Source organism: Sorangium sp. So ce693 (assembly GCF_051521375.1).
Taxonomy (GTDB): domain Bacteria; phylum Myxococcota_A; class Polyangia; order Polyangiales; family Polyangiaceae; genus Sorangium; species Sorangium atrum.
In genome coordinates this window covers 10,513,897-10,627,548 of sequence record NZ_CP150347.1, presented here as the reverse complement: position 1 = coordinate 10,627,548, position 113,652 = coordinate 10,513,897, and the positions used below count along the sequence as shown (strand labels likewise).

General features: G+C 71.6%; 96 protein-coding genes and 1 pseudogene (2 of these 97 cut by a window edge). 45 read left to right on the top strand and 52 right to left on the bottom strand.

The features are described from left to right. Both WMF14_RS39625 and WMF14_RS39620 read left to right on the top strand, forming a co-directional pair. Positions 1-354: the 3' portion of a hypothetical protein gene (locus WMF14_RS39625; protein WP_437794996.1), read on the top strand. 264 nt of this gene lie to the left of the window's left edge; only the last 354 of its 618 coding nucleotides appear in the window; its start codon lies beyond the left edge, outside the window; its stop codon occupies positions 352-354. 274 nt (positions 355-628) lie between these two features. Beyond that, complete coding sequence (locus tag WMF14_RS39620; protein ID WP_437794993.1) at positions 629-1,843, top strand: STAS domain-containing protein; 1,215 nt, start codon at positions 629-631, stop codon at positions 1,841-1,843. A gap of 10 nt (positions 1,844-1,853) precedes the next feature. Here WMF14_RS39620 and WMF14_RS39615 read toward each other — a convergent pair whose 3' ends face one another. Together WMF14_RS39615 and WMF14_RS39610 are read right to left on the bottom strand one after the other, a co-directional pair. Next, the gene (locus WMF14_RS39615; RefSeq protein ID WP_437794990.1) at positions 1,854-2,798 is read right to left on the bottom strand and encodes a hypothetical protein; all 945 of its coding nucleotides are present in this window, start codon (positions 2,796-2,798) and stop codon (positions 1,854-1,856) included. Further along, on the bottom strand, positions 2,795-3,697 hold the full coding sequence (locus tag WMF14_RS39610; RefSeq protein WP_437794988.1) for a slipin family protein: 903 nt from the start codon (positions 3,695-3,697) through the stop codon (positions 2,795-2,797). The genes WMF14_RS39615 and WMF14_RS39610 overlap by 4 nt, the downstream gene beginning before the upstream one ends. 156 nt (positions 3,698-3,853) lie before the next feature. Between WMF14_RS39610 and WMF14_RS39605 the strand changes: the two genes are divergently transcribed. After that, on the top strand, positions 3,854-5,251 hold the full coding sequence (locus WMF14_RS39605; RefSeq protein WP_437794985.1) for a serine/threonine protein kinase: 1,398 nt from the start codon (positions 3,854-3,856) through the stop codon (positions 5,249-5,251). Positions 5,252-5,288: 37 nt separating this feature from the next. Here the strand turns inward: WMF14_RS39605 and WMF14_RS39600 are convergent, their stop codons facing one another. Further along, positions 5,289-6,011 (bottom strand): polyprenol monophosphomannose synthase, encoded by a 723-nt coding sequence (locus WMF14_RS39600; protein ID WP_272102747.1) that lies wholly within the window; start codon positions 6,009-6,011, stop codon positions 5,289-5,291. A gap of 362 nt (positions 6,012-6,373) precedes the next feature. On the opposite strand from WMF14_RS39600, the gene trxA reads away from it, so the two are divergent. The 12 genes from trxA to WMF14_RS39540 all read left to right on the top strand — a co-directional run bounded on the left by trxA (position 6,374) and on the right by WMF14_RS39540 (position 17,386). After that, complete coding sequence (gene trxA / locus WMF14_RS39595) at positions 6,374-6,697, top strand: thioredoxin (protein WP_437277059.1); 324 nt, start codon at positions 6,374-6,376, stop codon at positions 6,695-6,697. A gap of 245 nt (positions 6,698-6,942) precedes the next feature. Further along, a complete protein-coding gene (gene gap / locus WMF14_RS39590; RefSeq protein ID WP_272102749.1) occupies positions 6,943-7,968 on the top strand; it encodes a type I glyceraldehyde-3-phosphate dehydrogenase in 1,026 nt (341 codons plus the stop codon). A 4-nt stretch (positions 7,969-7,972) separates the two neighbouring features. After that, on the top strand, positions 7,973-9,208 hold the full coding sequence (locus tag WMF14_RS39585; protein WP_272102750.1) for a phosphoglycerate kinase: 1,236 nt from the start codon (positions 7,973-7,975) through the stop codon (positions 9,206-9,208). A 5-nt stretch (positions 9,209-9,213) separates the two neighbouring features. Continuing rightward, the gene (gene tpiA / locus WMF14_RS39580; protein WP_437804385.1) at positions 9,214-10,047 is read left to right on the top strand and encodes a triose-phosphate isomerase; all 834 of its coding nucleotides are present in this window, start codon (positions 9,214-9,216) and stop codon (positions 10,045-10,047) included. Between the two features lie 107 nt (positions 10,048-10,154). After that, positions 10,155-10,427, top strand: coding sequence for a preprotein translocase subunit SecG (gene secG, locus WMF14_RS39575; RefSeq protein ID WP_272102752.1), 273 nt, complete (start codon positions 10,155-10,157; stop codon positions 10,425-10,427). A 6-nt stretch (positions 10,428-10,433) separates the two neighbouring features. Then, a complete protein-coding gene (locus WMF14_RS39570) occupies positions 10,434-12,077 on the top strand; it encodes a hypothetical protein (RefSeq protein WP_437794980.1) in 1,644 nt (547 codons plus the stop codon). Beyond that, positions 12,074-12,748, top strand: coding sequence for an acyltransferase (locus tag WMF14_RS39565; protein ID WP_272102754.1), 675 nt, complete (start codon positions 12,074-12,076; stop codon positions 12,746-12,748). Before WMF14_RS39570 ends, WMF14_RS39565 begins: the two co-directional genes overlap by 4 nt. Then, a complete protein-coding gene (locus WMF14_RS39560) occupies positions 12,745-13,863 on the top strand; it encodes a DegT/DnrJ/EryC1/StrS family aminotransferase (protein WP_437794978.1) in 1,119 nt (372 codons plus the stop codon). The genes WMF14_RS39565 and WMF14_RS39560 overlap by 4 nt, the downstream gene beginning before the upstream one ends. A gap of 441 nt (positions 13,864-14,304) precedes the next feature. Next, positions 14,305-15,396, top strand: coding sequence for a redox-regulated ATPase YchF (gene ychF / locus WMF14_RS39555; protein ID WP_437325159.1), 1,092 nt, complete (start codon positions 14,305-14,307; stop codon positions 15,394-15,396). A 176-nt stretch (positions 15,397-15,572) separates the two neighbouring features. Further along, positions 15,573-15,977, top strand: coding sequence for a hypothetical protein (locus tag WMF14_RS39550; RefSeq protein ID WP_437794976.1), 405 nt, complete (start codon positions 15,573-15,575; stop codon positions 15,975-15,977). A gap of 147 nt (positions 15,978-16,124) precedes the next feature. Continuing rightward, positions 16,125-16,763 (top strand): hypothetical protein, encoded by a 639-nt coding sequence (locus WMF14_RS39545; protein WP_272102758.1) that lies wholly within the window; start codon positions 16,125-16,127, stop codon positions 16,761-16,763. Beyond that, positions 16,760-17,386 (top strand): hypothetical protein, encoded by a 627-nt coding sequence (locus WMF14_RS39540; protein ID WP_437794974.1) that lies wholly within the window; start codon positions 16,760-16,762, stop codon positions 17,384-17,386. Before WMF14_RS39545 ends, WMF14_RS39540 begins: the two co-directional genes overlap by 4 nt. Before the next feature lie 58 nt (positions 17,387-17,444). On the opposite strand, the gene WMF14_RS39535 is transcribed toward WMF14_RS39540, so the two are convergent. Then, entirely contained in the window at positions 17,445-17,999 is a 555-nt protein-coding gene (locus WMF14_RS39535; protein ID WP_272102759.1) for a DUF4142 domain-containing protein, read from the bottom strand. A gap of 263 nt (positions 18,000-18,262) precedes the next feature. Here WMF14_RS39535 and WMF14_RS39530 point away from each other — a divergent pair, with 263 nt between their 5' ends. Next, positions 18,263-18,538, top strand: a complete 276-nt coding sequence (locus WMF14_RS39530) for a hypothetical protein (RefSeq protein ID WP_437794973.1) — start codon at positions 18,263-18,265, stop codon at positions 18,536-18,538. 53 nt (positions 18,539-18,591) lie between these two features. On the opposite strand, the gene WMF14_RS39525 is transcribed toward WMF14_RS39530, so the two are convergent. The 7 genes from WMF14_RS39525 to WMF14_RS39495 all read right to left on the bottom strand — a co-directional run bounded on the left by WMF14_RS39525 (position 18,592) and on the right by WMF14_RS39495 (position 24,452). After that, positions 18,592-18,948, bottom strand: coding sequence for a 2Fe-2S iron-sulfur cluster-binding protein (locus WMF14_RS39525; RefSeq protein ID WP_437295123.1), 357 nt, complete (start codon positions 18,946-18,948; stop codon positions 18,592-18,594). Then, positions 18,948-20,954, bottom strand: a complete 2,007-nt coding sequence (gene hscA, locus WMF14_RS39520; protein WP_437794970.1) for a Fe-S protein assembly chaperone HscA — start codon at positions 20,952-20,954, stop codon at positions 18,948-18,950. Before hscA ends, WMF14_RS39525 begins: the two co-directional genes overlap by 1 nt. Further along, complete coding sequence (gene hscB / locus WMF14_RS39515) at positions 20,951-21,487, bottom strand: Fe-S protein assembly co-chaperone HscB (protein WP_272102763.1); 537 nt, start codon at positions 21,485-21,487, stop codon at positions 20,951-20,953. Before hscB ends, hscA begins: the two co-directional genes overlap by 4 nt. A 57-nt stretch (positions 21,488-21,544) precedes the next feature. Continuing rightward, complete coding sequence (locus tag WMF14_RS39510; RefSeq protein WP_437325153.1) at positions 21,545-22,021, bottom strand: HesB/IscA family protein; 477 nt, start codon at positions 22,019-22,021, stop codon at positions 21,545-21,547. Between the two features lie 67 nt (positions 22,022-22,088). Continuing rightward, positions 22,089-22,526, bottom strand: a complete 438-nt coding sequence (gene iscU / locus WMF14_RS39505; protein WP_272102765.1) for a Fe-S cluster assembly scaffold IscU — start codon at positions 22,524-22,526, stop codon at positions 22,089-22,091. A gap of 72 nt (positions 22,527-22,598) precedes the next feature. After that, the gene (locus tag WMF14_RS39500; protein WP_437804383.1) at positions 22,599-23,816 is read right to left on the bottom strand and encodes an IscS subfamily cysteine desulfurase; all 1,218 of its coding nucleotides are present in this window, start codon (positions 23,814-23,816) and stop codon (positions 22,599-22,601) included. A gap of 18 nt (positions 23,817-23,834) precedes the next feature. Further along, positions 23,835-24,452, bottom strand: a complete 618-nt coding sequence (locus WMF14_RS39495) for a MerR family transcriptional regulator (RefSeq protein WP_437794966.1) — start codon at positions 24,450-24,452, stop codon at positions 23,835-23,837. A 479-nt stretch (positions 24,453-24,931) separates the two neighbouring features. Here WMF14_RS39495 and WMF14_RS39490 point away from each other — a divergent pair, with 479 nt between their 5' ends. The 4 genes from WMF14_RS39490 to WMF14_RS39475 all read left to right on the top strand — a co-directional run bounded on the left by WMF14_RS39490 (position 24,932) and on the right by WMF14_RS39475 (position 29,779). Then, entirely contained in the window at positions 24,932-26,038 is a 1,107-nt protein-coding gene (locus tag WMF14_RS39490; protein WP_437794964.1) for a glycosyltransferase family 4 protein, read from the top strand. After that, positions 26,035-26,499 (top strand): serine O-acetyltransferase, encoded by a 465-nt coding sequence (locus WMF14_RS39485; RefSeq protein ID WP_437325150.1) that lies wholly within the window; start codon positions 26,035-26,037, stop codon positions 26,497-26,499. The genes WMF14_RS39490 and WMF14_RS39485 overlap by 4 nt, the downstream gene beginning before the upstream one ends. A 1,121-nt stretch (positions 26,500-27,620) precedes the next feature. Next, the gene (locus tag WMF14_RS39480; RefSeq protein ID WP_437794961.1) at positions 27,621-28,976 is read left to right on the top strand and encodes an MraY family glycosyltransferase; all 1,356 of its coding nucleotides are present in this window, start codon (positions 27,621-27,623) and stop codon (positions 28,974-28,976) included. A 56-nt stretch (positions 28,977-29,032) separates the two neighbouring features. Beyond that, positions 29,033-29,779, top strand: a complete 747-nt coding sequence (locus WMF14_RS39475; RefSeq protein ID WP_437794958.1) for a class I SAM-dependent methyltransferase — start codon at positions 29,033-29,035, stop codon at positions 29,777-29,779. 21 nt (positions 29,780-29,800) lie between these two features. On the opposite strand, the gene WMF14_RS39470 is transcribed toward WMF14_RS39475, so the two are convergent. The 5 genes from WMF14_RS39470 to WMF14_RS39450 form a co-directional block, all read right to left on the bottom strand. Further along, a complete protein-coding gene (locus WMF14_RS39470) occupies positions 29,801-31,357 on the bottom strand; it encodes a heparinase II/III domain-containing protein (protein WP_437325147.1) in 1,557 nt (518 codons plus the stop codon). Then, positions 31,354-32,619 (bottom strand): glycosyltransferase family 4 protein, encoded by a 1,266-nt coding sequence (locus WMF14_RS39465; protein ID WP_437794954.1) that lies wholly within the window; start codon positions 32,617-32,619, stop codon positions 31,354-31,356. The genes WMF14_RS39470 and WMF14_RS39465 overlap by 4 nt, the downstream gene beginning before the upstream one ends. Positions 32,620-32,679: 60 nt before the next feature. Further along, complete coding sequence (locus WMF14_RS39460; RefSeq protein ID WP_437794952.1) at positions 32,680-33,489, bottom strand: hypothetical protein; 810 nt, start codon at positions 33,487-33,489, stop codon at positions 32,680-32,682. Positions 33,490-33,653: 164 nt separating this feature from the next. Then, on the bottom strand, positions 33,654-35,207 hold the full coding sequence (locus WMF14_RS39455; protein ID WP_437794950.1) for a hypothetical protein: 1,554 nt from the start codon (positions 35,205-35,207) through the stop codon (positions 33,654-33,656). A 12-nt stretch (positions 35,208-35,219) separates the two neighbouring features. Beyond that, positions 35,220-37,520 (bottom strand): GumC family protein, encoded by a 2,301-nt coding sequence (locus WMF14_RS39450; RefSeq protein ID WP_437794947.1) that lies wholly within the window; start codon positions 37,518-37,520, stop codon positions 35,220-35,222. A 266-nt stretch (positions 37,521-37,786) separates the two neighbouring features. On the opposite strand from WMF14_RS39450, the gene WMF14_RS39445 reads away from it, so the two are divergent. Continuing rightward, positions 37,787-41,248 (top strand): FG-GAP repeat domain-containing protein, encoded by a 3,462-nt coding sequence (locus WMF14_RS39445; RefSeq protein WP_437794946.1) that lies wholly within the window; start codon positions 37,787-37,789, stop codon positions 41,246-41,248. Here the strand turns inward: WMF14_RS39445 and WMF14_RS39440 are convergent. Together WMF14_RS39440 and WMF14_RS39435 are read right to left on the bottom strand one after the other, a co-directional pair. After that, positions 41,245-42,507, bottom strand: coding sequence for a hypothetical protein (locus tag WMF14_RS39440; protein ID WP_437794944.1), 1,263 nt, complete (start codon positions 42,505-42,507; stop codon positions 41,245-41,247). The genes WMF14_RS39445 and WMF14_RS39440 overlap by 4 nt on opposite strands. 58 nt (positions 42,508-42,565) lie before the next feature. Continuing rightward, positions 42,566-45,244: an O-antigen ligase family protein gene (locus WMF14_RS39435; protein ID WP_437794941.1), complete on the bottom strand. Its 2,679-nt coding sequence runs from the start codon at positions 45,242-45,244 to the stop codon at positions 42,566-42,568. A gap of 331 nt (positions 45,245-45,575) precedes the next feature. Between WMF14_RS39435 and WMF14_RS39430 the strand changes: the two genes are divergently transcribed. Continuing rightward, positions 45,576-46,211, top strand: a complete 636-nt coding sequence (locus tag WMF14_RS39430; RefSeq protein ID WP_437794938.1) for a phenylalanine--tRNA ligase beta subunit-related protein — start codon at positions 45,576-45,578, stop codon at positions 46,209-46,211. 76 nt (positions 46,212-46,287) lie between these two features. Here the strand turns inward: WMF14_RS39430 and WMF14_RS39425 are convergent, their stop codons facing one another. Then, positions 46,288-47,589: a hypothetical protein gene (locus WMF14_RS39425; protein ID WP_437794935.1), complete on the bottom strand. Its 1,302-nt coding sequence runs from the start codon at positions 47,587-47,589 to the stop codon at positions 46,288-46,290. A 321-nt stretch (positions 47,590-47,910) separates the two neighbouring features. Further along, complete coding sequence (metK, locus tag WMF14_RS39420; RefSeq protein ID WP_272102781.1) at positions 47,911-49,161, bottom strand: methionine adenosyltransferase; 1,251 nt, start codon at positions 49,159-49,161, stop codon at positions 47,911-47,913. Between the two features lie 386 nt (positions 49,162-49,547). On the opposite strand from metK, the gene WMF14_RS39415 reads away from it, so the two are divergent. Continuing rightward, entirely contained in the window at positions 49,548-49,943 is a 396-nt protein-coding gene (locus WMF14_RS39415) for a YbjN domain-containing protein (RefSeq protein ID WP_437325136.1), read from the top strand. A gap of 18 nt (positions 49,944-49,961) precedes the next feature. Here the strand turns inward: WMF14_RS39415 and WMF14_RS39410 are convergent, their stop codons facing one another. Beyond that, positions 49,962-50,330, bottom strand: coding sequence for a PDZ domain-containing protein (locus WMF14_RS39410; protein ID WP_437794931.1), 369 nt, complete (start codon positions 50,328-50,330; stop codon positions 49,962-49,964). 487 nt (positions 50,331-50,817) lie between these two features. On the opposite strand from WMF14_RS39410, the gene WMF14_RS39405 reads away from it, so the two are divergent. Continuing rightward, positions 50,818-51,690 carry a CDP-alcohol phosphatidyltransferase family protein gene (locus tag WMF14_RS39405; protein WP_437794928.1) on the top strand — a complete coding sequence of 291 codons (873 nt, stop codon included), beginning with the start codon at positions 50,818-50,820 and terminating at the stop codon, positions 51,688-51,690. Positions 51,691-51,731: 41 nt separating this feature from the next. Here WMF14_RS39405 and WMF14_RS39400 read toward each other — a convergent pair whose 3' ends face one another. From WMF14_RS39400 to WMF14_RS39380, 5 genes are all read right to left on the bottom strand, one after another. Then, the gene (locus WMF14_RS39400) at positions 51,732-52,439 is read right to left on the bottom strand and encodes a phosphocholine cytidylyltransferase family protein (RefSeq protein ID WP_272102785.1); all 708 of its coding nucleotides are present in this window, start codon (positions 52,437-52,439) and stop codon (positions 51,732-51,734) included. Next, on the bottom strand, positions 52,436-52,999 hold the full coding sequence (locus tag WMF14_RS39395; protein WP_437794925.1) for a thiamine pyrophosphate-dependent enzyme: 564 nt from the start codon (positions 52,997-52,999) through the stop codon (positions 52,436-52,438). Before WMF14_RS39395 ends, WMF14_RS39400 begins: the two co-directional genes overlap by 4 nt. After that, the gene (locus WMF14_RS39390; protein ID WP_272102787.1) at positions 52,996-53,517 is read right to left on the bottom strand and encodes a thiamine pyrophosphate-binding protein; all 522 of its coding nucleotides are present in this window, start codon (positions 53,515-53,517) and stop codon (positions 52,996-52,998) included. The genes WMF14_RS39395 and WMF14_RS39390 overlap by 4 nt, the downstream gene beginning before the upstream one ends. A gap of 4 nt (positions 53,518-53,521) precedes the next feature. Then, positions 53,522-55,186, bottom strand: a complete 1,665-nt coding sequence (locus tag WMF14_RS39385) for an isocitrate lyase/phosphoenolpyruvate mutase family protein (RefSeq protein ID WP_437794922.1) — start codon at positions 55,184-55,186, stop codon at positions 53,522-53,524. A 342-nt stretch (positions 55,187-55,528) separates the two neighbouring features. Continuing rightward, entirely contained in the window at positions 55,529-55,840 is a 312-nt protein-coding gene (locus WMF14_RS39380; RefSeq protein WP_272102789.1) for a 2Fe-2S iron-sulfur cluster-binding protein, read from the bottom strand. 173 nt (positions 55,841-56,013) lie between these two features. Between WMF14_RS39380 and WMF14_RS39375 the strand changes: the two genes are divergently transcribed. Beyond that, positions 56,014-57,303 carry an NAD(P)/FAD-dependent oxidoreductase gene (locus tag WMF14_RS39375; protein WP_437794920.1) on the top strand — a complete coding sequence of 430 codons (1,290 nt, stop codon included), beginning with the start codon at positions 56,014-56,016 and terminating at the stop codon, positions 57,301-57,303. A gap of 67 nt (positions 57,304-57,370) precedes the next feature. On the opposite strand, the gene WMF14_RS39370 is transcribed toward WMF14_RS39375, so the two are convergent. The 4 genes from WMF14_RS39370 to WMF14_RS39355 all read right to left on the bottom strand — a co-directional run bounded on the left by WMF14_RS39370 (position 57,371) and on the right by WMF14_RS39355 (position 60,263). Then, the gene (locus WMF14_RS39370; RefSeq protein WP_272102791.1) at positions 57,371-57,712 is read right to left on the bottom strand and encodes a hypothetical protein; all 342 of its coding nucleotides are present in this window, start codon (positions 57,710-57,712) and stop codon (positions 57,371-57,373) included. Positions 57,713-57,884: 172 nt separating this feature from the next. After that, positions 57,885-59,186: a DNA methyltransferase gene (locus tag WMF14_RS39365; RefSeq protein WP_272102792.1), complete on the bottom strand. Its 1,302-nt coding sequence runs from the start codon at positions 59,184-59,186 to the stop codon at positions 57,885-57,887. Next, positions 59,164-59,970: a zinc ribbon domain-containing protein gene (locus WMF14_RS39360; RefSeq protein WP_437794917.1), complete on the bottom strand. Its 807-nt coding sequence runs from the start codon at positions 59,968-59,970 to the stop codon at positions 59,164-59,166. Before WMF14_RS39360 ends, WMF14_RS39365 begins: the two co-directional genes overlap by 23 nt. After that, positions 59,967-60,263: a hypothetical protein gene (locus WMF14_RS39355; protein ID WP_437794915.1), complete on the bottom strand. Its 297-nt coding sequence runs from the start codon at positions 60,261-60,263 to the stop codon at positions 59,967-59,969. Before WMF14_RS39355 ends, WMF14_RS39360 begins: the two co-directional genes overlap by 4 nt. A 93-nt stretch (positions 60,264-60,356) precedes the next feature. On the opposite strand from WMF14_RS39355, the gene WMF14_RS39350 reads away from it, so the two are divergent. Next, on the top strand, positions 60,357-60,965 hold the full coding sequence (locus WMF14_RS39350; RefSeq protein ID WP_437794913.1) for a CPBP family intramembrane glutamic endopeptidase: 609 nt from the start codon (positions 60,357-60,359) through the stop codon (positions 60,963-60,965). Between the two features lie 39 nt (positions 60,966-61,004). On the opposite strand, the gene WMF14_RS39345 is transcribed toward WMF14_RS39350, so the two are convergent. Further along, a complete protein-coding gene (locus WMF14_RS39345; RefSeq protein WP_437794911.1) occupies positions 61,005-62,297 on the bottom strand; it encodes a response regulator in 1,293 nt (430 codons plus the stop codon). Between the two features lie 205 nt (positions 62,298-62,502). Here WMF14_RS39345 and mnmA point away from each other — a divergent pair, with 205 nt between their 5' ends. The 7 genes from mnmA (at position 62,503) to ftsH (ending at position 71,635) form a co-directional block, all read left to right on the top strand. Further along, the gene (gene mnmA, locus WMF14_RS39340; protein WP_437794909.1) at positions 62,503-63,660 is read left to right on the top strand and encodes a tRNA 2-thiouridine(34) synthase MnmA; all 1,158 of its coding nucleotides are present in this window, start codon (positions 62,503-62,505) and stop codon (positions 63,658-63,660) included. Continuing rightward, on the top strand, positions 63,657-64,310 hold the full coding sequence (locus tag WMF14_RS39335) for a hypothetical protein (RefSeq protein WP_437794907.1): 654 nt from the start codon (positions 63,657-63,659) through the stop codon (positions 64,308-64,310). The genes mnmA and WMF14_RS39335 overlap by 4 nt, the downstream gene beginning before the upstream one ends. A gap of 190 nt (positions 64,311-64,500) precedes the next feature. Next, positions 64,501-66,777: a protein kinase domain-containing protein gene (locus WMF14_RS39330; RefSeq protein ID WP_437794904.1), complete on the top strand. Its 2,277-nt coding sequence runs from the start codon at positions 64,501-64,503 to the stop codon at positions 66,775-66,777. Beyond that, on the top strand, positions 66,774-68,171 hold the full coding sequence (locus WMF14_RS39325) for a class I SAM-dependent RNA methyltransferase (RefSeq protein WP_437794902.1): 1,398 nt from the start codon (positions 66,774-66,776) through the stop codon (positions 68,169-68,171). Before WMF14_RS39330 ends, WMF14_RS39325 begins: the two co-directional genes overlap by 4 nt. A 118-nt stretch (positions 68,172-68,289) precedes the next feature. Beyond that, a complete protein-coding gene (locus WMF14_RS39320) occupies positions 68,290-68,526 on the top strand; it encodes a hypothetical protein (RefSeq protein WP_437794899.1) in 237 nt (78 codons plus the stop codon). Further along, a complete protein-coding gene (gene tilS, locus WMF14_RS39315) occupies positions 68,523-69,524 on the top strand; it encodes a tRNA lysidine(34) synthetase TilS (RefSeq protein WP_437794897.1) in 1,002 nt (333 codons plus the stop codon). The genes WMF14_RS39320 and tilS overlap by 4 nt, the downstream gene beginning before the upstream one ends. A 164-nt stretch (positions 69,525-69,688) precedes the next feature. Continuing rightward, positions 69,689-71,635, top strand: coding sequence for an ATP-dependent zinc metalloprotease FtsH (ftsH, locus tag WMF14_RS39310; RefSeq protein ID WP_437525817.1), 1,947 nt, complete (start codon positions 69,689-69,691; stop codon positions 71,633-71,635). 151 nt (positions 71,636-71,786) lie between these two features. Here ftsH and WMF14_RS39305 read toward each other — a convergent pair whose 3' ends face one another. The 3 genes from WMF14_RS39305 to WMF14_RS39295 form a co-directional block, all read right to left on the bottom strand. Then, positions 71,787-73,256 carry an alginate export family protein gene (locus tag WMF14_RS39305; RefSeq protein ID WP_437794895.1) on the bottom strand — a complete coding sequence of 490 codons (1,470 nt, stop codon included), beginning with the start codon at positions 73,254-73,256 and terminating at the stop codon, positions 71,787-71,789. 241 nt (positions 73,257-73,497) lie between these two features. Then, positions 73,498-74,346, bottom strand: coding sequence for a hypothetical protein (locus tag WMF14_RS39300; RefSeq protein WP_437794893.1), 849 nt, complete (start codon positions 74,344-74,346; stop codon positions 73,498-73,500). Further along, a complete protein-coding gene (locus WMF14_RS39295) occupies positions 74,337-77,309 on the bottom strand; it encodes a GYF domain-containing protein (protein WP_437794891.1) in 2,973 nt (990 codons plus the stop codon). The genes WMF14_RS39300 and WMF14_RS39295 overlap by 10 nt, the downstream gene beginning before the upstream one ends. Positions 77,310-77,462: 153 nt before the next feature. Between WMF14_RS39295 and WMF14_RS39290 the strand changes: the two genes are divergently transcribed. The 3 genes from WMF14_RS39290 to WMF14_RS39280 all read left to right on the top strand — a co-directional run bounded on the left by WMF14_RS39290 (position 77,463) and on the right by WMF14_RS39280 (position 81,236). Further along, a complete protein-coding gene (locus WMF14_RS39290; protein ID WP_272102807.1) occupies positions 77,463-78,203 on the top strand; it encodes a ComF family protein in 741 nt (246 codons plus the stop codon). Between the two features lie 1,092 nt (positions 78,204-79,295). Further along, positions 79,296-80,333, top strand: a complete 1,038-nt coding sequence (locus WMF14_RS39285; protein WP_437794888.1) for a polysaccharide deacetylase family protein — start codon at positions 79,296-79,298, stop codon at positions 80,331-80,333. A gap of 189 nt (positions 80,334-80,522) precedes the next feature. Continuing rightward, positions 80,523-81,236, top strand: a complete 714-nt coding sequence (locus WMF14_RS39280) for a hypothetical protein (protein ID WP_437794885.1) — start codon at positions 80,523-80,525, stop codon at positions 81,234-81,236. A 43-nt stretch (positions 81,237-81,279) separates the two neighbouring features. Here WMF14_RS39280 and WMF14_RS39275 read toward each other — a convergent pair whose 3' ends face one another. After that, complete coding sequence (locus WMF14_RS39275) at positions 81,280-82,344, bottom strand: endonuclease/exonuclease/phosphatase family protein (RefSeq protein ID WP_437794882.1); 1,065 nt, start codon at positions 82,342-82,344, stop codon at positions 81,280-81,282. A gap of 14 nt (positions 82,345-82,358) precedes the next feature. On the opposite strand from WMF14_RS39275, the gene WMF14_RS39270 reads away from it, so the two are divergent. Together WMF14_RS39270 and WMF14_RS39265 are read left to right on the top strand one after the other, a co-directional pair. Then, on the top strand, positions 82,359-82,817 hold the full coding sequence (locus WMF14_RS39270; protein ID WP_437325108.1) for a hypothetical protein: 459 nt from the start codon (positions 82,359-82,361) through the stop codon (positions 82,815-82,817). Positions 82,818-83,243: 426 nt separating this feature from the next. Next, a complete protein-coding gene (locus tag WMF14_RS39265; RefSeq protein ID WP_437794880.1) occupies positions 83,244-84,269 on the top strand; it encodes a hypothetical protein in 1,026 nt (341 codons plus the stop codon). Between the two features lie 64 nt (positions 84,270-84,333). Here the strand turns inward: WMF14_RS39265 and WMF14_RS39260 are convergent, their stop codons facing one another. Together WMF14_RS39260 and WMF14_RS39255 are read right to left on the bottom strand one after the other, a co-directional pair. Next, a complete protein-coding gene (locus WMF14_RS39260; RefSeq protein WP_437794878.1) occupies positions 84,334-85,746 on the bottom strand; it encodes a DUF4331 domain-containing protein in 1,413 nt (470 codons plus the stop codon). A 32-nt stretch (positions 85,747-85,778) separates the two neighbouring features. Then, complete coding sequence (locus tag WMF14_RS39255; RefSeq protein ID WP_437794875.1) at positions 85,779-86,843, bottom strand: hypothetical protein; 1,065 nt, start codon at positions 86,841-86,843, stop codon at positions 85,779-85,781. 283 nt (positions 86,844-87,126) lie between these two features. Between WMF14_RS39255 and kbl the strand changes: the two genes are divergently transcribed. Beyond that, complete coding sequence (gene kbl / locus WMF14_RS39250; protein WP_437794873.1) at positions 87,127-88,317, top strand: glycine C-acetyltransferase; 1,191 nt, start codon at positions 87,127-87,129, stop codon at positions 88,315-88,317. Positions 88,318-88,322: 5 nt separating this feature from the next. On the opposite strand, the gene WMF14_RS39245 is transcribed toward kbl, so the two are convergent. The 3 genes from WMF14_RS39245 to WMF14_RS39235 form a co-directional block, all read right to left on the bottom strand. Then, positions 88,323-89,492: a zinc-binding dehydrogenase gene (locus WMF14_RS39245; RefSeq protein ID WP_437794870.1), complete on the bottom strand. Its 1,170-nt coding sequence runs from the start codon at positions 89,490-89,492 to the stop codon at positions 88,323-88,325. A gap of 287 nt (positions 89,493-89,779) precedes the next feature. Further along, complete coding sequence (lepB, locus tag WMF14_RS39240; protein WP_437794868.1) at positions 89,780-91,207, bottom strand: signal peptidase I; 1,428 nt, start codon at positions 91,205-91,207, stop codon at positions 89,780-89,782. A 259-nt stretch (positions 91,208-91,466) separates the two neighbouring features. Further along, positions 91,467-92,540 carry a hypothetical protein gene (locus WMF14_RS39235; protein WP_437794865.1) on the bottom strand — a complete coding sequence of 358 codons (1,074 nt, stop codon included), beginning with the start codon at positions 92,538-92,540 and terminating at the stop codon, positions 91,467-91,469. A 116-nt stretch (positions 92,541-92,656) separates the two neighbouring features. Here WMF14_RS39235 and WMF14_RS39230 point away from each other — a divergent pair, with 116 nt between their 5' ends. The 4 genes from WMF14_RS39230 to WMF14_RS39215 all read left to right on the top strand — a co-directional run bounded on the left by WMF14_RS39230 (position 92,657) and on the right by WMF14_RS39215 (position 99,243). Continuing rightward, positions 92,657-93,655, top strand: a complete 999-nt coding sequence (locus tag WMF14_RS39230) for an NAD(P)H-dependent glycerol-3-phosphate dehydrogenase (protein WP_272102820.1) — start codon at positions 92,657-92,659, stop codon at positions 93,653-93,655. Positions 93,656-93,755: 100 nt separating this feature from the next. Further along, positions 93,756-94,796, top strand: coding sequence for a hypothetical protein (locus WMF14_RS39225; RefSeq protein WP_437794862.1), 1,041 nt, complete (start codon positions 93,756-93,758; stop codon positions 94,794-94,796). A 50-nt stretch (positions 94,797-94,846) separates the two neighbouring features. Next, positions 94,847-96,784: a sigma 54-interacting transcriptional regulator gene (locus WMF14_RS39220; RefSeq protein ID WP_437794859.1), complete on the top strand. Its 1,938-nt coding sequence runs from the start codon at positions 94,847-94,849 to the stop codon at positions 96,782-96,784. Next, positions 96,784-99,243 (top strand): endonuclease MutS2, encoded by a 2,460-nt coding sequence (locus tag WMF14_RS39215; protein ID WP_437794857.1) that lies wholly within the window; start codon positions 96,784-96,786, stop codon positions 99,241-99,243. Before WMF14_RS39220 ends, WMF14_RS39215 begins: the two co-directional genes overlap by 1 nt. Positions 99,244-99,279: 36 nt before the next feature. On the opposite strand, the gene nusB is transcribed toward WMF14_RS39215, so the two are convergent. The 9 genes and pseudogenes from nusB to WMF14_RS39170 form a co-directional block, all read right to left on the bottom strand. Next, complete coding sequence (gene nusB, locus WMF14_RS39210) at positions 99,280-99,702, bottom strand: transcription antitermination factor NusB (protein WP_012239877.1); 423 nt, start codon at positions 99,700-99,702, stop codon at positions 99,280-99,282. Between the two features lie 16 nt (positions 99,703-99,718). Beyond that, positions 99,719-100,228, bottom strand: a complete 510-nt coding sequence (gene ribH / locus WMF14_RS39205; protein ID WP_437794854.1) for a 6,7-dimethyl-8-ribityllumazine synthase — start codon at positions 100,226-100,228, stop codon at positions 99,719-99,721. A gap of 135 nt (positions 100,229-100,363) precedes the next feature. Then, complete coding sequence (gene ribB / locus WMF14_RS39200) at positions 100,364-101,533, bottom strand: 3,4-dihydroxy-2-butanone-4-phosphate synthase (protein ID WP_437325097.1); 1,170 nt, start codon at positions 101,531-101,533, stop codon at positions 100,364-100,366. A 58-nt stretch (positions 101,534-101,591) separates the two neighbouring features. Then, entirely contained in the window at positions 101,592-102,335 is a 744-nt protein-coding gene (locus WMF14_RS39195) for a riboflavin synthase (RefSeq protein ID WP_437325096.1), read from the bottom strand. A gap of 17 nt (positions 102,336-102,352) precedes the next feature. Then, positions 102,353-102,715: a PilZ domain-containing protein gene (locus WMF14_RS39190; RefSeq protein ID WP_272102827.1), complete on the bottom strand. Its 363-nt coding sequence runs from the start codon at positions 102,713-102,715 to the stop codon at positions 102,353-102,355. A gap of 6 nt (positions 102,716-102,721) precedes the next feature. Beyond that, on the bottom strand, positions 102,722-105,454 hold the full coding sequence (locus WMF14_RS39185; protein WP_437794850.1) for an Rne/Rng family ribonuclease: 2,733 nt from the start codon (positions 105,452-105,454) through the stop codon (positions 102,722-102,724). A 344-nt stretch (positions 105,455-105,798) separates the two neighbouring features. Next, a complete protein-coding gene (locus WMF14_RS39180; RefSeq protein WP_437794848.1) occupies positions 105,799-105,948 on the bottom strand; it encodes a hypothetical protein in 150 nt (49 codons plus the stop codon). 40 nt (positions 105,949-105,988) lie between these two features. Then, positions 105,989-106,531 (bottom strand): hypothetical protein, encoded by a 543-nt coding sequence (locus WMF14_RS39175; protein WP_437794845.1) that lies wholly within the window; start codon positions 106,529-106,531, stop codon positions 105,989-105,991. Between the two features lie 330 nt (positions 106,532-106,861). After that, positions 106,862-107,235 (bottom strand): annotated as a pseudogene (locus tag WMF14_RS39170) (carboxyl transferase domain-containing protein). 36 nt (positions 107,236-107,271) lie between these two features. On the opposite strand from WMF14_RS39170, the gene WMF14_RS39165 reads away from it, so the two are divergent. Then, positions 107,272-107,466, top strand: a complete 195-nt coding sequence (locus WMF14_RS39165; RefSeq protein ID WP_272102830.1) for a hypothetical protein — start codon at positions 107,272-107,274, stop codon at positions 107,464-107,466. Between the two features lie 689 nt (positions 107,467-108,155). Next, on the top strand, positions 108,156-110,816 hold the full coding sequence (locus WMF14_RS39160; RefSeq protein ID WP_272102831.1) for a bifunctional serine/threonine-protein kinase/formylglycine-generating enzyme family protein: 2,661 nt from the start codon (positions 108,156-108,158) through the stop codon (positions 110,814-110,816). Positions 110,817-110,825: 9 nt separating this feature from the next. On the opposite strand, the gene WMF14_RS39155 is transcribed toward WMF14_RS39160, so the two are convergent. From WMF14_RS39155 to pyrH, 3 genes are all read right to left on the bottom strand, one after another. Beyond that, entirely contained in the window at positions 110,826-112,058 is a 1,233-nt protein-coding gene (locus WMF14_RS39155; protein WP_437794842.1) for a KamA family radical SAM protein, read from the bottom strand. Further along, positions 112,045-113,106 (bottom strand): peptidylprolyl isomerase, encoded by a 1,062-nt coding sequence (locus tag WMF14_RS39150; protein ID WP_437794840.1) that lies wholly within the window; start codon positions 113,104-113,106, stop codon positions 112,045-112,047. The genes WMF14_RS39155 and WMF14_RS39150 overlap by 14 nt, the downstream gene beginning before the upstream one ends. A gap of 132 nt (positions 113,107-113,238) precedes the next feature. Further along, positions 113,239-113,652: the 3' portion of a UMP kinase gene (gene pyrH / locus WMF14_RS39145; RefSeq protein WP_437794837.1), read on the bottom strand. Its footprint extends 348 nt past the window's final position; 414 of the gene's 762 nt are visible here — the last part of the coding sequence; its start codon lies off the right edge, out of view; it ends in the stop codon at positions 113,239-113,241.

The window sequence follows — 113,652 nt, the reverse complement described above, 5'->3', positions numbered from 1 at the left end:
ACCCTCTCGTCGACGGACGCCGATGACAGCGCGTGGACGACCCTCACGAAGGAGCGCCGCGTGAGGGTGTTCGGGCTGGCGGGCGGACGCGCCGTCGAGGTGATGGACGGCGGGCGCCCCGGAGCCGGATGTGCTGTCGAGCTGACGCGCGTCGCTGTGGCGGAAGGCGAGGGCGCGGCTGCTCCGGCCGCGTGGTCGCTGGGCCTCGAAGCGTTCGGTCCACCAGCGATCCTGCTCGAATCGCTCTACGCCGTTGGCCGCGCGGTGTTCGTGGAGGTGCCCGATCTCGGCCTTACGTCCGTTGAATCGAAGGGGTATCCGGCGTGGCTCGCCGAGCTGTCGGCGGATCGGTGAGCGCAGGGGCTCGCCGTCGCAGCAGCCTGCCAATCCCTGAGCTCGACCTGGCAATCTGCGACGAACCAGCGACCGTAATCCAGCAAAGAGTGGGTGCTCTCATGCCCCGAATCGCTCGCGCTGCGCGTGTCGTCGTCCTCTTTCATACGTCGTTGTAGATGTCGTCGTACGTGCCCTCGTCGCCACGAGCCGCTGCGGCCGAGTCTCTTCCCCCGAGAGCGTCGCGTGCGATACCCTGCTGCCTTTCTGAGCTCCAGGGGAGAGTGCTCGTGTGATGAATGTTACTTCGGACACCCTGTTTGCGGAATTCTTCGCCCGCTGTCCTGAGCTGCTCTTCGTCGCCTCGGTGGCGGGCGGACTGCTCCACGAGAACGATGCTTTGCGGGAGGTCATCGGCCCTGCGAGCGAGCGAGGCATCACGTTCGCAGAGCTCGCTCACCCGGAGGATGGCGCAGCGCTGCTCGCGGCGTGGGCGACGCTCGAGCAGACCGGTGAACCCGTCTCATTTCGCGTCCGCCTTCGCGATGCGCGCGGGGCATACCGCCCGCTGGTGTGCAACGCGAAGCGTTCGCCTGATCGCAGCGCGGTCTTCGGATCGCTCCGGGCGGCACCCGAGCTCGCCGAGGAGGAGCTGACGATCGCGCGCAACAAGGCGCGCATCCTGGATAGCCTCGTCAACCACGTGGACAAACTGGCGTTCTGGGCCCTAGATCGCGATGGAATCTGTTTCTATCACGACGGCAAAGCGCTCTCGAACGCCGGGTTCAAACCCGGGCAGCTCCTGGGGGTCAACTGGATCGAGCTTTATGGGAAGCAGCCACGAGCGTCCGCCATCGATGTGCCCGACGTCGACTCCGACATGAACAGCTGGTTCGACGGGACGGTGCGCCGCTTTCGCACCGACACGAACGATGTCTACTGGGACAACTGGATCACCCCGCTCCGGGACGGAGACGGCGGGCCCGTGTGCGGCTTGCTCGGGTTGTCGTTCGACATCTCGGAGTCCAGGCGCACGGAGGAGGAGCTGCGCGCCCAGCTGCAGCAGATCGAGGCGCAACAGAAGGTCATTCGTGATCTCTCGACGCCGATCATCGAGGTCTGGGACGGCGTGCTCACGCTGCCGATGGTGGGGACGGTCGACAGCATGCGCACCGCCGACGTGATGGATAGCCTGCTCTCGAAGATCGTGGAGAAGCAGGCGCGCTTCGCCATCCTCGACCTGACCGGCGTCGAGGTGGTCGACACGAAGGTCGCGAGCCACCTGATCGAGCTCGTCACGGCGATCCGGCTGCTCGGGGCCGACGGGATCGTGGCAGGCATCAAGCCGAACGTCGCGCAGACGATGGTCGCGCTCGGGCTCGACCTCTCGCAGCTCAACACGCAACGTAATCTGCGCGCTGCGCTCCAGCATGCGATCCGGAGCATGACCCGCCCGGAGAGCTCCCCGCGCAACGGCGCCGCGACGCCCGGCCTGCCGGCGCGGGGCTGACCGGGGCGCGTCACGGGAGCTCGCCGCCGCCGCAGAGCAGCGCGGCGAGCTCCTCCGTCCGCTCCGGCGTCGCGAGATCTCCGGCTGCGACCGTGATCGCGCGGATCGCCTCGGCTCTCCAGCCGCCGTGATCGCGCTCCGGGGCCGCCGTGATCCGGATGCGCATGAGCTCGCCGGACGCCACGATCGCGAGCTCCACGCCTTCGCCCTCCGGCCCGTCATCGCGGCGGATGGTCACCGCCACCGCGCCGCGCGCCGCGAGCGCCCGCGCGAGCCGGGCCTCCGGCGCCGCCGCTCCGCCGAGCGGGTAGAGCGCCGTGGCGAGCTCCACGGACGCGATCGCCTCGGAGGCGCGCGTCCCCGCGTCGCGCACCGCTCGCCGCAGCCGCTCCGCGCGCTCGCCGTCGCGGTCGAGCGCGGCGCGATCCGCCGGCTCGAGCCGGACCACGCAGCGCACCAGCGCGGCGCCCCCGCCGCCCGCGACCTGCGCTGCCTCGAGCCGCGCGCGGCGGAGCATCGCCGCGCCCCGCGCGTCGCCCGACGCCTCGAGCAGGGCCGCCGCGCCGCCGAGCACCGCGTCCGGAGCCGGCCGCTCCGGCGCCGCCGGGAGGGCGGCCTCCCGGTAGATATGGCTCCACCCGCGACCGACGCCGGGCAGGCGCAGCACCAGCGACAGATCGGCGAGCTCCGTCTCCGGCGTGCGGACCGCGCTCGCGAACGCCTCCTTCACCGCCGCGAGGCGGCTCGGATCCGCGGTGAGTGCCGCGAACTCGGGCGCGTCGACGGCCAGCGCGAGGCGCGACGCGCTCACCTCGCGCGATCCCAGCGTCCACCGCTGGGGCGGGGCGGCGAGCGCGAGCTCCCCGCCGACGACGAGGGCGGAGAGCCCGCGCTCGCCGCGCGCCTCGAGCAGCGCCGCGACCGCAGCCTTGAGCGCGGTCAGCGCCGGGATCACGCCCCGCCCATGCGCCCGCGCCGCGCCGTCCGCTGCTCCTCGAGCGCCGCCTCCTCTTCGAGGGCCGCCTCGGCCTCGCGCTGCGCCTCGGCGTCGACCGCGCGTTGCCCCTGCTGCACGCGCACGGGCTTCACCTCGGTGACCGCCGCCTCGGCCATCGCGACCGCCGCGTGCCGCACGTCGTCGTACGGCTTCGCGAGGTCGAAGATCACCTTGGTGTTGCCCTGGCTCAGGTTCGCCAGCGCCTCGAAGCGGCGCAGCTCCATCGCCCCGGGCGAGCGCGCGAGGATGCCCGCCGCCTCCGCGAAGTTCTTCGCGCTCTCCACGTCGGCCTCGCTCTTGATGACCACGTAGCGCCGATCGCGCTCGGCGATCGCGCCCTTCGCGAGCACCTCCTGCATCTGGGGCGGCAGCGCGATGTCCTGGAGGCCGATCATCTCCACGTGCAGGCCCCACGCGGCCGCCACCGCCTCGACCTGCGAGCGCACCTTGGCGGCGACCTCCTCGCGGTGCGCGAGCAGCTCGTCGAGCCGCGTCTCGCCCACCACGTCGCGCAGCACGACCTTGGCGCGGTCCTTCATCGCCGTCTCGTAGTTCTCGACGGCCAGCGTGGCCTTCTCCGGATCGACGACGCGGTAATAGACGACCGCATCGACCATCGTGGTCACGTTGTCGCGGGTGATCACCATCTGCTGGAGGAGATCGCGGTTCTTCATCCGCGTGTCGATGCGCCGCAGCTCCTGGAGCCCCGGGAGGAACAGCGTCACCCCGGGAGATAGGCGGCCGGTCAGCTTGCCGAGCGTGAAGCGCAGCGCGACTTCCCACTGGTTGATCTGCCGCAGCCCCGACAGCAGGTAGAGCGCGGCAAACAGCCCGAGCACGGTGAGGATCAGGGACATCGCCCGCGACTCTAGCAGAGCGCATGGCGCGGGCCGCGCGAGCGGCGCGCGCGTCGGCGGGCGTCCGGACGTCCGGACGTTCGCGCGCGCTCGCGGGCGCCCAGGCGCGGCTTCGACCTGGTGTCGTTGCCCGGGCGGTGTACTCTCGCTCCCTCGATGGGTGCCGAGCCGAGCCAGGCGTTGCGCGACGGGCGCTACGTGATCACGCGCGCCCTCGGCGAAGGGGCTCAGGGGCACACGCTCGAGGCGGTCGACAAGCGGCTCGGCAAGCTCGTCGCGATCAAGCGGTTCCAGATCCGCGGCGCCTCGAGCTGGAAGAGCGTGGAGCTCGCCGAGCGCGAGGCCCGGGTGCTCGCGTCGCTCTCGCACCCGAGCCTGCCGGCCTACCTCGATCATTTCGAGGAGGACGGAGCGCTCTTCCTGGTGATGGAGAAGATCGAGGGCGAGAGCCTGGGCGCGATGCGCCGTCGCAGCGCGGTGCTCGGGCGGGACGACATCCTCCGCTTCCTGAGGGACGCCTCGGGCGTGCTCGACTACCTGCACGGCCGCGCGCCGCCGGTCATCCACCGCGACATCAAGCCGAGCAACGTGATCCGCCGGCCCGACGGCTCGTTCGCGATCGTCGACTTCGGCGCGGTCCGCGATCGCATGCGTCCCGAGGGCGGGAGCACCGTGGTCGGCACGTTCGGGTACATGGCGCCGGAGCAGTTCCAGGGCCGCGCGCTGCCCGCGTCGGATGTCTATGCCGTCGGCGCGACCGCGCTCTGCCTGCTCACCGGCGAGGAGCCGGAGAACCTGCCGCACCGGGGGCTCGCGATCGACGTGCCCGCTGCCCTCGGCGATCGCGCGGACCCGCGCCTCGTCCGGGCGCTCTCCGCGATGCTGGAGCCCGACCCGGATCGCCGCGCCGCGCGTATCGCGCCGCTCCTTTCGGGGCTCGAAGCGGGCGGCGCGCTTCCCGAGGCGTCGCGCGCTGGCGAGCCCGAGGAGCGCGGCGCGCGCAAGGAGGAGCGTCGCGCGCGCAAGGACGAGCGCAAGGAAGAGAAGCGCGCGCGCAAGGACGAGCGCAGGGAGGTGAGGCGCGCACGCAAGGACGAGCGGCGCGCGCGCCGGCACGAGGGGCGCCCGTCGCTCGATCGCGGCCTGGTGGGCCTGCCGCTCGTGGCCGCGCTGTTCGGCCTCACCGTCGCGCGCATCGCCGTCGGCCTCGCGCTCGGGGTGATCGTCCCGACGGTGCTGACGCTGCTGTCCCTGGTGTTCGGCCGCGTGCTGCGCGAGAAGGCCGCGCCGAACGTGCGCAGGGCCGGGCGGGTCGCCGACCTCGCGCTGCGCCGCGCCACCCGCGCCGTCCGCGGGCGCCCGGAGCCCGACGCCGCTGCCGAGCGCGGCCAGGCCGAGGCGGCGCGCGTGCGCTTCGAGGAGCAGGAGGCCCCCGGTCGCTCGCGCATCCACGACGGCGACGTCGCGCTGGATGAGGAGCTCGACGAGCTGGAGGCCGACGAGCAGGGCCGCGCGCACGCCGGGTCGCGGCCGCCTCGCGCGGGGGAACGCTGAGCCCAGCGCGCGCTCGCGCTCCGGCGGGGCCGCGCGCTCAGATGCGGCCGCGCGCGGCGTCGAGCTTCAGGCGGAAGACCTCGACGATCGCCTCGGCGAAGATCCGGCGGCTCATCTTCGAGCGGCCTGCGCGGCGGTCGACGAACACGATCGGCACCTCGACCACGCGGAGCCCTTTGCGCAGCGCGCGGTAGGTCGTCTCGATCTGGAAGGCGTAGCCGTTCGAGCGCACGCTACCGAGATCGAGCGAGAGGAGCGCGCGCCGCGTGAACGCCTTGTAGCCGGTCGTGAGGTCGCGGATGCCGACGCCCAGGATGGTCCGCGCGTAGAGGGAGCCGCCCTTCGAGAGCACGTGCCGCCCGAGGCCCCAGCCCTCCACGCCGCCGCCCGGCATGTTGCGCGAGCCGAGGACGACGTCGGCGCCCCGGGCGATCGCGTCGAGGAACGCCGGCAGGTGGCGCGGGTCGTGCGAGAGGTCGGCGTCCATCTCGAGCGCGACGTCGTAGCCGCCGTCCAGCGCGCGCTGGAAGCCCTCCAGGTAGGCCGTGCCGAGCCCGCGCTTCGCCGCGCGGTGGAGCACCCGGACGCGCCCGTCGCGCGCGGCGAGCTCGTCGCCGAGGGCGCCGGTCCCGTCGGGCGACGCGTCGTCCACGACGAGCACGTGCGCGTCCGGGGCCGCCGCGAGGACGGAGCTCACGAACTCGGCGAGGTTGTCTCGCTCGTTGTACGTCGGCGTGATGATGAGGGTTCGGGGGGCCATCCTGGCTCGGCGCCGCGCGAGCGGGCGCTCGCACGCGTGGTCGTGCGCACCGTGCAGCGCCGCGCGCCGGGTTCGCGGGCGTCCGCTCGCGCTCAGGCCTCCGCCGCGTCGGCCAGCAGGGGCGCTCCGGCGCCGGGCGATCTACCAAAACGATGGCGCAGGCGGAAGGTTCCGCGGGGTGCGCCGCGAGCGCCTTGTGGGTTGCCGGAGGCGTGCGCGCCGGGTACTTTCCTTTCCCGACAGGGCGTCCGCTCTGCATCGGGCCGATAGGCTGGCGCGGCCTCGGTCAACTCACGGGGCGCGCCCCGCGCACCACCCGCGCGGCCCCGAACATGAACAGCGCGGCACCGACGGAGACAATCATGGCAGGCGAGCACGTCCTCACCCTCACCAACGAGAATTTCGAGTCCGAGGTCCTCAACTCCCCCATCCCCGTGCTCGTGGACTTCACGGCTACCTGGTGCGGACCCTGCAAGCAGCTCGCGCCGATCGTCGCAAAGATCGCCGCCGAGTCCCAGGGCACGCTGAAGGTCGGGTCGCTCGACATCGACGCGGCGCCCAAGCTCGCCCAGAAATACAACGTCCGCGCCGTTCCGACCTGCATCCTGTTCCGGGGCGGCGAGAAGGCGGGCTCGTACACCGGCGTCGCGAGCAAGGAGAAGCTCCTCAAGGAGCTCGGCGTCTGATCCGCGGCCACGCGTGACGCCGGCGCGACAGAGCCCGAGCGCGCCGGCGCTCCCCTTCCCACAGACCGAAACCACCCCAAATACCGACCGAAAGCCCTCCCGGCGAGGCGCCGCTCCGGCCAGCCGGCCGCGGCCCCGCCGCCGCCGGCGCTCCACGTCGCCGGCGCCCCGCGGCTGAGGCTTTGCTTGACCGTCGCGCGCGAGGTGACTACGACTCGCGCCGGCCACTTTCCCAGGAGTTCGTGATGGCGACGAAGATCGCAATTAACGGTTTTGGGCGCATCGGACGCTGCATTGTCCGCGCGCTTTACGAGCGCGGCGTGAAGGATATCGAGCTGGTCGCCATCAACGACCTGACGGATCCGGCGACGCTCGCCCACCTCTTCCAGTACGACTCGATCCACCGCGAGTTCAAGGCGGCGAAGGTCGGTCACGGCGACAAGCACATCAGCATCGGCGATCGGAAGATCGAGGTCCTCGCGCTGAAGGATCCGGCCGAGCTGCCGTGGAAGAGCCTCGGCGTCGACATCGTCCTCGAGTGCACCGGCCTCTTCACGGACAAGGCGAAGGCCGCCGGCCACATCAACGCGGGCGCCAAGCGCGTCATCATCAGCGCGCCGGCCAAGGGCCACGACCTCACGGTCGTGATGGGCGTGAACGACGAGCTCTACGACGCGCAGAAGCACACGGTCATCTCGTGCGGCTCCTGCACGACGAACTGCCTCGCCCCCATCGCCAAGGTGATGCTCGACAACTTCGGCATCGTCCGCGGCCTGATGACGACGGTCCACTCGTACACGAACGACCAGCACCTGCTCGACATCCCGCACCGCAAGGGCGACCTGCGCCGCGCGCGCGCCGCCGCCGTCAACATGATCCCCTCGAGCACCGGCGCCGCGAAGGCGCTGTCCGAGGTCATCCCGGCGCTCAAGGGCAAGTTCGACGGGCTCGCGATCCGCGTCCCCACGGTCGACGTCTCGCTCGTGGACCTCACCCTCGAGACCGAGAAGCCGATCACGAAGGAGAGCATCCACGCCGCGATGAAGCAGGCCGCCGAGCAGGGGCCGATGAAGGACGTCCTCAACTACACCGATCGGGAGCTCGTCTCGGGCGACTTCATCGGCTCGCCCGCGTCCAGCACCTTCGACTCGACCATGACGTCGGTCCTCGGCGATCGCTTCGCGAAGATCTTCTCGTGGTACGACAACGAGTGGGGCTTCTCGAACCGCATGATCGACCTCGCGCAGCTCGTGGCGAGGAAGGGCGTCTAGCGCCGTGAAGCTCACCGGAATCCGCTCCGTCGAAGACCTCGCCGCCGCCGGGGGCGCTGCTGGCCTCAGCGGCAAGCGCGTCTTCATCCGCGTCGACTTCAACGTCCCGCTCGACAAGAAGACGGGCAAGATCACGGACGACTCGCGCATCCGCGAGGCGATCCCGACGATCAAGCTCGTCATGGAGGCGGGCGCGAAGGTGATCCTCGCGTCGCACCTCGGCCGCCCGAAGCCGGGCAAGACCGAGGGGCTCTCGCTGGAGCCGTGCGGGGGGCGGCTCAGTGAGCTCACGGGCTACGAGGTCCACCTGCCGGACGACTGTGTCGGCGACTCGCCCAAGAAGGTCATCTACGACCTCCGGGCGGGCCAGATCTGCCTCCTCGAGAACCTCCGCTTCCACGAGGAGGAGGAGAAGGACGACGAGGGCTTCGCGCGCCAGCTCGCCGAGCTCTGCGACGTCTACGTCGACGACGCCTTCGGCGCCGTGCACCGCGCTCACGCGTCGGTGCACGCGCTGCCGCGCCTCATGCGCGAGCGCGCCGCCGGCCTCCTCCTCCAGAAGGAGCTCAAGGCGCTGACCCGGCTCGTCGATCGCCCGGAGAAGCCTTACGTCGCCGTCCTCGGCGGCGCCAAGGTCTCCGACAAGATCGACGTCGTCGAGGCGCTCCTCAACGTGGTCGACACCCTGTGCATCGGCGGCGCGATGGCGAACACCTTCCTCGCCGCGCAGGGCAAGAACCTGCAGAAGAGCCGGATCGAGGAGGACAAGCTCCCGCTGGCGCGCACGATCATGAGCAAGGCGCGCGATCGGGGCATCCAGCTCCTCCTGCCCGTCGATGCCGTCGTCGCCTCGAGCATCGACGCGACGCAGGGCGAGCCCGCGTCCGTCGACGCGATCCCCGAGGGCACGATGGCGCTCGACATCGGCCCCCGGTCGATCGAGCAGTTCGGCCAGGCGATCGAGAGGGCGAAGACGGTGTTCTGGAACGGCCCGATGGGCCTCTTCGAGACGCCCGCCTTCTCCAAGGGCACGTTCGACGTCGCGCGCATCATGAGCGGCGCCTCCGGCTTCACAGTGGTCGGCGGCGGCGACAGCGCGGCGGCGGTCAAGCAGGCCGGCGAGCACATCGCCAAGGGCTTCGATCACATCTCGACCGGCGGCGGCGCTTCGCTCGAGCTCATCGAGGGCAAGCGTCTCCCGGGCGTCGAGGCGCTCCGGTCGGCCGAGGTGAGCGAGTGAAGCCCGTGAACGATGGGGGCACGCCCGGAGAGGCGGGCGCCGCCTCGCGGGCGGCCTCGCGTCGTCCGCTCATCGCCGGCAACTGGAAGATGAACGCCGGGGGCCAGGACGCATGTCCTCTCTCGGCGGCCGTCGCCAAGGCGACGCGTGAGCTCACCCGGGCCGAGGTGGTGGTCGCTCCGCCGTTCACGGCGATCGCCGCCGTGGCTCATGAGCTCGCGGAGGCGAAGAGCGAGGTCGGCATCGCCGCGCAGAACATGAGCGCGGAGGTCTCCGGGGCGTTCACCGGCGAGGTCTCCTCGGGCATGCTCAAGGACGCGGGCGCGACCTGGGTGATCCTCGGGCACAGCGAGCGGCGGCAGCTGTTCGCCGAGACCGACGAGTCGGTCGCCCGGAAGGTCGCCTCGGCGATGGCCGCCGAGCTGCGCCCCATCGTCTGCGTCGGCGAGACGCTCGAGCAGCGCGAGGCGGGTGACACGCTCGCCGTGGTCGAGCGGCAAGTCCGCGCCGTCCTCGACGAGCTCGCGAAGCAGCCCGGCTTCGGCGTCATCGCCTACGAGCCGGTCTGGGCGATCGGGACGGGCAAGGTCGCGCGCGCCGAGGACGCTCAGGAGGTGCACGCGTTCATCCGCGGCCTGCTCGCGAAGGCCTCGGAGGACCTCGCGGGCGTCACGCGCATCCTCTACGGCGGCAGCGTCAAGGCCGACAACGCCGAGGCGCTGCTCGCCCAGGACGACATCGACGGCGCGCTGGTCGGAGGGGCTTCGCTCGACGCCGCTGGCTTCGCCAAGATCGTCGAGGCCGCTCACCGACTGGCGGAGCGCGCGGAACAGGGGTAGATCGCAGGCCGCTCCCGTCTCGCCGCGGGAGCGCCGGCCTGTCCTGCCGCCCACTTGCCCCCCTGGGCCCCTCGCGCGGGCCAGACTCACCCAGCTGAAAGACGCCGATGCTTCACACGCTCCTCAACATCGTGCACGTGTTCGTCTGTCTGTTCCTGATCCTCGTCGTGCTCCTCCAGCAGGGCCGCGGGGGCGGGATGGGCTCGGCCATGGGCGGCGCGACGGCGCAGGTGTTCGGCGGCCGCGGCGCAGGCAACTTCATGACCCGCCTCACGGCCGTCTGCGCCGCCGTCTTCATGGCGACGAGCGTGTCGCTCGCCTACCTCTCGTCGGCAGGTGACCGCGAGCTGCGCGAGTTCGAGAAGTCCCAGGAAAAGTAGGCTCGCGTGCTAGGGCCCGCCCCCGCGCCGGGGAGGGAAGCGGGCAGGGCGCTCGACGTGGGGTCGTCCGTGGAGGCGGCGTCGGCCGTCTCCGTCCCTTTCGCGCGCGACCTTGCCGTCGTTGCCCTCGCCAAGGCGGTTGTCTCCGCCCTGGTCCTCGCGCTCGGCTTCCGGGCGGTGAGCGACGACGACTTCGCGCGCGTGGTCCTCGCGCAAGCGTGGGCCCACGCGCCCCGGCTCGACCCGACGGGGACGAGCTGGCTGCCTGTCCCTTTCTGGCTCAACGGCGCGCTCTTCTGCGTCTTCACGCCGACCCTCGAGGTCGCCCGCGCCATCGCCTTCGCCCTCGGCCTCGCTTCGGCCGCGCTCGTCCATCTCTCCGCCCGCTGGATCACGGGCGACCGCCGCGCCGCGCTCGCCGGCGCGCTGCTCGCCGGCGCCTTTCCCTGGAGCGCTTGCCTGGGCGTGGCGACGGTCCCCGAGCTGCCGACCGCCGCCCTCTCGCTGTTCGCGGTGGCGTCGCTCGTCACGCCGCCGGCCGGGCCTGCGCCGCCGGCCGGGCGCGCCCTCCTCGGCGCGCTCGCGCTCGTGCTCGCGACGCTCTCCCGCTACGAGCCCTGGTCCGTCGCCGTCGCCTTCGCGGCGATGGCGCTGCTCGCCGCCGCCCGCCTCGGCCAGGGCCGCGGCGCGCAGGCGAAGCTCGCGCTCGCCGCGCTCGTCGCGCTCGCCGGGCCCGCCGCGTGGATCGCGTGGAACCGCGCCGCCCACGGCGACGCGCTGCATTTCCTCGCTCGCGTCGCCTCCTACCGCAGCGCGATCGGCCCGGGCGGCGACGGCGCCCTGCTGCGGCTCTTCGCGTACCCTGCCGCGATGGTCCGCGAGGAGCCGGAGCTCTTCGTGTGGCCCATCGCCATCGCCCTCGTCGCCTGGCGCGCCCGCCGCGGCGCTGCGCCGGGGGCAGCGCGCCCGCTCCCGCCGCTCCTTCGCGCGGCCCGTCCGTACGCGCTCCCCGGCGCGGTCGCCGCCTTCCAGATCACGGCGCTCTCGCTCGCCCTCGTGCGCGACGGCGCGCCCACCCACCACCCCGAGCGAGCGACCCTCCTCGCGCTGCTCTTGCTCGCGCTCGCCGTCGGGGATCTCTCGGCGCGCGCGTTCCGGGGCGCCTCGGCCGGCGCGCGGCGCGCCCTCGGCGGCGCGCTGCTGGTGGTGCTCGCCCTCGGCGCCTTCTTCCGGCCGCACCTGCGCCGCGAGCACTTCAATCCGCGGAGGGACGAGGTCGCCATCGGCCGCGCCGCCGCGGAGCTCACGCCTCCTTCCGCGCCCCTCCTCCTCGAGGTCGTCGACTATGGCCACCTCGCGGCGCTCGCCGCCCTCGCGCGTCCCGAGGGGGTGCACCCCGATCGCTCGATCGATCCCCGTGATCCGCCTGTCCGCTCGAGCTTCGAGGACCCCGCCTCGCTCGCGCGCCGCGCCGCCGGCCTGGGCGCCGCCTACCTCATCGGGCGCGTCAGGCCGCCCGTCATCGATTTCGCCGGCCCGCCGCTCGCGACGCGCGGCGCCTGGGGGATCTGGCCGGTGCCTCCGGCAGGCGGCGCGCTGGGGGCCCTGCCGGAGGGTGGCCCCAGCGGCCCCGCGGACAGGGCGCCATGAGCGAGCCTGCAAAGCCCTTCTTCGCGCACCCGTCTGCGTGCATCGACGAGCCCTGCGACATCGGCGAGGGGACGAAGGTGTGGCACTTCTGCCATATCTCGGCGGGGGCGCGGATCGGGCGCGCCTGCGTCCTCGGCCAGAACGTCTTCGTCGCGGGCACCGCCGTCATCGGCGATGGCGTCCGGATCCAGAACAACGTGTCTCTTTATGACGGCACGCTGGTCGAGGACGACGTGTTCCTCGGCCCGTCCGCGGTGCTCACCAACGTCGTCAACCCGCGTGCCCCGATCGACCGCCGCGCGTTCCTCGACACGACGCGCATCCGTCGCGGCGCCACCGTGGGCGCCAATGCCACCATCGTCTGCGGCGTCACGATAGGGCGCCATGCGTTCGTCGGCGCCGGCGCGGTCGTCACGCGCGACGTGCCCGACTATGCGCTCGTCACCGGCGTGCCGGCCCGGCGCACCGGCTGGATGAGCCGCCACGGTCACAAGCTCGTCGCCGCGCGCGACGGCCTCCTGCGCTGCCCCGAGAGCGGCTATCGCTACGAGCGCCGCGGCGACATCGTCCGCTGTCTCGACCTCGACGAGGACGCGCCGCTCGCCCGGCCCCGCGCCGCGGCCACGCGCCATTACCGCGATCCCCTCTCCGCGGAGGACACCGACGGATGACCGCCCCTGTTCCCTTCTTCGATCGAGCCCGCGGAGATCTCGCCCTGCAGGACGAGCTCTCCGCCGTGTTCCAGTCCGTCCTCCGGAGCGGCCACTACATCCTCGGTCCGGAGGTCGAGGCCTTCGAGTCGGAGTGCGCCGCGTACCTCGGCGTCCGGCACGCGATCGGCGTCTCTTCCGGCACCGACGCGCTGCTCGTCGCGCTGATGGCGCTCGGCGTCGGCGCGGGCGACGAGGTCGTGTGCCCCGCGTACACGTTCTTCGCGACCGCGGGCGCCATCCACCGCTCCGGCGCCACGCCGGTCTTCGCGGACGTGCTCCCTGGCTCGTTGAACATCGACCCCGCCTCGACGGCGCGCGCCCTGACGGAGCGCACCCGGGCGATCCTCGCCGTCCACCTCTTCGGCGACTGCGCGCCCATGGATGAGCTCCTCGCGATCGCGGGCGGCCGTGGCCTGCCGGTCATCGAGGACGCGGCCCAGGCGTTCGGCGCCGAGCGCGGCGGCCGCCGCGCGGGGGCGCTCGGGCTCATGGGATGCTTCTCGTTCTTCCCGACCAAGAACCTCGGCGGTTTCGGCGATGGCGGGCTCGTGGCCACCGACGACGACGAGCTCGCGGAGCGCGTCCGGACGCTCAGGGCGCAGGGCGCTCGGAGGAAGCACCATCACACCCGTATCGGCGGCAACTTCCGGCTCGACGCGCTCCAGGCGGCGCTCCTCCGCCGCAAGCTCCCGCGGCTCGGCGCGCTCCTCGAGCGGCGGCGCGAGCACGCCGCGCGGTATGCCGCGCTGCTCGGCGGGCGAGATCTGCCGCTGACGCTGCCGGACGCCGGCGCTGCGGGGCACACGTTCAATCAGTATGTGATTCGCCTGAAGGATGCCTCTCTGCGCGATCCGCTGCGGAGCTCGCTCGCGGAGCAGGGCATCGGCACCGAGATCTATTATCCCGCGCCGCTCCACCTCCAGCCCTGCTTCGCGCGCCTTGGCCCGCCGGAGGGCTCCCTTCCGGTCGCGGAGGCGGCGGCGCGCGACACGCTCGCGCTCCCCATCTTTCCCGAGCTCACAGGCGAGGAGGTCGCCCGCGTGGCGACCGCTATCGCCTCGTTTTTCGGCTGAGCCGGACGCTTCGGCGCAGCGGCGTCAAGGCGCCGCGTCGATGATCCGCAGCGCGCCCTCGTCCAGCGGCACCTTCGCGCGGAGCCTCGCGAGCGGTGAATCCGATCTCCGGAGCGTACCATCGGCGCGTGAAGCCTCGGCCCGGCCGAGCTGCCCGCGCACCTCGCCGCGCCCGACGTCGCCGCGGGCAGGCTGCGCGAGGTGCTCGCCGGGGGCTCCTGTGCGCCGCCAGAGGTCGTCGCGGGTGTACCTCCTGTCGCGCTTCCTGCCCGCGCGGGGGCGCGCGTTCGTCGAGCACCTCGCCGTCAGCGCCGCGCGCCCGGCCGCGCGCGGCGCTGACGGCGGACGGCGGACGGCGGCGCGGCAAACCGGGAATCTCGCTGGGCGGTGCTGCCCACGGGGTCGGGCCGCGCGACCCTGCCTGTGCTAGACGTGCGCGCCATGAGCGTCGAGGTTGGCATCGTCGGACTGCCCAACGTGGGCAAGAGCACCCTGTTCAACGCGCTGACGGCCGCCAAGGCCGAGGCGCAGAATTACCCCTTCTGCACGATCGAGCCCAACGTCGGCGCCGTCCCTGTCCCTGACGACCGGCTCACGACGCTCGCGAAGTTCATCAAGACCGAGAAGATCATCCCCGCCATGGTGCAGGTGGTCGACATCGCCGGGCTCGTGCGCGGCGCGAGCACGGGCGAGGGGCTCGGGAACAAATTCTTGAGTCATATCCGTGAGGTAGATGCCATCCTCCACGTGGTCCGCTGCTTCACGCTCGCGGACGTCGTGCACGTCGACGGCGGGGTCGACCCGCTCCGCGACATCGACACGATCGAGACGGAGCTGATGCTGGCCGACCTCGGCTCCCTCGAGGGGATGCTGGAGCGCACGCGGAAGCAGGCCAAGGGCGACAAGGAGCTCCTCCCCAAGATCGCGCTCATGGAGAAGTGCCTCGAGGCGCTCCAGGCCGGCAAGCCCGTCCGCGGGCTCTCCTTCGACGAGGAGCAGCGGAAGGTCGTGAAGACGTTCGGCCTCATCACGGCGAAGAAGGTCCTCTACGTGGCGAACGTCGACGAGTCCGACGTCTCCGGCACGGGCCCGCTCGCGACGAAGGTGCGCGAGCGCGCCGCCTCCGAGGGCAGCGGCGTCGTGCCCGTCTGCAGCAAGCTCGAGGCGGAGCTGAACGAGCTCGCGCCCGACGAGCGCAAGGAGATGCTCGAGAGCCTCGGCATGAAGGAGCCGGCCCTCTCGACGCTCGCGCGCGAGGCCTACCGGCTGCTCGGCCTCCAGAGCTACTACACGGCCGGTCCCAAGGAGATCCGCGCCTGGACGATCCCGATCGGGTGTACGGCGCCGCAGGCCGCGGGGGTCATCCACAGCGATTTCGAGAAGGGCTTCATCCGGGCGGAGGTCTACAGGGTGGACGACCTCGTCGAGCACAGGACCGAGGCCGCCATCCGCGCCGCCGGCAAGCTGCGCGTCGAGGGCAAGACGTACGTCTTCCAGGACGCCGACGTCGCGCACTTCCTCTTCAACGTCTGACCGTCCGCCCCACGAGCGCGCCGCTGCCGTCGGGCTCCGCGAGCGCGCTCGGTGCGCCCCTGCTGCGCGGGCGGCGCGGCACCGCCGTTGCTCTTCCGGCGTTCGCGCAGGCGCGGTGTGCCGGCCACGACCGCCGGCCCTCCGCGGACTCGCGCTTCTCGGACGGAGGCAGGACGGTGCCCAGGGCGAGCGTCGGCGCGTGGCGTGTGCTGGTTCTCCTTGCCTCGTCGGGGAGCGCCGTGGCGGGCTGTGTCGCGGCTTCCACCGACGTCCCGCCCGAGGAGGCGGGCGCCCCGGACCCGGGCGTCGGCGCGGCGCGGGCGCCTGTTCCGCCCGCTCCGTGCGATCTGCCGCGCGGGTTCTCGGAGGGCGCGCCGCCCCGCTTTCCTGCGGTACCCGCGGTGGCCATCGGCCACAGCCTGTCCACGGAGCCCGGCGACGACGTCTTCGGCCGTTTCCTGCGATCCACCGTCGTCTTCTGCGGGCCCGACGAAGAGCCCTATTTCCTTCACTACCGCTTTTACCTCACTGGCCCGTTCTCGGGTCGCTGGCTGCGCCCGCCGCTGGTCCAGCCGCTCTGACCGCGCCTCGCTGCCCAGCCCGCCTGGCGGCCGTCGCCGTTCGTCGGCGTTCTCTGGCCGATGGCCGCGTCGCCCCGTCCGGTTTTTTGACCCCCTGGATCCGCTCGGCTACCTCCTTCGCCCTTCACGAGACGAAAGGACGATCATTTGGGCGCACTCAAAGGATCCATCTCATTCTCGAAGTTCTATGTCCGCGGCGAGCTCACCGAGGGCTTCCGCGACAGGTTCGTCGAGCGAATCCAGCTCCGCGCGTTCCGGCCGCTCACGGTCGAGGAGGACGCGGAGCAGCGCGCCGGGTGGTGCTCCATCGAGAATCCGCTCGACTGCGAGCTCGATCACGGCAAGATCTTCTTCAACTCGTACATCAACCTCGGCCTCAGGACCGATCGCTGGCAGGTGCCCTCGGCGCTCTTCAAGGCGCATTTCGCCGAGGCGGAGCGGGAGCACCTCGCCAAGCGCGGGCGCGAAAAGCTCGGGCGGCGCGAGAAGGAGGAGCTCCGGGCCGTCGTGTCGAGGAAGCTCCGCGCGCAGCTCATGCCGGTGATGAAGGTCGTGGATCTGTCCTGGAACCTGGAGGCCGGCGTCGTCCGGTTCTGGAACCAGTCGCCGCGCGCGCACGAGGGGCTCTCGGAGCTCTTCGAGGAGACCTTCGAGCTCGATCTCGTGCCGGAGAGCCCGTACACGGCCGCCCGTGAGCTCGGCTTGACGGCCGAGCAGCTGGCCGCGTTCGAGCTGCTCAAGCCCACGGTCTTCCACGCTGAATCGACCCTTGGAGGTGCCCTGTGAGCCTCGCTGAGCTGATCGAGCAGCGCCGGTTCGTCGGCCGCGAATTCCTCGTCTGGCTCTGGTTCGAGAGCGAGCTCTTCGAGGGCCGCTTCTCCCTGGACGCCCTCGGCGTCTGCGAGCTCTGGCTCGAGGGGCAGATCACCCTCGTCCAGGAGAAGGAGCAGAGCCGGCTCAAGGGCGCGGCGCCGAGCAGCGCCCCCGAGGCCCACGAGGCGCTGCGCCAGGGCAAGCTCCCGTCGCACGCGCGCGTCCGCGTCACGCGCGGAGAGCTCGAGTATGCCTTCCTGTTCAACGCCGACGCGTTCTCGCTCTCGGGCGTGAAGATCCCGAGCGTCGTCAAGGACGCCGTGGACGAGCAGTTCTACGAGCGCATGTACCTCATCGAGGAGCTCGAGACGCTCTTCACCGCGCTCTACGGCGAGTTCCTCGCGCTTCGCCTCGGGGCCGGCTGGGAGTCCGGGGTGGCGCCGTTCATCCGCACCTGGGTCCGGGGCGAGCCGGTCGACACGGCCGCGTACCAGAAGCTCCGGGGCAAGCTCGCGCCCGTCCGCGGCGCGGCGAGGTCGAGGACGACCCCGCCGCCAGCGGAGAGGCCCGAGCGCGCGGCGCGCGTGGTCGCCTGACCTCGTCCTCGTCGGCGGTGCGCCGGCCGCGCCGCGCGGGGCCGGCGCGCTCGCGCCGCTACTTCCCCTTCACCTTGCCGTGGACCTGCTTCGCCATCGCGAGGTGCTCCTGGAGCTGCGGCAGCGTCGAGGCGGCGAAGTGCTTCACGTCGGCGTCCTTCGCCTCCTTCGAGGCCTTCTCGAACTCCTCGATGTCGCGCTGGTGGTCATCGACCATCGCGCTCATGTAGTCCCTGTCGAACTCGGCCCCTGTCTTCTTGGACAGCTTGTCGACGTCCTCGCGGTGCTTCTGCGCGAGCTCCTGCGGCACGAGCGCGTCCTTGCGGTGCGCGAGCTCCGCGAGCCGCTTGTTGATCGCCGTGTGATCGTCGACCATCCGCTGCGCGAAGCGCTTCACTTCCGGGCTCGCGGTGCGCTGCTTCGCGAGCTGCCCGAGCCGCACCTCCAGGAGCCCTCCCTGACCAGCCTTCTCGACGAACTCCCGATCTGACTCGCTGAGCTTGGTTTGGTTGGCCTGGGCCTGCTGCCCTGTCGAGCCCTGCCCCTCTGCCGCAGCAGAGGCCGGCGCGGACGCCGCCGCCATCATGATGGTGAATAGAACAGGCTTGAGCATCTCAGTCCCCTCCTTGTCTCGGCCGCCTTCCGGCGGCCGTGCCGATCGCTCCATCGCCCCGGGACGGCCGGACTCCACTGCTCGGCGCCCCCGGGTCGATGCGCTCGCCGTATGTCGTGAGTCGCCGGCGCTCTGGCAAGGGGCAGCGAACATGGGGCGGTCCGCCGTCCACGCGCTCGGCGCAGCAGGCCACGCCCGGCGGAAGGGCAAAAGGCGCCCGAGAACTGGGCCCCGGCCGATCGCTCCATCTACGCTCGGCGCCTGTGGTCGGCGAGTTCTTCAAGCGCCTCACGAACGGCGTCGTATTCCTCCTCGCCGCCCTGACCTTCTTCCTCGTCCCCATCGGCAGGAAGACGGCCGCGCAGCACCTCGTCGCGATCGTCTCGACGCCGCCCGCCAGGGAGGCCGTCTCGGCCTTCGCCCACATCGCTCGGCGCATCGCCGTCGAGGCGCGCACGGAGCTGGACAAGCTCCGCCGCCCGCCGCCCGCGCAGCGCGAACCGAAGCCGACGACCACGAAGGTGAGCCCGCCGCCGTAGCTGCTCCTGTCGCCGTTGCGGGCTGATCGCGCTGGTCGGCTCGCGCCGAGGGCTCAGCCCTTGCGCGGATCCTTCACGTTCGGGTGCTCGTTGTAGAAAGCGTCGAGGCTCTCGCGGGAGATCTCCGCCTCGATATCGCCGTCTTTCAAGATCTTCGCCTGACAGCCGAGGCGGCTCGTCGACCGGACGTCGAAGGCCTTGTCGAGGATGTCCTCCTCGTCTTCCTCGGCCTCGCTGAGGAGCTCGCGCCCCTTCGTGACGTAGACGTGGCAGGTCGAGCACGCGCAGACGCCGCCGCACGCGTCGCCCTCGGGCGCGCCCACGGACTTCGACGCCTGGAGGACGGACGAGCCCACCGGGGCCTCGACCTCCCACGCGCGGCCGTGCGCCAGAAATCGGACCTTGGCCATCAGCTCCTCCTCGCCTCGACGCCGGCCTTCGCCGGGCCAGCGCCGCTCGCCTCGACCGGCGCGTGGCTCGCGTCGTCCCCGCCGTGCTCGGCCAGGTGCGCGTCCACGCCCTTCGCCGCGGCGACCTTCGCCTCGACGTCCTCGACCTGCTTGCCCGCGATCGCCCTGGCCACGGCGCGGTCCATCCGCCGACCAGCCCAGCCGTGCGTCGCCTCGTCGAGCGCCTCCGTGCGCGCCAGGATGAGCCCCGGCTTGTCCCCGCGGATCGCGGCGTCGAGGCCCTTCAGCGCGCCCTCGATCCCCTCGCGCTCGCCCGGCTCGAGCAGATCGGCGTCCGCGGCGAGCGCCTTGCGCGTCGCCATCGCCACGCGCTCGCCCTCGACCCGCGCCTCGACCAGCCGGCGCTTGAGGAGGTCTTCCTCGCCGTGGTCCAGCGCCGCGAGGAGCATGTCCTCGACCTCCTCATCGGTCAGCCCGTAGCTCGGCTTGACCTCGACCTTCTGCTCGACCCCCGTCGTCAGCTCGCGCGCGGTCACGCCGAGCAGGCCGTCGGCGTCCACGCGGAACGTCACCTCGAGCCGCGCCATGCCCGCGGGCATCGGCGGGATCCCCTTCAGCACGAAGCGCGCGAGCGAGCGGCAGTCGGCGGCGAGCTCCCGCTCGCCCTGCACGATGTGCAGATCGAACCCGGTCTGGTTGTCCGCGTACGTCGTGAAGACCTGCCGCGCCCCTGCCGGGATCGTCGTGTTCCTCGGCAGGATCTTCTCGGCGACGCCGCCCATCGTCTCGATGCCGAGCGACAGCGGCAGCACGTCGAGCAGGAGCACCTCGTCCGCGCGATCCATCGAGCCGGCCAGGATGTCGGCCTGGATGGCCGCGCCGAGCGCGACGACCTCCTCGGGATCGATGTCCTTGAGCGGCTCCTTGCCGAAGAGGCTCGCCACGTAGTCGCGCACGTGGGGCACGCGCGTCGCGCCGCCCACGAGGATCACGCCGTCGAGGTCCGCGGCCTGGACGCCCGCGTCGCGGAGCGCGCGGCGGCACGCGACGCCCGTGCGCTCCAGGAGCGGCGTGATGAGCGCGTTCAGCTCGTCGCGGGTCACGGTGACCAGCTTCGACGCCGGGCCGCCCGTCGCCTCGGCCGCCTGCACGGGCAGCTCGATCTCGATCTGCGTCGCGTCGGTCAGCGCGTGCTTGATGCTGCGGGCGGTGTCGAGCGCGAGCCGCACCACCTCGGGCGTGCGCCGCGTCGCGCCCATCTCCTCGAGCAGCCGCTCTGCGAGCGCCCTGTCCATGTCGTCGCCGCCGAGCGAGCTGTCGCCCCCGGTGGACTTCACCTGGAAGACCCCGTTGTCGAGCAGGAGCACGGTGACGTCGAACGTCCCGCCGCCGAGGTCGTACACGGCGAACAGGCCGTTTTGCTGCTTGTCGAGCCCGTACGCGAGCGCCGCGGCGGTCGGCTCGTTGAGCAGGCGCAGCACCTCCAGACCGGCCAGCCGGCCCGCGTCCTTGGTCGCCTGCCGCTGAGCGTCGTCGAAGTACGCCGGCACCGTGATCACCGCGCCGCCCACGGAGCGGAGCTCGCGCTCCGCCGAGGTGCGGAGCTCCCTCAAGATCTCCGCCGACACCTCGACGGGCGTCACGACCGCGTCCCGCACCTTGAAGCGCACGCTCTTCGCGTCCTCGGGGCCCTTGGGCTCCGCGAACTCGTACGGCCCGAGCCGCCGCGTCTCCGGATCGTTCGCGCCGCGGCCCATGAAGCGCTTCACGCTGACGATGGTCTCGCGGGGGTAGCTCTGCGCGAGCCGCCGCGCGCTGTCGCCCACGACCGCGTGCCCGCGCTCGTCGTAGTGCACGACCGACGGAACGAGCCGCTCTCCGTTGCAGTCGTCGATGACCACCGGGCGGCCGTCGCGCACGCGGGCGACGAGCGAGTTCGTCGTCCCGAGATCGATGCCGATCGGGCTGGGCCTTGCTTTGGGGTCGAAAATTTCGAGGAGGGTCATTTCAAATCTGCGAGCTCTTCTTCGATGGCGCTCACTTCGTCGAGGAACCGCCGGATGTAGCGGAGCTCGCTGAGCAACGCGAGCACGCCCTTCAGCTGCTCCGGATCATTCCCTGCGGCGGCGAAGGCGCCCTGGATCGCCGTGAGGGTCGCCTGCTCGCGTGCGAGCATCGCCTCGCCGAGCCGCGCGATCCGCGCGGGATCGCGCCCCTTCGCCGCCTCGGCGAGCTCTTCGCGCGACTCCATCATCTCCATGAGCAGGGCGGGGGAGGCCTTCTGCTCGCCCTCCTCGCCCCGCGCGACCCCCGCGCGCTGGAGCAGCGCCTCGGCCCGGCGGATCGGATCCTTGAGGACGCGCAGGGCGTCGTTCGCCTCGATCGCGCGGCCGAGCGCGAGCCGGCGCTCGGCCGCGGGGGCGCCCGCGTAGCGATCGGGGTGGAGCGCGCGGGAGAGGTCGCGGTGGCGCTGCTCCAGCGTGCGCAGGTCGAGGTCGAACCGCGGCTCGACGCCCAGGGTATCGAAGGGATCGGTCATGGCGTGCTCTTGGGGAGGCGCCTCGGCGAGCTCTCGCGCGCGCTCCCTTGCGGCGGCTCAGGCCACCGTGAACGAGTGCCCGCAGCCGCAGCGCGTCGCCTCGTGCGGGTTCTTGAACTTGAAGCCCTGGAACATGAGCGTCTTCTCCCAGTCGAGCACCGAGCCGCCCAGGTAGAGGATGCTCTTCTTGTCGCAGAAGACGCGCACGGTCGCCTTGTCCGGCTCCGCAAACTCCAGGACGAGGTCGCCGGACCGGGGCGGCTTGTCCTCGAACTCGATGACATAGGAGAACCCGGAGCAGCCGCCGCCGCGGATCCCGACCCGGATGGCGCCCTCGGGTGTGCCGCGCTTGGCGAGCTGCGCCCGGATGGCCTGCACCGCGGCGTCGCTGACCGAGAGCGTCCGCTTCGACTTGGCCTCCGCCTCGCCCGAGGCCCCGTCGCCGCGCGCGGGCGCGGCGTCTGCGGTCGCGGTCGGCGCGGCGTGCGGCCCGGTGTCCGCCGCCTTGGTCGTGGTCTGCTCACTGCTCTGCATGCGTCGTTCCTTCTCCGGTACCGGTTCCGGTGCTGTGGGCCGCCTCCGCCCCGAAGCCCCGGCGCTGTTACTCCGCGCTCGCCGTCGCGGTGGCCGAAGGCGCCGCGCCCGCGAGCTCCTTCTTCGCCTGCTGCTTGGCACGGAAGTCGGCGATGGCGCTCTTGATCGCGTCCTCGGCGAGGACCGAGCAATGGATCTTCACCGGAGGCAGGTGGAGCTCCTCGGCGATCATGCTGTTCTTGATCGTCTCGGCCTCGTCGATCGTCTTGCCCTTCAGCCACTCGGTGGCGAGCGACGACGACGCGATGGCCGACCCGCAGCCGAACGTCTTGAACTTCGCGTCCTCGATGACGCCGCCCTCGCCGACCTTGATCTGCAAGCGCATGACGTCGCCGCAGGCCGGAGCGCCGACGAGCCCGGTGCCGACGTGCTCGTCATTCTTGTCGAGCGTGCCGACGTTCTGGGGGTTCTCGTAGTGCTCGATGACCTTATCGCTGTATGCCATGGCTCTCTCCTCGACCGTTTCCTTTCGTCTCGAAATCTCGCTCTGTCGGGCCGGCGGCGCCCGCGCCGCTCGTCAGTGGGCCGCCCACTGCACGCTGTTCAGGTCGATCCCCTCTTTGTGCATCTCGTAGAGCGGCGACATGTCGCGCAGCTTGTTCACCTTCCGGATCACGAGGTCAGCCACGTAGTCGACCTCCTCCTCGGTGGTGAAGCGCCCGAGCCCGAACCGGATGGACGAGTGGGCGAGGTCGTCGCCGATGCCCATCGCGTGGAGGACGTAGGAGGGCTCCAGGCTGGCGCTCGTGCACGCCGAGCCGCTCGAGACCGCCACGTCCTTGATCGCCATCATCATGGCCTCGCCCTCGACGAAGCTGAACGACACGTTGAGGTTGCCCGGCAGCCGCCGATCGGGCGAGCCGTTCAGCTGGATGGCGTCGAGCTCCTTCCAGAGCCGGTTCCTGAGCCGCTCGCGCAGCGACAGGATGCGCGCCGACTCCGCCTCGCCCTCCTCGATGAGGATCTCGGCCGCCCTGGCGAACCCGACGATGCCGGGCACGTTGAGCGTGCCGGACCGCATGCCGAACTCGTGGCCGCCGCCGTCCATCTGCGCGGTGATGCGGACGCGCGGCTTCGACCTGCGCACGTACAGGCAGCCGATGCCCTTCGGGCCGTAGATCTTGTGGGCCGTCACCGACGCGAGGTCGACCCCCATCTGCTCGACGTTGAACGGGACCTTCCCGACCCCCTGCACCGCGTCGGAGTGGAGGAGGATGCCCTTCGATTTCGTGATCTTTCCGATCTCGGCGATGGGCTGGACCGTGCCGACCTCGTTGTTGGCCAGCATGATCGAGACGAGGATCGTCTTGTCGGTGATCGCCCGGGCGACGTCGTCCGGGTCGACCATCCCGTACTTGTCGACCTTGAGGTAGGTGACCTCGTAGCCCTGCTTCTCGAGCCGCTTGCAGGTGTCGAGCACCGCCTTGTGCTCGATGACGCTCGTGATGATGTGGTTGCCCTTGTCCCTGTAGAACTCGGCGACCCCCTTGATGGCGATGTTGTCGCTCTCGGTCGCGCCGGAGGTGAAGACGATCTCCTTGGGGTTCGAGGCGCCGATGAACCTGGCGAGCGTCTCGCGCGCGTGGCCGACCGCCTCCTCGGCCGTCCAGCCGAAGACGTGGCTCCGGCTCGCGGCGTTGCCGAATTTGCCGTTGAAATACGGCAGCATGGCGTCGAGGACACGCGGATCGACCGGCGTCGTCGCGTGGTAGTCCATGTAAATCGGAAGCTGGATACCCATGGTGTTTCTCGCTCAGCGGTGATTCGAGCCGTGGCGGCAATGCCCATTGCCGCGGATACCGGCGACGAGCTCGGGCTCAGCCGTGCTCTTGTCGTGGAGGTTACAGTTCGTGCAGGCGGCGACGAGCTCTGCCGGGTCGCACGTCTCGCAGGTGTCGAGGTAGGCGAGGCTCGCCACGAGCTCGTGCTCGAGGGTCTCGAGGTGCGCGATCTGCTCCCGCACCTCTTCGAGCTTCTGCTGGTAGACGTGGCGGATCTGCGACATCGCGCCGGGGGCAGACGAGGACGACTCCCAGGTCGAGACGATCTGCTGGATCTGGCTCAGCGACAGGCCGAGGTCGTGGAGCTTGCCGATCCACCGGACGCGGGTGAGGGCCGCGTGGTCGTAGAGCCGGTAGCGACCCTTGGAGCGGGCGTGCGGGATGAGCAGCCCGACCTCCTCGTAGTGGTGGATCGCCCGCACGGTCTTGCCGGTCGCCTTGGCGATGTCCCCCACCTGGAGTAGACGGTCTTCCTCCCCCTCGGCATCGTCAGGCGCCTCCGTTCTCGCGTCCGCCTTGGACGTGCTGGACACGAAGGGCCCGCCGATGCTTTGCTCGTGGGCAACGGGAAGGTGGTGGCGGGTCGTCATGGGGGAAACCTTAACCCTTACGTACGCGTTAGGGTTGCGGACCTTGTAGGGCGCCGCGCCAAGACTGTCAACCGGGTTGTACGGGAGTCTGTGTGACATGGCGGAAGGAGGCGAAATCGAGCGCCGCGTGACCTTCCGGAGGAGCATCCAGGGGGGCGCACCGCGGGACGCGGGTTTTGTTGCGTCGCGTCATGCGGGATGGTCCGGATCAGGCTCGTCGCTCGGCGCCCGATAGGCGGCAGCGGTCGAGCCCTGCGCCGGGGGCCACGCAGCGGCCGCATCGGCGGCCGGCGGAGCGGGCTCCGCGTCATCGGGATCGCTCGCCCGGCGTCCGTCAGGCGCCGATGACGTCGCCGTCCGACTCTGCATGCGCTCGGATTTCCTTCTCGCGTGTCGCGCGCGCGGCGATGGCAGTCGAGTCCCCGGCTTGCTAAACAGCGACGCACATGTATGTTACTGCCCCTGACGATAGAGATGAGATGACAGGCAAGAAACGAATTCTGTTCGTCGGCTCGTTCAATCCCCCTTCTGACGGCAGGATAGGTGGGCAGTACTTCGCTTGTCGCTCTCTGATCGAGAGCGATCTGAAGGATGACTTCGACTTCCTGCTCGTCGACTCCACCATCGACAGCATCCAGGTCTCGTCGGTGTTCTCGAGGCTCCCCAAGATCGGCTTGAGGGTGCTCCGGTGCGTCCGGGAGCTGCTGCTCTCCGAGGTGGACGCGGTCCTTTTGTTCTCGAGCTCGGGGCTCAGCTTCGTCGAGAAGGGATCCATCGGGCTTCTGGGCAAGATGCTCGGCAAGAAGGTCGTCATCTTCCCTCGATCGGGGCCCATCATCGACAACGTCGCCAGGAGCAGGCTGTACAGGTCGTACCTGGGCGCCGTCGTGAGCGCCTGCGATGCGCTGATATGCCAGAGCGACTACTGGCGCAGCTTCTTCCTGGGCCTGGTGCCCGAAGGGAACGGGGACAAGCTCGTCGTCATAGAGAACTGGCTGCCTGACTCCTGCTTTGGCGAGGGGGGGCAGAAGGCTTATCCCGGGGTCATGGACAGGCCGCTTCGGCTGCTCTACTTCAACCGGATCGAGAAGCGCAAGGGGATCTACGACTTCCTCGAGGCCATGCTCCTCCTGCAGCGCGCGGGCGCCTGGGTCGAGGCCAAGATTTACGGGGACGGGAGCGAGCGCGAGAACGTGAAGCGGTTCATCGCCGAGAATCAGCTCAGGAACACCGAGTACGCGGGCTGGCTCGTCAGCGACAAGAAGGACGTGATCTCGTCGTTCGATCTGTGCCTGTTCACGTCGCACAGCGAGGGGTTCCCGAACGCGTTGCTGGAGGTGATGGCCCTCGGCGTCCCCGTCGTGTCCAGCAGGGTGGGTGCCGTGAATGACCTCATCGTTTCGGGGAAGAACGGCCTCCTGGTCGACGTCGGGAGCCCGGGCCAGATCGCGCAGGCGGTCCAGACCTTGCTCCGGGAGCCGGCGCTGCTGCAGGAGTTCTCGCGGCGCTCGGTCGAGCGGGTGCGGCAGGCCAACCGGCTCGATGATGCCATCACCAAGTTCAGGTCGCTCCTGTCAACGCTATGAAGAACCCTTCTGTGTTGCTCTACCGGATGGGGAACTTCTTCTACCGGAACAAGCTGCGCTCCATCGCCACGGCCATCACCTGGCTGAACAGGTTCTTGTTCTCGGTGTTCATCCCGTCCTCGGCCACGATCGGTGCGAATTTCAGGCTTGGTTACTGGGGGCTGGGGGTGGTGATCCATGCGAGGGCGTCCATCGGCGACAACTGCCTCGTCAGCCAGAACGTCACGATAGGGAGGAACTTCGGCAGCCAGGGGGTCCCGCGGCTGGGCAACGACGTTTATGTCGGGGCGGGGAGCGCCATCTTTGGCGACATCTCCATTGGAGACAACGTGATCATTGGCGCCAACAGCGTCGTGAACAAGGACGTGCCGTCCAACTCCGTCGTCGCGGGGAATCCGTTCAGGATCATCGCGTCCGACAGGAAGCTCAAGTACTACGAGCTGGATGACCCGAACGCCTGATCCGCAGGATCAGGTCAGCCCCACCGCGTGACGGGGCGCATCTCCAGGGGCGCCCGGTTCCATGGCGCGCGTGGCCCGTGCGAGCACGCCGCATGGTTCACGGGATGCGCGCCTCTGCTCGTGCCAACGGGGCCGCCGCGCCAGCGTCGCTCGGGCGCTTGGCGGCGATTCCGCCTCCGACGCCCTCGGCTCCGGTGTGCTGGCTTCGCCCGGCCGGGCAGCGCCCGCCGCCCGCCGCCCGAGCGTCCGGGTGCCGCGCTGCGGCATCTGTCCAGATTTGTCCTGGACCGAGCTGGGAAACCGTGATTTCTTTCGCGAGGCACCCGCCCCGCCGGTGGCCTGCCCTAGCGAGGACGTCTAGCGAGGACGTGATGAGCAACGCGGCGTCGTCGGCCCGAGACAAGGCGTTGCCGAAAAGAGCTGATGTCCCGGCTCCGTCACACAATGGATTCTCGGGTCGACAACCTCGCACCAGGCGCTGGATTCATCGCTGCTGCGGAACACCACGCGCCTCGCGGAGGGGCTCCCGGCGCTGTGGGGACGATGGAGCGCTCGCCGGGCCACGCGCCTGCCCCGAGGAAGGCACTTCCGCTTTCACGGCAGACCCCGGCACTGCCGAGGCCGGTAAACGACAATGTCACCAGGCCGACGCACCGCGGTTCACACTCCGCTTTCACGGCAGACCCCGGCACTGCCGAGGCCGGTAAACGACAATGTCACCAGGCCGACGCACCGCGGTTCACATATGTAGGTAAAATTGTGCCGTGATACTGTAAAATGTAAATGACAGCGGAAATATTAACACGCCAGCAGCAGACCAAAGCCTGCTCCTGGGTTGTTCCGTGTGCTGACTTGGGGTACTAGGTGCGCACCAACAACGGGCTGTCCGCCATGGTGATGAGCTATGAATATCGCACGCCGCGCCGCACCTTAGAGCTGCGGGATTTCCAGAGGAGCGAGCGATGGTAAGTACGCTCACGGCGGTCATTCTGGCGCTGGTGTTGTCGTGGGCAGCGACGCCGCTCGTGCGCCGTTTGGCGGTGACTGTGGGGGCGGTGGACGAACCGACCGCGCGGCGCGTACACACTCGGTGTATCCCGCGCCTGGGCGGGCTTGCGATCGTGGCGGGCTTCGTGCTGCCGCTGTTCATCCTGGCCGCGCTGGGGACGCAGATCGGGCTGAGGTGGTTCTCGCAGCACTCGCTGGTGGTGGGGCTGCTGGCTGGAGGGCTGGGGATCGCCGCGGTCGGCGCCTGGGACGACACGAAGGGAATGCGTGCGCGGCACAAGCTGGCCGCGCAGGTCCTCGTCGCATCGATCGCCTGGGCCTTCGGGCTCCGCCTCGAGTGCGTGACGCTGCCGTACTTCGGACATGTATCGTTCTCGCCGCTCTCGTTCCTGGTGACGATTCCGTGGTTCGTCGCGATCATCAACGCGGTCAACCTGATCGACGGGCTCGACGGGCTTGCGGCGGGTGTCGGCTTCTTCGCCTGCGTCGCGAACTTCATCACCGCGTACCTCGGCGGCTACCCCGGCAATATGGTGATCTGCCTGCTCGCGGCGACGCTCGCGGGCGCGATCGTGGGGTTCCTGTTTCACAACTTTCACCCCGCGACGATCTTCATGGGCGACACCGGCAGCATGTTCCTCGGGTTCATGCTGGCCGCGATCCCTCTCTTCGGCGTGGGCACGCACAAGGGTGGCACCGCGCTCGCCGTCATGGTGCCGCTGCTCGCGCTGGGCCTGCCGATCTTCGACATGATCTCGGCGATGGTGCGGCGCTATGTCGCTCGCCGGCCGATCTTCTCCGCCGATCGTTCGCATATCCACCACAAGCTGCTCGACAAGGGCCACTCGCATCGCAGCGCGGTGCTGATCCTGTATGGGCTCAGCCTGCTGTTCACCGTGGTCGCGCTGGTGGCGTATGTCGGTCGCTCGCTCGAGATCGGGTTCGCCCTCGTCGCCTGCAGCGTGGTGCTCTTCATCGTGGTGCGCACGGCAGGCTCGCTCCCGCTCTTCGGGGCGCAGCCGCAGGACGCCCGGCGCGCGCGCGAGGCCACCGTGGAGGCGCTGCGCCGCGCTGTGCCGTGGGCGCTCATGGAGATGGAGGCCGCGAGCGGCGTGGAAAAGCTGCGCCCGGTGCTCGAGCGCTTCGCCGAGGAGGCGAAGCTCGTCGCGCTCGAGGTGAGCTCGGCCGGCGCCAACGGCAGCGCGCGCGTGAAGCCCTGGAACTGGGCGCAGGATACGGCGACGCCACAGCAGCTCCGGGAGGCGGTGGTCGCGGTGTTCCCGATCCAGCTCGAGGGCGAGACCGTCGAGCTGCGGTTCCGCTGGGACAGCGAGGAGTGCGCGGTCAGTCCGCAGGCCGACATGCTGCTGCAGCTCGTCGTGGACTCCGCAGAGCGCCTGTTGCTTCGCCGGCCGCCGCCGCCGCGCGCGCGGGATTCGCGCCCGCAGGGGCGCTTCTCGGTGGTGTGAGGGGCATCCATCCCTCGCTGATTTGTTCGTGTCGCCGGACTGACTGAGGAGATATCGTGGACATTGCCCGCAGCATCGTTGGTCTCAACAGCAAGACGAACGAGCTCTATTATCGTCTCAGCGATCATGCGCATTACTGGAAGGTCTATCAGGGCATCGTGGACGAGGCGGTCGCGCCGGCGACGGACATCATCCACCTCGGCTGCGGGCCGCTGTGGTTCGGCAAGGTCGCGACGGTGCCGCTCGACGGCAAGACCATCTACGCGGTCGATCCGGACGAGGAGGCGCTCGCGCGCAACCCGGCGGAGAAGCATATCCGCGCCTACGGCGAGTCGGTCCCGCTGCCGGACGGCTGCGCGGACGTGATCGCCGCGGACCACCTGCTCGAGCACCTCGAGAGGCCCGAGGCGGTGCTGCGCGAGGCGCACCGCCTGCTGCGGCCGGGAGGGCGGTTCGTCTTCACGGCGCCGAACCTCCTCTCCTATTCGGGGCTCGCGACGCACCTGACGCCGCACTGGTTTCATACGCTCTACGTCGGGCTGCTGCGCGGGACGAGCGGCAGCGGAAATTCCAAGCCGTACCCGACGTACTTCCGCATGAACACGGTCTGGGCCGTGAACCGCCTCGCGAAGGCCGCGGGCTTCCGCGTCGACAAGCTCGCTACCGGGGTCGATCACCCGACGTATACGGTGTTGATTCCCGGGCTCCACCAGGCTGCGGTGGCGCTGCACCTCGTGCTCGACAAGGTCGAGGCGCTCGCCCCCTTCCGCATCACGCTCACAGGCAGCCTCGTGCGCGAGTAGCGCACGAACCTGCACCCCGCTCTAGAAGCGGAGGCGGAAGCCGCCACGCCAGGCATCGCGCACGTCGCCGCGCCCGGAGAACACCGTGGCTGCCTGGGGTTTACGGAAGCAGGGATGCCACACGCCCGAGCTGCGCTCCGGCGCGAGCTGGATGCCCTCGACCTCGATGGACTGGCGCCGCACGGCGGCCTCGTCGAGCCTGAGCCGGGAGCACGCGCTCGTCCTGCCGCCGAGGATGTCGTCGAGGACCACGAGCTCCCGAGCGGACAGCTCCACCCTCCGGCGATGTCGTGGGGCTCCGGGGAGAGCTCGATACCCGTCGTGCTCGGCCTCCACGGCGACGTGCGCCGGGGCGCGCTCGAGCTTGCGCACCTCCGCGCGCGCCCGGCGGCCGACGCGGAAGGCGCTCCACACCTCGCTCGAATCCACGTCGCCGAGCTCCACGGTGTTGTGGGCGCGTGTGGAGCGGGTGGTCTGACGGTCGCCGTCGGCCTTGTAGCTGGAGACCCCGTAGTCGACGACAGCGCGCTCTCCGCCGAGCCATAGCTCGAAGGTGAGGGCGTCCGCGTGCACGTGCCCGGGCTGATAGGGGGCACCATCCATCCCTGCGTCGAGCGCGAGCCAGGCCCGGTCGCCGAGCTGCAGGATCACCCAGCCGGTGTCTGCCAGGTGGTCGAACGACGGCGTGTCGTCCGGCGGCGTGCCGGGGGCCCCCCGCTCGCCGCCGGAGGCCCTGTCCGGCATGAAGAGGCCGAGGTCCGCGCCAAGGGCGAGGACCTGGTCGAGCTCGGGCGCGGCGTCGAGCGATGCATCGTTGAAGAGGGGGTACGAGCCGTCCGGCGCGCGCACGGCTGCGGCCCACCCGAGGGCCCTCTCCGCCGTCGTCCGCCAGCTCTCGGGCACCTCGCGCCCGGCCGCTCGCGCAAGCTCGATGGCCTCGAGCAGCCCGGCCGTCAGGGCGAGGTGGTACGACGCGGAGAGCTCGAAATGACCGCCGTCCGCGAGGAACTGCTCCGGGAGCTGCCAGGCCAGGATCGCCGAGCCGAGCCGCCACCACGCCTCGGCCTCGGGCCCGTGGGCCACCGCGCCGCCGCAGACGAGCCCGATCGCGTTTTCGAGGAGGTGATTGGCGAGCAGGTGCAGCTCGAGGCCGAGCGCGACGGCCCGACATGCGCGCGCCAGCTCTGCAGAGAGCCCGGGGCGGCCGAGGCGCGCCGCCACCGCGAGCCGGCGGGCGCGCACCGACGCGGGAAACGGGTGCGACGCGATCGGGTCGTCCCACGCGCTCGGGGCAGGGAGGGTCGGCTCGGCCCCGAGCTCATAGCCGTAGGCGCGCTCGTAGGCATGCAGCAGCGACCCCTCGGGAATGGCAGCCAGCCGCGCGCGCCCGCGCTCCTTCTCCGCGTCGGCGAAGGCCGCGAACCGCGGGCGCGACGCGGCAAAGCCCGGCCGGACGCGCGGCGCCAGGATCGCGCTCGGCCCCCCGCCGAGCGCGCGATGGCCGAGGGCGACCGGGCGGGCGAGCACCTGCAGCGGATGGAGCTGGACGAGGGTGCGGGCGATCCGCGGGACGTTCATCGCTCGCTCCTGCGCTGGCCTTCAGGAGAGCGCGAGCGGCGGATCACGCGCTCCAGCACATCGACATAGTCACGCGCGAGCATGTCGCGCTCGAACGACCGCATCACGTAGGCCCGCCCTGCGGGCCCCATGCGCCTTCGCCTCTCGGGATCGGCGGCGAGCTCGACGATCGCCCGGGTCATGGCCGGTACGTCCTCAGGGGGAGCGAAGACACCGGCGTTCGCCTCCTCGACGATGGACCGCGCTTCGCCGTCAACCGAGATCACGATCGGCCGCTCCATGGCGAGGATCTCGAAGATCTTGGACGGGATGACCGTCTGGAAGAGCTCGGTCTTGCGCAGTGGGACGAGGCAGATATCGGCGGTCGCATACACCTCGGTCATCGCGTCGCGCGGGAGCGCGCCGAGGAACGTCACATTGGAGAGCCCGAGCTCCCGGGCGCGCGCCTCCAGGCTGGCCCGCTCCGCCCCCTCGCCGACGAACAGGAAGCGAATGTCGTCGCGGGCGCGCAGGCCGCTCGCCACGTCGAGCACGGCGGAGAGGCCGTGCGCCATCCCGTGCGTCCCGACGTACGCCACGACGAGCCGCTCACCGAAGCCGAGCTTCTCCCGGAGCGGCGTGTCGCGCGAGGAGGGGGTGAAACGGTCGAGGTCCACGCCGTTCCTGATGACGTCGATCTTGTCGGCGGGGACCCCTCGCTGGGTGAGCCGCTCCCGGAAGCTCTCCGTGACGACAACGATCCCATCGGCCGCCTCGTAGAGGTGCTCCTCGACGCGCGTGAGCCCGCGCACGACCGCGTGCCCGGCCGACAGCGCGCCCACGGCCACGATCGACTCGGGCCAGAGGTCCCGCACCTCGAACACGAACGGCAGCCCGCGGAGCCTGGCGATCCCATAGCCGGCCACGGCCGCGAGGAACTGGGGGCTCGTCGCGATGAGGACGTCGGCCTGCGGCAACCCGAGCTGCGCGAGCGAGAGCGCCGACAGGGCGAAGGACCCGTACGCGAGCGAGCGACGCACCGTGCCCCGGTTGGCGGCGGCGTAGATCCAGGTGCGAAGGACCCGCACTCCGTGGAAGTCCTCTTCCACGCGGATCCGACCTCGGTACGCAGCCGGGATCACCCCTGTCGGGTGGTTCGGCATGCCCGTCAGGACCGTGACCTCGTGTCCGGCGCGCCGCCAGGCCCGGGCGAGCTCGGAGACGCGCGCGGCCGGCGCCCCGGGCTCGGGGGGAAAGTAGGGAGAGACGTAGAGGATGCGCATGAGGGCTTCGGGGAGGTCCTTGCGTGGAGAGCGAGCTGCGCTTCTGGTGGAAGAGGGCCGTCAGCAGCTCAGGATGAGCGCCTTGATCTCCGTTCCGCCATGGATGCTGTCGATGTGCCCGAAGCCACTCTCCGTCCGCGCGAAGAGCGAAGCCTTCTCGGCGTCGCGGTTGTCGATCACAAGGAGAAGCCCGTCAGGCGAAAGGGCGCGCCAGAAATTGCGCGCGGCCAGGCGGATCTGATCATCAGAGAAATAGGCGCGATTCAGGATGTTCGCTGCCTTGACGACCGTCGGCGCGGGGCCGTCCCACGGCTGGAAGATGTCGTGAGGCTTGAGGCGCACGCGGGCGTCTCGGCGCGCGATCTCGCGGAGCTTCGGCTGGACGAGGGATACTTCTGGATAGGCCGGGTCGAAGGGCGGGATGGCGCCGCGCGACCCTGGGAGCACCCAGCGCGACCAGCGGCGCGACCCCGCCGCCGCGGGATAGAACAGGAGGCGCGGGGTGGCCGCAAGGACGCAGGCGCCGTCGGCATCATAGAAGAACGCCCGCCCGCGGTCGTCGGCGCGCACCCGGAGCGAGAGCGCCCTGTCCGTCACATAGTACGCCTCGAAGGCGTCGCCGAGCGCGGCGATCAGATCGAGCGCCGTGCTCCCGTCGGAGGCACCGACATCGAGGACGACGGGGCGCTTCTGCCGAAGCGCTCCCACGAGGAGGGCATCGCTCTGCCGGTGCCTGCCCGGACGCGTCGTCTTGTAGGTGCCGCCCAGCAAGAGGACGGAGATGCGCTCCGAGAACACCTCGGGCGACGTGATCTCCTCGGGCCGGAGCAGAGCCCTCGGGTCCGGGAAGCAGACCCTGCGGGGCAGCATGCGCGCCGGCCAGCCTGAACGGTTCAAACGAACGGGGACTCTCATGATGATAGGGACCTGGCTTCTTCGTTCTTCATGTTCCGGCGCCGCACGCCGCACGGTTCATCCTTGCGGGCGCGCTGTCCCGCGTTGTCCTCGCGCCGGCCAACTCCCCCTCGGCGCGGCTATCGCCCCAGCGCCGACGAGGGGCCGAGGCGCGGGTCGCGCTGGCGCCGCCCGGAGCTCTTGCGTGTCGGGCCGAGCGCCGCCATCCCGCGCCGCAGGTGCGCGACCACCGAGGTGAGCACGAGCACCGCGAGCAGCGCGATCCCCAGCGACACCGCGATCTTGAGCAGCGCGGTCAGCTCACCACGAAACTGGTTGTATGCGAACGAGGCGAGGTTCACCGCCGTGGCGCGGACGAGCAGGGGCGAGCCGCGCGCGCTGGCCACGAGGAGCGGAAGCATGAAGAAGAACGCGCTGAAGACCGCGATCTCGATGGCCGTGCCGGCGAGCCCGAAGTTCAGGTACCCCTCGGTGGCGGCGCCCATCGCGAAGCCGGCGCCGCGGCGCGCGAGGTCGGGGGCCGTCCACAAGGCGTATTGCTGCGCGAGGCCGAGCGGTCGCTCGCTCCAGAGCGGCTTGGGCACCAGGATGAGGAACGCGTTCACCCAGCTTTCACCCGGGTAGCTGATGATGGGCGGCCGCTCGTTCACGATGGTGACGAGGTTGGCGTAAACCCGCTGGAGCTCTCCGATCTCCAGCGGGTTCTCGATCCGATCGAGGTATGCGCTGGCCGACGATATCTGTGCGTCAATCCCTTTGCCCTGCTCGGCGCGGGCGCCTTCCACGAAGAAGCCGTAGAAGACGACGCTCACCATCCCGACGGCCAGCCATACGCGTCGGATCTTGATGCCGTAGGCATGTGCGGCGAGGGCGATGGAGAGGACGAGCCAGACGAGGGGGCCCCGCCGGCCCATGACCGTATTGAGCAGGAAGCTCGCGAAGAAGAATAACCCCGCGAGCGAGATCACCCTCGGCACGGCCAGCCCGGCCTTGCGGAGCGATGCGGCCCGGAGCAGGAGGTAGACGACGGCCACCCCGATGAAATGCCAGCCGCCGAGGAGCAGCCCTTTGCCGTCTGCCTCGAGGTGATTGGAGGCGTAGTTCAACGAGAAGAACCGCCCCACGCCGATCGTGACGATCCACGTGGCCACGAGCCCCAGGCCGACCATGCCGACGAGGATCGTGGCCCAGTCCTGGTCCAGCGTCGCCTTTGGCCTGTGCATCGGGACCATGCGCTGCGTGTCTGGCGCTTCCTGGGGGCGGCTCAGCGCGGTGCACGCGATGGCGCACCCGACCGCGCCGGCATAGGCCACCCGCATGGCTGCCGTCTCATGGCTCGACAAGGAGAACTCGCGGGACATGAGGAGGCGCAGGACAGGTGAGTAGGCGACGCTGAGGAAATAGGTGGCTGGTATGTAGGTCTCTGGATCGAGCGGATGGAAGCGGGGGCCGCCGGCGCGGGCGAGCGACGGGGCGGCCAGCAAGAGCAGGAGGCCGATCGTCCACCCGCGCCCGTCGCCGAGCGCTCCCTCGAGGATCGGGCCGAGGGCCGCCAGCGTCCCGACGAGGAGCGTCGCGGTGATCCGGCCGAGGGGCGTCTTCGTCCGCCGCGCGGGCGCCGCGCCGGCGGCGCGCGCAGCGCCGCGCGCGCGGGGGAGTCTCAGCGAGAGCAACGGCGGCGCTCCTCAGTTCGGCAAGGGGGGTGGGGAGGGAGGTGGAGGACCGTCCGTCGGGGCCGGGGGCGCCGGCTCGGAGGGCGCGTGGTAATAGCCGTCCTTCCTGTCGCCATAGTAGTGGTAAATCCCGTACTCTTGGCGCTTCAGGTCGACGGCGTTCAGCACGACGCCCACGGTCTTGCCGCCGACGTCGAGCAGCGCGCGGATCCCATGGCGCGCGAAGTCGTGCCTCGTCGCGGAGGCGCGCACGACGAGGACCGTGCCATCGACCAGCGTCGACAGCACGGCGCCGTCGGTGACCGCGACGATGGGAGGGCTGTCGATGATGACCCGGTCGAAGCGGCTCTGGAGCTTCTGGAGCAGCGCCTGGAAGCGCTCGCTGTGCAGGAGCTCCGCCGGGTTCGGCGGGATCGGGCCTGCCGGGATGACGTAGAGGTTCTCCACCTCGGTCTTGAGCGCGCTCTCGTCGTCCACCACGGAGTCGTCGAGCAGCGCGCTGGTGACGCCGAGCTCAGGGCTCTTGCCGAAGATCTGGTGGATGCGCGGCTTGCGGAGGTCGCAATCGATGAGGACGACCTTCTGTCCGGCCTGCGCCATGGCGACCGCGATGCAGCAGCACACGGTCGTCTTGCCCTCGCTGGGCCCGGCGCTGGCGATGAGGAGCGTCTTGTAAGGCCGGTCGGGTGACATGAAGAGCAGGTTGGTCCGGATCGCGCGCGCTGCCTCGGCGATCCCGCTCGTCGGCTGATCGTGCACGACGAGCTCGCGCCGGCCCAGCTGGGGCGCGGTCTTGCCGCGGTGGCGCGCCCTGCGGCGCTGGGCTTCCTTCTGGTCCCGCTTGTCGAACTCCGGGAGGAGGCCGAGGAAGGGCAGCCCGAGCTCCCGCTCGACCTCATCCGGCGTCCGCAGCGTGCGATCGAGCATCGCCCGCGCCAGCGCCGCGCCGATCCCGAGGAGCAGCCCGGCGAGGATGCCTATCCCGATGTTGACGCCGACGCGCGGCCGCAGCGCGGTGAGCGGGAAGTTCGGCCGATCGAGGATGTGGATGTTGTTCACCCGAAGCATTCGCTGGAGATCGCTCTCCTTCGTGCGCTCCAGGACGAGCTGGTACAGCTTCTCTGTGTTGTCCTTCGTCCTGCGGAGTCGATCGTACTCGATCTTGAGGGAGTTCAGCTCGAACGCCTGCTTCTTCGCGTCCTCGAGCAGCCCCACGAGGCCCCCCTCCTGACGCTTCACGATGGCGAGATCGCGGTTGACCGCTCCCTGAACGTTCTTGATCTCGGCGATCAGCGCGCTCCTGTTGGCGGCGACCCGCTCGGTCGCGGCGCGGACGTCGGGGTGGTTTTCCCCCTTGCCGGAGCCGATGAGCGCGTCGCGCTCACGGACGCACTCCTCCTGGCGCGCGCGCAGCATCTGGAGGACCGGGCTCTGGATGAGCTCGGAGGCGGGGAGGTCGAGCGGGGTGTTCGGGTCGAGCTTCGACAGCTCGTGGCTCCGGGCCGCGAACTCTTCACGCTTCGTGCGCACGGACGTGAGAGCGTCGTTGATCTGCTTCATCTCCTCGCGCAGCAGGTTCGTCTTGTCCTCGAAATCGACGTCGAGGATGTTCTTGCTGAGCTTGTATTCGTGGAGCGACGTCTCGCTCGTCTCGAGATCGTTCTTCAGCTTGTCGAGCTGCGCCCGGAGCCAATCGACTGCTGAGTTCGTCGAGGCGACCGCGTCATCGAGGTTCTGCTCGATGTAGATGTCCATCAACGTGGACAGGATGCGCTGAGCCCGCTCGCGATCCGCGTCGTTGTAGCGGATCACCGCGAGGCGGCTGTCCTTCACCGGCTCGACCGCGAGCCGCTCGCGCAGGATCTCCGCGGCCTCCTCCGGGGTCACGGACATCGGCTCGGGCGAGGCCGCGTCCTTCGGGAGGTCCTTCAGAAAATAGGCATCGTTCTGCAGGTTGAGCTGGGCGACGACCGCCAGCGCCACCCGGATGGACCGGATGACCTTGTACTGGGTCTCATAGTACTCGCGGTTGTTCCAGTACGAGCCGGCGCCCATGTCGACCACGGTGTCGACCCCGCGGCCGAGCGGACGAGGAGGGTTCGGATCGAACTGCACCGTCGCCGCGGACTGATAGATCTTCTTCTGCCCGAGCGTATAGAACGTGACGCTGAGGGCGACCAGGAGCAGGGTGGTCAGCGCGATGGCCCAGTGCTTGCTGACCGTTCGCCAGGTGACGACGAGGTCGAACGTGCGCTCGCCTGAGATGTCGTCGCGGGGAGCGATCGTGGAAGGGGCTCTGGATTCGTCGGCCATAAGTCATGCGCTCGAAGCGCCTTCGTGGAGGGTAGAGGTCCGCGCGGAGGGCTAAGGTGCCCGCGGCGTCTCCAAAATTCAAGCCGGGGTTCTCAATAGGGGGACAATGTGGTATAATGTGCGCATCGTGACAATGCGCGGCCTGGCGGCGGGGGAGCGTCGGAGGAGGCGGGGTGCGGCACATTCTCGCGCGGTGCGACGCTCGCGCCGATGGAGTACACTCCGGCCGCGCGTTCGGAAGCGAGAAACGCGTTCGGGCAGTCAGAATGGAACGATCGTCCTTCATGGCGCGCGGCGCGGTCGCGAGCGCCGTTTGCTCTGCGCTCCTCCTCGAGGGGGCCTCGGCCTTCGCCGACTGGCCATCTGCCCGTCACGACGCGCAGCGCACGGGCGCCACGACGTCCACGAGCAATATCGTGAAGCCGGCGCCCTACTGGCGGGCGTACCTCGGCGGTGTCCTCTCGACAGGCCGGGTGCTCGCAGGGGATGTGAACCAGGACGGCGATATCGACCTGATCTTTGTGTCCGGCGGCCGCGTCGTCCTCTCCGATCCGCTGGGGTTCGTCCGCTGGCGCACCCCATCGCTGGGATTGCAGACGCTGCACTCCGTCGACGATCTCGACGGAGACGGGCGGGTCGAGATCGTCGCGCTGAGCGGCGCGGGCGCAGCGGTCATCGATGGATCGAGCGGAGCCATCCTGTGGCGCGAGGACGCCTCGGAGCTCGGGACGCTCGGGGCCGCGCGCCTCGCGGATTTCAACGGCGACGGTCATCTCGATCTCTTCCTGGACGAGTGCGGCTGTTGCGCGGTGCGCACGGACAGCCCTGGTGTCATCTACAGCTTCGCTGGGGGGTTCGGTGCTGTCGAGAGGTTGCCGCCTCCTCCGCGGCGCACGCGCTGCAACGCGACGATCGACACCGTGGGCGACTGGAACGGAGACGGCGCCGACGATCTCCTCGTGTCCTCGTATGACCAGCTGTTCCTCGTCTCGGGAACAGGGGACGTCTTCGCGAAGTCGGCCAGCATCGGCGCCCACCTCGGCGGGGCCGTCTGCGAGGCGGTGACCCTGGGCGACCCGGCCAGCCCCGGTCAGCTCGCGCTCTGCTTCCAGAATCGGGTCCGCAACAACCAGGGCGCGCGCGAGGTCACCCTGCTCGCGTACAGGCCGGACGAGAGCCCGTCGCTGGCTGTGGTCTGGCGAAAAACCCTCAGCCCCAAGGACGGCGGCGATGCCCGCGCCCCGACGCGCCTCGCGTGGGATCTCGACGGCGACGGCGCGCTCGAGGTGGTGGCGAGCGGCAAGGTGGGCGAAACCTGGACGACCTTCGTGCTCGATGCAGCCACGGGCGCCGAGCTCGCTACCATTCCTGATGCGATAGCGCAGGGCGCGGTGCCAGGAGATGCCGGCTCCGAGCAATGGCTCGTCACGTCGCTCGAAGAGCGCGTGTCGGCGTTCCGGTTCAGCCGAGCCGGCGGTGGCTCGCTGGAGCGGCTCTGGTCGCTGGACGGCGAGCGGGTGCGCACGCGGTTCGACTGGGCAAGATCCCGCAGGACGAACCTCGGCTTCTCGCTGGTGACTCCGGATCTCACGGGCGACGGACGTGGTGAGCTCGTGCTGGAGTCGACGTCGGAGCCCGTGGCGCTCACCGCGGTCGACATGCGGGGAGGCGGGACATCGGTCGCGGGCGTCTATGCCGTCGAGTCCGGCAGCGGCGTCGCGGCGCTCGAGCTGCCCGTCGCGACGTCTCCCTCGTGGCCGCGGCTGGTGGTCTCCCGGGCCGATGGGTTCCTCACGCTGCTCGACGCGTCGTTCGAGCCCTCGAACCTCGTGCGGGAGGGGCGCGACGTCCTGCCCGGGATGCGCGTCGGCGGTTTCTATACAGGTCCTGGCGCCTACGTCAATTTTGGCCGCGCCCCGCTCGCCGCGAGGTTCTCTCCGGAGGACGCCGCCGCCAGCGTCGTGGTCGTCGACAGCCGGGGCGACCTCCTCCGGATCGCGTCCGACGGCGCGAGCAATGTGGCGCCGGCCAAGCCCGCCTGGCGCGTGAAGGACGCGTTCGGCGCGTCCATCGTGCCCGCCGAGGGGAGCTCGCCCGCGACGCTCGCGTGCTTCAGGCGGATGCACCCGCTCACCGATCCGGTGAAGTACGCCGTCGCGACGCTCGACGCGAACGGCAGGCAGACGAGCGAGACCCCGCTCGAGAAGCCCCCCGTGTGGGACGTGCTGCACGGGGATCTCGACGGAGACGGCGCGCGCGAGCTCGTGGCGGTCACGGTCGATCCGAGCCTGCACACCGACGTCCTCGCGATCGAACGCAGCGGCGGAGAGCGGTGGAGACACCGTATCGACGCCTCCGGCGGCACCCAGGCTGTCGCGATCGCCGACTGGAACGGCGACGGCGCGGAGGACGTGGCGGTCGCGATCAACAAGGCCAAGGTGCTCTCGGGTCGGAACGGCACCCCCCTCGGCGAGAACCCGGAGACGCTGCTCTATTTCATGCCCATCCTCGCCGACGTGTCGGGAGATCATCGGCTCGAGATGACCCTGCAGGGCGGGTATGCCCCTGCGCGGGCGCTGCCGAACGACCTGAGCGCCGCGCTGTGGAAGGGCGCGGAGGACATCCGTCCCTACCCGCACGGCGCGATCGCGAGCTGCGACGGCAAGACCGTCCTCATCGAGGGGTCGTTCATGAACCCGGCGCGACTGACGTTCTCCGTGCTCGAGGCCGCCGGCGGGGGGCGATCGAGCTTCATCGTCCTTGCGGGCGACGGCGCGTTCGACGCGGAGGCCGCCGCAGCGCAGGCGGGCGCCCCGATGGGCCAGCTCGGAGACGTGGCGATCTCGCGGAACCTGACCGGGCGCGCGTCCGCCGGTCCGACCGCCCTCGTCGGCTCCACGAACGGCTTTCTCTATGCGGTCGACGCGTGCTCGGCGCGCCTCGTGTGGTCGTATGCTTTCGGCAGCCCCGTCGGCTCACCGAGCCTCGCAGACACCGACGGTGACGGCCACGACGACATCCTCGTGAGCGTGGCAGATGGCTACCTCTACGACATGCGCCACGAGATCCTGCCGGCGCCCGAGCTCGTCTGGGATGTCGATCCGAGCAGGGGCGATCAGGGCGAGGACATCGACGAGATCGAGACCAGAGACACGCTCCATATGAGATGGTCGAAGGTCGACGGCGCGGCGTCGTATCAGGTGACGGTCGTGGGGGGGCAAGGCGATTACCTGAGCTCGCCTGCGTGGCAGGACGTCGGCGACGTCGCCGAGGCCTCGATCGGCGGGCTGCCGCTCCTCGACGGGGCGAAGTACTACGTCGGCGTGCGGGCGGTCTCTGCCGCCGGGCTCTCGCCGGACCGGGGGTCGGACGGCGTGATCGTGAGGGTGCCGCAGGGCCAGGGGGGAGGCGGCGGGGCAGGAGGCGCTGACGGCGGTGGCGGGGTAGGGGGCGCTGGCGGCGGTGGCGGGGCAGGGGGCGCCGGCGGCGCGGGTCCCGGCGGAGCCGGCACGGCTGGATGGGACGACACGCTGCTCTACGGCCGTGGCTGCGTCTGCAGCGAGGTGCCAGGGCAGCGCCCGGCCTCGTGGGCGGCCGGCCTCGGCGGTGTCGCCTTGGCGCTCGTTGCCCTCGTCCGGGCCCGCGGCTCGACGAGCGCCTCGCCGAGCCGCCGCGCGACCAGGGCACCTCGTGGGCGCTGGCCGCACGACGGGCGGCCGGCACGCTAGAAGCTGATGCCTCCACCGAGCGCCACCGTGAGCGCGAAGGCTGCTGTCAGCAGGAGTATCGCGGCGAGCGTGTACCGTCGCACCGGCGCATCGATCACGAAGGCGAGGCGCGCCACGCCGACCAGCACCGAGGGGCCGAACACACCGAAATGGCGGACCAGGAGCGTCGGCGCCAGCAGGAGCCATCCGGCCACACATGCGCTGCTCAGCAAGCTGCCTGCCGCGAGCATGCGGCGCGAACCCGGGCCAGAGAAGTAGATGCACATGGCGTCCGTGATGAGCGGAGCCATCCCCGAGACCAGCATCGTCATCGTCATGGCGTCGCGCGCGGCGCCCGAGTACGGCAGCGCGGGGATCCGGACCGTGAAGATCACGTAGATGGTCGCGCCGACGATCGAGAGCAGGGCGGCCGGCGGCAGCCAGGCGCGCAGGGCGCGTGCCTGCCAGGCCGCCTCGTCTCCCGACCTGCTCGCGCCCGCGATGGCGCGCGCGGCGAACGCCTGCGAAGCCTGGGAGAGCACCACGGCGAACGACCAGTAGAGCACCTGCTGCCCGACGCGATGGTCGCCGATGAGCTTCAGGTTGGCGCTGAGCGAGATCGGGTAAACGAGGACCGTCGAGAAGTTCGCAATGGAGTACGGAAATGCGCGCCGGACGACGAGCACCGCGTAACGTGCGGCGCGCCGGAGCCGGGTCGGGCGCAGGAGGAGCAGCGCGGGCGAGGCGCCGGCGATCCCGATCGCGACGGCGACGGCATCGGGGCGCCCCGCCAGCGCGGCCAGCATGGAAGCGCCGGGGGAGAAGACGAGGAGCACCGCGAGCGCGTGCAAATACCGCCCCCGGAGCTGCCAGATCGGCCAGATGCTCGGCGAGGCGGCGGCGAGCAGCGAGCACGCGCTGAAGAGCGCGGTGACCACCCCCGCCGTCCCGCCCAGCCCCGAGGTCAGCTCGTGGGTGAGCGTGCAGCTGAAGGCGAACGCGGCGATGAGGGCGATGGCGCCGCCCACGAGCGCGCGGCCGCCCCTGGTCGCGAAGGCGCGCGCCCGGCGCGCAAGGATCGGCGCGAGGCCGGCGGAGACCAGCGCGACGACGACCATCCCTCGCGATGTGTAGTTGGCGAGCGCGGCGAGCGCCGCGGGCGTGGCCGACAGCGCGAGCGCCCACTGGGCGGCGAGCGAGGCGGCGCGGGGCAGGATGACGGCGAAAGCGACCCCGGCGCCGCCGTGCATTCCAGCGCGCAGCAACGACGACAGCTTCACAGGGCGATTCGCGGGAGATTGAGGAAGGCGAGCATGGCCACGATCGCGCACAATCTACCTACGGGCTGAGCGACGGCGCCAGCGCCTTCGCCTTCTCCTCGAGGACCCGCTTGCGCAGCGCGGGGTCCTGCCCCCCGCGCCGCTGCAGCAGGCGCTCCAGCGCCTTCGACGCCTCGATGTGCGCGCCCGCGCGGCTCGCGGCGTCGGCCAGCTTGAGGAGGCGCTCCTCCGTCGGCTCGTCCTGCGCTGCCCGCGCGTAGTAGGTCACGGCCGACGGATAGTCCCCGCGCGCCGCGAGCAGGTCGCCGGCCCATGTCGACGTCGCCGCGCACGCCGCGAGCGAGGTGCACGACGCGGAGAGCAGCTCGCGGAGCGCGGGGAGGAGCCTCTCGGACGAGGCCATCTGCGCCGCCGCGACGACCCGCAGGCGAAGACAGCCCGCCCGGTTGTCCAGCCGCTCGCAGCTCCCCGCGAGCAGCTGCTCCGCCTCCGCGCCCTTCTTGCTCAGGAGGAGGAGCCGCGCCCTCAGCTGGACCGCGAAGAACGAGCGGTCGTCGAGCCCCTGCACCGCCGCGGCGTGCGCCTCGATCTCCCGCTCGCAGGCGGCCCTCCGCGCGTCGTCACCGCCGCAGCGGGCGGAGCCCGGGGCCTCCAGCATCGCGAGCAGCGCATCGCCGGCGGCCCAGTGCGCTCCGACCCGCGCGCGGTCGCGCGCGATCGCCTCCTCCGCGCAGCGCAGGCGCAGGTCGACCTCCTCCCGGCGGTCGCCCGCGGTGGCCATGCGCTCGAGCACCTCGACCCCGGCCTTGCCTTCCGGCACGGCCCGCAGCAGCTCCTCCCACGTCTGGGTCCACTGCCGGGCGAGCCCCGCGGCGGTGGCGGTCACGCCGGGGTCGTCCTCCACGGCGAGCCGCAGGCTCAGGAGCGCCTGCTCCTTGGCGCCGCGCGACGCGAGCACCTCCGCGAGCAGGAGGTGAGCGCGCCCGTGGCGGCGCGAGCGCTCGAGCGTGCGCTGGAGCCATGGGATGGGGCTCTCGCCGCTGCCCCGCAGCGCGGCGACCGCGCCGAGCAACGGGAAGTACGGCTCCGCGGGGTGGCGGAGGATCGCCGCGCGGAGCTCCTCGCGGAAGCGTGGCCAGCCGGCGCCGCTCGCCGCGCCGGCGTCGCTCTGCGCGCGCAGCGATCGGCGGTCGTGGTCGACGTCGCGCCAGCCGAAGCGCACCATCAGGGAGACGAGCACGAGCGCGGAGACCGCCGCGCAACCCGCCGCCTGCCACGGCCGCCACCGCTCCGGGCCGGGCTCGCCCGCCGGAGCCTCCAGCCGCGGCCGCTCGCCGTAGGCATCACCCCAGAGCGAGCCCAGGGTCGCCGCGAGCGCGATGCTGACGCCTGGCACCTCGAGCCCGAGATCGAACAGGTTCTGGAGGAGGAGCACCGCGCAGCCGACCCAGGCGCCCAGCGCCGCCGTGCTCGCGCGCAGGGCGATCTTCCCCGGGCGAAACGCGACGCCGAGCGCGACGAGCGAGGCCGCCGCGACCGGAGCGCCCCACTCGGCCGCCCACTGGATCACGACGTTCTCGGCGTGCGTGAACACGATGTTCCCTGGCGACTGTCGGTACGCGGGGAACACCGTCTCGAATGCGCCGCGCCCGATGCCGAGGAGCCAGTGATCCGCGAGCAGCGGGAGCGTCGAGCGAAAGAGCGACAGCTTGTCGAGGTTGTCGTCCGCCATCTCCGAGAGCGTGCGGTTCGTCGCGGCGAGCGCGGCCAGCAGCGCGCCGCCGCCGATGGCCACGCTCAGCAGCCAGGCCGCCGCGCCCCGGCCGCGGGCGGCGGCGCGGTGCCTGCCGCGCCGCCGCCGCGAGAGCAACGCGAAGAGGGCGAGGCCGAGCGGCAGCGCCAGCAGCCCTCCGCGAGACGACGCGATGATGCCGACCCCGACGATCGTGGTGAGCCCGACGCCGATGACCCAGGCCGGCAGGTGCGGCCTGCTCGTGAGCAGCAGCCCGACCCCCGAGAGGACGCCGAGGTTCAGGTAACCGGCGAGGTTGTTCGGGTTGAGCAGCGGCCCGACGTGCCATGACGCCACCGAGAACCGCGGTTGATACAGGCCGAAGACGGTCGTCGCGCCGAGCAGCCCGTGGGCGATCGTCGTGAGCGCGGCGAGGAACGCGCTGCCGAAGACCAGGGTGATCCCGAGCTTCGCGCCGCGCCGCGCGCCGACGAACGCGGCCGTGATGAAGACACCGGTATAGGTCAACCATTTCACGGCCTCGACCAGCGTGGCCCCGGGGTCGAGCGAGACGCTGGCGTACCGCGGCGCCGCCTCGCCGAGCGGCATCAGGGAGCGCGACCAGATGTCGGCGCTCGCCGGCGAGAGCCGCTCGAGCCACGCGAGGGGCATCGGCACGGCCTGCAGCAGGGTATACGCGGTCAAGCCGAGCAGCGTGAGCGCCGGCAGCGTCTTCACGTGAGACGCCTCGCCGCCGAGCGCGCTGGCGCGGAGCGAGAGCGCGGCGGCGATCGCCACGACCGCGGACACCAGGGCCAGCGTCGGCGTATGGACAGCGCCGATGGAGAGCACGGACCCGGCGACGGTGGCCCCGAGCAGCCACGGGATCACGCGCTCGGCGACCGGCGGTGCGGCGCCTCCTGGGCGGCCCCGCGCCGCGGCGCCCATCGAGCGCCGGAGCTCGGCGGGCGACCTCAGCTTCGGGCGTGTGGAGTCCGTCGTCACGGCCGGACAGGGTAGTCGATCTGCGCCGCAGAGGGACGGGATCGCTCACGGTAGCATCGAGTCGACCGAGTCGACCGAGTCGACCTGCGCACTCCCGGGATTGACCGAGAGAGTGTGAGATGACGAGCATCCATCCATGAGCGCTGTCGCGCTCCGCCGCGCATCAACGGGCCTTCTTTCGCGTTCACCGCCGTGCGGTCGAGCTCGAAGCGGTCGCTCGATGCGCCCCTCTCGCGCGCTCCCGACCACGCCTCTGGCGAGCAGCTCGCCGTCGCGACCTGCTCCGAGGAAGGCGCTCGCGCAGCCTCGCTGCTGGTGTAGAGTGCGCCGCGTGCTCACGCTCCCGGCACATCCTCTGCTCGAAGTCGCCGCCTTCGTCACGACGTTCCCCGCGCCGCTCGGCGAGCTGCAGGGGAGCGACGCGCTCCGCGGCCTCCTGTCCGACAAGGCCTCGGCCCCGTTCCGCTCGGACGACGCCGTGCGGTCGGCGGTCCGCGATCTGCTCCGGCACGGCGGCTACAAGCCGACCGGAAGGGGCAAGCCGGCCTCCGAGTACCTCATCCGCGCCGCCGAGGGGGGATCGCTCGCGGCCATCAACGCGGCCGTGGACGCGTGCAACGCCGTGTCGCTGCACACCGGCCTGCCCATCAGCGTGATCGATCTCGACCGCGCCCGCCCGCCGCTCCGCATCGAGGTCGCGCCCGCTGGCGCCCGCTACGTGTTCAACGCCTCGGGGCAGGAGATCGATCTCGAGGGGCTCCTCTGCGTCTTCGACGCGGAAGGCCCGTGCGCGAACGCGGTGAAGGACGCGCAGCGGACGAAGACGCACGCGGGGACGACCCGCACGCTCTCGGTCCTCTGGGGCAGCCGCGCGCTGCCGGGCCGCGCGGCGGGGGCGGCCGCCTGGTACAAGGAGCTGCTCGCCGGCGTCGGCGCGGCGACCTCGGACGCGCCGCTCGTGGCCTGATCGCCCCGGCGCGCGGGCGCGCTGGCCGGCGCCTCCCGCGCACGCCGGTGTGCGCGCCGCCGCTGCTGCGCGCGCCCTACGGCTTCGCCGCAGGGGCGTCGGGGAGCGTGATCACGTTCTCGTCCTTGTCGGTGAGCCACCGCCAGTTGTCGACGAGCCCTGTCGAATCGAGCTGATGGTCTCCGGCGTCGTACGCCCCCCATCGGATCTTGATCTCCGTGTTCGGCTCCACGGGCGCCGAGGTGACCAGCCAGCTCGTCCCAGCGCGGCTCTCGAACCCCGTCCCGAGCAGCTCCCGGGTCCCGCGGGTGCATGCGTAGACCCTGCCGTCGAGATCGCAGGGCGGGCCGCCCGCGCAGCTGCAGACGTCGATGAAGGTGCTGTTGACGCTCATCGCGTTCCTCTCGCTGTCGAACAGGATGTGGCCATCGATGAGGTTGGCCGGCCGCGGGGAGAGGAACGCGACGAAGTAATCGTTGAAATTGTCGCAGACGACTGGCCAGTCGAACGTGACGTAATTGACGTTGAACGCGAAGCCGTGGACGTTCGACGGGACCCGGAGGGTGATCTCGACGGCGGTCGGGTCGGACGGCTTCGCTTGCACGAGATCTTCACAGTTGCGAGGGACCTTCGGAAAGCCCTGCGGGAAATCACCTTCGTACTTCTTGTCGAAGCCTTCCGGGCTCTCGAACCCCTCGTCGTTCTGCGTCCGCGCCGTGCCGCTCGAGAGGGCGAGCAGCCGCTTGCCCGCCCTCGGCGGGACGTTGGGCCCGAACGCGGGGAGGACGCCGTGCCCGAGGTGGAAGTTGGCGAGCAGCTCGGGCTCCTGCGGCGGCGGCGCGCCGTCGACCATGACCCAGGCCGCGGAGACCACGCCCCAGTCGTCGGGCCCGGACGACATCTTGCACAGCTCGACCGCCCTCGCGGCGCTGAGCGGATCCAGGTCGTCGAGCGGGATCCCGTCGTCGCACGGCTCGGGCACGTTGTCGGCGATGCCGTCGCAGTCGTCGTCCACGGGCTCCGGCGAGGCTCCCCCTTCTCCACCGACCGTCGGGAGCTCGAGCGCTCGCGGGTTGACCAGCGCGTTGCAATCGTCGCAGTCCCCGTCGAGCTCCGTGAAGCCGTCGCCGTCGTCGTCGACATCCGGCGAGCCGCTGCAGCCCGCGCTCCCCGTGCCCACACCCGCGGACGTGGCGACGGTCGACGCGTCGACCGTCGTTTCGGCTGTCGTGTGCGGTATCCCGCCGGTGCTGGAGGCGCTCGCGGCGCCGCCCTCCCCGACATCGAGGCCGCCTACCGGTCCGATGTTCCCGGTGCAGGCCGCGCCCACACACCCTGCTGCAGTGATGAGGCTCAAGAAATTCAACCAAGGTTTCATCGGTGCTCCTCGAGGTCGCATGGAACCAGGGAGGTTCGGTCGATCCGGCGATACGGGAGTCGTCGATGATTTTATCAGCAGAAGCGGCCGCAGCAGTCAGCCCATCCCGGCAAAGGGCGGTGCTTTTTTGTGAGGTGGGTGCCCACATCGTGGCACCTGCATCCGACCCAGGCGCCATGTTCATGCGCGCTCCGGGAGAGGCGGGCTGCGTCGACAAAACGCAGAACGCCGGCGCTTCGACAGCGCCGGCGCTCTCGGCCCCTCCGAGGGGCCGTCACGGTTCGCCCCGCTCACACGCAGCGGGCGGAGCGTTCCGAACGATCAGGCCTGGGCGCCCACTTCCTTCTTGCCCTTGCGCTTCGGCTCCTTCTTGCTCCCGGAGCCGTTCGTGGCCGCGGGGACCGCGGCGAGCGTCGGGCGCAGCAGGTCCTCGGCCAGCTTGGCCGCGCGGTCCGTCTTCTCCCAGGTGAACTCGTCGCGCCCGAAGTGGCCGTACGCGGCCGTCTTTCGGTAGATGGGCTTCAGCAGATCGAGCTGCTCGATGATCGCCTTCGGCCGCATGTCGAAGTTCTGCATGATGTACTTCTCGAGCACGTCCTCACCTACGCGGCCCGTGCCGAAGGTGTTCACGTGGACGCCGACCGGCTGGGCGACGCCGATGGCGTAGGCGATCTGCACCTCGCAGCGCGCCGCGAGCTTGGAGGCGACGACGTTCTTCGCGACGTAACGCGCGTAGTAGCAGGCGGAGCGGTCGACCTTCGTCGGGTCCTTGCCGCTGAAGGCGCCGCCGCCGTGCCGGCCCATGCCGCCGTAGGTGTCGACGATGATCTTGCGGCCGGTGAGGCCGGCGTCGCCGAAGGGGCCGCCGACCACGAAGCGGCCGGTGGGGTTCACGTAGATCTTCGTGCTCCGATCCATCAGCTTGGCCGGGATGCTCTTCTCGATGATCAGGCTCCGCACCGCGTCGACGATCGTCTTGTGCTTGACCTCGGGGCTGTGCTGCGTCGACACGACGACGGCGCTCACGCGCACGGGCGTCTGATCTTCGTACTCGATCGTGACCTGGGTCTTGCCGTCGGGGCGCAGCCAGTCGAGCTTCTTGGATTTGCGGAGATCCGCGAGCTTCCGGGCGAGCCGATGGGCATAGCTGATGGGAGAGGGCATCAGCTCCGACGTCTCGTCCGTCGCATAGCCGAACATGAGCCCCTGGTCGCCTGCCCCCTGCTCCTTGAAGAGGCCCTCGCCCTCGGTCACGCCGCGGGAGATGTCGGGCGACTGCTTCTCGATCGCCGTGAGCACCGCGCACGTCTCGTAGTCGAAGCCCATCGCGGCGTCGGTGTAGCCGATGTCCTTGATGGTGTTGCGCACGACGACCGGCATGTCGACCCACGCCGAGGTGGTGATCTCGCCGGCCACGACGGCCATCCCCGTCTTCACCAGGGTCTCGCACGCGACGCGGGCCGTCGGATCCTTCTCGAGGATCCCGTCCAGAATGGCGTCGGAGATCTGGTCGCACACCTTGTCGGGGTGTCCTTCGGTGACGGACTCGGATGTGAACTGGTAACGGCGCATGAATCGCTCCTTCGGCGGACTCGAAATCGGACCTCTACGCATAGTTCGAGCGCGGGGCACCGTCAACGCGAGCCGCGGCCTTCCGCGGACAAAAGCGCCGGCCGGACGAGCTGCCTCCGGGCTGTCGGTCAGTGTGGACCGCGCTGGCGGCTGTCGCTGTCGAGCCGCACCGACGTCTCGCGGCGGCTGCTGCCTGGGCAGCACTCTGACTCGGCTAGCTTCCTTGCTTCCCGGTGCGTCGCGCTCCCTGCTCCAGGCGAAGGAGCTGCGCTGCCCGCGGGGAGCTCGCCGGTGGGATCCGCCGTGACACCGGACGAGCGGGGGGCGTCGGGCCGCCGATCCGGTGCGCTCCCGGAGGCGCGCCGCCAGAGGCTATGATGCCGCGCATGACGTTCGACGAGATCAAGGCGTGCCTCGAGCGCGAGGGCTGGGCTGTAGAGGTCGTATCCAACGACACCATGCGCAGCGACTTTCAGGGGGCCGAGCGGCACTTCCCGCTGTTCGTGCGGCTCTCGCCCCCCTTCGTCGTCTTCGCGGTGATCCCGTTCGTGCGGCTCCCGCTGGAGCTCGAGGAGGGCGACGTGATCGTGCGGCGCCTGCTCCAGCTGAACCGTGAGATCAACATGGCCAAGCTCTCGGCCGACGAGGAGGGCGACGTGATTCTCAGCGTCGAGTACCGCCTCCAGGACCTCGATCCGAGCGAGGTGCGCGACGCCGTCGATGTCCTCTCCTTCTACGCGAACAAGCACTATGCCGAGCTCGTGGCGCTCGCCGCGCAATGAGCGGTCACCGGCCCCGCTTCAAGGCGGGATCTGCTCCTCTCTTGGCTTGAGCCCCTCGTGCGCCCTGAGCTCCGTGCGCACGACCCGGACGCGCCGCACGTCGCGCCCGCGGACGACGGTGAGCTCGACGAGGCTCCCGACGGCGCCGCGGAGCCGATCGCGCACCTCTGCCGACGAGAGATCACGGACATACACGCCATCAATCATCATGATCTCGTCGCCCGGGATCAGCCCCGCTCGCTCGGCGGCGAGGCCCGGCGGCACGTCGCGCACGTAGAGCGCCAGCGACTCGTTATCTCGCCCAAGGACAGCGCCGATGGATCCCACGCTCGCGGTGCACCCCGCGGCCACGAGCAGGAGCGCCGCGCTCCAGGATCTGCTTGCCACCGCGCCACCATAGCGCCGAGGAGCCCCGGCGCGCTGCCATTCTCGCAGGGCGCCCCCCGGAGCGCGCGGCGTGGCGCGACAGCCACGTCAGACCGGCTCCAGCGGACGCGCGCGCTCGTCCAACATCGCAACATCGCAGGCGAGAGAATGTGATTTTACAGGACAGGGAGCGCTCGAGTGTGCCTGTCGCGTACGCACGCGAGGTGCGAAGCGCGGTTCTCGGTGGGGCCTCGGGAGCGCAAGCGACTACGCAGCCGGTCGCCGGCGGCGCGAGATACGCCCTGGAAAGCGCGGCGTTGCGCCAGGACGCCGGCCCGCAGCGATCTGTCACGCCATGGCCATCGAGCGGTCGCAATCCAGTTGGTCCCCAGGGGCGGCTGCCCTAGAGTCCGGGCCGGGGTCACCGATGCCTGAACCGCGCGCTGCTGCCGAGAGCTCCACACCTGCCGCTCAGTCCGGCGGTGTGCCCGGCGGCTGGAAGATGCGCATGGAGGACCCGCTCAATCGCTACTACCGGTACCCGATCGCGCGTTGGATCGTGCGGGCGCTGATGAGGACGCCGGTCACGCCGAACCAGGTCACGCTGGTTCAGCCGCTCTTCGCTGCGCTGGCCGGTTACCTGGTGACGTTCGATGATCCGAGGCACCTCATCGCGGGGGCGCTCGTGTTCGAGCTCCGCTCCATCCTCGATTGCGTGGACGGCGCGCTGGCGCGGGCGAAGCGGATGGTGAGCCCCGCGGGGCACGCCATTGACGGCCTGGCCGACTGGCTGGGCGTCGTCTTTCTTTATGTCGGCATCTTCTGGCACGTTCGCCTTCACCCGCCGGCGGAGGGCCCGTGGAGCGCGACCGTGTCCACGAACGCTCTCCTGCTGATCGCGCTGCTCCAGGGGGCGCTCCGCTCTTTCTCCGCGGACTACTTCAAGCTCAAGTACTGCTCGATCTTCGAGACGGGTACGGACGAGACGGCGGACGTGCTGCGCCGGAAGATCCAGGCGCTCGGCCCCTCGTCCTCGTTCTTTGCCCATTTCGATGTCTTCATCGGGCGCATGGGGCACCTCGCGTTCGAGCACGAGTGGTTCGACCCGCGGCGGAGCCAGTCCTCGACCAGCGCGGATCAGGTAAAGCAGCTGATCCGGGAGGAGGCGTCGCCGCTCACGCGCTTCATCGGCGCGCTCTGGGCGATATCGAACGGCGACGCGTTCCTGTCGATGGTGGTGCTGACGCTCCTCGTCGACCAGCTCTGGCTGGGTCAGGTCTTCTTCGCGACGGGCGGGGTCGTCTGGATCGTCGCGGTCATCTGGCTGAACGGCTGGTTCCTCCGCGGCGCATCCCGGCGCGCGAAGCTGGCCATGGCCTGAGCTCGGCGACTGGGCTGCGCCGCGCCGAGCTCGGGCCCGCTCTAGAGGGAGCTCGCCAGGCGGCGGGCCTTTTCCACGTCCTCTTCGAAGTCGATCTCGGTCCAGGGAAGGTCGTCGACGCGCTCGATACCGAACGGTATCTCCTGGAAAGCGCGGTCCATCGCGGCCTCGTACTCCTGATCGAGGCGGCCTGCGGAGACCTCCTCCTCAAGGAGCCGCTGCATCGCGCGGCCGCCCTGCGGACCGACCTTGGCGAAGCCGACGGTCTCGCCGGCGATGTCCCAGTCCTTGCCGACGCGGCGCGCGATCTTGAGGACGCGGCCGGCGCGGACGCCGACCATCATCTCTTCGCCGCTCTCCTCCGAGCTCGCGTCGACAAGCAGGCAGTTCTCCTGCGGCGAGCTCACGAGGCGCCGCAGCAGCGCGGCGGGGTACAGCACGTCGGCGTCCATCCACAGCCCGCCGCCCGACAGCCGATCGGCCGCGACGTGGAGCGAGACGATGCTGCCGTGGGTGAACCGCGGGTTCTTGACGAGCTCGACCTTCAGCGAAGGGCGGAGCGAGGCGAGCGCCTCCTCGATCATCTCGTGCCGGAAGCCGACGACGATCGTCAGATCGGTGACGCCGCTCTCGGTGAGGTTCACGAGGTGGCGCTCGAGCAGCGTCTTGCCCTCGATCGAGATGAGGCACTTCGGTGCGTCCCGGCCGATGCGCCGGCCGCGGCCGGCGGCGAGCAGGATGGCCCTCATCGGCGCGCCTCGGCCGCGAAGCGGGACGCGAGCTCCTGCGGGGTCTCCGCGACGCGGCCGATGCCCTTCACGGTGCCGCCGTCGACGAGGGCGAGGACCATCACCGGGCCCGGCTGCACGAGCGCGACGCGCAGCGACGCCTCGAAGGACTCGACGGAGTCGGCGCGGTGCGTGGCGCGGTAGCCGACGGCGCTGGCGACCGACTCGAGCTTCACGTCGCCCGAGATCGTCCGCTGCCCGCCCGTCGAGGCGTGGGAGCGGTTGTCGAGGACGACGTGCACGAGGTTCGCCGGCCGCTCGCTGCCGACGCTGGCGAGGGCGTTCATGCCCATGAGGACGTTGCCGTCGCCGTCGAGCACGAAGATCCGCTTGCGCGGCTGCGCGAGCGCGAGCCCCAGGCCGATCGACAGGCCGAGCCCCATCGAGCCGATCATGTAGAAGTTCGAGGGCCGGTCCTGCGTCGTGTAGAGCTCACGGCCGATCATGCCGTTGCAGCAGACCGCGAGGTCGTCCTTGCCGACCGCCGCCGTGAACACCTTCAGCGCTTCGAGCTTGTTCATTCGAGCACCCCCGCGGGCACGATGAGCGCCGCCGGCTGCCTGGTGGAGAGCATGACGTCCTTCGCCCACTGCACCTGGGGCCCCATCGGCTCGGCGGCCCGGAGGACGCGGTGCTGGATCTTCATCAGATCGAGGATGGGGAGCATGATCTCGCCCATCATGATGTGCTCCGGGGCGTCGTTGCCGCCCTCGCCGCGCCACGAGATGACGAGCAGCGCGGGCACCTCGTACATCGTGCTGAGCGAGGCCAGCGCGTTCACGGAGACGCCGAGCCCGGAGTTCTGCATCAGCACCATCGGCAGCCTGCCGCCGAGCCAGGCGCCGAACGCCATCCCGATGGCGCTGTCCTCGCGGGTCGCCGAGATGTAACGAGCGCTCGGGTCGGCGTCGAGCAGCGAGACCAGGCCCTTCAACAGCGAGCAGGGCACGCCCGCGAAGAAGTCGAACCCCGCCTCCTTGAGCGCGGCGACGAACTCGGGCGCATACGATTTTCCTGAACCGTGGGAACCGTGGGACATCGCCTCACTCCTTGATGAGCGCCCAGGCGCGACGGTAGTCCTCGAACGTGTCGATCTCGAGCCACCCCTTGTAGACGTCGATCGCCTGCACGTCCGCGCCGCGGTCGATGAGCTCCTGGAGCAGGTCGGTGAAGCTCGCGCTGCGGAGCGACTCGGCCTCGTGGAAGCCGCCCTTCGCGCGGGTCTCCTGAAGCTGGTGGTAGCAGTCGGTGAGCAGGCGCGCGCCCTTCGCGGTGAACATGGCCATGCCCACGAACTCGCCGTGCGCTTCGCCCGCAGGGATCGCGCGTCCGACGCGGGCCACCCGGTGCGGCGCCTCGGCGCCGACGAAGCGGTAGCCGGCCTCCTGCGCGTCCTTCAGGGCCACGAGGTCGGGCACGCCGCGCGCGTCCTTGGGCCGCTGGCCCTCCGCGTACGCGCGGTCGATGACGATCGAGATGTCCGCCGGGCTCTTGAGGAGCTTCTCGAGGTGGCCGCGCTCGAACACGATGTCGCCGTAGAGGAAGAGGAACGGCCCGCTCAGCTCCTTGGAGGCGCGGAAGAGCGAGAAGACCTCGTTCGTCGTCGCGTACTCGTCGTTGTCGTAGAAGCGGGCGTTCGGGACCTTGATCGTCTCCTTCTTGTACCCGCGCACGACGGCGACGTCCTTGACGCCGCACGCGTTGAGCACGTCGATCTGCCGCTCGAGGATGCTCTTGCCCTTCAGGTCGAGCATCGGCTTCGGCAGCTCCTCCGTGAGCGGCAGGAGCCCCTGGCTCTGGCCGGCGGCGAGGATGACGGCGGTGACGCCCGGGCTGCCGGAGGGCAGGAAGCTCGACTCCTCCTGCTTCATCTTGTCGACGCCCACGAGCTGGTAGACGCGCTCGAGCGGCACGACCTTGTCGTCGACGCTGCCGGTGTACATCTCGCGCTTCAGCGTCTGGAGCGTCTCCGTCATCGCCTTGATCGACGAGCGGATCGCGTGGTTCGCGAAGATGATCAGCTTGAAGCCCGCCTTGTGCAGGGTGTCGACGCTCGTCGTGCGGTAGATCGTCGGCACGCAGACGAGCGGCGTGTTCGGGCGGTCCCACGCGCGGGCGAAGGAGAGCACCTCGTCCGGGTCCTTGCTCTTCGAGTGGATGAGGACCATGTCGGCGCCCGCGTCCGCGTAGGCGCGGCCGCGACGGAGCGCCTCCTCCATCCCCCAGCCGGCGATGAGCGCCTCGGTCCGCGCGATGACCACGAAGTCGCGATCCTTCTGCGTCGCCTTCGCCGCGCGGACCTTGAGCGCGTGCTCCTCGACGTCCGCGAGCTCGCGCTTCACGCCGGCGTAGAAGCTGCAGCGCTTCGGGAAGATGTTGTCTTCCATGCAGATCGCCGCGATGCCCGCCGCCTCGTACTCCTCGACGCAGCGGACGACGTTGACGGCGTTGCCGTAGCCGTTGTCGCAGTCGGCGACGACCGGGAGCGACGTGTTGTTCATCATCTTGGCGGCCTGGAGGTTCTCCGCCATCGTGAGGATGTTCGCGTCCGGCACGGCGTAGCTCGCGGATATCTCGAAGCCGGAAGCCCAGAGCCCGTCGAACCCTGCCTCTTCACCGATCTTCGCGGAGAGCCCGTTGTGCGCGCCGATGATGACGATCGGCCCGGGGCGGGCCATGAGTTCGCGCAGCTTCCTGGCTTTGGTCACGTCTCCTCCACTCCTCCGCGCGGCGTTGCCATCCACGCCCGGCGGGCGACCGCGTCCGCATGCGTTGCGGTGCGCGTCCCCGGCGAGCGGCGCCCCGTCGTCACCGCGCGCGGGCAGCTCCGGGGGGCGCCTGATCTCGCTCTCCTCCCCGAGGAGCCGGGCCTCAGAACGGGGCCTGCCTTAACACCGTTCGCCAGTGCCGCCAATGGCAGGGCACGACCGGAGCAGACGATCGCGAAGGCGGCGGAGCGCGCTCCGCCACGCGGGGACGTGCGCGCTGCGGCGGTGCCTGATTGCGGGCGCGCGGCGAGCGTCGCGCGTCCGCCGCGCGCCCCCTTCGGCTCAGCCCTCGCGGCCGACGACCCCGCGCAAGCGGACCAGCCCGGGGCCCGCGCGGAGCACCGCCTGGCACGCGAGCCGGAGCCGCGGCGGGGCGCCGAGGCGCTCGAGCAGATCGAGCTCGCCGCGCGCGGGCGGATCGAGGAGCTGCTCCCCTTCGACGACCTCGACGCGGCATGTGGCGCAGCGCGCGTCGCGGCACGAGAAAACGACCGGAGCGCGCGCGTCGTCGCAGACGTCGATGAGCCTGCCGGCTCCCACCTCCGCGGTGACGGCGCGGCCGAGCGCGCCGTCCTCGAACACGACCGTGGGCACCGCCGATCCCTCCTCCCTGCGTGGCGCGCCAAGCCCTGGCACGTGGGTGCGCGAGGACCCGCGGCGCCTGGAGCGCGAGGGCCCCGGCCCGGACGGCGGAGGCGTGTCGGCTCCCTTTCACCGACGCCGAGAGCGCATTTTCTCGGGCGTCAGCACGCATTATACGACGAGCGATGACGGATCGCTGGGACGCAATCATCCTCGGCGGAGGGCCGGGTGGGTCGACGCTCGCCGCGTCGCTTGCCCGCCTCGGTCGCCGGGCCCTCGTGCTCGAGCGGGAGAGGTTCCCTCGCTTTCACATCGGCGAGTCGCTGCTGCCGCGATCCCGCGAGGTCTTCGAGCGGCTCGGGCTGGACGAGAAGCTGGACGCGCGCTTCCTCCGCAAATACGGCGCCCGGTTCCTGTGCTCGTCGACGGGGCGGACGCGGACGTACAGCTTCACCGACGCGTTCGATCCGAGGTTCGAGTTCGCCTACCAGGTGGAGCGCGACGCGTTCGACCAGCTGCTGCTCCGCCACGCCGCGGGGCTCGGGGCGGAGGTGCGCGAGTCGTGGGAGGCCGTCGAGGTGGTGTTCGAGGGCCCCCGCGCCGTCGGGGTGCGCGCGCGGCCTCGCGCTCGATCCGACGGCGCCGCGCCGGAGGAGGCCGCGGCCGCGCGCGCCGACGCGGGCGACATCGTCGAGCTCCGTGCGCCGGTGATCGTGGACGCGACGGGGCGGGACACGCTGCTCGCGTCGAGGATGCGGCGGAAGGCGCAGCTGGCCGAGCTCGACAAGACCGCGCTGTTCACCCATTACGAGGGCGTGCCCCGCGAGGAGGGGATCCACCAGGGCAACATCCAGGTGGTCATCTTCGAGCACGGGTGGTTCTGGTTCATCCCGTTCCGCGGCGAGGTGACGAGCGTCGGCGCGGTGGTGTCGTCGAGCTGGATCCGGAGCCGGGCGAAGGGGGAGCGCCTCGACGAGCTCTTCGATCGCACCGTCGCGGAGAGCGGCTGGGCGCGGGAGTTCCTCGCGAGCGCGCGGCGCGTCAGGCCGGTGGGGGCGCTCGCCGATTTCTCGTACCGGATCGACCAGCTCGCCGGCGATGGATGGCTCTTCGTGGGCGACGCGGGCGGGTTCCTCGACCCGCTCTTCTCGACGGGCGCGCACCTCGCCATCAAGGGCGCCGATCTGGCTGCCACGGCCATCCACCGCGCGCTCGACGCGGGGGACACCTCGCGCGCCGCGTTCGCCGCCTACGAGGCGGAGATCCGCTACGCCGTCGATCTCTTCCTTGGGGTCGTTCAGGGTTTTTACAAAGGCCAGTTCCGGGAGACCCTGTTCGAGCCGAACCAGCGGCCCACGATGCGCAAGCTCATCACCAGCATGCTCGCGGGCGACGTGTTCCACGCCGAGCGGCGGCCGCAGTGGGCGTCGTTCCTCCGGCAGCACTATCCGGCGGAGGTGCCCGCCTTCGCGTGAAGCGCGGCGGGCGGCCGCGCGCGCGCCTCGCCGCGTGCGCGCTCGCCCGCGCTGGGCCGTCCGGCGCTCAGCGGCCGCACGCTTCGCGGTCCAGGACCGCGTCGCTCATCTGCTTGCAGGCGGCCGCGAGCGCGACGCGCGCCTCCGCCCTCGCGTCGCCCTTCAGCGCCTCGTCGTCGGCCTCCGCCTTGGCCTCGAGCACGTCGCGCGCGATCCGGATCGCGGCCTCGTGGCTCTTCCTGGTCTCCGCGGGCAGCTTGCTCGCGCAGGTGGTCATCGTGGCCAGGTAGCTGTCGCAGGCGTCGACCCCCGTGCTGTCGAGGTCGACCTTCCCCGCATCGCCGCCTGCCTTGCCGCAGCCGAGGGCGAGGGTGCCCCAGAGAAGAAGTGCCAGGTGAGCTCTCGCCATCGTCGCGCGCGCCGGAGCGTTGCGCGCCGCAGGAGGCCGGTGCTGGCCGCCTCGCGCGCTGCCCGAAGCCGTCGCACCCTGCCACGAGCCCGCGCCGCGGGGCAATTTTCGGTGGCTCAGGCGCGGCGGCGCGCGCGGCCGTGAGCGCGCGCCGCGGGGCGAGCTCGGCGGGTCAGGCGCGGATCAGCAGGATGGCGTGCTCGTGGCGCGGGCGGCGCTGGAAGGCGCGCGCCGTGGGGCGGTGGAAGTGGGGGCGCGGCTGCGACGCGACCGCGCGGACCGTGAGGCGCGCGCCGGACGCGGCGGCCCTGACCACGTCGACCGCGTAGACCGGCGCGCCGGCGACAACGCTGTCGGCGATCAGCAGCACGAGCGGCGCGCCGCTCCGGAGGACGCGCGCGAGCGCGGTGAGCACGCCGCCGAGCTCATCGCGCCAGCGCGCGCGGCCGGCCTCGGGGCCGAGCGGGTCGAGGTGCCGGCGGGCCCCGATCTCGTCCTGCTCGAAGCGGGCGCTGCGGAGCCGGAGCCAGCGCAGCCTCGCCTCGTGGTGGGCGAGGTAGTCGTACACGCCCGGGTAGGGCGGCGACGTGATCGCGAGGTGGACCGAGCCGGTCTCGACGCCGCGGAGCACGCGCGCGTCTCCCTCCTCGACGAGCGCGGGCGGGCTCGCTTCGAGCTGAGTGGCGACCTCGGCGAGGCGCTGGGCGAGCTCCTCCGCCTTGCGGAGGAAGAGCCGCGCCGGATAGCCGGCGGCGATCCGCCGCGGCAGCTCGTGCTCCGACGTGTCGGACGTGCGGCGGCTGAGCTTCGTCAGGATGGCGGAGAGGACGAGCTCGAGATCGGCGCGGAGCGCGTCGGCGCCGTGGCCCGCGATGCGGTCGAGGCCGACGCGGAGCCCGTCGAGCTCGAGGAGCACGTGCGGCTCGAACAGGGCGACGTCCTCGGGGCCGTACCGGCGGCTCGGACCGGCGCGCGCCTTGCGGCGCTCATCGGCCGCGGCCGCGACCTCGCGGGCGGCGGCGACGAGCCGGTCGCGCTCGCCGGGGGTGCTGCCCTGCACCTTCAGGCGGGCGAGGCGCACGGCCAGCGGGTTCGCGTCGACGCCGATCGCCGCCCGACCCGCGAGCCGGGCCTCGACGAGGACGGTGCCGCTGCCGCAGAAGGGGTCGAGCACCCGCTCGCCCGGCCTCGAGAGGCCCTCGATCAGCCGGCGGGCCGTGTCCGGGTGCATCCGGGCCGGGTAGCTGTGGAACCCGTGCACGTGCGCGCGCGCCGCTTCCTCCGCGGTGCTCGAGCTGGCCACGTCGAGCGCGTGGGCGAGCTTCGCGGCGCCCTCGGGGTCGCCCTCGAGCAGCGTCGCGCCGCCGATGTGGGTCAGGGCGCGGCGCTCCTGGGGCGCGGGCCGGCCCGCGCGGGCCTTCTGCTGCGGCGGACCTGGCTTCGGCTTGGGATCAGCGCTTCGCGGGGTCGACATGGGCGGTCCGTTGCGTGAGGGGCTCGGCAGCGAAGGCTTCCTCTTCGGCGGCGAGGGCGCGCGCCACGCTCTCGGCCCCCGCCTCGCCCCGGTCTTCGCCGCGCGCCGCGCCGACGCGCAGCTTCGGCGCATAGCCGAACTCGCCCGCGGGGCTCACCGCGCCGCGCACGACGTCGTTGACCTCCAGCAGGGCGAGGAGCTCCTCGGCCTGGGACTCGGCGATGCGGAGGGTCGAGGCGAGCCCGCCGGCGGTCAGCGGGCCCTCGGCCTGGCGGGCGACGTCGGAGGCGACGGAGACCCAGGCGGCGTCGAGCGCGGGCGCGATGTCCCGGCTCCGCGACTTCGCCCGCCGGAGCGCCCAGACGGCGAAGGCGCCGACGGGCGCCATGGTGAGGAGGCCGGCGGTGAAGAGCCCGACGCTCGCGTCGAGGACGAGCAGCAGCACGGCGAACAGGAGCAGCTCGAAGCCGAACAGCGCGCCGGCCGCGATGCCTGCGGCGCGCCAGACCGAGCGCGCCGACGCCGCCGCGCGCGCCTTCTGGAGCAGCGGCGCCTCGCGGCCGGATCGCTCGACGCGGTCGTCGGCGACGGGGACGCGCGGGCCGCCGCAGGCGTCGCACACGAAGCGCAGCTCGGGGTGCGCCGAGACGCCGGTCACGCCGCCGCAGTGCAGGCAGGCCTCGGCGCGCGCGGCCGCGCCGCACTGCGGGCAGCGGTCGCCCTCCGGCGCGAGCGCCGCGGCGCACGCGCGGCAGCGGGCGGCGCCGGGCAACGCGGCGCTCACGGCGCGCTCGCGGATGGGGCCGAGCGGGCGCCGCCTACGCTGCGCAGCACGGCGTGGAACAGGGCGCGCCCGTCGGCGCAGCCGTGGCCCTGGAAGGGCTCGCTCATCCGTTCGGGGTGCGGCATCAGCCCCAGCACGTTCCGCCGGGGCCCGCCGTAGATGCCGGCGATGTCCATCGCCGATCCGTTGGGGTTCGCGTCGCCGCCGCCCAGCCCCTCCCGCACGTCGCGGAGCGTATGGATCACTTCGGCATCGGCGTTGGAGCCGGGGAAGATGACCACGGTCGCGTGCATGGGCGTCGACGTACTCCGGTTGCCGGCGCTCGGCCAGGGGTCCTGACGGCGCGCGCGGCTTCACCGGCTTCTTTCGGCGTGCCATGATGGGACATGGCGTCGCGATGGGCGCGGACCGGTCGAACCGACGCGACGGTGCGGGCGGCGTCCGGCTACCTCGTCCTCGCGGCGCTGGCGACCTCGCTGGGCCTGGTGCTGCGGGATGGATGGCCGTGGATCCACCCGAGCCCGTGGCTCACGCTGCCGCCGCTGGTCGCGCTGCTGATGAGCGCCGCGCTCGGCCTCACGCTGGCGGCCGGGGTCGTCGTGACGACGCGCATCGCCGTGGCGCGGTTCAGCTGGGCGCGGCGCCTGCACGCCGAGCTCCGCCCGGTCGCGCGCGACTTCTCGCTCGGCCAGATCCTGCTCCTCGCGGGCCTCTCGAGCCTCGGAGAGGAGCTGCTCTTCCGCGGGCTGCTGACGCCGCTGCTCGGCGTGCCGCTGAGCGCGATCCTCTTCGGTCTGATGCACCAGATGCGCGGTCCGAGCCGCTGGGTGTGGATCGGCTGGGCCGTCGGCGTGGGCGCGGGGCTCGGCGCCATCTTCGCGGCGACGGGGTCGCTCGTCGGACCGGTCCTGGCGCACGCCGTCGTGAACGCGGTCAACCTGAGCTACCTGCGCGATCACGATCCGGACGAGGTGGAGCCGCGGATGACGCTCTAGATCGGCGCTTCCGCTTCCTCGCTGTCCCCATTCCCGCCGTCAGCGCTTCTTCGAGTCGGGGCGGGGAGGCCTGGGCGGCGCCGGTCTCGGGGGGATCGGGGTCGCGCGCGGCGGGCCTTCGTGGCTTGCCGGCTGGGTCTCCGGGGGAGCGAGGGTCCCGCGCGAGAGCTCGCCTGCCTCCACGGCGCTCTGCCTCTCACGGCCTGGCGAGGACGGTCGCGAGGGCGGCGGTCGGCTCCCGGCTCGCGGGAGCGTCGGAGGCTCGCTCTCCTCCACGCGCACGCCGCGCTGGCTCGACGGCTTCGCTGTCCTGCGGGCCAGCGAGGGCAGCGTCGGCGGCGCCGCCGGGGTCGCCAGCTCGAACTCGAAGTTCAGCTCGAGCGACGGCGGCCCATCGGAGATCGCCACGGCGGGGTCGGAGCCCCTCTGTGGCGCAGGGGTGGGCCCGCGGCGCAGGCGCTCTTCGGACACGACGCGCGACGACGGCGGCGCGACGTCGTCCAGAATGGACGACGGCCCGCCGAGCGCCGTCGTCGCGCTCCGGGGCTCCGGACGGCGTCGCGACGGCGGGAACGGCAGCTCGACGCGGGCGCTCTCGTCCTCGAGCCGGGTCGCCTCGAGCAGGTACGCAGCGATGGATGTCCGCTCCGCGGGCAGGGGGCGGATGCCTGGCACGAACGCGAACCGTCCGACCTTCCAGCTGAGCATGGTGCGGAGCGCGGCGAGCGCCGAGGCGCGCGTGCCTCCGACGGTCCCCTCGACGATGCACCCTTCGGCGATGTCCAGCTGAGCCCGACGTTTCTTGCTGCTCACCTCGAACACACCCGACCGCCGCTCCATCTCGAGGACCGTGAGGACGGTCGCGATCGACATCTGGCTGAGATCGCCCTCGATCGCGGTCTGATCGACGGACGCCGGGATGGACATGAGGCTGTCCCTCCGCAGGCGCAGGCGCGACGCCATCTGCACGAGCGCCCCGATCTGCGCGACGACCTCGCCGACCCGGAACGGCTTGGTCATGTAGACGTCGGCGCCCACGTGGAACCCTTCGAGGCGGGCCTCCTGGTCGTCGAGCGCGGAGAGGAACAGGAACGGGGTGACCGATACCCGGGACGGCTGGGTGCGCACGTTGCGCGCGACCCAGTAGCCGTCGTGGTCGGGCAGGCCGATGTCGCAGACGATGCACTCGGGCTCCAGGGTACAGGCGGTGGAGAGCCCGGCCTCCGCGGTGGCGCAGAAGATGACCTCGTAACCTGCCTCCCGGATCGCGGTGGCGAGCAGGTCCGCGATGTACTCCTCGTCCTCGATCACGAGCACGACCCCGCTCGGCATCTGGCAGACGGTACACGCGCCCTGCGGGCGTGGCCAAGGGTGAATGGCGGAGAGCCAGCCTGATCATTCATTCGCCGGCGCGCCGCCGCCCGGCTCCTCGTGCCAGCCCTCGCCGCAGCATCCCGCGCGAGCTCGCCGCGGCGTCCCGTCCGGGTTCGCCCTCGGTGTCCGGCCGCGGCGAGGAATCCACGCTATAAGAACGGAAATGGCAACTCTGGTCCGAGAGGCCGACGGTACGGCGCGGCCCGGCGAGCGGGCCTCCTCGGGGGCTCGCGTCTTCATCGCGATGAGCGGCGGAGTCGACTCGTCCGTCGCTGCGGCGCGCCTCTGCGACGCTGGATACGAGGTCGTCGGCGTGACGCTGCACCTCTGGGACTACCCCGACGACGGCAGCGTCAAGAGCCGCTGCTGCGCGCCCGAGGATCAGCACGACGCCCGCCGGGTCGCCGACCACCTCGGGATCCCGCACTACACGTTCGACCGGCGCGCCCTGTTCCGGGAGCACGTCGTCGACCCCTTCGTCGAGGCTTACCTCGGGGGTGAGACGCCGAGCCCGTGCGTGGCCTGCAACCGCTCGGTCAAGCTCCGGGAGCTGTTCCCGCTGGCGGAGCGGCTGGGGGTCTCGTGGGTCGCGACGGGCCACTATGCGCGGGTCGTCCTGGAGGAGGGCGGCGCTCGGCTCTACCGCGGCCGCGATCGGCACAAGGATCAGAGCTATTTCCTGCACATGCTCCGGTCGGACGAGCTGTCGCGGCTCCTCTTCCCCCTCGGCGACTCGACCAAGGAGGAGGTGCGCGCCGAGGCGATCGCCCGCGGGCTCCCGGGCGCCGAGAAGGGGGAGAGCCAGGAGCTCTGCTTCATCCCCTCCGGCCGTTACGCGCCGTTCGTGGCCGAGCGCGCCGCGGACAGGCTCCGGCCCGGCCCCATCGTCGATCGGGACGGCCGCGTGGTCGGGGCGCACGGCGGGGTGCACGGCTTCACCGTGGGCCAGCGCAAGGGCATCGGCGTCTCGCTCGGCCGGCCCGCGTTCGTCGTGGGCCTCGACGCCGCGTCCGGCGCGGTGCACCTCGGCGACGAGGGCGATCTGTACGCCGCGGGCGCCGAGATCGCCGACGCGGTGTGGTGCGACGACGCGGTCTTCCCCCTGGAGGCCGAGGTGCGGGTGCGCGCGCGGCACGAGGCGGCGCCTGGCATCATCGAGCGGCGCCGCGACCCCGCGACGGGCGCGGAGAGCTTCGTTGCGCGGTTCGCGAGCCCGGTGCGGTCCGTCTCTCCGGGGCAGATGGCCGTGGTCTACCGGGGCGATCGCGTCCTCGGGGGAGGCCGCATCAAGGCGGCCCTTCGCTCGCAGGCGGCGTCATGAGGGCCCGCGCGCTCGTGCCCCTCGCCTGCGCGCTCTCGCTCGGGTGCTCGCTGGGGCAGGGGGAAGGCGAGGTCATCAGCGAACGGCTGCGCGCGGCCGGCTGCTGGGACGACAGCTACGACATGAGCCCGGACTTCTTCGCCGCGGTCCCCTACCGCTCCACATTGCAGGTCCGGGTGCAGCGCGGGAGCGATCTGCAGGAGATCTCGGACGGGCTCGCGGTCCTGATCGATGACGTCGACCTCATCCGCGGGGACGGGACCGTGAACAAGCTCGACGTCGACCTGAGCGTGGGGCTCCCGCCCGGCGTCGAGCTTCCGGGCTCGCCTCCGCCGACGCCGAAGCCGGAGGGGCTCGCGCCGCTCGTGCACATGGCGCTTTACCTCCAGCGGTCCTGCCACAACCAGAACATCGTGCTCTACGCCGTCGACGGGACCATCAAGTTCCAGGCGCTGTTCAGCGGCGATCCCAACGAGACGGATGCGGTCGACAAGTACACCGACGCGACGTTCGACGTCTGGGTCGGCGATCCGCGCGACGCAGGGCTCGGTCACCCAGCAGACGCCATCCCTCGGGAGCTCCTCTCGCGGGTCACCGGGGGGTTCCGCTTCTACTTCGAGCGAGGTCAACCTGGGCAACCGTTCCCCTGAGCCCGTCACGACTCCGTCCTCGGTCTCAGGCGGTGTCCTACCTGTCGGGACAGGAGCTTTCAGCGCCCCGGTGGATTGAAGCTGACCATCTGGAAGGTGTCCTGGCCGAGACGACATGGCAAAGCGCCGCGAACTCGCGGTAAAGTAGTGACCGCTCATGCCCCAACCCCCGCCTCGACCCGCATCGCGAATGGGCGGACCTCCAAGCCCCGGGTCGACCAATGCATCGCCTGAAGCGCGCGCGAAGGAGTCCGAGAAGCAGCAGGGGACCTACTTCCTGGGCCGTTACCGTGTGGTCGACGAGATCGGGGTGGGCGGAATGGCGAGCGTTCACCTGGCTCGCATGGATGGCCCGGGCGGCTTCCAAAAGTGGGTCGCGATCAAGCGGATCCATCCTCATCTGGTCGAGGACGATCAGTTCGTCGACATGTTCCTGGATGAGGCGCGCATCGCGGCTGGCATCAACCACGCCAATGTCGCGCAGGTCTTCGACCTCGGGAAGGACGACAACACCTACTGGATCGCCATGGAGTACCTCCACGGCGAGCCGCTCCGGGAGGTGATGCGCCGCGCGGAGGAGCGCCGGCTGCGCATCTCGCCCGAGCTCGCTGCGCGCATCTGCTCCGATGCCGCAGAGGGGCTTCACGCCGCTCACGAGCTGCGCGGAAAGAACGGCCAGCTGCTCGGCCTTGTGCACCGCGACGTCACGCCGCACAACCTGTTCCTCACCTACGACGGCTACACCAAGGTCGTGGATTTCGGGATCGCCAAGGTGGCCGACCGGCTGTCGTCCACCCGCGCGGGAACGCTGAAAGGCAAGTTGGCCTACATGTCTCCCGAGCAGGTGCGCGGCAACGAGATCGATCGCACGACCGACGTGTTCGCGCTCGGGGTCGTCCTCTGGGAGCTCACGACGAACCAGCGCCTCTTCCGGATGGATACGGATCTCGACACGCTCGAGAAGGTGCAGGCCTGCGTGGTCCCGCCGCCGTCCACGATCGTGCCCGACTATCCGATCGAGCTGGAGAGCGTGGTCATGAAAGCGCTCGCCAAGCACAAGCAAGATCGCTTCCAGACAGCGCGTGAGTTCTCGCGAGCCCTGCAGAATTTCCTGATGAGGAGCGGGGTCTTCGTTGGCTCCGAAGAGGTCGCGCAGTTCGTGCAGCAGGTGTTCGTCGATCGCATCCAGAAGCGCGAGGCGCACCTCGCGTGGGCCGCCGAGGTGACGTCCACCATCAACGTCGAGCAGGTGCGCTCGCGCAGCTCGACGACGGCCACGGACAGCGTCGGGCTGCGCAGCCGCGGTCGAGAGCCTGAGCCGCAGCAGCGCCTCACGCCGCCGCAGATCCTGCGGCAGAACGCTCCGCCGGCGAGCGGGATCGCGCCGGTCGGGCGCCCGCCGTCGAGGGACGCGGACGACAGGCAGATGTCCGCCTCATCGCTGATGGACGACGATGAGGATGTCCCGACGACGGTCGCGACGCGCGAGCAAGCCGAGCCGGTGCGATCCCTTCCTCATGGGGAGCGCCCGATGATGCGCCCGGCGGCCGGCACGGTGCCCGAGCCGATGCCAGCGCAGCCTCGCCAGGCCGGCGTCCAGTCCGGCATTCCCACGGTGCGTCCTGGCATGCCGACGGCGCGCCCCGGCTTTTCGCCAGCCTACCCGAGCCCACCGCGCGTGCCCGGCGGCCACGACCCTGCTCCGCCTCCGCTCTCCTCGAGCCCGTACCCGCCGCGCGACTTCGACACCGGCGAGCTCGCGCGCCTCCCCAAGGGCGGCCTCCTGGACAGCGATCTGGGCAATCCGCTCGCGTCCACGCTCGCGCTCCCGTCGCAGGAGCCACCGCCGGTTCTTCAGGGCGCGAGCGAGCCTGCGCGTCACGCGCGGGTGACCAGGACCCCCGCCGTCGCTGTGCCGTCGCCGGGGCACGCTGCCGTCCCGTATGCGCTCCCGTTCAATGGCCAGGGTCATGCCCCGGCCCATGCGCCCGCTGTCAGCGCGCCGGTGCAGGCGGCACCGGCGCCGATGACCGTGGGGCAGGCCCAGCTGTTCGCGTCCGCGGCGACAGCGCAGCCTCCGCAGTCGCAGATCGAGACCGCGCTCTCCCTGCCGCGCCCGGATCCGGCGGCCATCTGGGCCGCCACGCAGGACGCGGCGTCCAAGGGCAACGGCAGGAACACGCTCGTGCTCGTCGCCGTCATCACCCTCACCGTGCTGTGCGTGCTCGGTATCGGCGCGCTGATCTACATGAAGACGAGCGCCGTGCAGTCCTCGCCCTCCAGGGGCGTGGACGCTGTCCCTGCGTCGCCCGCCTCGACGGACGCGACCACCACGGGCCAGTCGAGCTCCTGCGTGCAGGGGCGCCCCGCGGGGGCCTTTCGCGCGCGCGGTCTCGCCCTCCGCGACCGAGCGTCCATCGTCCACCCCGGCCCGAACAGCCCGCAGCGCCTTACGATGAAGGGATGAAGTCTGTCCACCGCCGCTCGAACGGTGCCAGGGCGCGGCACCGCCCCGGCGAGCGAACCCAGCTGCGTATCGAGGCGCTGGCCGCCGGGGGCGCAGGGGTCGGTCGGCTCGCGGGCGAGGTCGTCTTCGTCCCTGCGACCGCGCCGGGGGATCTCGTCGAGGTCGAGCTCGACCGGAGCGCACGCCCGGCGAGGGGCCGGCTCCTCGGTGTCGTCGAGCCGAGCGCCGATCGCGTCGCTCCGCCGTGCCGCTTCGCGGACGCCTGCGGCGGCTGCGACTGGATGCACGTCCGTATCGAGGCGCAGCAGCTCGCGCATGAGCACATCGTCCGACAAGCCATCGCGCGGGCGACGTCGCTCGCCGAGGCCGAGCTGCCGCCGATCCGCGTCCATCCGGCCCCCCTGCCGCTCGGCTACCGGTCGCGGGCGAGGTTGTTCGCGCGCTCGGAGCGCGGCGAGGTGCGCGTGGGCTATCGCGCGCCGAGGACGCACGCCGTGGCGGCGGTCGATCGCTGCGTGGTGCTTGTCGACGCGATCGCGCCGCTCGCCGGCGAGCTGCCCGGCGTCCTCCGTGGAGCCGTGGGGGAGGGCGATGTCCTGATCTCGCTGGGCGCCTCGAGCCGCCCGGTGGTCGAGATCCTGTGGCGTGGTCAGCTGCCGCCGGCCGTGTGGCAGCGGCTGGACGAGCGCACGGCGCGCGGCGAGTGGGCCGGCGCTCGCGTCACGCTCGACGGCGCGCGCGAGGCCGCGTCGTTCGGCGATCCGCGGCCCACGATCCTGGGAGCGGACGGCCTGCCGCTGTTCCTCGCGCCGGGCGGCTTCGGGCAGCCGTCCGAGGAAGGGGCGGCCGTCCTCGCCCGCCGCGCCGCCGAGCTCGCCCACCTCGACTCCACCCGGCCGCCGCACGTCCTTGAGCTGTTCGCCGGCAGCGGGACGCTCTCCGTGCTGCTCGCGCGCGGCGCGCAGCGACCCTCCCCGGCCGCGGAGCCCGCCGGGGCCGCGGCCTCCGGCCACGCGGGGCTCGCGTCCTTCACGGCCGTCGAGCTCTCGTCCGAAGCGGTCGCTTGCCTGCGGCAGAACCTCGCCGCTCGAGGCCTCGCCGGCAAGGCGATCGAGGCGGACGCCGATCAGCACCCGATCCCGGCGCGCACCGACGTCGTGGTGCTGGATCCGCCGCGCAGCGGGGCCCCAGGCGCGGCGCGCGCGATCGCCGCCTCGAGCGCGCGTGTGGTCGTCTACGTCTCGTGCGACCCGGCCACGCTCGCGCGCGATCTCGGCGGGATCCTCCGCGGCGGCTTCGAGATCACGGACATCGAGGCGGTCGAGCTCTTTCCTCAGACGAGCCATATCGAGTCGATCGTCCGGCTCTCCCGCGCCCGCAGATCCGCTCGCTGATCCGCGCGGGCATGCCGGCCTGCTCGCCGCGCCGACCGCTGCTCCGACGAGCTCGGCCGGAGGGCCGCGCGCGGCCGCGTGGCGCCGTCGCACGGCGGCTTGCGCTACGCTGCCGGGGATGATTCACCACCTCGACGATCGACTCCGCGAAGAGGCGCGGCGCTATCGTCTCGTGTTCGCCTGCCCCGATTGCGCCTCGTTCGATCCGGTGGCCCCCGACCCCGACGAGGCGGGCGCCGGGCCGCCTGGCCGCGGGCCTCGTTGCTCGCTCGGCTACCCGGTCGCGCCGCACCTGAGCACCTCGCTCGAGGGGCGCGACGAGATCATCTTCTGCAAAGCGTTCGAGCTGCGATGAGCCCTCCTGCCGGACCTCCCCCGCCGCCCAGGCGGGGCCGGTCGCACCCCCCGTCGCTGATCCGCCTCGCCGAGCGGCTGATCCGGGACGAGAGGCTGCTCGCTCGAGGCGACGTCGTGCTCTGCGCCTGCTCCGGAGGCCCCGACTCGACCGCGCTGCTGCACGTCCTTTCGCTGCTCCGGCGGCGGATCGGCCACGAGGTGGTCGCGCACGGCGTCGACCACGGCCTCCGCGCCGCGGCCGCGGCCGAGCTCGCGATCGCGCGCGACCTGTCCGAGCAGCTCGGGGTTCCTTACGCCGAGACCCGCGTGGACGTGGCTCCCGGCGCGAACCTCCAGGCCAGGGCGCGCGCCGCCCGGTTTGCCGCGCTGGCGGCTGCAGCGGCGGCGTGTGGCGCCCGCGCGATCGCGACAGGCCACACCGCGGACGACCGGGCAGAGACGGTGCTCTTGCGCCTGCTGCGGGGCGCGGGGCCCCGTGGGCTCGCCGTCCTGCCGCCGCGCGCCCCGCTCCCGTCCGACGCCGCTGGCGCGGCGTGCCAGGACCAGGAGCCGGGGTCGGCGGCGGGCATCGAGCTCATCCGCCCCTTGCTCCAGGCCCGCCGCGCCGACGTCCTCGCCCACCTCGGCCGACATCGACTGGCGTTCGCCGAGGATCCCAGCAACAGGGATCCTCGTTTCACGCGCGTCCGCGTCCGCCGCGAGCTCCTCCCGCTCCTCGAGGACCTGTCGCCGGCCATCGTCGAGCACCTCTGCGCGCTCTCGGACATGCTCGTCGCCGGGCGAGATCGGCCGCATGGCGGCGATCCAGACGTCCTCGACGGCAGCGAGCCGCTGTCGATTCCGCTCGGTCGGGCGCAGCGATTCGCGATCGAGCGGGCTCGCAAGCTGGGGCGGCCGCTGCGCGTCCGCGTTCGCGGCGGCGAAGACATCGCCGTGGGCTTTCCAGAGGAGTCCAGCGTGCTTATCGAGGACGGGTCTGCACGTCGCGGGACCTGACCGCATGCACCCCACCCGCGGCCCCTGTCGAGTCCCCTTTTTTCGCTGCGTCACCACGGTGGAGACCTGCGGTCGACGACCGAGCCGACGGGTGGCATGCTGACTGGAACACGCGTACAATTTCAGTACACGCCGGCTCGCCGCCGCGAGCTTAGAGGGTCCTCGTGAAGCAATCGCACAAGACGCTGCTGCTCTGGGTTCTGCTGATCATGATGTTCTTGGCGATCTGGCAGTTCTTGAGCCCGGATTCCCGGCCCGCCACACAAGTCGCGTTCAGCGAGTTCATGGCCCAGGTCCAGGTCGAGGCCAAGGACAAGGATCCGCACGTCGAGTCGGTCACGATCAAGGACCGCGAGTACACCTTCTGGGTCAAGGACCCGAAGAGCGGGACGAAGACGAAGAAGGTCACGATCGGGCCTGACAACGCCGACGAGATCACGAAGACGATCGTCGACAACAAGGTCGCGGTGTTCTTCGAGAAGGAAGAGACGTCGCCGTTCTGGCCGGGGGCGATCATGTACCTCCTGCCGACGGTCTTCCTGCTCGTGATGTTCTATCTGTTCATGCGCCAGCTCCAGGCCGGCGGCGGCAAGGCGATGAGCTTCGGCAAGTCGCGCGCGCGGCTGCTCAGCGAGGCGCAGAACAAGGTGACGTTCGCCGACGTCGCGGGCATCGACGAGGCGAAGGACGAGCTCGAGGAGATCATCGCGTTCCTCAAGGACCCGAAGAAGTTCCAGAAGCTCGGCGGCCGGATCCCCAAGGGCGTCCTGATGATGGGCCCCCCCGGGACGGGCAAGACGCTCCTCGCGCGCGCGATCGCCGGCGAGGCGGGCGTGCCGTTCTTCTCGATCTCCGGCTCAGATTTCGTCGAGATGTTCGTCGGCGTCGGCGCGAGCCGGGTGCGCGACCTGTTCGAGCAGGGCAAGAAGCACGCGCCGTGCATCATCTTCATCGATGAGATCGACGCGGTCGGCCGCCACCGCGGCGCGGGGCTCGGCGGCGGTCATGACGAGCGCGAGCAGACGTTGAACCAGCTGCTCGTCGAGATGGACGGCTTCGAGTCGAACGAGGGCGTGATCATCGTCGCCGCGACGAACCGCCCCGACGTCCTCGACCCTGCGATCCTGCGGCCTGGCCGCTTCGACCGGCGCATCGTCGTGAACCGCCCCGACGTGCGCGGCCGCGAGGGCATCCTCCGGGTGCACACGAAGAAGGTCCCGCTCGGTCCGGATGTCGACATGGAGATCCTGGCGCGGGGCACGCCCGGGTTCGTCGGTGCCGACATCGAGAACCTTGTCAACGAGGCGGCCCTCCTCGCGGCGCGTCAGGACAAGGACGTCGTCTCGATGGCCGACTTCGAGATGGCCAAGGACAAGGTGCTGATGGGCGCCGAGCGCCGCAGCATGGTCATCAGCGACGAGGAGAAGCGGACCACGGCCTACCACGAGGCCGGGCACGCGCTCGTCGCGAAGCTCCTGGAGAAGTTCTCGGATCCGGTCCACAAGGTGACGATCATCCCGCGCGGCCCGGCGCTCGGCCTCACGCAGCAGCTGCCGAAGGAGGACCGGCTCAGCATGTCGCGCGACTTCGCCAAGGCGCGGCTGTCCGTGCTGATGGGCGGCCGGGTGGCGGAGGAGATCGTGTTCGGCCAGTTCACGACGGGCGCGGGCAACGACATCAAGCAGGCGTCGAACCTCGCGCGGCGCATGGTGACCGAGTTCGGCATGAGCGACGTGATCGGGCCGATCTCGTACGGCGCGGACGAGGAGAGCGTGTTCCTCGGGCGCGATTTCACGAGCCGGCGCCGCGACTACTCGGAGACGATCGCCAACCAGATCGACGACGAGGTGCGGCGGTTCATCCTCGACGCCCACGCCGAGGCGCGGCAGCTCCTCACGGACAACCGCGAGATCCTCGAGCGGCTCGCCACGGCGCTCCTCGAGCGCGAGACGCTGGACGCCGAGGAGGTCGACGCCATCGTCGGGGGCCGCGAGCTGCCGCAGCGCCAGCGCGTCGTGATCCCGAGCTACAGCGATCGGGATCGCGCCGCCAAGGAGAAGCGCCGCGCGGCCAGCATCTTCGGCACCCCGAAGCCCGCCCCGAGCACCTGATCCCGGAGCGCAGGGGTGGCGCCCGACGCCTCGGGCGGCACCCCCAACGCACTTGCGGCGCCGCGCGGGATGGCGCGGCGCCCCGAGTCCCCTCGATTCCCTGCCCCATCAGAAGAGCGACGCGCGCGGCCGGCGCGCTCCCCGGATCGCCTCAGGGGGCGGTCAGCGTTGCCTGCAGGAACGCCCACTGCTGCAGATCGGCCGGGCGGCCGTCGTCGTGCGCGCGGTTCGCGCTCGTGAAGATCGCCTTGGCGCCGTCACCGAAGATGAACAGGCCGTAGCCGAGCGCGAGCCGCAGCGGCTCCCATGGCTGCAAGGCGAGCGAGAGATCGATCTCGTGGCCCAGCGTCCGGCTCTCGTTGTCGCTGGCGGCGCCGACGGGGAGGAGGCGCGCCGTCACCCACCTGCCTGTTGGAGAGGCGAGGCCGACGAACGTGTATCCGGCGGAGACGGTCAGCGGCTCGAAGGGCGAGGCGCGGACGCTTCCGCCCCCCTCGATCACGTTGGACCACGCGTAGAGCCCCATGGGGCCGTGGTTGTCCTGCGCGTCGGGCAGGATCGGATCGAAGCGGCGCTGCGCCTCGCCCACCTCGAGCGCGCCATCGTCGCCCGTCGCGTAGGCGCCGCGGGCGCTGAAGGTGAGGTGCGCGGGGAGCGCCGTCTCGAGCTCTGCCCGCGCTGCGGCCGCGAACGCGCCGAGAGCGCGGTCGGCCGCGAACGTGGCCACGCGGCCGAGCTCGTACGCCCCCTCGATCGCGTAGCGAAAGCCCCGGCGGTCGCCGGAGACGCGCGCGTCGAGGACGACGGTGTCGCCGGGCGTCAGCCAGGTCGGGCGCGGCTCCCGGGTGATGCGCGCGAGCGCCGTGGCCTCGAGGTGGAGCAGGGGAGCGACCCGCCAGATCGCGTTCAGGCCGTAGAGCTGGGCCCCTGTCCCGGCGGCGATGGGCTTGCGCGTCCCTGCCACCTCGGGCGGAGCGCCTCCCGGCGCAGCGAGGAGCACGGCCATCGCCTCGATGTCGACGTTGCCGAGCTGCAGCCCTGCGCGCACCGCATCGAGCGATCGCCCGGTGAGCGTCTCGTCGTCCGCTCCGACCAGGCGGCCATCGCCCCACGCGATCCGCTGCCGGCCCAGCCGGACGAAGGCGCGGCGTCCCGAGCGTGTGTGCAGATCGATGTACGCCTCGTAGGGCGCCGTCTCCGGGAGGGCCGGCTCGCCCGGCCCGACGAAGATCGCGTCGTCGTTCCCCCAGAGCCGCGCGTCCTGCAGCGTGACGACGCCCGTGACGGGGCCGCGCTCGACGGTCAGCCCGAGGCGCGCGCGCTGGGCGAAGAACCACTGCGTCTTGACGACGTTGCCGGTGTCGCTGAGCGGCGGCAGCGCGCCTCCGAAGCCCTCGGCGAGCACCGCGTTCGAGCTGTAGACGTCGCCGCCCGTGTCGACCGGGTACCGGCGGAACTCTCCGCGGAGCCGGAGCTCCACCGAGGGGCGGAACGTGAACCCGCCGACGGCCAGGCCCTCCGACTGCGGCGACGCCTGCGCCGCCGCCCTTCGGGGCGCGAACGTGAGCGCGAGGAGCGCCGATCCCAGAGCGATGGAGGCGAACGGCAGGGATCGGATCATCAGCGAAGAGGGCCGGTGCGCGGGGTCGTCGGACTGCAGAGGTGCGGCCAGGACCGCGGCGTTCGGGCGGGCGGCGCTCCTGGATCGCTCGCGGAGGATAGGCGTCCCGATGCGCGTCGGACAAGTGGGGAAGCGGCTCCGCTCCTTCCCGACGGCCCCGGCGTCCGACGGGGACAGCTGGCGTGCCGCGCGCCATGCGGCGTGCGCCAAGCGCCAAGCGCCATGCGCCTGGCCGCCGACGTCAGGGATCGAAATCGTCCTCGCCGCGCGACACCGGCGGCTTGGGTGGCTTCGGGGCGGCCCCTGCGCTGCTCCCGCCCCGCGGCGGCGACTTCACGCTCGCGGCGGGCTGCCTCGGCGGCGGTCGGCTCGCCGCGCCCCGCCGCGCCGGAGCGTCGCCCGAATCGACGGCGAGCACCAGATCGAGCGCGAGCTTCGACGCCCTGCCGGCGTGTCGATCCGCGGCCGCGCCCGCTTCAGCGATCACGCGCTCGGCCGCCTCGAGCTCGTGCTTCACCTCGCGGCGCTGCGGATCGTCCGCGAGCGCCTCGGCCCATGCGGCCGCCAGCGACGCCCGCTTCTTCTCGAGCTCCGCGGCGCGGTTCGAGAGCTCGCCGAGCTGCTTCGACGTCGCGAGGGAGCTCTTCAAGGACGCCTCGAACGCAGCGATGGTGTCCCTGTCCTCCGCGTCCAGCGCGCGCCCGCCTCGGGCGCTCACGATCCGCGCTTCTGGCACGAGCTCGACCTGGAGCAGCACGCCCGCCGCGCGGAGCTCCGCGGCGCGCGCGCGCGCCGCTTCGAGCGCCGCCTTGCGGTCCGATCTCGGATCGAGCCCCAGCGCGCGCGAGAGCTCGGCCGGCGCCGCGTTCGAGAGCTCCTCGGCCTTCAGCGACTCGTCGCGGAGCGCCCGGGCGGCCTCGAAGAACTCGTCGTAGGGCTGCTTGCCCGTGCGCAGGGCCCGCCCCTGATCGAGCAGCGAGACCTGCGCGGTGCACGCGGCGAGCAAGGGCGCGGGCGGCGCGACCAGCAGCAGCGCGAGCGCCGCCGCGCGGAGCCGGCTCGCGCGCTCCGGCGGCCTTGTCATCCACATTGGAGGATGACCCCCCAGAGCTCGTAGCTCGCGGCAGGCTTCGAGAGGAACACCACGCCCACGTAACCGGAGCGCGACGACACGCCGAGCACGCCTTGCCCGAAGTTGCCGGCCGGCGGCGAGAGCGCGATCGGATCCCCGATCGGGGAGAAGTCGGCGGCCAGGGTCTGCGCGCGCATGGCGCGGCTCCCCGGAGGGCCTTCGGTCCACACGAGGAGCCAGCGTCCATCGCCGAGCCCCGCGATATCCGGCGCGAAGGCGTCGCCCCCGGGGCCGCCGGAAGGGAGCGGGATCACCTGGGTCGACCTGGGGATGGACCCGGGAGCGGCCTGCCCGGCGCGGATCTCCCATCGCCCATCCGCTGGCCGATCGGCAAAGACGACGGCGAGCGCGCGCTCGTTCCATCCGAGCGATGGCTTGCCGATCGAGCCTCCGGAGCCGGTCACCCGGGTGAGCTCGCCGACGGGCTTGCGCTCGGCGTCGAGCCAGCCTGCCCACACGGCCTTCTCGCGGCGGAACGCGACGGCGTAGCCGCCGGAGCCGGCCGCGAGCGCGCGCGGCGCCTCGAGCGGCTCATCACCTTGCACCGGCCAGAGCGGGGAGGGGGCGGCGTCGGGGGCATCGGCCGCCACCAGAGCGCCGTTCGCCAGACCGACGACGAACGACCTCGGCCCCGGCACGCTGACGGGGGAGCGGATGGCCTGCTGCGCGGCCGTGAGGACGGTGAAGCGCTCCTCGACCGGCGAGATGCTCACGATGTCGGCGGCCTCCCGGTTCGAGAACCGCTCGCTCCGCTCCCCGGTCGCGGGATCGATCTCGAGGCCGACGGCCTCCATGGGGCTCTTCGCGTACCCCACCACGAGCTTGCCGCCCTTCGTTGCCGTGACCTCGAAGGGGATGCTCTTCGCAACGAGCGGCGCCCATGGCTGGGGCTGACGCGCCACCCAGCAGGGCTTCGGCGGGACGGGGATCGCCGAGCGCGCGGCGTCCTGCGCTGCGCCGAGCGCCGTGCGCGCCGTCCCGACCGGCTGCCGCGCGGTCATGACGGAGCGGCGGCCCGCGAAGAAGGCGACGACGCTCATGAGCAGCGCCGCCCCGCAGAGGCCGATGAGCGACGAGACCGGCACGGTCACGGCTGCAGAGAGCCCCTTGCCGTCGCCGCGTCGCGCCGCGAGCGCGCGCGGGTTGAGCGCTGGCGGGCCGTTGCCCGATCCAGGGACGGAGCCGCGATCCGAGCGCTGGCCCGAGGCCTGGAGCGCGTCGGCGGCCGCCGAGCTGCGCTGCGGGTTCGGCAGCCCCGGCAGCCCTGGCCACGAGCGCATCGCCGAGTGCCCCTGCGACGCGCTCGATCCGACGCCGACCGACGGGATCGTCGCGTACTCGCGGCGCCCCATCGGCGCCTCGGCAGCCAGAGGAGAGCGCTTCGTCTCGCTGGGCACGGGCGGCCCGGGGAGCTCCGGGGTCTCGCGGTGCAGCACCGTGGTGGAGGGCTCCGGGGCGTCGCCGCGATCGCGGCTCGCCGCGGGCTCGCGGCCGTCGCCGGCGGGCGCGTCCTCGGCGCTGCGGGACGAGGGACCGTCGGTGGACGTCGCTGGGCTCGCAGGGCGCGATCCTGGCGACGCCATCGCCGTGGGGACGGCGCCCGTGACAGGCGCAGCGTCGGCCGGTGGGGCCGGCGCGGCGAGGGGCAAGGTCGGCGCTGCCAGCGAGGCCGACGGCGAGGGGGGCGCTGCTGCCAAGGGCGTGGCGCGGGCCGCGTCCGCGGGGGGGCGCGGCGGCGGCGCGGGGAGCGCTCCGAGACGGACGAGGGCCTTTGCGCCGGCCGCCGTCTGATCCGGTGCGTCAGGCGCGCGCGGGCCCGCAGGCCGCTTCGCGGCGACGGCGGGGAACCGGACCGGAACTGGAGGTGGCGGCACGGAGCGCTTCCCCGTGGGCGCGGGGCGCTTCGTGGCGCGGCCGGGGCTCGAGGGCGCCGGTGGTGTCGCCGAGAGGGGCTTGCCGGCGCCTTGATCGGCGCCGGTCGTCGCTCCGCCGCGCCCATCGTTCTGCGGCGCAGCGCCCGTCAGCGCCGCGTCGCGATCGAGGGGGAGAGGCGGGGGCCGGGGTGGTCTGCCCTCCGCGCGCGACGTCATACCGCCCGCGGCCCTCGGCGCTGCCCCCGGCCTGCTGGGCGCAGCTGCCCCCGGCCTGCTGGGCGCAGCCGCGCCCGCCGCGCGCCTCGGCGGCGCCGGCGGATCGCCGTCCGCCGTCGCGCCGGCATCGCCCGCGGCGCTGCCTGCGTCTGCGGCAGGGCGCTGACCCGCCGAGCTCTCCTCGGGTTCCTCCGCCCCCGAAGGGAGCTTGGGCGCGCGCGGGATCTCGGTCGTTCCCTGGTCTCCGGGCGAGGGACCGTCGTAACGGGGCAGCTGGGTGATCGCGCGGGCGACCCCCGCATCGAACGTTCCGCCCGCGGCCGGCACGACGATCGGCGCGTTCTGTCCGCTGGCCGGCGCGTCTGCCGGCGCCTCGACGCCCGTGAGCGTCCGCATGGACTCGCGCTTGCGCGGCGGCGGGGGAGGCGGCTGCGGTCGCGTGGTCGCCCGGGTCGCGTGCTGCGCCGCCGGCTTCCGCCCGTTCGCGGACCTCTCCGCGGGCGCCGGACCGATGGGCTGGCCGCTGCGCGCGGGCGCCGGACCCAGATCCTCGATGAGCTCGATCTCCAGCGCCGCCCCGTCCTCGCGAGCGGCCTCTTCGGCCCCGGCGGCTGGCCTCTCGGGCGCGGCGGTGCGCGCCTCGGGCTTGCGCCGGAGCTGGGCGGCATCGGCGAGCTCAGGCTGCCTGGACGCGGGCGCCCAGGCGTCCATGCCCTTGCGCCAGACGAGCGTGGAGCCTGGAATGATCCCGGCAGACAGCGCGCTGCGCAGCTCGGCGGTGCTCAGGCTCCGCTGGACGCCGCGCTCATCCGTCCATCTCCACGCGCTCAACGGGGGCCCCTCCGCCAGCTGGTAGAGCGCCGGAATTTCAGGACGTGAACCACGACGATCGCGATCGTACCGCGCGTCGTTTGCAAAGAGATCTTCTTTCGTGCGCCCACGCAACCGCACGTCCACTCACGACGAAGATCGCGCTGGTCGCTCATGAGCCCTTCCCGCGCCCTCGTCGCCGCAGTCCGCTCCGTGCTCGCCGCCGCTGCGCGCACGCTCAGCCCGCCGGCCTGTGCGGGCTGTGACACCCCGATCGACGATGCCTCGGTATTCTGCGCCGGTTGCGCGCAGACCTCCCTGCCCTACGCAGGTGGGGCCCCGCGAGGGGGGGCGGGCACGCGCGCCGCGGCGGGGACGCCTCTCGTCGCGTTCGCTCCGTTTGGAGGGGCGGTCGCGGAGGGGATCCGGCGCTTCAAGTATGGAGATCGCCCCGATCTCGCGCGCCCGCTCGGCCGGTTGATGCTCTGCGCGGCGCGCGACGCGGAGGTGCGCGTCGATCTGGTTGTCCCGGTGCCGCTGCATCCGCGCCGTCTCGCCGAGCGCGGGTACAACCAGGCGGCCCTGCTGGCCGCGCACGTCGCTGACGGACTCGCGGTGTCCTTCGCCCCGCGGGCCCTCTGCCGTGTCCGTCCCACCGCGCAGCAGGCGCAGCTCCCGCGCGACGTCCGCCTGCAGAACGTCGCGGGTGCGTTTCGCGTGCGCGCGCCAGAGCGCGTCCAGCGCCGGAGGGTCGCGCTCATCGATGACGTGGCCACCACGGGGGCCACGCTCGCCGCGTGTCGAGATGCGCTCCTTGGCGCGGGCGCAGCTTCGGTGATCTACCTCGTCCTCGCGACGGCCGAGAGCGGGGCGGGCGAGCTCAGAAGCTCACCTCCGTCAGCTCACCGCACTTGACGCGGACGGTCCTGCCTTCGGTGAGCCACCGCGTGCCGTCGCGCGTCGGCTCGCCCAGTCGAACGAAAAAGCGCCCGCAGCGTACCTCGACGGGTCGATCGCTGGGCCCTACCGGCACGCCCGTCACGTAGACGGTCGCGTTCCGGGAGGAGCTGATCTTGAGCAGGCCGTGGCCCTTTCGCGGGGTTGGCAGAGTCGTCGCTGCAGCGTCGACGGATGTCTGCTGTTGAAGGGTTGCCGTTTCGATAGCGGGTAGTGCTGGAGGTGCCGCGGCCTCGGCGGCTGGCAATGCTGGAGGTGCCGCGGCCTCAGCACGTGGTGTCGGGGATGCGGTCGGCGTCGGCTGCGCGGTGGCGTCGGTCGCGCTCGCCGGGGGCGCGGCTGCCAGCTGCGCGGGGACGGCCGCTTGCTTTGAAGCCACAGCGGTGATGCTTACAGGACTGCCGGCGACCACGGTCGCCGGTCGAGACGCTCGGCCGTGTGCCGCCAATTGGGGCAGGCTCGTCTCGACGGTGTAGACCCCCAGCGCAAACAGGATGGTTGCAGTCGCGAGCGCAACCGCGGCGGTGCCGAGCGGCGAGAGCGGCTTCGACAGAGGGGCCTCGGCTGAACCGGCTTGGGGCGAGACCGAACCAGGTTGAGGCGAGGGCGGCTTCGACGGGGGGCCCTCGTCCGACCCAGGTTGAGGCACGCCCGACCCAGGTTGAGGTTGAGGTACGTCCACGCCGGCCGACCCAGGTTGAGGCACGCCCGACCCAGGTTGAGGTTGAGGTACGTCCACGCTGGCCGACCCGGGTCGAGGCACCTTCACGCTGGCCGACCCAGGTTGAGGCACATCCGCAGGTTGAGGCACATCCGCAGGTTGAGGCACGTCCGACCCAGGTTGGGATACCTCCTTGTCCGTCAAGAACATCGGGCGCCACTTTAGCGGGATCGCTGCCGCACCGGATTCCCCGGTCGGCGGCCCGCCCGCCGGACGCGCAGGAGCTTCGCCGTCGGAGCCGGCCGCGAGAGCAAGCACGAACGCTGATTGTGTGCTGGAATACATGCGTGTACGTCGTCGCACATCCACTGACGTGGATTCGCAGGAGGTTGCCGCGCGGCCGTCGTGTGCTGGCCGCCGGGGTGCTCGACACCCTCGGGCTCCTGGATCGCTTCCTCTGGCTGCGCGCGAAGCTTCGGCTGCCCGTGCTCTCCGTGTTCACCTACCACCGCATCGCGGAAGTCTCGGACGTGGACGAGCTCGATCCAGGGGTCGCCGAGGTGAGCGCGCGCGAGTTCGAGGAGCAGCTCGCGGTCATCAAGACGCACGGCACCGTGGTGTCCCTCCGGGATGTGCGGCTCCTCGCGAAGGGCCGGAAGCTCCCGCCGAACCCCGTCATGGTCGCGTTCGACGACGGCTACCGTGACAACCACGACGTCGCGTTGCCCCTCCTCGAGCGCGCCGGGGTCACGGCCACGTTCTTCATCGCCACCGAGTACCCCGACAGGGGCCGCCTCTTCTGGTGGGATCGCGTCGCGCTCCTCATGCACCGGTGCCGCCGGGCGCGCGTCGAGATCGCCTACCCAGCGACGCTCGTGCTCGAGCCGCTGCGCGACCCGATCGCCGCGGCGATGCTCGTCTGCCAGACCATCAAGCACACCTCCGGGGTCGACATCGGGCGCCTCTGGGACGAGATCGAGCGCGCCACGGGGGTGTCGATCGACCTCGGCGAGGAGCGCGCGCTCGCGACCAGGACGATCATGGACTGGAACCACATCGGGGCGCTGCGGCGGGCGGGCATGGACGTGCAGTCGCACTCGCACAGCCATCGTGTCCTCCAGACGCTCTCGCCCGAAGAGGCCACTCGCGATCTCGCGCGCTCCCGCCGCGTGCTCTCCGACGCCCTGAACGAGGCCGTGTACGCGGTCGCGTACCCCGTCGGATACAGCCTGTGCGGCGCCTTCCATCGCGCCGTGAAGGAGGCGGGCTTCGAGATCGGCTTCACCAACAACTCCGGCCTTTGCATGCTCTCGTCCTTCGACCCCCTGAACTTCCCGCGCATCGCCATGGACCGCGGGCAGATCGGCGCGCTCTTCAAGCTCAAGCTGCTCATCGGCCAGCGGCCCGGCTCTCGGGCCAGCCGCTGATCGAGCAAAGACCGCGCGCCGGTCCGCCGCCGCGCAGCCGGAGCGCCTCCGCTCGCTCGACGCCGCCTCGGCCGGCGCGCGTGTGGCCTGGGCTGTGCACGTGCACGTCGCTGGTCCGGTTCTGCACGCGCATGGCCTCGATGGGCCACGAAAGCTGCTGCGCAGCCTGTTCGACGAAGGGGGGCTCCCGTGAAAGGCACAATCCATGAACGCAGCTTCCGCGCCGCCGCCTCGATGCTCGGCGCGGCCTCGCTGATCTCCGCGGCCCTCGCGTCGGGATGCGGCGGCGCGTCGACGCCCGCCGCCTCCGTGAAGGCGCCCGCGCGGCCCGCGCAGGCATCATCCGATGGGCAGGGCGCGCAGGGGGCGAGCGTCGAGCTGCGCGAGCAGCGCGAGGCCCAGCGCGCCTGGTGCGTGTACCTCGAGGAGCTCTACCAGCGGGCCACCGATCAGGCGAAGGGCTGGCCGAAGTTCGACCAGTGCACGCAGATGACGACGATGGCCTCGCCGAAGATGCTCCGCGCGACCTCGGAGTGCTCGCTGGCAGCGCTGCGGCGCTTCGATGGCGATCCCTTCACCGCCGCCTATGCGGAGGAGGTGAGCCGCTGCGGCTCCGAGGCCATGACGGCCACCACGCTCCCGCGCGCCGATCTGGCGCCGTACATGGCCGTCCTCTGCGGCCGCCTCGCGGGGTGCGGAGACCTCGACTACGACACCTGCCGGCAGAGCCTGGAGGAAGGCCTCGGCCCGCAGCTCGAGCGGGCGATCGGCGCGATGAACAGCCGCGGTCGGCACGCGGTCCGCGCCTGCTTCGGCAAGCTCGCCTGCGGCGGTGATCTGGGCCCCCAGATCTCCGCGTGTCTCGAGCCCATCATGGACGACCTGCTCTGGCTGCCGGGGTGAGCGGCCGGCGCGCCGCGCCCAGGGCTCCTGCGCGGCGCGGCGGTCAGCCGGCGGCGCCTGGCAGGCGGCAGCGCGCGATCAGGGGGACGTGATCGGACAGCCCTGCGAACGCGCCCTTGTGCCCGAACGGGTGCGTGCCCGTGAAGTCCAGCCACTCGAGGCGCTCGGACGAGTAGACGTGGTCGAGGTGCATGCGGAGGTTCATGAAGCCGGCCGTCGGGAATGCGCGCGCCTCGGTCTCGGAGAGGCATCGGACCTTGGCGAACGCGTCCACGAAGCCGATCTCCTCGCGCAGGAAGCGATCCACCGGCGAGCCTGGCAGCGAGTTGAAGTCGCCGACCACCACGAAGTTGTCGCTCCGGCGCTCGCGGTGGACGAAATCGGCGAGCACCCTCGCCTCCTCGATCTGATTCGGCCCGAACCCCATCCGCGCCTCGCCGGTCCAGAACTCCCGCGAGAACACGCTCGGCAGGCTGAGGTGGGTGTTGAACACATCGAAGCTCAGCCCGCTCTCGTGCTCGAACGACACGTGCGCGCAGATGCGCGTCTGCTTCAGGCTCTTGACCCCCCGCCGATGGGTGATGTCGTGCGGGCGCTCCGCGTTGTGGTGTCCGATGTGGAATGTGTCGCGCGCGAGCACCGCGAGCCCGGTCGTGTAGATGTTCGTCCGCGAGGTAAGCCTGTAGGCGTGCGCGGGGAAGTAGTAGGCGACGTAGCGCTCGCGCCGCTCTGCCTGCGCCAGCGCCGCGTGCAGCTCGGTCATCAGGCGATCGAGCTGTGTCTCCTCCGGGTGCCACCGCGGGTTCATCGTCGAGGACCTCAGCGACTGGGTCTCGACCTCCTGGAGGCACACGAGATCGGGCAGCGGGGACATCCGCGCGAGCGTCGTCGCGATCCGGGTGATGGCGGCGCTTGTCGAGGCGATGCCCCGCGTGCCGTGCCCGAAGTAGCGGACGTTATAGGTGACGATCCTGAGCGGCGTACCGCCGTCGCCCGGTGTCCCGGGGCCGCGTAGAGCGCCGGGCGCCGCGCGCGCCGAGGTCGGGTCCGGCGCCTGCTCCGCCGGTGTTGGGCCGCTCGAACGAGGTGGGAGGCGTCGCTCGGTCATGTATCCTCTCGCCCATGGGCAAGAACATCATCGTTTCCGAGGATACCATTCGTGACCTGCTGGAAGCGCATGCCTCCCTCTCCGCCTGGTATTATGAGCTCTGGTCGGCGCTGCGGGTCGCGAAGGCCTCGGCGAGCGCCCCCGATGATGCGGCCCGTGCGGCGTTTGTCGAGCGGATGGCCACGAGCTTCCCGGAGGTCGCGTCGATCGCCCGCTCCATCCAGGTGCCGAGGATGTTCGTCCCGCCGCCGCCCGCCGTGAGCGTGCCCCCCACAGCGGAGGTCGAGGCGGGAGGAGAAGAGGCCCCGACAGCGATCGAGCCCGCGCCCGCCCGGCTGCGGGAGCTCCACGGCCAGCCACCGAAGAGCCAGCCAGGCTCGCTCCCTGCCGATGAGTCCGCCCCAGCGCCGTCGCAACCCGCGATCGCCCCTCCACCGATGGTGGTCCCGTCGACGGTGAAATACGACACCTGACATCGAGTCGCCGCTCGGCCGGACTCGCGAGCTCTCACCACCAAGGCACGCCTCGCGTGCTCGCCCCCAGCGCGCCTCGCGCGCCGCTCCTCGCACGAACCGTCAGCGCGCCGGGCCGCTCGTCGACCATCCGCTGCGCCGCTTGGGCCGCGACCTGGAAGGCACCGAGCTCGAGGGCGGCGTCGCTGAGCGCCCCGAGCGCGAGCGCGTCGTCCTCGTCCCGCGAGCCGCTCGTCGCAGCATCGGAGCGCTGACCTCGCCTCGCGCTGGCGCTCCGCCCTGGGCGCGCCGCGGCTCTCTCGGGGGCGTCACAGGCTCGATCCGATCGCAAAAGAGCTTGCCTCGCCGGTCTGCGCCGGCAAGCTCGCCGCTCCAGCGCATCGTTCGATCGATCGACCAGCAGCGCGCAGCGCGGAGGAGATCGCATTGCCTGTCCAGACGGATGGCGACCGCCTGCAGCGGCTCTGCGCCGCGACGCTGATCCTGCACCTCTGCGCCGCGTGTGCTCGCCGCACCTCGCCGGAGGCGGAGGCGACCGCGGCGTCCTCACCGGATGCGGGCGCGACCGCGGCGCCCTCGCCGGAGGCGGACGCGGCCGCGGCGCCCTCGCCGACGTGGCCTGCGGATAACCCGCCGGGCGACGAGATCACCCCCGTCTACGGGAAGGCCGAGGGCGCGCCGGAGCCGCTCGCGGCCCGGCTGTGCGACGCGCTTCACGCGTTGCCCGCGCGGCGCAAGGCGGCGTGCTGCGGCGGCGCTGCGGGCTTCCACGCCGCCGCCGAGTGTGCGCGCGCGCTGAGCCTCGCGGTGCGCACGCGCGCGGTGACGCTGTCGACCGACGAGGTGGGCCGCTGTGTCGAGGCGATGGAACGGTCGCTCGACGGGTGCGACTGGGTCTCTCCGCTCGCCGCCCCGGTCCCGCCCGCGTGCGAGGGGATCGTGCGGGGCGCGCTCGACGAGGGGGCCCGGTGCCGGTCGTCGCTCGAGTGCGCGGGCGGGCTGCGCTGCGATGGCGCCGGCCCCACCGACGCGGGCACCTGCCGCGCCCCGCGCGCCGTGGGGCCCTGCGGCCTCTCGGTCGACGCGCTGGCCGCGGTCACCCGGCAGACGCGCTACGCCGAGGCGCACCCCGAGTGCCGCGGCCACTGCGCCGGCCGCGCGTGCGCGGATGACGTCCCGCTCGGCGGCCGCTGCGAGGCCCACGCGGCCTGCGGGCGGGGCCGCCGCTGCGTCGACGCGCGCTGCAGCGAGGCGGCGCTGCCCCCCGCCGGCGCCGCCTGCATCGGCGGGCTCTGCGCGGCCGGCGCGCGGTGCGTGGACGGGCGCTGCGCGGCGCCGAAGGCCGAGGGCGAGGCCTGCACGCGCGACGGCGAGTGCCGCTCCGCGTGCGTTCGACGAGGGCGCGGGGCCGCCGCAGGCGGCGCGTGCGGGATGCGATGCGCGGCGCCGTGACAGGCGAGCTCCGCGCGCGGCGCCGTGACAGGCGAGCTCCGCGCGCGGCGCCACGTCGGGCGGCTCAGGGCCGGAAGTGGCCCTGGGTCGCGCCCTCCCAGGCCGTCGCGAGGTAAGGGAAGGCCGGGAGGAAGCGCGCGTCGTTCGCGGCGACGCCGTCCCCCGCCGTCGTGCCGAGCGCGCCGGTCAGCATGAGCGTGAGCACCGCGTCGGTGACGTCGGTCTGCTCGTGATCCGCGCCGGGGACCAGCGCCCGGCCGTTCGGGAAGCCCGACGGCATGCCCAGATCGATCCGGAGCACGTCGCCGAAGGTCTCCAGGTTGTGCCCTCCGAGGCTCGCGGGCTTCAGGTTGAAGGTGTCGATGAGGTCGGACCGGCCCTGCTTCAGCGCCTCGGGATCGAAGGCCGCGAGCGGCTGGCCTGCCTGGTAGAGCCCGGCGAACTCGGCGTCGCGCACCAGGATCGGGTTCAGGAAATAGGCCCCGAAGTTGGCGAGATCGTCGCGCGGGTGCGCGCGGTTGTACTTGTCCTTGTCCTGCAGGCCGATGATCCAGGTGTTGATCAGCGGCAGGCCGACACGCGAGACCTGGACCCAGGGACCGAGGCCGTCTTCCTTGCCGTTCGCGCGCAGGATCCGCACCTTGCGGCGGCTCGCGGAGGCCCAGATGCCGAGCGTCTGCCGGTCGCTCGGCCCCGGCGTCGGCTCCGCGCCGCCGTTGACCGCGGCGAGCGGGATCTCGAGCGCGAGCGTGTGGACGTTGAAGCCGGCGAGGTTGTCGCGCGCGGTGCACGACGGGTTCGGCGCCGCGAGGAGCGGGCACAGCCCCGCCAGATCGGACGCGCGGCCGAGATCCGCGTAGTACCCGTCGTCGCGCGGCCCGGCCCAGGCGCGCCCCGCGCCGCCCGCCATCTGCTTGAGGAACTTCGAGGACGTCGCGAAGGCCGGGTAACCGCCGCCCGTGATCCGGTAGGCGAGCTGGTTCGTCCTCCTCCCGATGTTCGGCGGCGCGACCGGGGCGTCCCTCAGGAGCACAGCCGACGCTCCGCCCTCGATCTTCGTCACGGTGTACGTCTGCTCCCCGCCGGCGAGCTGCGAGAAGAACTCGTTGCCGCCGCTCGGCGCCGGCGTGATCCCCGCCGGATCCGCCGCCGGGTACGGCCTCGTCGAGAACCGGAACTGATAGGTCAGCGCGTCCTCGAGGCTCGACGGCCCGCGCGCGACGTGCACCTCGTAGAGCACGTCGTCCGAGAAGCCGTGGAAGTTCGGCCCGCTGGCGGGCTCCTCGAGCGGAATGTAGCTCGCGAGGATCACGAGGTTGCCGCCTTCCACCCACGCGTACAGGTCGGTGTTGTCGGCGGCCGGATCCCTCGCGATGGCCGGCGCCTCGCGGTGGCTCGACGCCGCGGCGAGGCCGGGCGCGCTGAGCGCGACGGTCGCCGTGAAGACGGCGACGGCGCGCGACGGTCGGTGGATCATGCGTGCGGGTCCTTCCATCGCTCCTCTGAGGCTCATTGCCTGAGCAGGAACACCGAGCCTTGCTCCTGGGCGCTGTGATCGACGAACGCGAAGACGTCGGCGCCCCTCGCCCGGTGCAGCCCCCCGGGCTCGTCGTGGCCAGGCGCGCCGGCGGCCGTCGCCGACCGCGCCCCGGACGCCACCTCGATCCATACGACCTCGTCGGCGCCTCGGGTCGGGTCGCGCGTGAGCACGAGCAGCGCCGCGTCGTCGCGCGTCAGCGCGATGCCGCACGGATAACCGACGTGGAGCCCGGTCGCGAACGGGCTCACGAAGCCGTCCTCGATCCTGAAGATGGTCGCCGTCTTGTCGGGGCTCGCGAGGGTGTCGCAAACGAAGATGTCGCCCGGGCCGGCGACCGCGATCCCGCTCGGGTCGACCAGCGGGCTCCCCTTGGCGAGCGCCGACACCTCGCCGCCGCGCGCCGGCAGCGAGAACACGCCGGGCTGGCCGTCGTCGCGATCGCGCCCCGAGAAGATGATCCGCTCCTCGTTGTCCGCGCCGCGGGCGACCTCGAGGCCGCGCGCCTGCAGCCCCTCGCCGCCGTCGATCGGGGCGACCGCGCCGTCGGGCAGGTCGATCGCGAAGAGGGCGCCCGCGTCGTCGAGCGCCGGGCCGCCCGCGCCTGGGTCGGCCACGAAGAGGCGACCGCCGTCCGCGCTCGTCGCGATCCCGAGCGGCGCGACGAGCGGCGGCCCGGCCGCGATCTCGGCGGCTCCGGCGCCGCCTTGCGCGCCGATCCTGAAGACGCCGGCCCTGCCGTCCGCGCCGAGGCCTGTGAAGTACACGTAAGCCCCGCCGGTATCCGGCGTCGCGTCGAACGCGATCGCCGGGACGAGCGGCGAGACCGCATAGGGAGCATCACCCCCCGCGCCGCCCCCGCCTCCCGTACCGCTCGCCGCAGTTGTGCCTGGCGCACCTCCGGTGGAGCTCGCGCTGGTCCGTCCGGGCGGATCCTCCGCGCGGCTGCAGCCCGGGTTGCTCGCGGCGGCCGCGAGCGACGCGACAGCGCACAGCACACCGGCGCTTCGCCGGAAGTCCCCCCTGGCTTCCGTCATGCCTGCTCCTCCCGAGGGCGCCGTTCGTGCGCTCGGCTCGCGCGGCGCGCCCTGGCGCACGCGACGCGAGCCGCACGGCGATCGCGCGGCGCTGGACGCTGCCCGTTCTGCCACGGGGCTCCCGGATCGAGTAGGCCCCGGCCGGGCTGCGCGCGACAAAGCCGCGTGCACCCTGCCTCTCGTGTCCGGGGTCGCCTGCCGGCGCTCAGGCCCATGAGCAGCGCCGCCGCCCGGACGCCGTTCCCCCGTCGACCCGCTGACTGCCCCGTTTTATAACGAAGTCATGTTCGATGTCGCTCGGTCACTGTACGTACGGGCGTTGGAGGACATCCGTGCGGCGGGTCTCTACAAGGAAGAGCGGATCCTCGCGACGCCGCAGGGGCCGGTGATCCGGACCGAAGGTGGCGCCGGGGTCCTCAACTTCTGCGCGAACAACTACCTTGGCCTGTCGTCGCACCCGGCGGTCATCGCGGCGGCGAAGGAGGCAATCGACACGCACGGCTTCGGCCTCTCCAGCGTGCGCTTCATCTGCGGCACGCAGGACCTCCACCGGCGGCTGGAGTCCCGGATCGCCCGCTTCTTCGGCACCGAGGACGCCATCCTCTACTCGTCGTGCTTCGACGCGAACGGCGGCCTCTTCGAGACGCTCCTCGGCGAGGAGGACGCCGTCATCTCGGACGCGCTGAACCACGCGTCGATCATCGACGGTATCCGCCTCTGCAAGGCCGAGCGGCACCGCTACCCGAACGGGGACATGGCCGCCCTCGAGGACATCCTCCGCGCGACGGCCGGCAAGCGGCTCCGGCTCATCGCCACCGACGGCGTGTTCTCGATGGACGGGTACCTGGCCAAGCTCGATACCATCTGCGATCTCGCCGACAAGTACCGCGCGATGGTGATGGTCGACGACTCGCACGCGACCGGGTTCATCGGGCCGACGGGCCGCGGGACCGCGGAGCTCTGCGGGGTCATGCACCGCGTCGACGTGATCACCTCCACCCTGGGCAAGGCGCTGGGCGGGGCGAGCGGCGGCTTCACGACCGGCCGGCAGCCGATCGTCGACCTGCTCCGGCAGCGATCGCGGCCGTACCTGTTCTCCAACACGCTCGCCCCGGCCATCGCCGGCGCCTCGATCGCCGTCTTCGACCTCATCGACGCGGAGCCCTCGCTGCGCATGCGGGTGATGGAGAACGCGCGCCGGTTCCGGCAGGGGATGACGCAGGCCGGCTTCACCATCAAGCCCGGCCCCCACCCGATCGTGCCCATCATGCTGGGCGAGGCGCAGCTCGCGAACGAGATGGCGAAGGCGCTGCTCGCCGAGGGCATCTATGTGATCGGCTTCTCGTACCCCGTCGTGCCGAAGGGCCAGGCCCGCATCCGGGTGCAGCTCTCGGCCGCGCACGAGCCCGAGCACGTCGATCAGGCGATCGACGCCTTCCGGCGGGTCGGCGGGCGCCTCGGCGTCGTCGCCTGAGCGGCTCAGTACCGGAGGATCACCTTCGGGTGGCTCGAGATCGCCTCCTGGAAGGCCGCCGCGTCGTAGTCCTCGAAGTCAAACACCGTCCCCTCGCCCCGGTTCAGGATGACCTCCCAGATGAGGTCGTGGATGTTCGGATCGCGCGACTCGAGCAGGTGGCGCGTGATGTGCCACGTCTCGAAGATGCGGCGGCCGATCACGCTGTGGAGGCTGATGCCGTCCACGATGAGGCGATCGAAGTTCTCGATCACCGCGTCGCCGCTCTTCAGGCCGAAGAGGATCACGTCGCCCCCGCGCCTCGCCGCGTGGATCGCGTTGTTGACGCTGCTGTTCACGCCGCTCATCTCGAGCACGACGTCGACGCCCACGCCGTCCGTGAGCTTCCGCACCCGCTCCGTCAGCTCGGGATCGCTCGCGTGGGGCCGCTCGGGGCTCGCCCGGTGCGGGCGCAGGACGGCGTCGGCGCCCAGGCGGCGGGCCATCTCGGCGTTCCGCTCCGCCGGCTCCACGCCGATGACGTAGATCGCCCCCATCGCGCGGGCGATCGCGATCGCGAACAGGCCGATGGTGCCGCAGCCGAAGATGGCCACGCGCTTGCCGCGGAGGTTCACCTTGGTGCACGCGTGCACGGCGTTGCCGAACGGCTCCTGCACCGCGGCGACCTCGGGCCGGATCCTCGCGATGTCGGTGCGCCACAGGTTCTTCGCGGGCAGCTTGACGAGCTCGGCGAAGCAGCCATCCTCGCTGATCCCGATGATCTTGTCGTCCGCGCACACGTGGGTGTCGCCGACGCGGCACTGGTAGCAAGCGCCGCAGGCGATGTGGCTCTCGGTCGACACGATGTCGCCGACCTCCAGCCCGAAGGACCGGCGCGCGTCGGTCCCGAGATCGACCACGCGGCCGAGCAGCTCGTGGCCGATCGTGCGCGTCGCCTTCCGATCGCGCTCGAGCGACGAGAGGATCATGTCCTTGAAGGCGCTGCGGAACCAGATGCCGCGATCCGAGCCGCAGAAGCCCGTCATGATCGGCTTGACGAGGACGCTCGCGCGGTCGTGGTAGTCCCTCGCCTCATCGATCGCCGGACGCTCGACCTGATCCTTGGACAGCCCGACGGTGGACTCCCACGGCTGCTTCTCGCGGTTGTACGTCAGCGCCCACATCGCGTCGCTCATGCACCTGGCTCCTGTTCGGGGTTCGAGGCGCACGCAGCTGGCGCACGGGCGCCTCGGGCACGTGAAGCGTGGCGCGTGAACGAGCGAGCGCCCACTAGAAAATTGCGCTCGGGTTGATCACGTCTCCGGCGTCTCGCTCGGCCTCTTCGGCTCGATCTCGCGGCGCCCCGGGCGCACCGTCTGCACCGTCGCCCTGAAGCGGATGACTCGCCGCGTCGACCGTGAGGCGGCGGGACCGCACACGCGCGTGGGGGGAGACCGCGCTCCCACGCGCTGCTGACGGGGCTTCAGCGGCGCTTGGACTGAGGGCGCGCGGGCGGGGGCGGCGGGGTCGTCTCGGAGACGGGGGGCCGCTCGCGGAGGCATTTGTCGAGGCCGTCGTGCAGGGCCGCCTCGTGGGCGCCGGGGAGCTTCGGGCGCCCCATGACGTTCACGAAGAGGCGATCCTGCGCGATGCCGCCGCCGGGGCCGAAGCTCATCCACACGAACATCGCGCGACCCTTGATGTGATCGAAGGGCACGCCCGCGCCGAGCCCGCCGCGCCAACTGCGCGAGTCGTGGCTGTTGTTGCGGTTGTCGCCCATCACCCACGCCTCGTCGGCGGCCACCTTGAAGGGGCCCTGGAGATCGCCGCAGATGCCGCCCCGGCACGTGGAGCCCGGTGTGCAGTCATCGCTCTCCACGCACATCATGCCGTCGGGGTTCTTCTCGTAGAGCGTGAAGTACGACTTGTCTCCGAGGTACTCGACGAACAGCTCCGCTTGCCGGCCCTCGTAGTGGTAGGGGCCGACGTGACAGTGGGGGACGAGCCAGCCGTTGATGACGGGGCGGCCGTTGATCGCCTCCAGCGTGTCGCCAGGGACGGCGATCGTCCGCTTGATGAAGTCCTGCTCCTTGTTCTCCGGGAACTTGAACACCATCACGTCCCCGCGCGACGGTGGCAGGCGAGGGAAGAGGCGCTGGTCGGTCCAGGGGATGAGCGGGCCGTAGGTGAACTTGTTGACGAAGATGTGGTCGCCGACCATGAGGGTCGGGATCATCGAGCCGCTCGGGATCTTGAACGCCTCGACGACGAAGGCGCGCAGGAGGAGCGCGACGGCCACGGCGATGCCGATCGACTCCGCGTACTCGCGCATCTCGCCCTTGCGCCAGCGGCCGAGGTGCTCGCCGACCGCGCGATCGGCGCGGCTGTGCGCGGCGTCGAACTCGTCGGCGTCGAACGTGTCGGCGCTCATCGCGCGCTCGAGGGCCGCGATCGCCTGCGTCACCTGCTCGCGCTCGCCGGTCGTCAGCTCGCGCTCGACGTCACGCTTGCGGCTGCGCAGGATCCGGCTGGCCTCCTCGAGGAGCGCCGCGGCGTCCTCGAAGCGAGCGCGCGCCTTCGGCGGGATGTCCCGGCGGCCGCCGACGCCGATCGTCGACGCGAACGGCAGCTCGTGGCGGAACCGCCAGAGGACCATCGCGAAGATCGTGAAGAGCACGATGCCGGCCGGGATCTGCTGCTCGCCGACGAAGACCCGGAGCGGCTGGGAGCTCCCTCCCGCCGGCGGGGTGAGCAGCCAGACGTTCAGGACCGCGAGCGCGAAGGGAACGATGCAGATCCACACGAGGTGGAACAGGAAGCGCAGCGGCGCCCGGCCGTCCCTGCCCCCTGGCGGAGGAGAGCTGCCAGTCGAGCGCGGGTCCGCGCCGCCGGTCGCCTTGGCCGCGCTCACGCGCGGCTCCGAGCTCGCGCTTCCCCTCATCGAGGGTTTGAACTCCGAGCTTGCGGACCGACTGGCCGCGACCGACGGGACGCTCTGGGGTTGATCATCGGGGCGCGGCGGCAAGAGAGAGCTTATGTATACGCCGCCCCTCGCCGCGGCAAGTGCGCAGGCACGGCGGGCGACGCGCGGTCCGTCGGCGTCGTCGCCCGCGTGTCCTCGTTCGCCCTCGTCGCCCTCGTTTGCCGTCGTCTGCGCTCGTTTGCCCCCGTCAGGGCGCGTCTCCGACCTCGACGGCGTAGCTCACGAGGGCCGCGCGGTCGTCGCGGGCGTACGTCGTTGGCTGTGTCCGCCCCGCGGCGCTCGTGTTGTCGATGACCAGGTAGTACTGCCCCTTGGGCAGCGGCACCGTTCGCCGCCAGGGGGCGCCGGAGTACACAGGCTCGTCGAGCAGCGGCGCGGCTGTCAGGGGCGCCGGCGCGGGCTGCGTCAGGTACGCCTGGAGCCACGGCTCCCCGCTGCCTCGAGGCACGAGGATGACGTCCACGCCGGGCGCGCCCTCGACGGCGACCGTGAGCGTCAGGGCCTCGCCGTTGCCCGCGATCTCCAGCGGGCCGATGGTATCGCGCTGCTCCTGGTGCACCTCGGTGCGCTCGTTCGCCAGGAGCAGCTTGCCGTTGTCGCGGCGCTGGTACGGGGCGTCGGGCCGCTGCCCCTTCTCGATGATGCCGAGCCCGAACTGCACGGCGCCGTCGTCGTCGCGGATGACGGTGAACCCCCGGGCGATCTCGGTCTTCAGGAGCTGGGCGCCGAGCGCGTTCGCGTACGCGCTGCCCTGGGCGAGCGACACGCCGCCGAGCGAGATCGCGCTGGGCTGCTCGATGAGCTTGGTCGTGAAGGTCGCCGCCGTGGTCGAGCGCTGGCGGAAGTACACGTACATCGTGTCGCCATCCATCAGGAAGTCGTGGTCGTACTCGACGGCCGCGCTCGCATCGAAGCTCATGCGCTTCGTCAGGTTCGTCCAGACGACGCCGCTCCCCCCGAACTGGAGGAACAGGTGCCCGTTCGCGAGCTCCTGGGCGACGCACGAGCCCGGGTAGAACCGGCCCGTCACCGGATCCTCGTCGCGGAGGCGCAGCGGCACGCTCCGCTTCCGCATCTCGCTGCAGAGCTGGCTCGTCGCGAAGGCGAGGATGGCCCTGCGGAGGGACAGGTTTCCCGGATCGTTCACGACGCCGGGCATCACGCCGAGCGCGCCTTGGCCGCACGCGCCGCACACCGTTCCGAGCAGCGAGAGGCAGAGCGCGAGGCCGAGCGCGCGCAGCGCGGCGGTGCGGAAGAGCATGGGCGCAGCATAGTCGAAACACCGGCGGGTCGAGCGGCGCGCCGGCGGGTCGAGCCGCGCGCCGTGAGGCGCGTCGCCTTCGGCCTCTGCGCGTGGGTGGTGATAGGGTCACTGCCATGGCGAACGTCGCAGTCATCGGGGCCGGCGCGTGGGGGACGGCGCTGGCGAAGTTGCTGGCGGACAAGGGCAACCCCACCGCGCTCTGGGCGCACCACGGCGAGCTCGCCGAGCGCATCGGCCGCGAGCGCCAGAACGACCGGTACCTGCCGGGCGTGGAGCTGCCCGCGAGCCTGCGGGCGACCGGCGATCTCGAGGACGCGCTCCGCGGCGCGGAGCTCGCCGTCGTGGTCGTCCCGTCGCACGCGCTGCGCGAGGTCGTCCGGGAGGCAGGGCGCCACATCCCCCGCGACGCGCTCGTGTGCAGCGCGACGAAGGGCATCGAGAACGACTCGCTGATGCTGATGAGCGAGGTGCTTGTCGACGAGCTCGGGCGCGAGGCCGAGCCGCGGCTCTCGTACCTGTCGGGCCCGAGCTTCGCGCGCGAGGTCGCGGCCGGCCAGCCGACCACGGTCGTGGTCGCCGGCAGGAGCGAGCGGGAGACGCACGCGGTGCAGCGCATGTTCGCGACCGATCGGTTCCGGGTCTACTCGTCCGATGACGTCGTGGGCGTGGAGGTCGGCGGTGCCCTCAAGAACGTCATCGCCATCGCCGCCGGCATCTGCGACGGCCTCGGCTTCGGCCACAACGCGCGCGCCGGGCTCATCACGCGCGGCCTCGCGGAGATCGGCCGCGTGGCGGCGGCGAAGGGGGCGAACCCGCTCACGCTCGCGGGGCTCTCCGGCATGGGCGACCTGGTGCTCACGTGCACGGGCGAGCTGTCGCGCAACCGCACCGTCGGGATCGAGATGGGCAGGGGACGGAAGCTCGACGAGATCCTCGCCGGCCTCGGCCATGTCGCCGAGGGCGTGAAGACCGCAAAGAGCGCGCACGACCTCGCGGACAAGCTGGGCGTGAGCGCGCCGATTACGATCGAGGTGTACCGGATGCTGTACGAGGGAAAGCCGCCGCAGCAGGCCGTCGTGGACCTCATGACCCGCGCCCTCACGAGAGAGTGAGACGCGGGGCCGGCTCGCGGGAAGGCACTTTCTCGCGCCGCAGCGCGCCTCGCCTCTCGCGAGCGTGTAAAGTGGCGGCGCGATGCAAACGCGACCTCTCGTGAGTCTCCTCTCCGCGCTCCTCCTGTCGAGCGTCAGCTCGACGGCCGCTGCCCAGTACGGCACGCCGCCCTACGGTGGTCAGCAGGGCGGCGCGTACGGCGGTCAGTACGGCGGCGGGTACGGAGGCCAGTACGGCGGCTACGGGTACGCGCCGCCGAAGAAGAGCGAGCCCAAGTCGACGCCGCTCGAGGTCGGCTACCTCTACGCCACCTCCGTGGCCTACGGCGTGGGGACCGGCATCTGGATCGACGCGGTCGCCGGCATCGACGATCCCGGCGTGCAGTTCATCGCCCCCGCGCTCCTCGGCGTCGCGGCGCCGGTCGGCGTCTACTTCCTCGACTCGCCGCCGATGCCGCGCGGCATGCCGTCCGCGATCGCCACGGGCATGGTGATCGGCGCGGGCGAGGGGCTCGGCATCGCCTCCTACCAGTACGTCAGCGCGCGGAAGGGCAAGGAGTGGGGCTTCCTCGGGCTCGCGACAGCCGAGGTGGTCGGCTCCACCGTCGGCGGCGCGGCGGGCTGGGGGTTCTACTACCTCCTCCGGCCCAAGCCGCAGACCAACATGCTCGTCGCCTCGGGCGCCGTCTGGGGCTCGCTCATCGGCAGCGCGTTCGGGGCCGCCGCCAGCAATGGCGACTGGAGCGAGTCGAACGACAGCATCTCGCTCGGCGGCCTCATCGGGTTCAACGTCGCGACCGCGGGCGCCGTTGGCCTGTCCGTCGCGTGGACGCCCTCGTGGAACCAGCTCGCGTGGATGTGGGGTGGACTCGGCATCGGCACGGTGGTGTCGTTGCCCATCTACTTCGCGTACATCGGGAGCGATCACGACCCCCGCCGCGGCCTCATCGCCCAGGGCGCGGCGGGCACCCTCGGCCTCGTCGCGGGCGCCTTGTTCCTCGGGAGGCCGGACTCGAGCGCCTCCGTCGCCCTGGACGACCAGGAAGATCGTGGCCGCCCCCCGTTCGCGCGCGTGCTCGGCGGCAGCCTCACGCCTTACCGAGGCGGGCTCGGCGCCGTCGTCGTCGGAGAGCTCTGGTAAGCCGCGGTGTGCCGTCCAACACGGCTGCATGAGGCCGCGGCACGCCTGCTATGCTCCCCTCGATGCCGACCCTGAAGTATTTCGCCTCCGAGGGCGCGCCACGCCTGTACAGCGTCCACAAGCCGGTCACGACGATCGGCAAGGCGCTCGGAAACGACGTCGCGGTCGCCGGGGCAGGGGTGCTGGACCATCACGCGCAGATCGTGTTCGACGGGCGCGATTTCGTGCTGGAGGAGTGCGAGCGCGACGGGGAGATCGCGATCAACGGCAAGAAGAAGCGGCGCGCCCGCCTGGTGCACGGCGACCGGCTCCAGCTCGGCACGGTCGAGGTCGGCTTCTCGATGTTCGCCGAGGCGCCGACCGTCCAGGAGCGGCTCCCGGCGGGCGACGGCAGGGCAGAGCGGTCCGCGCCGCCGCAGGGCTCGTCGGAGCTCGCCGGCGTCCGCAAGCTGTTCGCGTTCAGCGAGAAGCTCATCAACCGGCGCAGCGTCGACGAGCTCCTCGAGGCGATGCTCGACGACGTCATCGAGCTGACGCACGCCGACAAGGGCTTCCTCCTGCTCCTCGAGGGGGCGGAGGCGGCGGCCGACACGGCGGCCTGCGGCGGCGCTCCGGCCGCGGGCGGCGAGCGCAAGCTGGCGGTGCGCGCGTCGCGCAACGTCCGCAAGGAGGCCATCACCGACGCGGCCGGGGGGATCTCGGACAGCATCGTGCGTCAGGTCATCGTCTCGGGCCGCCCGGTGATCGTGTCCGACGCGCTCGCCGACACGCAGTTCGGCCGGAGCGACAGCGTCATCGCGATGAAGCTCTCCAGCGTGATGTGCGCGCCGCTCCTGTCGCAGGGCCAGATCATCGGCGCGCTCTACGTCGGCAACGACAAGATCAAGCACCTCTTCGACCGCGCCCAGCTCGACCTGCTCAGCATCTTCGCGTCCCAGGCCTCGCTCATCCTCCAGAACGCGATGCTCCTGAACGCCCTCAGGGCCGACAAGGCCAAGCTCGTCGCCGAGCTGCACGACAAGAAGTTCGGCGAGATCATCGGCGCCTGCCCGTCGATGCTCGAGGTGTTCCGCAAGCTGCAGAAGGTCGCGGCGACCGACATCAGCGTGCTCATCACGGGCGAGACGGGGACCGGGAAAGAGCTCATCGCGCGGGAGCTGCACCGGCGCAGCCCGCGCGAGGGCGGCCCCTTCGTCACCATCAACTGCGGCGCGATCCCCGAGAACCTCATCGAGAGCGAGCTCTTCGGCCACGTGAAGGGCGCCTTCACCGGCGCCATCGCCAGCCGCCCGGGCAAGTTCCAGATCGCCGACAAGGGCACGCTGTTCCTCGACGAGATCGGCGAGCTGCCGCTGAACCTCCAGGTGAAGCTCCTCCGCGCGCTCCAGGAGCGGGTGGTCTTCCGCGTCGGCGACTCGAAGCCCGAGAAGGTCGACATCCGCATCGTCGCCGCCACGAACAGGAACCTCGAGGAGGAGATCCGCGCCGGCAATTTCCGGGAGGATCTCTACTACCGGCTCAACGTCGTGAACCTGTGGCTCCCGCCGCTCCGCGAGCGGGGTGACGACGTGCTCATCATCGCCAAGGTCCTGCTCTCGAAGTACGCCGACGAGCTCGGCAGCGCCGTGCGAGGCTTCAGCCCGGCCGCGCTCGCCGCGATCAAGAAGTACCCCTGGCCGGGCAACATCCGGCAGCTCGAGAACCGCATCAAGAAGGCGCTCGTCCTCTGCGACCAGGCGCTCCTCGCCGTGGAGGATCTCGATCTCGGCCCAGGGGCCGAGACGGCCATCATGCCGCTGGAGAAGGCCAAGGAGGAGTTCCAGCGGCGGTACGTGCTGGAGGCGCTCGAGCGCAACAACGGCAACCGCACGCAGACGGCCCGCGACCTCGGCGTCGACCCGCGCACCATCTTCCGCTACCTCGAGAAGGAGCAGAACCCGATGCCGAGCGGGGCCGGCGGCGTGGCCCGCGATCCGACCGAAGCGTGATGGACTACAACCCCGAAGGGCCCTTCGCAGATCCCTGTCCCACCAAGACCCGCGCCGACCTCGAGTGGGATCGCGTCCTCGAGGCGCTCGCGGAGCGATGCGCGTCTCGGGGCGGGAAGCGGCTGGCCCGGGCGCTGCCGTTCGCGTCGACGCGCGCCGAGGCCCTCACCGCGCTCGCGGAGGTGCGCGAGGCGGTGGAGCTCGCCCGCGCCGGGGAGCCGGTGCCGTCGCGCGACGTCGCGGAGCTCGAGGACGCGCTCGATCGGGCCCGCATCGGCGCGGCGCTCGCGAACGAGGAGCTGCGCGCCGTGCTCGGCCTCCTCGAGGCCGCGCGGACGTCGCGGCAGTACCTGCAGAACCGGCGTCAGATCGCGCCAGCGCTCTACGCCGCGTGCGCGACCGACCCGGAGCTCGACGCCGTCGCGCGCGAGCTCGCGGCGGCCTTCGATCCGGACGGCACGCTCGCCGATCGCGCGTCGCCGCGCCTGGAGGCGCTGCGCGCGGAGCGGCGCGCGGTGCGCGAGCGGCTCGTCCGGCGCCTCGAGGACCTCATCCAGAAGCACGAGGACATCCTCCAGGACCGCTACTGGACGGAGCGCGACGGGCGCTACGTGCTGCCGGTGCGATCCGACGCGCACGAGCGCTTCCCCGGCATCGTCCACGCAACGAGCGCGAGCGGCGCCACCGTGTTCGTGGAGCCCCGGGTGCTCGTCGAGACGGGCAACCGGATGAAGATGGTCGACGCCGAGGTCGCGCGGGAGGAGCTCGCGATCTACGCGGCGCTCACCGCCCGCGTGGCCGAGGACGTCGAGAGCGTCGCGGCCGCCGCGCGCGCGCTGGCCCACGCCGACGTGCGGGCCGCGGCGGCGCGGCTCGCGGAGGACCTCGACCTCACCTTCCCGGACGTCCCGGGGGACGCCTTCGATGCCGGGCGGGGCGCCTCGGAGGGCGGCTCGAGGCCGACCTCCATCGAGCTCGTCGGGGGCCGCCACCCGCTCCTCGCGCTCGACGGCGTGAAGGTGGTCCCGAGCGACCTCGCGATGAGCGCGGGCCGCGCGATGATCGTCTCCGGACCGAACGCCGGCGGCAAGACCGTGGCCCTGAAGACGCTCGGGCTCGCGGCGCTGATGGTCCGCGCGGGCCTGCCGGTCGCGGCGAGGGAGGGCTCTCGCGTCGCGCTCTTCGACGTCGTGCTGACCGACGTCGGCGACGAGCAGAACCTCCACAAGAACCTGTCGACCTTCAGCGCCCACGTGAAGAACCTGGGGCGGATCCTCGGCGAGACGCGCCCCGGCGCGCTCGTCCTGCTCGACGAGCTCGCCGGCGGCACCGATCCGCGCGAGGGCGAGGCGCTCGCCGCGGCCGTGCTCGACTCGCTGTGCGCGCGGGGGGGCACCGTCGCCAGCACCACGCACTACGAGGGCCTCAAGGCGCTCGCGCTCGGTGATCAGCGCTTCGAGAACGCCTCGGTCGGCTTCGATCTCGCCACCATGAGCCCGACCTTCCGGCTCGTCGTCGGCGTGCCCGGCGCCTCGAGCGCGCTCGCCGTCGCGCGGCGGTTCGGCATCCCGGGCGCCGTGCTCGAGCGGGCCGAGCGCTTCCTCACGAAGGAGGCGGTCACCTTCGAGCAGATGGTCGAGAAGCTCTCCGCCGAGCGCCGCGCGCTCGAGCTCGCGCGCGAGGACGCCGAGCGGGAGGCGGCCGCCGCCCGCGCGAAGCGGCGGGAGCTGGAGGCGGAGATCGAGCGGGCTCGGGACAAGGAGCGCGGCGTGATCACGCGGGAGGGGGAGGCGCTGCTCGCCAGCCTGCGGCGCGCGCGCGAGGACCTCAAGGCGGCGCAGGCGCGCCTGCGCGGCAAGCCCACCGAGGAGGACGTGCGCGCGGCCGCTCGCGCCATGGACGCGGTCGGGCAGAAGACGTCGATCGGCGGCGAGCTCGAGCTGCGCCCGAAGGACGAGCCGCACGCGCGGCCGGCGATCGATCCGGCCTCGATCCGCGTCGGCGCCCGCGTCTACGTGCCTCGCTTGCGGGCCGAGGCCGAGGTGGTGGAGGTCCTGTCGGGCGGCCAGCTGCGGGTCACCGCCGGCTCGCTCAAGCTCACGACCTCGATCGCCGAGCTGCGCGGCACCGGCGCGCCGCCGGCCGCCGCGGCGCCGCCGCAGCGCCGCGTCGATCTGGACGCCGCCGCCGACCCCGACGTCCCGATCCAGACGGCGGACAACACGGTGGATCTCCGCGGCCTGCGCGCGCACGAGGCGGTCGCCATGGCCGAGCAGTTCCTCGACCGCTCGCTCGGCGCGGGCCGCAAGGTCACGTTCTTCGTCCACGGGCACGGCACGGGCGCCCTGCGCGATGCCGTCCGCGAGGCGCTGCGCGGGAGCCCGTACGTGGCGCGCCTCCGCCCGGGCGGACCGAGCGAGGGCGGCGACGGCGTTACGGTCGCCTGGCTGAAGTGGTGAGGGATCGCGCGCCCGAGCGACAGCGCGTCGTGACGCTCAGCGATCCCGGTCGACGCGGCCGAGGTTCTCGGCGATCCGGTCGAGCACGCCGTTCACGAAGGCGCCGCTCTCCTCGCTGCCGTAGCGCTTGGCGAGCTCGACCGCCTCGTCGAGGATGACCGCGCGCGGCACCTCCGGGCGGTTCATGAGCTCCCACGCGCCGAGCCGGAGGACGTTCCGATCCACGCGCGCCATCCGCTCGAGGCGCCAGTTCGTGCTCGCCTTCCGGATCGCCTCGTCCACGGCCGCGAGATCCTCGGCGACACCGACCACCACCTCGTCCGCGTAGGCGCGTCCCTCGGGATCGCCCGGCGTCTCGCGCCAGAAGGTCGCGACGACGCGGGGCGCCGAGCTCCCGCCAGCTTCCACCGCGAACAGCATCTGCAAGGCCGCTTCGCGGCCGGTAGAGCGCGCACCCATCTCTCAGAACCTTCGTTTACAGGCCAGCAGTGTCCAGCGCGGCGCCGAGCGCGAGCATCTCGATCGCGCTGACGGCGGCCTCCCACCCCTTATTGCCATGCTTCGTGCCCGCCCGCTCGACCGCTTGCTCGATCGAGTCGGTCGTGAGCACCCCGAACGTGACCGGCACCCCGGTCTGGAGCGACACGGTCGCGATCCCCTTCGTGACCTCGGCCGACACGTAGTCGAAATGCGGCGTCGAGCCCCGGATCACCGCGCCCAGGGTGATGATCGCGTCGACGCTCTTCTTGTGCGCGAGCCTCCCCACGATGGTGGGCATCTCCCACGCGCCCGGGACGCGCACGATCGACGTCCGACCGAGCGCGCCGCCGTGCCGCGCGATGGCGTCGAGCGCGCCCTCGACCAGGCGGTCGACGATGAAGTGGTTGAAGCGGCTCGCCACGAGCGCGAAGCGCGCCCCCGGCGGGACCACCAGGTTCCCTTCGATCACCCTCGCCTGTGCTTGCCCGACCGCTTGCTCTGCCATCCGCCGTTCCTCTCTCCTGCCGCGCGAGGTGCGCGATCGTCGCGATCGCGATCCTGTCCGAGCGTCCTTTTACCAGCGAACGAGCGCGCCCGTCTGTCAGGCCTCGCCCTTCATCGAGACGAGCGCGCCCGTCTGTCAGGCCTCGCCCTTCATCGAGACGAGCGGCACCCGCTCGATCACGGTGAGCCCGTACCCGGTGATCCCCGCGATCTTCGGCTGGCTGTTCGTGAGGAGCCGGATCTGGTGCACGCCGAGGTCCGCCAGGACCTGCGCGCCGAGGCCGAACTCCCGCAGCGTCCACGGCTGCTGCGTCTTCACGACGGGGAGCGCCTCGTCGGAGCCCGAGCCCTTCAGCAGCTCCAGCTCGCGGCCCAGGTCCCCTCGCGACGGGATGTAGACGACCACCCCGACGCCGGCGCTCTCGATCGCGAGGAGCGCCTCGCGCAGGTTCGAGCCGCCGTCGAGGGGCGTCGAGCTGAAGAGGTCCGCGATGGTCGACCCGGAGTGCACGCGGCACAGGATGGGGTCCGGCGTCGCCACCGCGCCCTTGGTCAGCGCGAGGAACTGCCGCTGCTCGTTGATCACCTCGTAGACGTACACGGTCCACTCGGTGCCCGTCAGGTCGAGCCGCAGCGTCCGCTCGCCCACGCAGCGGACCAGCCGCTCGGTCTGGAGCCGGTACTGGATCAGGTCCGCCACCGTCACGATCAGCAGGCCGTGCTTCGCGGCGAACACCTCGAGGTCCCGCATGCGGGCCATGCTGCCGTCGTCGTTCATGATCTCGCAGATCACGCCCGCCGGCCGGAGCCCGGCGAGGCGCGCGAGATCCACGGACCCCTCGGTCTGCCCCGTCCGCACGAGCACGCCCCCGCGGCGCGCCTTCAGCGGAAAGACGTGCCCCGGCGTGACGAGATCCTCGGGCGCGGCGTCGCGCGCGATCGCGACCCGGATCGTGTGCGCCCGATCGGCGGCGCTGATCCCGGTCGTCACCCCGGTGCGCGCCTCGATGCTGACGGTGAAGGCGGTGCCGAGCGGCGGTCCGCTCCGCCCTGGCGCGGACATCATCGGCAGCTCGAGGCGCGCCACCTGCTCCTCGTCGAGGGCGAGGCAGATGAGGCCGCGCCCGTGCATGGCCATGAAGTTGATCGCCTCGGGGGTGACCGCCTCCGCGGCCATGCAGAGATCCCCCTCGTTCTCGCGATCCTCGTCGTCGACGAGGATCACCATCTTGCCCGCGCGGATGTGATCGAGCGCGGTGTTCACGCGGTCGAGGACCGCTTTGTCGATGGTCAGCCGATGAGGCATCGGGCCCCCGGAGGTCATGTCCTGGTCGAGCCTGCCGCTCGAGGCGGCTGACACAGCCTCACCAGAATCCCCCCGCGCGCAGCTTTGCGAGGAGTCGTTCGTCGTGATCCGCATGCTCTCCCGTATTTCCGCGCTCTTCGCCGCGCTCGGCGGAGGCATCGCCGCCGCGCGCGTCTTGGCTCGAGAGGCCCTTCACGCTGGCGAGCGATGCGACCTCGAGCGCCCGCGCCACGTAGCGCGCGAGCACGTCAACTTCAAGGTTGACGGCCGCGCCGGGGCGGAGCTCTCCGAGGAGAGTCCGGCCGATGGTGTGCGGCACCAGCATCACATCGAACCAGATCTCGGCGGCGCCAGGCGCGGATACGGCGTTGAGCGTGAGGCTCGCGCCGTCGACGGCGATCGAGCCCTTGGGAGCGAGGTACGGCGCGAGCTCGGGCGGGGCGCTCACCCGGAGGCGGATCGCGTCGCCGGCCCGCGCGTGCTCGACGACGCGGCCGAGCCCGTCGACGTGGCCCAGCACCACGTGCCCCCCCATCCGCGCGCCGAGCGGCGTCGCGCGCTCTAGGTGGACGCGCGCGCCGAGCGGCAGCGCGCCGAGCGTGGTGCGGCCGAGGGTCTCGGCCGACATGTCGCACTCGAACCCGCCGGGCGCGATGCGATCGACGGTGAGGCAGGCGCCGTTCACGCTCACGGACTCGCCGAGCGTCAGCGGCCCGAGGCTCGCCTCGACGAGCGCGCGGGCCACGGCGCCGCCGCTCCGGCGGCGGAGGACCCCGATCGTCTCGACAAGCCCTGTGAACATCGCCGACGCCCCTCTGCCTAGCCCTTCGAGGTGCGGTGCCCCTGGCTTGTCAGGAGCTTGTCGATGAGCCCCTGCGAGTAGCCGGACAGCTCGGTGAAGACGACCCCCATCCCCTGCGGATCGTCGTGCACGCGCACGACCTCGCCGACGCCCTCGACCGTCTCGATGTCGTCCATGATCACGGTGAACCGCAGGTTCACCTTCGTCCCGACGGCGAGCGGCGTCTTCGATCGCACGAACACGCCGGTCCGCGAGATGTTCGTCACGTACTCGTTGATGAACGCGTCGTAGGACTCGAACTCCTTGTTGATGGTGACGCGCTCTTCCTTGCGCCCCGTCTTCGCGTCGCTGCTCTCCGGAGAACCCTGATCGTCCACCATGACGCCTTACCTGCCTTGCAGATCGAACTGCTCGAGGTGGTACTCCTTCCGGGGCACGAGATCGATCCGGCGCTGGAACAGCCGCTCCGCCTCTTGCACGGCGATGCGCTCGTCGTTCTTCAGCAGATCGATCACGGCCGGGTGCGCGTTGACCACGACCGAGTAGCCGGGCAGGTTCATCCGCTCGCGCCGTATCTGCCGCAGGATCTCGTAGGCGACCGTCTGCTTGGACTGCAGCTGGCCCGTCCCGTCGCAGTAGAAGCACGGCTCGAGGATCGTCCGCCCGAGGCTCTCGCGCGTCCGCTTCCGGGTCATCTCGATGAGGCCCAGATCGGAGATCCGGTTCAGCGTGGTCTTCGCCTTGTCCCTGGAGAGCAGCTCCTCGAGGCGGCGCCGCACCTTCTCCCGGTTCTGGGCGCGCTCCATGTCGATGAGGTCGAGGATGATGAGCCCGCCGATGTTGCGGAACCGGAGCTGATAGGCGATCTCCTCGACCGCCTCCAGGTTCGTGGTCAGGATCGTCTCCTCGAGATCCTTCGACCCCTTGCCGACGAACCGCCCTGTGTTCACGTCGATCGCGGTGAGCGCCTCGGCCTGATCGATGATCAGGTGCCCGCCCGAGGGCAGCGGGACCTTCCGCGACAGCGCGCGCTGGATCTCGTCCTCGATCCCGTACGCGTCGAAGATCGGCTCCGTCCCCTCGTAGAGCTCCACCGCGTCGGCGCGCTCGGGCATGAACATCTCGACGAAGCGCCGCAGCCGGATGTACTCCTCGCGGTCGTCGATCACGATCTTCTCGATGTCGTCGGTGAAGAGGTCGCGGGCGGTCTTCAGCACGAGGTCGAGCTCGGTGTAGAGCACCGCCGGCGCCCTCACGCCGCTCTCGCGCTTCTTCGCGACCTCGCCCCAGAGGCGAACGAGGTAGCCGACGTCGGCCTTGAGCTGCTTCTTCGTGAGGCCCTCGGCGAGCGTGCGCACGATGAGCCCGCCCTGCGGGGGCTTCATCGCCTCGATGGCGTCCCGCAGCCGGGATCGCTCCTTCTCCGAGCCGATGCGCTTGGAGATCCCGATGTGATCGACCGTCGGCAGGTACACGACATAGCGGCCGGGCAACGAGATGTGGCTCGTGACCCGGGCGCCCTTCGTCCCGATCGGCTCCTTCGAGACCTGGACGATGACCTCCTGCCCTTCGCGGACGACCTCGCGGATCGGCGTCGACTTCGAGATCCGCGGCGGCTCGTTCTGCCAGCTGCGCGAGCTCTGCTGGCCCCGCGCTGCGCTCTTGCCCTTGCCGTCCCGCGGCTGCTCGCGCCCACGCGCCCGCTGCTCGCGCCCGCGTTGTTCGCGATCGCGCCCGCCCTGCTGTCCTTTGCCGCTCCGGTCGCGCCCTTCGCGTCCGTCCCGGCCCTCTCGGCCTTCACGCGGCGCCTCGCGCCCCTCGCGGCCTTCACGCGGCGCCTCGCGCCCCTCGCGGCCTTCACGCGGCGCCTCGCGCCCCTCGCGGCCTTCGCGCGGCGCCTCGCGGCCTTCGCGCGGCGCCTCGCGGCCTTCGCGCCCTTCTCGGCCCTCGCGCGGGGCGTGCCGTCCCTCGCGCGGCGCCTCGCGCCCTTCGCGCCCCTCGCGTGCTTCCGCGGGGGCCGCTTCCCCGGGCGCGGCGCTGCCGCCCTCGAGGTTGGCGCGCCGGTCGCGCGTCCGTCCCGATCGGCGCACGCGCGCCTCCCGCCGTCCGCGCGCGCGCCCGCTGCGCGCCCGCGCTGCCGGCGGGACGTCATCGCCCGAGGCGGCTGCGGCGGCTTCCGGGACCGGCGGCGCGTTCGCCTCCTGTCCGGCCGGCCACTCGCCGGCAGCGCCGTGCGCGACGGGCTCGTCCGACGTGCTCGCCTCATGCGCTTCCGTCTCGCCGCTGTCCGCCGTGTTGCTCAGCGCCTCCGGATGCTCCTCGGCCGCGCTCCACGCGTCCGCGCCATCGTCCGGTGGCGGTGAGGCAGGCTCGACCTCGTAGGCGGGCGTATCGAGCTCGTCGTCGTCCTCGACGCTCACCTCGTCGGCGTCGCTGCCTCCGCCAGGCGCGACCAGCTCCTCGTCGTCGTCGTCCGCGCCGTCGTGCGCGTGCCCGTCGTCGATCTCCGGCTCCGGGTCGTCGGCCTCGTCGAGCGCCACCATCGTCCCCACGCCGGCGAACGCCTGGCCGGAGGGGCTTCCGAGCACGTCGAGCGCCGTCGGCAGCTCGATCGGCACGTCGCTTCCTTCGTCGAGCGAGCCGCCGGCCTCGGCCGGGACGCCGGCCTCGAATCCTTCGTCTGCCCCGAAGTCCGCCCGTTCCCGGAGCTCGTGGCGTCCGGGTGCCAGGTCGGGGCTCTCGGGCGCGGCTTCTGCGCCCGATAGCTCATGCACCTCGCTTTCCTCAGGCCCAGGCGCCTCGGTGCCGCGCACGGCGCGGCCTCGCGAGGAGGCGCGCTCTTCCTCGGCAGTCCGGCGGTGCCCAGCCAGGTACGCCTCGAAATCGTCGGGCCGGATGAGGTCCTCGACGTGCAGGAAGGCTGCTCGCTCGAGCCCCACGTCGATGAACGCGGCCTGCATTCCGGGCAAAACGCGGCTGACCTTGCCGAGGTAGATGTTTCCGAGCGTCCCCTTGGAGCTCTCCCGCTCGAGATGCAGCTCAGCGATGATCCCGTTTTCGATCAGCGCGACGCGTGTCTCGCGGATGTCCACATTGATGACGAGAAGGTTCTTTCCCATGTCGGATGCCGCACATCGGCGGCGCCGCCAAGCGTTACCACGGGTTGCCCGGCCCATGAAGGCGCAACCCGGAGTATGCTGCGCGATTGGGGCCCGGGACCGGAGGTCGCCGAGGCAGGCCGGCCGCCAGCGCGTGAGCTACCTCGCGTCTCCGCCGCTCTGCCTCGACGGAGCCCGGCGCCGAGCCCGCCGACCGGCGGCGCCTGCGGCTGGGCCAGGCCCTGGGCCGGGAGCGCCGGGTCGAGGCCTGCGCATGGCGGCGAGGGCGCGCGACCTGGGGCGACGTCCCTCAGGAGGCCCTCCCGGCCCTCGCTCGGACCTGAACCGCCCTTTCCCCTCGTCCCCTAGGCCCCGCGCCGCCGCTTCCGTCCTGCTCCCGGGCCGCCGGCTTCGTGCCCCGCGCCGCCCTGCGCCGGCTGCCGGCCCGCGACGGCCGGCGCGGGCGCGCCGTCCGTCGCGGCTCGGCCCGCATAAAGGCCGAAGGGGGCGGCCATCTGGCGCCCCCTTCGGAGATGCGCTGCTGTTGTCAGGAGCTCACAGGCCACACACCGGCTCTCCGGCGGCATCGCAGCGTTCGGCGCACTCCTCGCAAACAGTGCACGTGAGGAGGGCGTCGTAGGCCTCGACCCCGGCCGCGTTGTCCGTGCGGCACGTCTCGATGCACGCGGCCGGGTCTTCCTCCTCGCCGCAGTCAGCGATACACAGCACCAGAGCACGACAATCGCTGCTGTCCACGCAGGCCTTGCGGACCTCTTTGCACGGCCCATCGACGGCGCACTTGTAGCAGCCCGTATTCGTGTCGCGGCCGCACGTGTCCGTCGTGTCATCACAGGTCGGGGTACCCGTCGAGGAAGTGCTCGTGGCGCTCGCGCCTCCTTCTCCGCCGGCGCCGCCGCTGCCGCCGGAGCCGCCATTACCGCCGTTGCCGCCGCCACCGCCGCTGCCGTTGCCGCCGCCAGAGCTGCTGCTCCCGCTGCCGCTGGTGGTGCTGGAGCCCGACGGCGTGTTGCCGTCATCACCGCAAGCCACGAGGGCGCAGCCGGAAATCAAAACCGCAGCGAATACCCAAGATTTCATGCTCAATACCTCCACAGAACCCAACCGACCCTTCATTCGTGTACTCGGCGCCCCCCCAACGCTCGGCATGCCTGCCAAACCACCCGTTTTCCTGCGACCGGCCCCCGGGTGCACCTGTGCAGATCGTCGGTCAGAGAGAAGCATCGCGCGTGGAGTTCAAAGAAAAACAGCCACGCAAGTCGTTTCTACACGCTCGGGATCGGCCGCGCAACGGCGTCGCTCGCCCCGGCACCCACCTGCCGTGGCGCTCTAAGCGGTTTGCTCGCAGATCTCTCCAAGAGCACGGCCAGAGCACCGCTCTCGCGGGGCCTCAGCTGTCGCAAAATTCTGCTAAAGCGGGATGTCTCCGTGCTTCTTCGGTGGGTTCCTGTCCCGCTCGTCGCGCAGGAGGTCGAGGGCCCGAGCCAGTCGAGTGTGGAGCATGCGCGGGTAGATCACCTCGTCTATGAAGCCGAGCTCGGCCGTCTTGTACGGGTTGGCGAATTTCGCCTTGTCGTCATCGGCGAAGCGTGCGCGGGCGGCGGCCGGGCGGCCGCTCGCTGGAGCTCGCCGCGGTACAGGATGCTCACCGCGCTTTCCGGGCCCATGAGCGCGATCTCGGCCGCTGGGGAGGCGAGGTTGTAATCGGGCCCGGATGTGCTTGGAGCCATGACGTCGTAAGCGCCGCCGTAGGCTTTGCGGGTGATCCCCGTCACCTTGGGCACGGTGGCTCTGGCGAACGCATAGAGGAGCTTCGCTCCGTGAGCGATGATGGGGCGCCTATCTTCATCGCGAGGTCCATCACCTGGCAGATCTTCGGTGCGTACGCGCCGGAGAGCGAGCCGCCGATCACGGTGAAGTCCTGCCCCCCGGCGAGCGCGCGGCGGTTCATGGCGTCGAGACAAGCGAGCGCCGGAGGTCTGGGGGTCGTCGGAGCAGCCATGCCGGCGCCCTGACAGGCGCCCCGGAGGGATCGAAATCCTGCTGCGCGCGACGGCGCGACGCCATGACAGGGCGGCGACCCCTGCAGCCGGTACGACAAGGGGGCGAGGCCGGCGGAAACGTGCGAACCGTGCGAAACATACGAAACACGCGAAGCACGCGAAGCTTGCGCGACGCGGAGACGTGCGGGGCGCGAGGACCTGCGACGGAAAATGACCGGGGTCCTCGAGCGGCTCCGCCCTACTCTCTTGCGCGGGCGAGGGGACACCACGTACGCTGAGCGGCGCTCAGCTGCCGATGGTAAATGCAGGAATTCCCGATACGTAGACCATCCGAAGACCGGGACGCGGGGGCCGCCATCGCCGCTGCGGACCCGCCGCGCCGCGACTTCGAACGGGGCAGCTCGGGCCGGTGTGGCAGCAGAGCGGTCGCCTGCCACGGCAACTGACGTGCGGCGCCTCGTGAGATGCGCACGGAACAGCGTCACCGGCAGCCCTCGAGCGTTCGCGGGAGCGCCACGTGCTCCTGGCTCGCGACGCCTCGCGCTCGACGGCCTCAGCGTGGCCTTCCGCCTCGCGTCGCGGGGTGAGATCGTTTCGGACGAGAGGTCGCTCGAGTGAAGCTCGCTCAGACTCGTGAGGCTCGTGCCCTGGCCGTCGCCGCCGTGGCGCGAGGGCTCATCGAGCCCAACGCCCTTTGGGATATGGCTTGCCGATGGACGCTCGGCGGCGCGTCGACGCCCCAGGAGCTCTTCGAGGGGATCCTCACGCCGGAGCAGCTGGCGGCGCTGCCGGAGCTGCTCGCGCAGGAGGGCCGCAGCCCGCCCGTCGCGCGCGCCCTCTCGCCGCAGAGCGAGGACGAGGACGCGCTGCGCTTCGACACCCAGCGGGAGATCGACCTGCCAGGAGAGGACGTCGGGGCCGATTTCCCGACGCTCGCGACCTCCGCCACGCGCGCCGTGAACTCCGGCGGCAGCCGGTACGAGGTGGGCGAGGCGCTCGGGGCCGGGGGCGCCGGGAAGGTCGTGAAGGCGCGCGACCGCGAGATCGGGCGCGTGGTCGCGCTGAAGACCTTGAAGCCGGGGGCCGAGGAGGACTCCGCGGTGGGCAACCGCTTCCGGACCGAGGCGCGGATCACGGCCCAGCTCGAGCACCCGAACATCATCCCGGTCTATGACCTCGGCACGCTACCGAACGGTCAGCCCTACTACTCCATGCGGGTCGTCAAGCGGCAGAGCCTGCAGAACGTGCTGACGAACCCCGAGCTCCGCAGGCAATGGCCGCTCGTCCGGCTCATCGGCGCGTTCGTGCAGATCTCCCGGGCGCTGGCCTACGCGCACCGGCGAGGCGTCGCCCACCGCGACATCAAGCCGGAGAACGTGCTGCTCGGCGACTACGGCGAGGTCTACCTGGGCGACTGGGGCAACGCGAAGCTGCTCGCGAGGGCGGAGGTGAGCGAGCCGATCTCCGTCGATCCGAGCGGGCAGGACTTCGGCAGGCGGCGGCACGAGGCGATCGCGAGCGCGCTCTCGGGCACGCCCGGCTACATCGCGCCCGAGCAGATCCGAGGGGACCACGCGCGGATCGATCACCGCGCGGACATCTTCGCGCTCGGCGTGGTGCTCTACGAGATCCTCACCGGCGAGCACCCGTTCGACGCGGCGACCGTCCTCGCCGTGATCCTCGCGACGCAGACGCGCGACCCCAGGCCGCCGCGCTCGATCGCGCCGAGCTGCCCGCTGCTGCTCGAGGACCTCTGCCTGGCGATGCTCGCGAAGGATCCCGATCAGCGGCCGCCGACCGCCGACCGCGTCGCGGCGGAGGCGGAGGCGTTTCTCGAGGGCGCCAAGGAGCGGATGCGCCGCCGCGAGGAGGCCATCAAGCTCTGCGAGCTCGCCAAGGCCCCGCTCGAGCGCGACCGGCGGCTCGACGGCGAGCGCGAGCGGCTCGTCGAGGAGGCGCGGCGGCTGCTCAAGGACGTGAAGGAGTACGAGGCGATCGAGCGCAAGCGGGCGGGGTGGCAGCTCGAGGACAGGGCCGCCGGGGTCGAGCGCGAGCAGGCGCGCGCCGCGGCGGAGGCGATCGACCTCTACACGAAGGCGCTGGCGTACGATCCGGACCTGGTCGAGGCGCGCGCAGGGCTCGCGGACCTGTACTGGTCGCGCGCGGTGCGGGCGGACCAAGAGCACCAGCACGCGGCGCGCATCTACCACGAGGCGCTCGTGGCGGAGTTCGACGTGGGCCGCTACGCCGCGCTGCTCACCGCCGATTCGGTCCTCTCGTTCGACTCGTCGCCGCCCGGCGCGAGCGTCGTCGCGTACCGCTACGTCGAGAAGGATCGCATCCTCGTGGCCAGCGACGAGCGCTCGCTCGGCCGCACCCCGCTCCGCGAGGTGCACCTCAAGCCAGGCAGCTACCTCTTCATCCTGAAGCGCGCCGGCTGCCGGGACGTGCGCTACCCGCTGCTGCTCAAGCGGGGCACCCACCACCGCGTCGAGGTCAACCTCTACACCGACGCGGAGATCGGCGAGGGGTTCGTGTACATCCCGGGGGGGACCTTCATCGCCGGCGGCGACGCGCACGCCTACGATCCGCTCCGCCGCGCCGAGCTCCACGTCCCCGACGTCGCGATCGCGAAGTTCCCCGTCACCTTCCGCGAGTACTGCGAGTTCCTGAACGAGCTCGAGACGCGCGATCTCGACCTCGCCCTCAAGCGCGCGCCGCACGGGACGCGCGGCTCCGAGGGCTACGTCGCGCGGCCCGCCAGCAGCGGCGGCTGGGAGCCGTTGCCCAGCGTCGTCGAGGGCGACGCGCAGAAGCGGTTCCCGGCGGAGGAAGGGCACCTCTGGAACCTGCCGGTCATCCTCATCGACTGGTTCGACGCCGTCGCCTACTGCCGTTTCCGGAGCGAGCGCGACGGGATCGAGGTCCGACTCCCGACCGAGCTGGAGTGGGAGAAGGCGGCTCGCGGGACCGACGGCCGGTTCTATCCGTGGGGAGATCACTTCGACCCGACGTTCTGTCTGATGCGCTCGTCGCGGCCGTTCCTGGCGCAGCCAGAGCCGGTCGGGACCTTTCCCATCGACACCTCGCCCTACGGCGTGCGCGACATGGCGGGCGGCGTGCGCGAGTGGGTCGCCGACGTGAACGGCGAGAGATCGTGGGCGGAGACGTCGGGTGAGCTCGAATCGGCCGCCGACGCTGGCGGGGACGCGCCGCCGTGGCGCATCGCCCGCTCCGGGAACTGGGCCGCGGACTCGCAGCAGTGCAGGAGCGCGTCGCGCACCCGCTTCTTCGGGATCGCGCGGGCGCTGAACCTGTCGTTCCGGGTCGCGAAGCCGCTCTCGCGGGGACCGGGTCGCTGAGCCGGCGGCTCAGCCGCCAGGCCCCGCCGGGGGGTCGACGTACTCGACCTCGACGCCGCGGTGCGTGCGGAGGACGGTGCGCCCCGGCCCGCGATCGACGACGTACTCGGGGCCGATGGGCACCTTGCCCATCCCGCCTGGCGTATCCACGATCAGCTTCGGCAGCGCGATGCCGGTGAGCCGGCCCTGGAGCTGCTCCATGAGGGAGACGCCGGTCGCGAGCGGCGTGCGCAGGTGCGCCGTGCCGCGCACGGGGTCCATCTGGAGCAGGTAATAGGGGCGCACCCGCCAGCGCACGAGACCCCGGAAGAGCGTGGCCAGCGTCGTCGCATCGTCGTTGATGCCGCGCAGCAGCACGGTCTGGTTCATGACGGGAAAGCCGTGATCCGCGAGGCGCTTGCAGGCGCGCTCGGCGGCGGGCGTGAGCTCCTTCGGGTGGTTGAAGTGCGTCATCACCCAGAGCGGGTGGTACGGCTTGAGCGCGCGCACGAGCTCTGCGGTGATCCGCTGCGGCAGCGTGACCGGAACGCGCGTGGCGATCCGGATCGTCTCCACGCTCCGGATCTGCCGCAGCCGAGCAATGAGCCGCACGACGCGGTCCGTCGAGACGGCGAGGGGGTCGCCGCCGCTCACGATGACATCGCGCACTTCCGGGTGCGCCTCCAGGTACGCCATCGCGGGCGCGAGGCGCTCGAGCGCCACCGCGCCGCCGCCGTCGCCGACCATGCGTGAGCGGGTGCAGAAGCGGCAGTACACGGCGCAGCGGTCGGTCGCGAGGAGCAGCGCGCGATCCGGGTACCGCTGCACGAGGTGGGGGGCGACCTCGTGCGCGACCTCGCCGAGGGGGTCGACCAGATCGCCGGGCACCTCGGCGGCCTCGTCCGCGAGCGGCACGCACTGCCGGCGGATCGGGCACGCCGGATCGTCCTTGTCGCAGAGGCTCAGGTAATAGGGGGTGACGCGGACGGGCAGCCCCGCCCTCTCGGCGCGCCTGGCGCCGGCGAGCTCCTCCGGCGTGAGCGACAGCGCCCGGTGGAGGTCGTCGGCGCTCGAGAGCGCGTGGCGCAGCTGCCATGTCCAGTCGCTCTTCCGCGCCTTCACGCGGGCAGGTCGCGCTTCCTGCGCGCTCGCGGCGAGCGGACCCGGTCGCTCCGGCAGCGCGACGGCGCGGGCGTTCGCGCCTTCTTCGCCGGATCGCCGGGCGAGCCGCGCGGCGGCGACGAGCTCGCTACTTGCCCGCATCGCTCGACGGCGCCGCGGCAGCGCCGGCCTGCTCCGGCTGTGGCGCGCGGGGCTTCGCGGGATCGGGCTGCGCCGCGCTACCGGTCTGCATGAGCTGCTCCGGCAGCTTGACCGAGGAGAGCGCCGCCTCGTTGATCTCGACGGGGAACTTCTTCCGCAGCTCGTCCTCGATGGCGCGCTCCTGGTCCTGCATCTTCTGCTGGAGGAGCGCGACCCGGATCGAGCGTTCGGCCTCCGCGAACTCGCGCCGGTGCCCGCTGGTGAGCCCGTTCAGGCGGACGATGAAGAACCGTCCGTCGGCCTCGACGAGCTCCTCGCCGACCGCACCCACGCTGCCGATGCGAAAGGCGGCCTCGCGGACCGGCTGTGGGACGCGGGGGTGGGCGCCGCGCTGATCGCCGGGCGGGCCGACGATGCCGAGCTCTCCGGCGAGATCGAGCGGCGGGGCTGCGCTCTTGTCCTTCGGCGCCGTGAGCGAGTGCTTGAGGAAGAGCTCCCCCCACGCGCTGCTGCTCCCGGCCTTCTGCGCCTCCTTGAGGATCTTCTCCCCGAGCGCTCTATCGCCGACGACGATGGCGGCGACGCGCCTGCGCTCGGGCTCGCTGAACTTGTCCGCGTTCGCCTCGTAGTACGCGCGCACCTCGGACGCGGGGATGTCGGCCGGCGCCGGCAGGCCCTTTCGAGCCCGGGCGATCATCGCCTCGCGGAGGATCTGCCGGATCGCGTCCTCGACAGCGGGGTCCTTGTCGAGGCCCCGGCGCCGGGCTTCCAGCGCGAGCAGCTCCGCGTCGACGATCTCGCTGAGCAGCTCGCGGCGCCGCTCCTTCGTCTGGTACCGGAGCCGATCGAACTGATCCATGCGCTCCAGCGTCCTGCCGAAGTCGCCCAGGGTGATCACCCTGTCCCCGACCTTCGCGAGCACGCGCGCAGACTGCTCGGCGGTGAGGCCGAAGACCGGATCCCCCGCGTCCGAGGGGACCTGGAGGGCGGGCTCGTCGCAGCTCGCGACGAGCGCGACGAGCGAGATGGCGAGCAGGGGTCGGCGCACCGGAGCTCGGGTCATTGCTGGCTCGGGGTCTAGCACGGTTTCAGCGTGGCTCGAGGTCGCTGCGCCTCGTTCAGGCTGGCGCGTCGGCGGACGCCTCGGCTCGTCGCGCGCGCGGAGCGCTCGAACGCGCGCTCAGTCGACGATCGTGCCGATCTCTTCGCCCCTGCAGACGCGGAGGATGTTGCCGCGGGTCATGAGCTTGAACACCCGGATGGGCATCTTGTTCTCGCGGCAGAGCGTGACCGCCGTCGAGTCCATGACCCCGATCCTGTCGGAGAGGAAGCGGTCGTAGCTCAGGTGCGCGAACATCTGCGCGCCTTCGTGGCGCACGGGATCGCGGTCGTAGATGCCTTCGACCTTGGTCGCCTTGAACAGCGCCTGCGCCTGGATCTCCATGGCCCGCAGCGCCGCCGCCGTATCGGTCGAGAAGAACGGGTTGCCCGTGCCCGCGGCGAAGATGACGATGCTGCCCTTCTCCAGGTGCCGCATCGCCCTGCGGCGGATGTACGGCTCGGCGACCTGCCGGATCTCGATCGCGGTCATCAC

Excerpts from the sequence above, each read along its gene's own strand:
- WMF14_RS39245 (WP_437794870.1), bottom strand. The coding sequence starts at position 89,492 with ATGAGCGACGCGATGTGGGCGCTGACGTACAACCGCGAGAAGCAGCCG.
- WMF14_RS39415 (WP_437325136.1), top strand. The coding sequence starts at position 49,548 with ATGACGTTCGACGAGATCAAGGCGTGCCTCGAGCGCGAGGGCTGGGCT.
- WMF14_RS39470 (WP_437325147.1), bottom strand. The coding sequence starts at position 31,357 with ATGAACGTCCCGCGGATCGCCCGCACCCTCGTCCAGCTCCATCCGCTG.
- WMF14_RS39610 (WP_437794988.1), bottom strand. The coding sequence starts at position 3,697 with ATGTCCCTGATCCTCACCGTGCTCGGGCTGTTTGCCGCGCTCTACCTG.
- WMF14_RS39305 (WP_437794895.1), bottom strand. The coding sequence starts at position 73,256 with ATGATCCGATCCCTGCCGTTCGCCTCCATCGCTCTGGGATCGGCGCTC.
- WMF14_RS39335 (WP_437794907.1), top strand. The coding sequence starts at position 63,657 with ATGAGGGCCCGCGCGCTCGTGCCCCTCGCCTGCGCGCTCTCGCTCGGG.
- trxA (WP_437277059.1), top strand. The coding sequence starts at position 6,374 with ATGGCAGGCGAGCACGTCCTCACCCTCACCAACGAGAATTTCGAGTCC.
- WMF14_RS39510 (WP_437325153.1), bottom strand. The coding sequence starts at position 22,021 with ATGCAGAGCAGTGAGCAGACCACGACCAAGGCGGCGGACACCGGGCCG.
- WMF14_RS39375 (WP_437794920.1), top strand. The coding sequence starts at position 56,014 with ATGACGGATCGCTGGGACGCAATCATCCTCGGCGGAGGGCCGGGTGGG.
- mnmA (WP_437794909.1), top strand. The coding sequence starts at position 62,503 with ATGGCAACTCTGGTCCGAGAGGCCGACGGTACGGCGCGGCCCGGCGAG.
- WMF14_RS39400 (WP_272102785.1), bottom strand. The coding sequence starts at position 52,439 with ATGAGGGCCATCCTGCTCGCCGCCGGCCGCGGCCGGCGCATCGGCCGG.
- WMF14_RS39330 (WP_437794904.1), top strand. The coding sequence starts at position 64,501 with ATGGGCGGACCTCCAAGCCCCGGGTCGACCAATGCATCGCCTGAAGCG.
- kbl (WP_437794873.1), top strand. The coding sequence starts at position 87,127 with ATGTTCGATGTCGCTCGGTCACTGTACGTACGGGCGTTGGAGGACATC.
- WMF14_RS39270 (WP_437325108.1), top strand. The coding sequence starts at position 82,359 with ATGGGCAAGAACATCATCGTTTCCGAGGATACCATTCGTGACCTGCTG.
- WMF14_RS39525 (WP_437295123.1), bottom strand. The coding sequence starts at position 18,948 with ATGGCCAAGGTCCGATTTCTGGCGCACGGCCGCGCGTGGGAGGTCGAG.
- WMF14_RS39425 (WP_437794935.1), bottom strand. The coding sequence starts at position 47,589 with ATGAAACCTTGGTTGAATTTCTTGAGCCTCATCACTGCAGCAGGGTGT.
- WMF14_RS39535 (WP_272102759.1), bottom strand. The coding sequence starts at position 17,999 with ATGCTCAAGCCTGTTCTATTCACCATCATGATGGCGGCGGCGTCCGCG.
- WMF14_RS39185 (WP_437794850.1), bottom strand. The coding sequence starts at position 105,454 with ATGGGAAAGAACCTTCTCGTCATCAATGTGGACATCCGCGAGACACGC.
- WMF14_RS39485 (WP_437325150.1), top strand. The coding sequence starts at position 26,035 with ATGAAGAACCCTTCTGTGTTGCTCTACCGGATGGGGAACTTCTTCTAC.
- WMF14_RS39195 (WP_437325096.1), bottom strand. The coding sequence starts at position 102,335 with ATGTTCACAGGGCTTGTCGAGACGATCGGGGTCCTCCGCCGCCGGAGC.
- WMF14_RS39490 (WP_437794964.1), top strand. The coding sequence starts at position 24,932 with ATGACAGGCAAGAAACGAATTCTGTTCGTCGGCTCGTTCAATCCCCCT.
- WMF14_RS39325 (WP_437794902.1), top strand. The coding sequence starts at position 66,774 with ATGAAGTCTGTCCACCGCCGCTCGAACGGTGCCAGGGCGCGGCACCGC.
- WMF14_RS39600 (WP_272102747.1), bottom strand. The coding sequence starts at position 6,011 with ATGGCCCCCCGAACCCTCATCATCACGCCGACGTACAACGAGCGAGAC.
- WMF14_RS39620 (WP_437794993.1), top strand. The coding sequence starts at position 629 with ATGAATGTTACTTCGGACACCCTGTTTGCGGAATTCTTCGCCCGCTGT.
- WMF14_RS39350 (WP_437794913.1), top strand. The coding sequence starts at position 60,357 with ATGGCGTCGCGATGGGCGCGGACCGGTCGAACCGACGCGACGGTGCGG.
- WMF14_RS39465 (WP_437794954.1), bottom strand. The coding sequence starts at position 32,619 with ATGCGCATCCTCTACGTCTCTCCCTACTTTCCCCCCGAGCCCGGGGCG.
- WMF14_RS39395 (WP_437794925.1), bottom strand. The coding sequence starts at position 52,999 with ATGAACAAGCTCGAAGCGCTGAAGGTGTTCACGGCGGCGGTCGGCAAG.
- WMF14_RS39495 (WP_437794966.1), bottom strand. The coding sequence starts at position 24,452 with ATGACGACCCGCCACCACCTTCCCGTTGCCCACGAGCAAAGCATCGGC.
- WMF14_RS39215 (WP_437794857.1), top strand. The coding sequence starts at position 96,784 with ATGGACTACAACCCCGAAGGGCCCTTCGCAGATCCCTGTCCCACCAAG.
- WMF14_RS39255 (WP_437794875.1), bottom strand. The coding sequence starts at position 86,843 with ATGACGGAAGCCAGGGGGGACTTCCGGCGAAGCGCCGGTGTGCTGTGC.
- WMF14_RS39405 (WP_437794928.1), top strand. The coding sequence starts at position 50,818 with ATGGAGGACCCGCTCAATCGCTACTACCGGTACCCGATCGCGCGTTGG.
- WMF14_RS39155 (WP_437794842.1), bottom strand. The coding sequence starts at position 112,058 with ATGCGGGCAAGTAGCGAGCTCGTCGCCGCCGCGCGGCTCGCCCGGCGA.
- WMF14_RS39190 (WP_272102827.1), bottom strand. The coding sequence starts at position 102,715 with ATGGTGGACGATCAGGGTTCTCCGGAGAGCAGCGACGCGAAGACGGGG.
- iscU (WP_272102765.1), bottom strand. The coding sequence starts at position 22,526 with ATGGCATACAGCGATAAGGTCATCGAGCACTACGAGAACCCCCAGAAC.
- secG (WP_272102752.1), top strand. The coding sequence starts at position 10,155 with ATGCTTCACACGCTCCTCAACATCGTGCACGTGTTCGTCTGTCTGTTC.
- WMF14_RS39220 (WP_437794859.1), top strand. The coding sequence starts at position 94,847 with ATGCTCCCCTCGATGCCGACCCTGAAGTATTTCGCCTCCGAGGGCGCG.
- WMF14_RS39345 (WP_437794911.1), bottom strand. The coding sequence starts at position 62,297 with ATGCCGAGCGGGGTCGTGCTCGTGATCGAGGACGAGGAGTACATCGCG.
- ychF (WP_437325159.1), top strand. The coding sequence starts at position 14,305 with ATGAGCGTCGAGGTTGGCATCGTCGGACTGCCCAACGTGGGCAAGAGC.
- WMF14_RS39445 (WP_437794946.1), top strand. The coding sequence starts at position 37,787 with ATGGAACGATCGTCCTTCATGGCGCGCGGCGCGGTCGCGAGCGCCGTT.
- hscB (WP_272102763.1), bottom strand. The coding sequence starts at position 21,487 with ATGACCGATCCCTTCGATACCCTGGGCGTCGAGCCGCGGTTCGACCTC.
- WMF14_RS39160 (WP_272102831.1), top strand. The coding sequence starts at position 108,156 with ATGGCTTGCCGATGGACGCTCGGCGGCGCGTCGACGCCCCAGGAGCTC.
- WMF14_RS39370 (WP_272102791.1), bottom strand. The coding sequence starts at position 57,712 with ATGGCGAGAGCTCACCTGGCACTTCTTCTCTGGGGCACCCTCGCCCTC.
- WMF14_RS39300 (WP_437794893.1), bottom strand. The coding sequence starts at position 74,346 with ATGTGGATGACAAGGCCGCCGGAGCGCGCGAGCCGGCTCCGCGCGGCG.
- WMF14_RS39180 (WP_437794848.1), bottom strand. The coding sequence starts at position 105,948 with ATGGCCGCCCCCTTCGGCCTTTATGCGGGCCGAGCCGCGACGGACGGC.
- WMF14_RS39450 (WP_437794947.1), bottom strand. The coding sequence starts at position 37,520 with ATGGCCGACGAATCCAGAGCCCCTTCCACGATCGCTCCCCGCGACGAC.
- WMF14_RS39230 (WP_272102820.1), top strand. The coding sequence starts at position 92,657 with ATGGCGAACGTCGCAGTCATCGGGGCCGGCGCGTGGGGGACGGCGCTG.
- WMF14_RS39290 (WP_272102807.1), top strand. The coding sequence starts at position 77,463 with ATGAGCCCTTCCCGCGCCCTCGTCGCCGCAGTCCGCTCCGTGCTCGCC.
- WMF14_RS39320 (WP_437794899.1), top strand. The coding sequence starts at position 68,290 with ATGATTCACCACCTCGACGATCGACTCCGCGAAGAGGCGCGGCGCTAT.
- WMF14_RS39260 (WP_437794878.1), bottom strand. The coding sequence starts at position 85,746 with ATGATCCACCGACCGTCGCGCGCCGTCGCCGTCTTCACGGCGACCGTC.
- WMF14_RS39235 (WP_437794865.1), bottom strand. The coding sequence starts at position 92,540 with ATGCTCTTCCGCACCGCCGCGCTGCGCGCGCTCGGCCTCGCGCTCTGC.
- WMF14_RS39460 (WP_437794952.1), bottom strand. The coding sequence starts at position 33,489 with ATGCTGCCCCGCAGGGTCTGCTTCCCGGACCCGAGGGCTCTGCTCCGG.
- WMF14_RS39605 (WP_437794985.1), top strand. The coding sequence starts at position 3,854 with ATGGGTGCCGAGCCGAGCCAGGCGTTGCGCGACGGGCGCTACGTGATC.
- WMF14_RS39175 (WP_437794845.1), bottom strand. The coding sequence starts at position 106,531 with ATGAAATCTTGGGTATTCGCTGCGGTTTTGATTTCCGGCTGCGCCCTC.
- hscA (WP_437794970.1), bottom strand. The coding sequence starts at position 20,954 with ATGACCCTCCTCGAAATTTTCGACCCCAAAGCAAGGCCCAGCCCGATC.
- WMF14_RS39365 (WP_272102792.1), bottom strand. The coding sequence starts at position 59,186 with ATGTCGACCCCGCGAAGCGCTGATCCCAAGCCGAAGCCAGGTCCGCCG.
- ribB (WP_437325097.1), bottom strand. The coding sequence starts at position 101,533 with ATGCCTCATCGGCTGACCATCGACAAAGCGGTCCTCGACCGCGTGAAC.
- WMF14_RS39565 (WP_272102754.1), top strand. The coding sequence starts at position 12,074 with ATGAGCGAGCCTGCAAAGCCCTTCTTCGCGCACCCGTCTGCGTGCATC.
- WMF14_RS39275 (WP_437794882.1), bottom strand. The coding sequence starts at position 82,344 with ATGACCGAGCGACGCCTCCCACCTCGTTCGAGCGGCCCAACACCGGCG.
- nusB (WP_012239877.1), bottom strand. The coding sequence starts at position 99,702 with ATGGGTGCGCGCTCTACCGGCCGCGAAGCGGCCTTGCAGATGCTGTTC.
- WMF14_RS39560 (WP_437794978.1), top strand. The coding sequence starts at position 12,745 with ATGACCGCCCCTGTTCCCTTCTTCGATCGAGCCCGCGGAGATCTCGCC.
- WMF14_RS39390 (WP_272102787.1), bottom strand. The coding sequence starts at position 53,517 with ATGTCCCACGGTTCCCACGGTTCAGGAAAATCGTATGCGCCCGAGTTC.
- ribH (WP_437794854.1), bottom strand. The coding sequence starts at position 100,228 with ATGGCAGAGCAAGCGGTCGGGCAAGCACAGGCGAGGGTGATCGAAGGG.
- tilS (WP_437794897.1), top strand. The coding sequence starts at position 68,523 with ATGAGCCCTCCTGCCGGACCTCCCCCGCCGCCCAGGCGGGGCCGGTCG.
- gap (WP_272102749.1), top strand. The coding sequence starts at position 6,943 with ATGGCGACGAAGATCGCAATTAACGGTTTTGGGCGCATCGGACGCTGC.
- metK (WP_272102781.1), bottom strand. The coding sequence starts at position 49,161 with ATGCGCCGTTACCAGTTCACATCCGAGTCCGTCACCGAAGGACACCCC.
- WMF14_RS39355 (WP_437794915.1), bottom strand. The coding sequence starts at position 60,263 with ATGCACGCGACCGTGGTCATCTTCCCCGGCTCCAACGCCGATGCCGAA.